This window comes from Arthrobacter sp. NPDC093128, assembly GCF_040683875.1.
Lineage (GTDB): Bacteria > Actinomycetota > Actinomycetes > Actinomycetales > Micrococcaceae > Arthrobacter.
The window spans coordinates 1-92,640 of record NZ_JBFBEY010000021.1 but is presented as its reverse complement, the minus strand read 5'-3'; the positions used below and the strand labels follow the sequence as shown (position 1 = coordinate 92,640).

The 92,640-nt window shown below is 66.4% G+C and carries 89 protein-coding genes; 22 read left to right on the top strand and 67 right to left on the bottom strand.

Features of this window, described 5'->3' with window-relative positions:
- Window positions 1-411: 411 nt before the first annotated feature.
- The 4 genes from tyrS to AB0N24_RS21700 form a co-directional block, all read right to left on the bottom strand.
- Window positions 412-1,731: a tyrosine--tRNA ligase gene (gene tyrS / locus AB0N24_RS21715; RefSeq protein WP_364128885.1), complete on the bottom strand. Its 1,320-nt coding sequence runs from the start codon at window positions 1,729-1,731 to the stop codon at window positions 412-414.
- Between the two features lie 122 nt (window positions 1,732-1,853).
- Window positions 1,854-4,082, bottom strand: a complete 2,229-nt coding sequence (locus AB0N24_RS21710; RefSeq protein WP_364128883.1) for an AAA family ATPase — start codon at window positions 4,080-4,082, stop codon at window positions 1,854-1,856.
- Window positions 4,083-4,226: 144 nt separating this feature from the next.
- Window positions 4,227-4,784, bottom strand: coding sequence for an adenine phosphoribosyltransferase (locus AB0N24_RS21705; protein WP_364128880.1), 558 nt, complete (start codon window positions 4,782-4,784; stop codon window positions 4,227-4,229).
- A gap of 83 nt (window positions 4,785-4,867) precedes the next feature.
- Window positions 4,868-5,521 carry a DNA-3-methyladenine glycosylase gene (locus AB0N24_RS21700; RefSeq protein ID WP_364128878.1) on the bottom strand — a complete coding sequence of 218 codons (654 nt, stop codon included), beginning with the start codon at window positions 5,519-5,521 and terminating at the stop codon, window positions 4,868-4,870.
- 93 nt (window positions 5,522-5,614) lie between these two features.
- Between AB0N24_RS21700 and AB0N24_RS21695 the strand changes: the two genes are divergently transcribed.
- Together AB0N24_RS21695 and AB0N24_RS21690 are read left to right on the top strand one after the other, a co-directional pair.
- Window positions 5,615-7,138: an AlkA N-terminal domain-containing protein gene (locus AB0N24_RS21695; RefSeq protein WP_364128875.1), complete on the top strand. Its 1,524-nt coding sequence runs from the start codon at window positions 5,615-5,617 to the stop codon at window positions 7,136-7,138.
- 61 nt (window positions 7,139-7,199) lie between these two features.
- Window positions 7,200-7,694 carry a methylated-DNA--[protein]-cysteine S-methyltransferase gene (locus AB0N24_RS21690; RefSeq protein ID WP_364128872.1) on the top strand — a complete coding sequence of 165 codons (495 nt, stop codon included), beginning with the start codon at window positions 7,200-7,202 and terminating at the stop codon, window positions 7,692-7,694.
- 22 nt (window positions 7,695-7,716) lie between these two features.
- On the opposite strand, the gene AB0N24_RS21685 is transcribed toward AB0N24_RS21690, so the two are convergent.
- From AB0N24_RS21685 to argC, 10 genes are all read right to left on the bottom strand, one after another.
- Window positions 7,717-8,454: a maleylpyruvate isomerase family mycothiol-dependent enzyme gene (locus tag AB0N24_RS21685; protein WP_364128869.1), complete on the bottom strand. Its 738-nt coding sequence runs from the start codon at window positions 8,452-8,454 to the stop codon at window positions 7,717-7,719.
- Between the two features lie 30 nt (window positions 8,455-8,484).
- Entirely contained in the window at window positions 8,485-9,024 is a 540-nt protein-coding gene (locus tag AB0N24_RS21680) for a pyridoxamine 5'-phosphate oxidase family protein (protein WP_364128867.1), read from the bottom strand.
- A gap of 148 nt (window positions 9,025-9,172) precedes the next feature.
- A complete protein-coding gene (gene argH, locus AB0N24_RS21675) occupies window positions 9,173-10,600 on the bottom strand; it encodes an argininosuccinate lyase (protein ID WP_364128864.1) in 1,428 nt (475 codons plus the stop codon).
- Between the two features lie 5 nt (window positions 10,601-10,605).
- A complete protein-coding gene (locus AB0N24_RS21670; RefSeq protein WP_364128862.1) occupies window positions 10,606-11,811 on the bottom strand; it encodes an argininosuccinate synthase in 1,206 nt (401 codons plus the stop codon).
- Between the two features lie 118 nt (window positions 11,812-11,929).
- Window positions 11,930-12,463, bottom strand: coding sequence for an arginine repressor (locus AB0N24_RS21665; protein ID WP_364128859.1), 534 nt, complete (start codon window positions 12,461-12,463; stop codon window positions 11,930-11,932).
- Window positions 12,463-13,455: an ornithine carbamoyltransferase gene (argF, locus tag AB0N24_RS21660; protein ID WP_364128856.1), complete on the bottom strand. Its 993-nt coding sequence runs from the start codon at window positions 13,453-13,455 to the stop codon at window positions 12,463-12,465. The genes AB0N24_RS21665 and argF overlap by 1 nt, the downstream gene beginning before the upstream one ends.
- Window positions 13,452-14,720 carry an acetylornithine transaminase gene (locus tag AB0N24_RS21655; protein WP_364128854.1) on the bottom strand — a complete coding sequence of 423 codons (1,269 nt, stop codon included), beginning with the start codon at window positions 14,718-14,720 and terminating at the stop codon, window positions 13,452-13,454. The genes argF and AB0N24_RS21655 overlap by 4 nt, the downstream gene beginning before the upstream one ends.
- Window positions 14,717-15,676 (bottom strand): acetylglutamate kinase, encoded by a 960-nt coding sequence (argB, locus tag AB0N24_RS21650; RefSeq protein WP_104172435.1) that lies wholly within the window; start codon window positions 15,674-15,676, stop codon window positions 14,717-14,719. Before argB ends, AB0N24_RS21655 begins: the two co-directional genes overlap by 4 nt.
- Before the next feature lie 29 nt (window positions 15,677-15,705).
- Window positions 15,706-16,872 (bottom strand): bifunctional glutamate N-acetyltransferase/amino-acid acetyltransferase ArgJ, encoded by a 1,167-nt coding sequence (argJ, locus tag AB0N24_RS21645; protein ID WP_364128851.1) that lies wholly within the window; start codon window positions 16,870-16,872, stop codon window positions 15,706-15,708.
- Window positions 16,869-17,900, bottom strand: coding sequence for an N-acetyl-gamma-glutamyl-phosphate reductase (argC, locus tag AB0N24_RS21640; RefSeq protein ID WP_364128848.1), 1,032 nt, complete (start codon window positions 17,898-17,900; stop codon window positions 16,869-16,871). Before argC ends, argJ begins: the two co-directional genes overlap by 4 nt.
- A gap of 162 nt (window positions 17,901-18,062) precedes the next feature.
- Between argC and AB0N24_RS21635 the strand changes: the two genes are divergently transcribed.
- The 4 genes from AB0N24_RS21635 to AB0N24_RS21620 all read left to right on the top strand — a co-directional run bounded on the left by AB0N24_RS21635 (window position 18,063) and on the right by AB0N24_RS21620 (window position 25,779).
- Window positions 18,063-19,151 (top strand): acyl-CoA desaturase, encoded by a 1,089-nt coding sequence (locus tag AB0N24_RS21635; protein ID WP_364128845.1) that lies wholly within the window; start codon window positions 18,063-18,065, stop codon window positions 19,149-19,151.
- Window positions 19,152-19,298: 147 nt separating this feature from the next.
- Window positions 19,299-20,264 carry a quinone oxidoreductase gene (locus tag AB0N24_RS21630; RefSeq protein ID WP_364128843.1) on the top strand — a complete coding sequence of 322 codons (966 nt, stop codon included), beginning with the start codon at window positions 19,299-19,301 and terminating at the stop codon, window positions 20,262-20,264.
- Between the two features lie 192 nt (window positions 20,265-20,456).
- A complete protein-coding gene (locus tag AB0N24_RS21625) occupies window positions 20,457-24,356 on the top strand; it encodes a Pls/PosA family non-ribosomal peptide synthetase (RefSeq protein ID WP_364128899.1) in 3,900 nt (1,299 codons plus the stop codon).
- Between the two features lie 55 nt (window positions 24,357-24,411).
- A complete protein-coding gene (locus tag AB0N24_RS21620; RefSeq protein ID WP_364128841.1) occupies window positions 24,412-25,779 on the top strand; it encodes a M1 family metallopeptidase in 1,368 nt (455 codons plus the stop codon).
- Between the two features lie 31 nt (window positions 25,780-25,810).
- Here AB0N24_RS21620 and AB0N24_RS21615 read toward each other — a convergent pair whose 3' ends face one another.
- From AB0N24_RS21615 to pheS, 3 genes are read right to left on the bottom strand one after another with little or no spacing between them, the layout of a single operon-like run.
- The gene (locus AB0N24_RS21615; protein WP_364128839.1) at window positions 25,811-26,491 is read right to left on the bottom strand and encodes a 4'-phosphopantetheinyl transferase superfamily protein; all 681 of its coding nucleotides are present in this window, start codon (window positions 26,489-26,491) and stop codon (window positions 25,811-25,813) included.
- 46 nt (window positions 26,492-26,537) lie between these two features.
- On the bottom strand, window positions 26,538-29,081 hold the full coding sequence (pheT, locus tag AB0N24_RS21610; RefSeq protein ID WP_364128837.1) for a phenylalanine--tRNA ligase subunit beta: 2,544 nt from the start codon (window positions 29,079-29,081) through the stop codon (window positions 26,538-26,540).
- A 2-nt stretch (window positions 29,082-29,083) separates the two neighbouring features.
- Window positions 29,084-30,145 carry a phenylalanine--tRNA ligase subunit alpha gene (gene pheS / locus AB0N24_RS21605; protein ID WP_364128834.1) on the bottom strand — a complete coding sequence of 354 codons (1,062 nt, stop codon included), beginning with the start codon at window positions 30,143-30,145 and terminating at the stop codon, window positions 29,084-29,086.
- 295 nt (window positions 30,146-30,440) lie between these two features.
- Between pheS and AB0N24_RS21600 the strand changes: the two genes are divergently transcribed.
- Window positions 30,441-30,917 (top strand): DUF4157 domain-containing protein, encoded by a 477-nt coding sequence (locus AB0N24_RS21600; RefSeq protein ID WP_364128832.1) that lies wholly within the window; start codon window positions 30,441-30,443, stop codon window positions 30,915-30,917.
- Window position 30,918: 1 nt separating this feature from the next.
- Window positions 30,919-31,563: an SIMPL domain-containing protein gene (locus AB0N24_RS21595; RefSeq protein WP_364128829.1), complete on the top strand. Its 645-nt coding sequence runs from the start codon at window positions 30,919-30,921 to the stop codon at window positions 31,561-31,563.
- Window positions 31,564-31,596: 33 nt separating this feature from the next.
- Here AB0N24_RS21595 and pcp read toward each other — a convergent pair whose 3' ends face one another.
- Entirely contained in the window at window positions 31,597-32,247 is a 651-nt protein-coding gene (pcp, locus tag AB0N24_RS21590; RefSeq protein ID WP_364128827.1) for a pyroglutamyl-peptidase I, read from the bottom strand.
- A 79-nt stretch (window positions 32,248-32,326) separates the two neighbouring features.
- On the opposite strand from pcp, the gene AB0N24_RS21585 reads away from it, so the two are divergent.
- On the top strand, window positions 32,327-33,496 hold the full coding sequence (locus AB0N24_RS21585; RefSeq protein WP_364128825.1) for an Rv2578c family radical SAM protein: 1,170 nt from the start codon (window positions 32,327-32,329) through the stop codon (window positions 33,494-33,496).
- A gap of 178 nt (window positions 33,497-33,674) precedes the next feature.
- Here the strand turns inward: AB0N24_RS21585 and AB0N24_RS21580 are convergent, their stop codons facing one another.
- On the bottom strand, window positions 33,675-34,127 hold the full coding sequence (locus tag AB0N24_RS21580; RefSeq protein WP_364128824.1) for a (deoxy)nucleoside triphosphate pyrophosphohydrolase: 453 nt from the start codon (window positions 34,125-34,127) through the stop codon (window positions 33,675-33,677).
- A gap of 211 nt (window positions 34,128-34,338) precedes the next feature.
- On the opposite strand from AB0N24_RS21580, the gene AB0N24_RS21575 reads away from it, so the two are divergent.
- Entirely contained in the window at window positions 34,339-35,550 is a 1,212-nt protein-coding gene (locus AB0N24_RS21575) for an MFS transporter (protein ID WP_364128822.1), read from the top strand.
- Between the two features lie 60 nt (window positions 35,551-35,610).
- Here AB0N24_RS21575 and AB0N24_RS21570 read toward each other — a convergent pair whose 3' ends face one another.
- Window positions 35,611-36,528 (bottom strand): cation diffusion facilitator family transporter, encoded by a 918-nt coding sequence (locus AB0N24_RS21570; protein ID WP_364128820.1) that lies wholly within the window; start codon window positions 36,526-36,528, stop codon window positions 35,611-35,613.
- A gap of 234 nt (window positions 36,529-36,762) precedes the next feature.
- On the opposite strand from AB0N24_RS21570, the gene AB0N24_RS21565 reads away from it, so the two are divergent.
- Entirely contained in the window at window positions 36,763-37,041 is a 279-nt protein-coding gene (locus tag AB0N24_RS21565) for a GlsB/YeaQ/YmgE family stress response membrane protein (RefSeq protein WP_309977963.1), read from the top strand.
- Between the two features lie 108 nt (window positions 37,042-37,149).
- On the opposite strand, the gene AB0N24_RS21560 is transcribed toward AB0N24_RS21565, so the two are convergent.
- The 4 genes from AB0N24_RS21560 to infC form a co-directional block, all read right to left on the bottom strand.
- Complete coding sequence (locus AB0N24_RS21560; RefSeq protein WP_364128816.1) at window positions 37,150-38,046, bottom strand: RNA methyltransferase; 897 nt, start codon at window positions 38,044-38,046, stop codon at window positions 37,150-37,152.
- A 45-nt stretch (window positions 38,047-38,091) separates the two neighbouring features.
- On the bottom strand, window positions 38,092-38,607 hold the full coding sequence (rplT, locus tag AB0N24_RS21555) for a 50S ribosomal protein L20 (protein WP_214953203.1): 516 nt from the start codon (window positions 38,605-38,607) through the stop codon (window positions 38,092-38,094).
- Window positions 38,608-38,726: 119 nt separating this feature from the next.
- Window positions 38,727-38,921, bottom strand: coding sequence for a 50S ribosomal protein L35 (gene rpmI, locus AB0N24_RS21550; RefSeq protein WP_009358635.1), 195 nt, complete (start codon window positions 38,919-38,921; stop codon window positions 38,727-38,729).
- A gap of 113 nt (window positions 38,922-39,034) precedes the next feature.
- The gene (infC, locus tag AB0N24_RS21545; RefSeq protein ID WP_364128896.1) at window positions 39,035-40,096 is read right to left on the bottom strand and encodes a translation initiation factor IF-3; all 1,062 of its coding nucleotides are present in this window, start codon (window positions 40,094-40,096) and stop codon (window positions 39,035-39,037) included.
- Window positions 40,097-40,456: 360 nt separating this feature from the next.
- Here infC and AB0N24_RS21540 point away from each other — a divergent pair, with 360 nt between their 5' ends.
- A complete protein-coding gene (locus AB0N24_RS21540; protein ID WP_104172453.1) occupies window positions 40,457-40,855 on the top strand; it encodes a DUF1844 domain-containing protein in 399 nt (132 codons plus the stop codon).
- Window positions 40,856-40,935: 80 nt separating this feature from the next.
- Here the strand turns inward: AB0N24_RS21540 and AB0N24_RS21535 are convergent, their stop codons facing one another.
- From AB0N24_RS21535 to AB0N24_RS21500, 8 genes are all read right to left on the bottom strand, one after another.
- Window positions 40,936-42,234: an MFS transporter gene (locus tag AB0N24_RS21535; RefSeq protein WP_364128813.1), complete on the bottom strand. Its 1,299-nt coding sequence runs from the start codon at window positions 42,232-42,234 to the stop codon at window positions 40,936-40,938.
- A gap of 58 nt (window positions 42,235-42,292) precedes the next feature.
- Window positions 42,293-43,276 (bottom strand): SseB family protein, encoded by a 984-nt coding sequence (locus AB0N24_RS21530; RefSeq protein ID WP_364128810.1) that lies wholly within the window; start codon window positions 43,274-43,276, stop codon window positions 42,293-42,295.
- A gap of 13 nt (window positions 43,277-43,289) precedes the next feature.
- On the bottom strand, window positions 43,290-44,036 hold the full coding sequence (gene priA / locus AB0N24_RS21525; RefSeq protein WP_364128807.1) for a bifunctional 1-(5-phosphoribosyl)-5-((5-phosphoribosylamino)methylideneamino)imidazole-4-carboxamide isomerase/phosphoribosylanthranilate isomerase PriA: 747 nt from the start codon (window positions 44,034-44,036) through the stop codon (window positions 43,290-43,292).
- A gap of 55 nt (window positions 44,037-44,091) precedes the next feature.
- Complete coding sequence (locus AB0N24_RS21520; RefSeq protein ID WP_364128902.1) at window positions 44,092-44,232, bottom strand: hypothetical protein; 141 nt, start codon at window positions 44,230-44,232, stop codon at window positions 44,092-44,094.
- 18 nt (window positions 44,233-44,250) lie between these two features.
- Window positions 44,251-45,024, bottom strand: coding sequence for an imidazole glycerol phosphate synthase subunit HisH (gene hisH / locus AB0N24_RS21515; protein WP_364128804.1), 774 nt, complete (start codon window positions 45,022-45,024; stop codon window positions 44,251-44,253).
- The gene (gene hisB / locus AB0N24_RS21510) at window positions 45,021-45,647 is read right to left on the bottom strand and encodes an imidazoleglycerol-phosphate dehydratase HisB (RefSeq protein WP_364128802.1); all 627 of its coding nucleotides are present in this window, start codon (window positions 45,645-45,647) and stop codon (window positions 45,021-45,023) included. The genes hisH and hisB overlap by 4 nt, the downstream gene beginning before the upstream one ends.
- Before the next feature lie 89 nt (window positions 45,648-45,736).
- Complete coding sequence (locus tag AB0N24_RS21505; RefSeq protein WP_364128799.1) at window positions 45,737-46,855, bottom strand: histidinol-phosphate transaminase; 1,119 nt, start codon at window positions 46,853-46,855, stop codon at window positions 45,737-45,739.
- Window positions 46,856-46,926: 71 nt separating this feature from the next.
- Complete coding sequence (locus tag AB0N24_RS21500; RefSeq protein WP_364128893.1) at window positions 46,927-47,292, bottom strand: LysM peptidoglycan-binding domain-containing protein; 366 nt, start codon at window positions 47,290-47,292, stop codon at window positions 46,927-46,929.
- Window positions 47,293-47,720: 428 nt separating this feature from the next.
- Here AB0N24_RS21500 and lexA point away from each other — a divergent pair, with 428 nt between their 5' ends.
- The gene (lexA, locus tag AB0N24_RS21495) at window positions 47,721-48,470 is read left to right on the top strand and encodes a transcriptional repressor LexA (RefSeq protein ID WP_104172827.1); all 750 of its coding nucleotides are present in this window, start codon (window positions 47,721-47,723) and stop codon (window positions 48,468-48,470) included.
- 30 nt (window positions 48,471-48,500) lie between these two features.
- Here lexA and AB0N24_RS21490 read toward each other — a convergent pair whose 3' ends face one another.
- On the bottom strand, window positions 48,501-50,558 hold the full coding sequence (locus AB0N24_RS21490; RefSeq protein WP_364128795.1) for an ATP-dependent DNA helicase: 2,058 nt from the start codon (window positions 50,556-50,558) through the stop codon (window positions 48,501-48,503).
- Window positions 50,551-52,119 carry a GTPase HflX gene (gene hflX, locus AB0N24_RS21485; protein ID WP_364128792.1) on the bottom strand — a complete coding sequence of 523 codons (1,569 nt, stop codon included), beginning with the start codon at window positions 52,117-52,119 and terminating at the stop codon, window positions 50,551-50,553. Before hflX ends, AB0N24_RS21490 begins: the two co-directional genes overlap by 8 nt.
- Before the next feature lie 531 nt (window positions 52,120-52,650).
- Between hflX and AB0N24_RS21480 the strand changes: the two genes are divergently transcribed.
- Entirely contained in the window at window positions 52,651-53,265 is a 615-nt protein-coding gene (locus AB0N24_RS21480; RefSeq protein ID WP_364128789.1) for a methyltransferase, read from the top strand.
- On the opposite strand, the gene dapF is transcribed toward AB0N24_RS21480, so the two are convergent.
- From dapF to AB0N24_RS21450, 6 genes are all read right to left on the bottom strand, one after another.
- On the bottom strand, window positions 53,246-54,190 hold the full coding sequence (dapF, locus tag AB0N24_RS21475; protein ID WP_364128786.1) for a diaminopimelate epimerase: 945 nt from the start codon (window positions 54,188-54,190) through the stop codon (window positions 53,246-53,248). The two genes, AB0N24_RS21480 and dapF, sit on opposite strands and share 20 nt — an antisense overlap.
- 77 nt (window positions 54,191-54,267) lie before the next feature.
- Window positions 54,268-55,230 (bottom strand): tRNA (adenosine(37)-N6)-dimethylallyltransferase MiaA, encoded by a 963-nt coding sequence (gene miaA / locus AB0N24_RS21470; protein ID WP_364128784.1) that lies wholly within the window; start codon window positions 55,228-55,230, stop codon window positions 54,268-54,270.
- Between the two features lie 3 nt (window positions 55,231-55,233).
- Window positions 55,234-56,802, bottom strand: a complete 1,569-nt coding sequence (gene miaB / locus AB0N24_RS21465; RefSeq protein ID WP_364128782.1) for a tRNA (N6-isopentenyl adenosine(37)-C2)-methylthiotransferase MiaB — start codon at window positions 56,800-56,802, stop codon at window positions 55,234-55,236.
- A 17-nt stretch (window positions 56,803-56,819) separates the two neighbouring features.
- Complete coding sequence (locus AB0N24_RS21460; protein ID WP_364128780.1) at window positions 56,820-57,311, bottom strand: regulatory protein RecX; 492 nt, start codon at window positions 57,309-57,311, stop codon at window positions 56,820-56,822.
- 169 nt (window positions 57,312-57,480) lie between these two features.
- The gene (gene recA / locus AB0N24_RS21455; protein ID WP_055798340.1) at window positions 57,481-58,536 is read right to left on the bottom strand and encodes a recombinase RecA; all 1,056 of its coding nucleotides are present in this window, start codon (window positions 58,534-58,536) and stop codon (window positions 57,481-57,483) included.
- A gap of 210 nt (window positions 58,537-58,746) precedes the next feature.
- The gene (locus tag AB0N24_RS21450; protein ID WP_364128776.1) at window positions 58,747-58,971 is read right to left on the bottom strand and encodes a DUF3046 domain-containing protein; all 225 of its coding nucleotides are present in this window, start codon (window positions 58,969-58,971) and stop codon (window positions 58,747-58,749) included.
- Window positions 58,972-59,012: 41 nt separating this feature from the next.
- On the opposite strand from AB0N24_RS21450, the gene AB0N24_RS21445 reads away from it, so the two are divergent.
- On the top strand, window positions 59,013-59,534 hold the full coding sequence (locus AB0N24_RS21445) for a MarR family transcriptional regulator (protein WP_364128773.1): 522 nt from the start codon (window positions 59,013-59,015) through the stop codon (window positions 59,532-59,534).
- Between the two features lie 83 nt (window positions 59,535-59,617).
- On the opposite strand, the gene AB0N24_RS21440 is transcribed toward AB0N24_RS21445, so the two are convergent.
- From AB0N24_RS21440 to AB0N24_RS21410, 7 genes are all read right to left on the bottom strand, one after another.
- Window positions 59,618-60,070, bottom strand: coding sequence for a helix-turn-helix transcriptional regulator (locus AB0N24_RS21440; protein WP_078026444.1), 453 nt, complete (start codon window positions 60,068-60,070; stop codon window positions 59,618-59,620).
- Between the two features lie 140 nt (window positions 60,071-60,210).
- Entirely contained in the window at window positions 60,211-60,705 is a 495-nt protein-coding gene (locus AB0N24_RS21435; protein ID WP_364128770.1) for a CinA family protein, read from the bottom strand.
- On the bottom strand, window positions 60,702-61,343 hold the full coding sequence (gene pgsA / locus AB0N24_RS21430; protein ID WP_364128768.1) for a CDP-diacylglycerol--glycerol-3-phosphate 3-phosphatidyltransferase: 642 nt from the start codon (window positions 61,341-61,343) through the stop codon (window positions 60,702-60,704). Before pgsA ends, AB0N24_RS21435 begins: the two co-directional genes overlap by 4 nt.
- A 9-nt stretch (window positions 61,344-61,352) precedes the next feature.
- The gene (locus AB0N24_RS21425; protein WP_364128766.1) at window positions 61,353-64,286 is read right to left on the bottom strand and encodes a DNA translocase FtsK; all 2,934 of its coding nucleotides are present in this window, start codon (window positions 64,284-64,286) and stop codon (window positions 61,353-61,355) included.
- A 199-nt stretch (window positions 64,287-64,485) separates the two neighbouring features.
- Window positions 64,486-66,177, bottom strand: coding sequence for a ribonuclease J (locus AB0N24_RS21420; protein ID WP_364128763.1), 1,692 nt, complete (start codon window positions 66,175-66,177; stop codon window positions 64,486-64,488).
- Between the two features lie 41 nt (window positions 66,178-66,218).
- Entirely contained in the window at window positions 66,219-67,127 is a 909-nt protein-coding gene (gene dapA / locus AB0N24_RS21415; RefSeq protein WP_364128760.1) for a 4-hydroxy-tetrahydrodipicolinate synthase, read from the bottom strand.
- An 86-nt stretch (window positions 67,128-67,213) separates the two neighbouring features.
- Complete coding sequence (locus tag AB0N24_RS21410) at window positions 67,214-67,546, bottom strand: hypothetical protein (RefSeq protein ID WP_364128757.1); 333 nt, start codon at window positions 67,544-67,546, stop codon at window positions 67,214-67,216.
- Window positions 67,547-67,630: 84 nt separating this feature from the next.
- Between AB0N24_RS21410 and AB0N24_RS21405 the strand changes: the two genes are divergently transcribed.
- Window positions 67,631-68,866 carry a heparan-alpha-glucosaminide N-acetyltransferase domain-containing protein gene (locus AB0N24_RS21405; RefSeq protein ID WP_364128755.1) on the top strand — a complete coding sequence of 412 codons (1,236 nt, stop codon included), beginning with the start codon at window positions 67,631-67,633 and terminating at the stop codon, window positions 68,864-68,866.
- Window positions 68,867-68,888: 22 nt separating this feature from the next.
- Here the strand turns inward: AB0N24_RS21405 and AB0N24_RS21400 are convergent, their stop codons facing one another.
- The 9 genes from AB0N24_RS21400 to AB0N24_RS21360 all read right to left on the bottom strand — a co-directional run bounded on the left by AB0N24_RS21400 (window position 68,889) and on the right by AB0N24_RS21360 (window position 76,795).
- The gene (locus AB0N24_RS21400; protein WP_364128753.1) at window positions 68,889-69,371 is read right to left on the bottom strand and encodes a hypothetical protein; all 483 of its coding nucleotides are present in this window, start codon (window positions 69,369-69,371) and stop codon (window positions 68,889-68,891) included.
- A gap of 5 nt (window positions 69,372-69,376) precedes the next feature.
- On the bottom strand, window positions 69,377-70,135 hold the full coding sequence (gene dapB / locus AB0N24_RS21395; protein ID WP_364128751.1) for a 4-hydroxy-tetrahydrodipicolinate reductase: 759 nt from the start codon (window positions 70,133-70,135) through the stop codon (window positions 69,377-69,379).
- Between the two features lie 112 nt (window positions 70,136-70,247).
- Complete coding sequence (locus AB0N24_RS21390) at window positions 70,248-70,775, bottom strand: molybdenum cofactor biosynthesis protein MoaE (protein WP_364128748.1); 528 nt, start codon at window positions 70,773-70,775, stop codon at window positions 70,248-70,250.
- On the bottom strand, window positions 70,765-71,289 hold the full coding sequence (locus AB0N24_RS21385) for a MogA/MoaB family molybdenum cofactor biosynthesis protein (protein ID WP_214953245.1): 525 nt from the start codon (window positions 71,287-71,289) through the stop codon (window positions 70,765-70,767). The genes AB0N24_RS21390 and AB0N24_RS21385 overlap by 11 nt, the downstream gene beginning before the upstream one ends.
- The gene (gene moaC, locus AB0N24_RS21380; protein ID WP_364128744.1) at window positions 71,286-71,780 is read right to left on the bottom strand and encodes a cyclic pyranopterin monophosphate synthase MoaC; all 495 of its coding nucleotides are present in this window, start codon (window positions 71,778-71,780) and stop codon (window positions 71,286-71,288) included. Before moaC ends, AB0N24_RS21385 begins: the two co-directional genes overlap by 4 nt.
- A complete protein-coding gene (glp, locus tag AB0N24_RS21375) occupies window positions 71,768-73,045 on the bottom strand; it encodes a gephyrin-like molybdotransferase Glp (protein WP_364128742.1) in 1,278 nt (425 codons plus the stop codon). Before glp ends, moaC begins: the two co-directional genes overlap by 13 nt.
- 91 nt (window positions 73,046-73,136) lie before the next feature.
- The gene (locus tag AB0N24_RS21370) at window positions 73,137-74,636 is read right to left on the bottom strand and encodes a molybdopterin-dependent oxidoreductase (RefSeq protein WP_364128890.1); all 1,500 of its coding nucleotides are present in this window, start codon (window positions 74,634-74,636) and stop codon (window positions 73,137-73,139) included.
- A 157-nt stretch (window positions 74,637-74,793) separates the two neighbouring features.
- The gene (locus tag AB0N24_RS21365; RefSeq protein WP_364128740.1) at window positions 74,794-76,065 is read right to left on the bottom strand and encodes a HAMP domain-containing sensor histidine kinase; all 1,272 of its coding nucleotides are present in this window, start codon (window positions 76,063-76,065) and stop codon (window positions 74,794-74,796) included.
- On the bottom strand, window positions 76,052-76,795 hold the full coding sequence (locus tag AB0N24_RS21360; protein WP_364128737.1) for a response regulator transcription factor: 744 nt from the start codon (window positions 76,793-76,795) through the stop codon (window positions 76,052-76,054). Before AB0N24_RS21360 ends, AB0N24_RS21365 begins: the two co-directional genes overlap by 14 nt.
- A 132-nt stretch (window positions 76,796-76,927) precedes the next feature.
- Here AB0N24_RS21360 and moaA point away from each other — a divergent pair, with 132 nt between their 5' ends.
- Complete coding sequence (gene moaA, locus AB0N24_RS21355) at window positions 76,928-78,064, top strand: GTP 3',8-cyclase MoaA (protein ID WP_364128735.1); 1,137 nt, start codon at window positions 76,928-76,930, stop codon at window positions 78,062-78,064.
- Window positions 78,065-78,068: 4 nt separating this feature from the next.
- The gene (locus tag AB0N24_RS21350; protein WP_104172485.1) at window positions 78,069-78,335 is read left to right on the top strand and encodes a MoaD/ThiS family protein; all 267 of its coding nucleotides are present in this window, start codon (window positions 78,069-78,071) and stop codon (window positions 78,333-78,335) included.
- Between the two features lie 39 nt (window positions 78,336-78,374).
- On the opposite strand, the gene AB0N24_RS21345 is transcribed toward AB0N24_RS21350, so the two are convergent.
- A complete protein-coding gene (locus tag AB0N24_RS21345; protein ID WP_364128732.1) occupies window positions 78,375-79,505 on the bottom strand; it encodes a helix-turn-helix transcriptional regulator in 1,131 nt (376 codons plus the stop codon).
- Window positions 79,506-79,666: 161 nt separating this feature from the next.
- On the opposite strand from AB0N24_RS21345, the gene AB0N24_RS21340 reads away from it, so the two are divergent.
- Both AB0N24_RS21340 and AB0N24_RS21335 read left to right on the top strand, forming a co-directional pair.
- Window positions 79,667-79,948: a hypothetical protein gene (locus AB0N24_RS21340; RefSeq protein ID WP_364128729.1), complete on the top strand. Its 282-nt coding sequence runs from the start codon at window positions 79,667-79,669 to the stop codon at window positions 79,946-79,948.
- A 160-nt stretch (window positions 79,949-80,108) separates the two neighbouring features.
- Window positions 80,109-80,531, top strand: a complete 423-nt coding sequence (locus tag AB0N24_RS21335; RefSeq protein WP_364128727.1) for a nuclear transport factor 2 family protein — start codon at window positions 80,109-80,111, stop codon at window positions 80,529-80,531.
- A 117-nt stretch (window positions 80,532-80,648) separates the two neighbouring features.
- Here the strand turns inward: AB0N24_RS21335 and AB0N24_RS21330 are convergent, their stop codons facing one another.
- From AB0N24_RS21330 to AB0N24_RS21295, 8 genes are all read right to left on the bottom strand, one after another.
- Window positions 80,649-81,035 carry a nuclear transport factor 2 family protein gene (locus AB0N24_RS21330; protein WP_364128725.1) on the bottom strand — a complete coding sequence of 129 codons (387 nt, stop codon included), beginning with the start codon at window positions 81,033-81,035 and terminating at the stop codon, window positions 80,649-80,651.
- 50 nt (window positions 81,036-81,085) lie between these two features.
- Window positions 81,086-81,544 (bottom strand): DUF1579 domain-containing protein, encoded by a 459-nt coding sequence (locus AB0N24_RS21325; RefSeq protein ID WP_364128722.1) that lies wholly within the window; start codon window positions 81,542-81,544, stop codon window positions 81,086-81,088.
- Window positions 81,545-81,659: 115 nt separating this feature from the next.
- Window positions 81,660-83,003, bottom strand: a complete 1,344-nt coding sequence (locus AB0N24_RS21320; RefSeq protein ID WP_364128720.1) for a pitrilysin family protein — start codon at window positions 83,001-83,003, stop codon at window positions 81,660-81,662.
- Window positions 83,004-83,193: 190 nt separating this feature from the next.
- Window positions 83,194-85,446 carry a polyribonucleotide nucleotidyltransferase gene (locus AB0N24_RS21315; RefSeq protein ID WP_364128887.1) on the bottom strand — a complete coding sequence of 751 codons (2,253 nt, stop codon included), beginning with the start codon at window positions 85,444-85,446 and terminating at the stop codon, window positions 83,194-83,196.
- A gap of 246 nt (window positions 85,447-85,692) precedes the next feature.
- Entirely contained in the window at window positions 85,693-85,962 is a 270-nt protein-coding gene (gene rpsO, locus AB0N24_RS21310) for a 30S ribosomal protein S15 (protein WP_104172489.1), read from the bottom strand.
- Between the two features lie 222 nt (window positions 85,963-86,184).
- Window positions 86,185-87,429: a kynureninase gene (kynU, locus tag AB0N24_RS21305; RefSeq protein WP_364128717.1), complete on the bottom strand. Its 1,245-nt coding sequence runs from the start codon at window positions 87,427-87,429 to the stop codon at window positions 86,185-86,187.
- Window positions 87,426-88,280 carry a tryptophan 2,3-dioxygenase gene (kynA, locus tag AB0N24_RS21300; RefSeq protein ID WP_364128715.1) on the bottom strand — a complete coding sequence of 285 codons (855 nt, stop codon included), beginning with the start codon at window positions 88,278-88,280 and terminating at the stop codon, window positions 87,426-87,428. Before kynA ends, kynU begins: the two co-directional genes overlap by 4 nt.
- Before the next feature lie 29 nt (window positions 88,281-88,309).
- The gene (locus AB0N24_RS21295) at window positions 88,310-89,293 is read right to left on the bottom strand and encodes a bifunctional riboflavin kinase/FAD synthetase (protein ID WP_104172492.1); all 984 of its coding nucleotides are present in this window, start codon (window positions 89,291-89,293) and stop codon (window positions 88,310-88,312) included.
- 233 nt (window positions 89,294-89,526) lie between these two features.
- Between AB0N24_RS21295 and AB0N24_RS21290 the strand changes: the two genes are divergently transcribed.
- On the top strand, window positions 89,527-90,357 hold the full coding sequence (locus AB0N24_RS21290; protein WP_364128712.1) for a DUF937 domain-containing protein: 831 nt from the start codon (window positions 89,527-89,529) through the stop codon (window positions 90,355-90,357).
- Window positions 90,358-90,385: 28 nt separating this feature from the next.
- Here AB0N24_RS21290 and AB0N24_RS21285 read toward each other — a convergent pair whose 3' ends face one another.
- A complete protein-coding gene (locus tag AB0N24_RS21285; protein ID WP_364128709.1) occupies window positions 90,386-90,979 on the bottom strand; it encodes an adenylate kinase in 594 nt (197 codons plus the stop codon).
- A gap of 335 nt (window positions 90,980-91,314) precedes the next feature.
- On the opposite strand from AB0N24_RS21285, the gene AB0N24_RS21280 reads away from it, so the two are divergent.
- A complete protein-coding gene (locus tag AB0N24_RS21280; RefSeq protein WP_364128706.1) occupies window positions 91,315-91,566 on the top strand; it encodes a GNAT family N-acetyltransferase in 252 nt (83 codons plus the stop codon).
- On the opposite strand, the gene AB0N24_RS21275 is transcribed toward AB0N24_RS21280, so the two are convergent.
- On the bottom strand, window positions 91,548-92,640 hold a 1,093-nt coding region (locus AB0N24_RS21275; protein WP_364128704.1), incomplete at its 5' end, for a DUF222 domain-containing protein. The genes AB0N24_RS21280 and AB0N24_RS21275 overlap by 19 nt on opposite strands.

Here is a 92,640-nt window from a genome sequence, read left to right as displayed (position 1 = left end):
CGGGGTGGACAGGCCTGGCCAAAACAACCAATCCATATAAATAAATTGGTATCAACAAACTTGGCACACTATTGAGTTCTCAAACAACAGACACATTCGAATACTTCTCAAACAAATATTTGAATTCCGATGAATTCTTTGTTAGTATTTCTTCGCTGCGATGTTTCTAGCTTATTTCATTCATTTCCACTTTGCAAATCCGGATATTCTCCAGAAATTCACTCGGTGGAATGAATCCGCCCAGCAAAACTTGAAGCAATTTTCATCTCTGCGCCTTGCGCATGAAGAATTGCTTCTCATTTGTAGGGGGTCTGTCACCACTCAGCGGCGGCGACTCAGAAAACAATACACGCTCCTCCCCGGCCGTGCAAATCGGCCGGAGAGGAGCGTGCGGTTGACTCCTGGAGACTGCTAGTTCGAGGAGAGTTCTACTTCCACGGTCGAAAGATTCTTCTTCCCCCGGCGCAGCAGCAGGTAGCGCCCGTGCAGGAGTTCGGTACCTGGAATGACGGCGTCGGGATCAGTCACCTTGGTGTTGTTCACATAGGCGCCGCCTTCACCCACGGTCCGGCGGGCAGCCGACTTGCTGTCCGAAAGCCCGGAGGCCACGAGCAGGTCAACGATGCCGAGGCCATCGGCGTTAATGCGGGTCAAAGGCAGTTCAGCGGTTGCGGCCGCAAGGGTGCGCTCGTCCAGAGCCGCGAGGTCCCCGCCACCGAACAGTGCCGCCGAGGCGGCGATGACCTTCTCAGTTGCTTCCACGCCATGGACAAGCGAGGTCACTTCGAACGCAAGCCTCCGCTGGCCCTCCCGTGCAAACGGACGTTCGGCAATGGAAACTTCCAAGGCTTCGATTTCGGCGCGGGTCAGGAAAGTGAAGACCTTCAGCCTCGCCGCAACGTCGGCATCGGCCGTGTTAAGCCAGAACTGGTAGAAGGCGTACGGGCTGCACATCTCCGGATCGAGCCAGATGGCGTTGCCTTCGCTCTTGCCGAACTTAGTTCCGTCCGAATTGGTGATGAGCGGTGTGCCGAGTGCGTGCACGTGCTTTCCTTCAACCTTGCGGATGAGTTCGGTGCCGCTGGTGAGGTTGCCCCATTGGTCCGATCCTCCAGTCTCCAGGACGCAACCGTAGTCCCGGAAGAGCTGCAGGTAGTCCATCCCCTGAAGGATCTGGTAACTGAACTCGGTGTAGCTGATGCCTTCATCCGAGCTGAGGCGGGAGGCAACGGCGTCCTTGCGGAGCATGGTGCCGACACGGAAGTGCTTTCCGATTTCGCGGAGGAAGTCGATCGCGCTCAGCGGGGCGGTCCAGTCCAGGTTGTTGACCATCCTGGCGGCGTTTTCGCCTTCGAAGCTCAGGAAGCGGCGGACCTGTGCCTGGAGGTACCCGACCCACTCGGAAACAGTGTCCTTGGTGTTCAGGGTCCGTTCCGCCGTCGGCCGCGGATCACCGATGAGGCCTGTCGACCCGCCAACGAGGCCCAGGGGCTTATGCCCGGCCAGCTGGAGCCGGCGCATGAGGAGCAACTGCACGAGGTTGCCCAGGTGCAGGCTGGGTGCTGTGGGGTCGAACCCGCAGTAATAGGTGATCGGGTCCCCGGCGAGCAGCTTCTCCAGTTCCACTTCATCAGTGGAAACGTGGACCAGGCCGCGCCAGTTGAGCTCTTGCCAGATGTTGGCAAAGCTCGGATCGTTCTGCTGGGACTCGAGATCATTTAGTTGGGACACGTGATCTAAGTTAGCAGGATTGGCTGGTCCCCAGCGCAGCGTGACAAGTCCGGCCAGCGCAGCGCGGCGGTGCCGCCGGGGCGGCAGGAGGCCGGTAGGTCCGGTCCTCCCGCCATCGGGGATTAGCGTTCGATGCCTGCCGGCACCGGGGCGGCTGCGATCAGCCGCAGCCGCTGCGTCGGCCGGGTCATGGCAACGTAAAGGTCGCCTACCCGTCCGTGCTCATGGTTGAGCATCATGGCCGGCTCCAGCACCACAACGCCGTCGAACTCCAGGCCCTTGGCTTCCCTCGGACTGATGACGACAATGTCCTGCTCGTAACTGCCGGCACCGGTACCGACGCGCCGGCCGTAGGCGGCGCGCAGCGCCGACGTGGCCTGCGGCAGCAGTTCGCCGTCGGCAATCACGGCGAGCAAGCCGCCGTCGAGCGCGTCCAGCTCGTCCGGGAGGACCTCCACGAGCCGGCTGACCACGGAACCGTCATCCACGCGGTCAATGATCGGCGACCAGCGGCCTTCACGGACGGCCTTGGGGGCCGAAACAACCAACCCTGCAGCGGTGGCCATCCTGGCCGCGGCTTCAGCGATCTGTGACGGAGTGCGGTAGTTGACCGTCAGTTCCTCGAGCTGCCAGCGGTCGCCGAACATCGGCTCCAGCGCGCCCTGCCAGGAATTGGCGCCCGCGACGGAACTGGTCTGGGCGATGTCACCGACGATCGTGAACGACTTCAACGGGCAGCGCCGGACCAGCAGGCGCCACTGCATCGGCGACAGTTCCTGGGCCTCGTCAACCACAATGTGCCCGAAGGCCCAGGTGCGGTCGCTGGTTGCCCGCTCCGCCGCAGTGAGCCGCGCTTCGCGCTCCTGGTTCTGGTCGACGAGTTCCTCGGCCGTCATCAGCACGTCCACGCCGGCGGTTTCCATGTTCACCAGCGTCTGCTTCGCGTTGGCGATGTCCCGTGCACGGTCGTGCTCCTGCTGGGCCAGTCCGCGGCCGGCCGCGGGATCAAGCTCGCCAAGCAGTTCGGCGGCTTCATCCAGCAACGGCACGTCCGCTTCGGTCCACGGGCTGTCAGCCGGACGGCTTAGCAGGGCGCGTTCAGCGTCGGTGAGGTCAGGCGTACAGGCTTCCAGGATGGCAGGCTTGCTGAACAGCTCGGAGATGAGCTTTTCCGGTGTCATCGGCATCCAGCAGAGATTCAGTGCGATCCGGACATCGCGTGCCGTGCGGACGTCCTCGGCCAGATACGAGCGGTCGGCGTTGTTGCCGATGCTGCCGGCTTCCACCAGCTCGGTCATCTGTTCGGTCAGCTCGCGGAGCAGGATCTTCACGAACGTCACGCGCGCCTCGTTGTGCGGCTTGTGGGTGGCCCGGGCCTTTTCCCGCGCCCGGCGGACCTGCCGCGGGGTCAGGAGCAGCTTGCGGCCGTCCACGTCAAGGATCCGGTTCTCGGCCGGGATCCGCTGCCGGTTGGACACCGCATTCGCCACCACCTCGGCCATGGACAGCCGTCCCTTGACCGCGGCGACGTCCGATTCCTGTTCCGGTACGGCGTTGATGCCCGGCATCAGCCGGCCGACGCTCGCCATAACGACGCCCGTCTCGCCGAGGGACGGCAGGACGCGCTCGATGTACTTCATGAACGACGACGACGGGCCCACAAGGAGCACACCGGCAGTCTTGAGCCGGTCGCGGTGGGTATAAAGCAGGTACGCGGCCCGGTGCAGTGCGACGGCGGTCTTGCCCGTTCCGGGGCCACCCTGAACGACGACGGCTCCGGAGATGGAGGAGCGGATGATCCTGTCCTGTTCGGACTGGATGGTGCCCACGATGTCCGACATGCGTCCGGTGCGCTTGGAGTTCAGGGCCGCCAGCAACGCGCCCTCACCCTGCAGCGATTCATTGTCGGCCAGCATGCCGGCGTCAAGGACGTCATCTTCAATGGCCTTGACCTGGCGGCCCTGCAGGATCAGGTGGCGGCGGCGGCGGACACCCTGGCGGTCGAAGGCCGTGGCCTGGTAGAAGTGCCCGGCTTCGGGTGCACGCCAGTCAACCATGAGCCGCTGGAGGTCATCCGTGGTCAGGCCGATACGGCCGATGTACTGGGCTTCCCCCGAGTCCAGGTCGAGGCGGCCGAACACCAGCCGGTCGTCCACAGCATCCAGCTGCGCCAGGCGGTCCTCATAGAGGGCCGCGAACGCGTCCCGTTCGGAAACGTTCTGCATGGTTCCCACGGCTCCGGCACGGCGGACCTGGGCCAGTTGAGTGCGCTTTTCCTCGCGCAACTCATCGAGGCGGGCATACAGTCCAGCAACGTAGTCCCGTTCATGGGCCAAATCAGCGTCGAACATCGAGACTTTCCCCTATCGCAAAAGACGGACCGTCCATTCTACAACCATTTTGATGAACGCGCCCGAAACATTTAGTTTCGCCGTTTCCGGCGCCACACTCGGCCCGGCCGGACTCCCCGCAGCACCGGTCCCGGCAGGACCACGTCAGATCCGGATGAGTGAGCGGACACGGTGGCCGGTAAGTGCCGAACGCCCACGAAGCTCGCCGAGCTCCATGACCACACCCACCCCGGCAACGTGGATTCCGCAGCGTTCGAACAGCCTCGTGGCGGCGCCGAGCGTGCCACCGGTGGCCAGGACGTCGTCGAGAATCAGTACACGGCTTCCGGCCGGCAGGTCGGTGGTGTGCAGTTCAAGCGTCGCGGTGCCGTACTCCAGCGCGTAGTCCTCCGCGACCACCTTGCGAGGGAGTTTGCCGGCTTTCCGGACTGTGATGACGCCCGTGTTGGTGGCGTAGGCGGCAGCGGCTGCCAGCAGGAAGCCGCGGGCCTCAACTCCGGCGACGGCGTCGAACTGTCCTTTGAACGGCTCAACCAGTGCGTCCACAACCGCGTGCAGCGCCGCACCGTTGGCAAAGACGGGCGTCAGGTCCTTGAACACGATTCCGGGCTTGGGGTAGTCCGGCACCGTGGCGCACAGGCTGTTGATCAGCTGGTCCACGGGAACGCTTCTTCTGGCTTGGCCCGGCTCGCTTTGATTCACGCATCCACCCTATGCCGGTGGCGGCCATTCTTCACGGTCCGCCCCGTGCAGCATCGGCGCCCACACCCGTGGAGCAGCGGCGCCTAAACCGGACGGGCTTTCGCGGCCTTGTAACGCGAGACCGTGGGATCACCGGTCAGCCAGTACCGCCACGGATAGGCGTGGCTGCCGCCCGCACCTGAAACCCCGACGCGCGGCCCCGTGCTGATGTCGCGTGCCCGTGACACCGGCAGCTCCAGCCTGAACGGTTCGCTGAGGGCGTCCCGGCCGCTGTCCGCCGTCGTCAGTCCCAGCGCCGTGGCCAGCCGGGCAGGCCCGCTGGCCAGGTCCTTGGGGGATTTCGACGTCGGACGCCTGGCGCGGGCAAGTTCCTCGCCACCCACTATTTCCCCGCCGCGGAGCAGGAGCGCAGAGGCAACGCCCGGCGGTCCACAGACAATGTTGGCGCAGTAGTGCATCCCGTAAGTGAAGTAGACATACAGGTGCCCGGCCGGTCCGAACATGGGCTTGTTGCGGCCAGTGGGTCCGCGGAAGGTGTGCGAACCGGGGTCCGGGTGCTGCGAGTCATGCGGACCGAGGTAGGCCTCCACCTCGGTGATCCGCACCGAGACCGAACCCTCGGGACTGGCGTAGCTGAGCACGGCGCCCAGCAGCTGTGGCGCCACGTGCCGGGCGTCCCCGGACAGCAGCTGACGCACGGAGTGTTCGTGTCCGGCTCGTGGCGGGCTGCTGCTCATGCATCGACTTTAACAAGGTCGCCTTAACCAAGCCGCCACGGCCGTGTCCGATTTCCGCTAGCACCGGGTGCGCCGAGCTGACAGGATGGAGCCATGGACTTCTGGCAGCGCTACCGGGCAATCGATGCCCGCGACACCCGCTTCGACGGGCAGTTCTACACGGCTGTCCGGACCACGGGCATCTACTGCCGTCCGTCGTGCCCGGCCAGGACGCCGAAGGCGGAGAACGTCACGTTCTACGAAACCTCCGCTGCCGCCCATGACGCGGGGTACCGGGCGTGCAAGCGCTGCCTTCCGGAAGCAGTTCCGGGCACGCCCGCGTGGAACATCCGTTCCGACATTGCGGGCCGGGCCATGCGGCTCATCAACGACGGCGTGATCAACCGCGATGGCGTGGAGGGGCTGGCGTCGCGGCTCGGTTACTCCTCACGGCAGCTCAACCGGATCCTGAGCCACGAGCTGGGCGCCGGTCCGTTGTCCCTGGCACGGGCCAGCAGGGCGCAGACCGCCCGGACCCTTCTGGTGTCCACCCGGATGAAACTCGCCGACGTTGCCTTCGCGGCCGGGTTCAGCAGCGTCCGCCAGTTTAACGAAACCATCGGCGAGGTCTTCGCCATGACGCCGACAGCGCTGCGGGCCACCGCCCGCCACCACCGGGCACCGGCCGCCACCACGGCATTGACGCTCAGCCTGCCTTACCGTGAACCGTTCGATCCGGGCATCTTCGACTTCCTCGCGGTCCGGTCCATCCCCGGGATCGAGACCGGCACAGCAACCTCCTACGCCAGGACCCTGCGGCTCCCCCACGCCGATGCCCGCTTCAGCGTTGAGTACGACGACGGCGCCCCGGGGCGGCCCCTGATCCTCACCATCGGGGCGGTGGACCTGCGGGACCTGCCGTCACTGCTGAGCAGGGTCCGGCGGCTCCTGGACCTCGATGCCGACCCGGTGGCCATCGACAGCGCGCTTTCAACCGACCCTCGGCTGGCGCCGGCGGTAACGACCCTGCCCGGCATGCGGATGCCCGGGGCTGTGGATCCGCAGGAGCTGCTGATCCGGGCCATGATCGGACAGCAGATCACCGTCGCGGCTGCCCGGACCGCGCTGACCCAGCTGTCCGCCTGCGGAAGCGAGAGCCTGGTGCCCGCGGACGGCCTGCACCGGCTGTTCCCCACGGCCGCCCAGATCGCCGACCCCGGCTTCGGCCTGCTGCGTGGTCCGCAGCGGCGGATCGATTCCGTCCGTACCGCCGCTGCCGCGATGGCCTCCGGCCACCTGGAATTCGGCTACGGCGACGACCTCGCCGGGCTGCAGGCCAAGCTCCTCCCGCTCCCCGGGGTGGGGCCGTGGACCGTGGGATACGTGGCCATGCGGGTGATCGGTGCCCCGGACGTGTTCCTGGCCAACGACGCCGCGGTGAAAAACGGGATCCTTGCGCTCGACGCTGCAACACAGGAGGACCACCACCGGCTGCCCGGCGAACACACCCCGGACTTCACCGAGGTACGCCCCTGGCGTTCGTATGCCACCATGCACCTCTGGCGCGCCGCGGCCCTGCGCACCTGGCCCAAACCCAAGCTGCCGGCAGGCACGCTGTCTGCCGTTCCGGCAGGTTGACCCGAAAGACGTGACCCAAAAAGACGTGACCCACGAAGACTCAACCCAAGGAAGCAAAGCCATGAAAGCCGTACTGCTGACCATGTCCACTCCGGACGGCCCGTTCACCATCATTGCCCGCGACGGTGCCGTCCTGGCGTCCGGCTGGACCGCGGAGCCGGCGGAGCTGACGGGCCAGATCCATCCTGAACTGCTGCCGGATGAGTTCGTTCCGGTTCTTGGGCTGGGCGAAATTTCTGACGCCGTGGATGCTTTCTACGCCGGCGATCCGGAGCCCGCCATGCGGGTGCCGGTGCTGCAGAAGTCCGGGCCGTTCCGCAGCCACGCCTGGGACGTGCTCCGGACGGTGAGCCCCGGACGGCCGGTGACCTATACCGAATACGCTGAACTGTCCGGGAACCCGAAGGCTGTCCGCGCCGCGGCCAGCGCGTGTGCCTTCAACGCTGCAGCCCTGTTCGTGCCGTGCCACCGCGTGGTGCGGACGGACGGGACCCTGGGCGGATTCAGGTGGGGGCTCACGGTCAAGGAGAGCCTGCTGGGACGGGAAAAACGCTGACGCCGGCGGCGTGCGCTGCCGGCTATTTGGTGATCGGAACGCCCGAGGGCCAGGGCAGGAGCTCCGGAAGGTCAACACCGTCCGCCGCAGCGGACGCGCGCAAGCTGCCCAGCGAAGGCTCGCGTCCCGCCAGCCAGGCGGCGATGTCGGTCAGCATTCCGTTGATGACGGTGGACCGGTTTCCCGTGCCAATGCTCACCGGCGGCAGGCCCAGGGGCTGGAGGACGAACTTCTGCCCCTCCGGCACGCGGGCGGCCAGGAATCCGAACAGCTGCTCGCAGAACGTGCGGCTCCAGGTTTCCGGCCCGAGTCCGGTGTTGAGGTCCGAGGTGTGGATCACGAGTTCCCGCCACAGGGCGGCACCGCCGTCCAGCACTACTCCGCCACGGTAGGAAATCGGTGCCTGCCAGCCGGCAGCATCCAAGGAATCGAAGGCCCTCAGTGCCCGTTCCAGCGCAGAGTCCAAATCGGCACGGTGTTGCGCCAAGGTGTGCCCGGCCGCCATCTCGATGGCCTTCGTGCGGCCCTCATGGCCGCCGTCGTAGAGATCCACCGTCTCCCCGCGGTCGGCGAATTCGAGTTGCCGGGCCATGGCGTTCGAGATCCCGGTGATGTGCGCCAGGACGTGCCCACGTGTCCAGCCGGGCAGCGTGGACGATGCCGTGACATCGGCTTCGGTGAGTTTGCCGGCCTGGGAGGCAACGACGTCGGCAGCTTTGTGGAGTTCGGTGAGCAGTGCGTCCGGTGTGATTGCGGTCATACGGCAATCGTAGCGGACAGTTAATCTGACTTAACGCAGCCCGTGCTCCCGGCCCGGACCGTAGCGGTGGCGCACGTGGCGGCGGTCGTGGCGGGCCTGCCAGAACTCGATCTCCACTGGCTGGATCGCATAGAGCTGCCAGTCCGGGTTCCGGCTGCCGTCCGCCGCGGGCCGGGCGTCCCAGTCCGCCGCCGAAGCCTCCGCGGAAAGCTCCACGACGAGGCCGGCCACACGGACCTGCCTGCCTTGCAACGGCCAGTAGAAATTCAGCGCAGCCTTCGGGTTCGCTGCGAGTTCCCGCCCCTTGCGTGAGGTGCGGGACGTCGCGATGTGCCAGCCGACGTCGTCGATGTCCTTCAGGATCAGCATCCGGGACGACGGTTGCGCCCCGGCACCCACGGTGGCCAGGCTGCACGCGTGGGGTTGCGGCTCCCCCGCGGCCAGGGCCTCCCCAAGCCACCGCCGGAACAGTTCGGCCGGGTCCGCGGGGGCCGCCGCGGCGTCAAAATCCGGAAGATCCGCCGGGAAGTCCGGCAGGGCACGGAGGTACTGGCGGAAGAATTCACTCATGGCGCAATGGTAGCGGGGAGTTTTCGGTCGTTAACGCCCAACGCTCTCCCACTTTTCGCAGGAAAATCGGCGACGCTCTCTCACTTTCTTGAGGAAAGTGAGAGAGCGTTGGCCAAAAAGCTGCAGGAAGTGAGAGAGCGTGCGGCTGTTAGCCGGTGTACTCCCGCACGCCGGCAAGCTCTGCTTCCAGCGCGAGCAGCTGGCGCTCGACGGCGGCAGGTGCCGTGCCGCCCTGGGAGTTGCGGCTGTTGAGTGAACCTTCGGTGGACAGGACCGTGCGGACCTCCGGCGTCAGGTGCTCGGAGATCGCGGCGAATTCCCCATCCGTGAGGTCCCACAGCTCAACATTCCGGCTTTCGGCCTGCTTGACCGCTGCTCCGGAGAGCTCGTGCGCCTCGCGGAACGGAACGCCCTGGCGGACCAGCCATTCGGCAATATCCGTGGCCAGCGCGAAGCCCTGCGGTGCCAGCGATTCCATCCGTTCGGTGTTGAACTTCAGCGTCGCGATCATGCCGGAGACTGCCGGGAGCAGGACTTCCAGCGTGTCGGCGGCGTCGAAAACCGGCTCCTTGTCCTCCTGCAGGTCGCGGTTGTACGCGAGCGGCAGGCCCTTGAGCGTGGCCAGCAGCCCGGTTAGGTTGCCGATCAGCCGGCCGGCCTTCCCGCGTGCCAGTTCAGCCACATCCGGGTTTTTCTTCTGCGGCATGATCGAGGACCCGGTGGAGTAGGAATCGTGCAGGGTGACGAAGGAGAATTCCTTCGTGGCCCACAGGATGACTTCCTCCGAGACCCGGGACAGGTCAACACCGATCATGGCGGTGACCCAGGCGAACTCGGCGAAGACGTCGCGCGAGGCGGTGCCGTCGATCGAGTTGTGCGTTGCCGAGAAGAAGCCCAGGTCCGCGGCCACAGCCTCGGGGTCCAGGCCCAGCGAGGAGCCTGCGAGGGCCCCCGAACCGTAGGGCGAAACGCCTGCGCGCTTGTCCCAGTCCTGCAGCCGCTGCACATCGCGCAGCAACGCCCAGGCGTGGGCCAGCAGGTGGTGGCTGAGCAGGACCGGCTGGGCGTGCTGGAGGTGGGTCCGGCCGGGCATGGCCACGCCCTGGTGCGCCTTGGCCTGGTCCACCAGCGCCTCGATCGTTGCCAGCACGCCGCGGGCAATGATCCGGGCGTGGTCACGCAGGAACATCCGTCCCAGCGTGGCCACCTGGTCGTTGCGCGACCGCCCGGCGCGGAGCTTGCCGCCCAGTTGGGTGCCGGCGCGCTCGATGAGCCCGCGTTCCAGCGAGCCGTGGACGTCCTCATCGGACTCCGCGGGCAGGTAGGCGCCGGAGGCAACATCCGCGTCCAGCTGTGTCAGGGCAGCGAGCATACCTTCGAGCTCGGCATCGTCCAGCAGCCCGGCCTTGTGCAGCACGCGGGCGTGCGCCTTGGATCCGGCGATGTCATAGCGGGCCAGCCGCCAGTCAAAGTGGGTGGACTTGCTCAGGGCCGCCAGGGCGTCCGCGGGGCCGCCGGCAAACCGGCCGCCCCACAGCGCGCCCGTGTTGGTGGCTTCGGATTTTTGCTCAGCCACAGGGGCTACTTTCCTGCGACGCGGATGTCGCGGCCGGAGGCAACCTTCGCGGACATGCCCCACAGCTCGATGAAGCCGCGGGCCATCGACTGGTCGAAGGTGTCGCCGGTGTCGTAAGTGGCGAGGTCGAAGTCGTACAGCGAGGTCTCGGAGCGGCGTCCGTTGACGATCGCCTGGCCGCCGTGCAGGGTCATGCGGATGTCGCCGGAGACGTACTTCTGGGTGTCCTCGATAAAGGCGTCCAGTGAACGCTTGAGCGGGGAGAACCACTGGCCGTCGTAGACCAGTTCGGACCAGCGCTGGCCGACACTGGCCTTGAAGCGGGCCTGCTCGCGCTCAACGGTGATGTCCTCGAGGTGCTTGTGCGCGGTGATCAGCGCCATGGCGCCCGGAGCTTCGTAGATCTCGCGGGACTTGATGCCGACGAGGCGGTCCTCGACAACGTCGATGCGGCCCACGCCCTGGGCGCCGGCGCGCCGGTTGAGTTCCTTGATGGCCTGCAGCGGGGTGACCTTGACGCCGTCGATCGCTACCGGAACACCGGCTTCGAAGGAGATGGTGACCTCATCCGGTGCCGGCGGGAATTCCGGGGTGGCGGTGTAGTCGTAGATGTCCTTGGTGGGGGCGTTCCAGATGTCCTCGAGGTAGCCGGTTTCGACGGCGCGGCCCCAGACGTTCTGGTCGATCGAGTACGGGTTCTTCTTGGTGGTCTCGATCGGCAGTCCCTTTTCCTCGGCGAAGGCGATGGCCTTGTCGCGGGTCAGGGCAAGGTCGCGGACCGGGGCGATGCACTTCAGGTCCGGGCCGAGGGTCTGGATGCCGACTTCGAAGCGGACCTGGTCGTTGCCCTTGCCGGTGCAGCCGTGGGCCACGGTGGTGGCGCCGAATTCGCGGGCGGCCTTGACCAGGTGCTTGACGATCACCGGGCGGGAGATCGCGGAGACCAGCGGGTAGTGGCCCTGGTAAAGGGCGTTGGCCTTCAGCGTGGGCATGCAGTATTCGTTGGCGAACTCATCGCTGGCGTCGGCCACGTAGGCTTCGACGGCGCCGCAGCCCAGCGCGCGCTGGCGGATGGTCTCCAGCGACTCGCCGCCCTGTCCGACGTCGACCGCCACGGCGATGACCTCGGCGCCGGTGGCTTCGCCGATCCAGCCGATGGCAACGGAAGTATCCAGGCCACCGGAGTAGGCCAGAACAATACGCTCAGTCACGGAAATGCTCCTTAGTTGTTTGGTGATGCTTGATGTCTGATGAAAGTTGTTGGTGAAGCTGTCTGCTAAGAGCCTGTCACATCGCTGTGGCGGGCCCAATCCCGCGGCGTTCCGCCGGCTACTGGCTGCCGGCTTCCTCGGCGAAGTGCAGGAAACGGGCGGCCACCTCCGCGCCGCCCACCGGGTCCCGCGTGACAAGCAGCACGGTGTCATCCCCGGCGATGCTCCCCAGGATGGAGGGCATGACCGAATGGTCGATGGCCAGGGCGAGGAAGTTCGCCGCTCCCGGCGGCGTCCTGAGCACCACGATGTTCGCCGAAGCTTCGGCCGTGACGAGCAGTTCGCCGCACAGCCGGGCAAGGCGGGCGTCCAGGATCTCCTGCGTGACGCCGGACTTGGCCGCACGCTCCCCGCCCTCCCCCGGAACGGCGTAAACCAGCACGCCGTCCTTGCCGCGGACCCGGACTGCGCCGAGCTCCACGAGATCTCGGGACAGCGTGGCCTGGGTGACCTGGACGCCGTCGTCCGCCAGCAGCGCGGCAAGCTCCGCCTGCGAGCGGACCGACTCACCGGTCAGGATCGCGGTAATCCGCGCCAGCCTGGCCGTTTTGGTGGCGGGGCTCGGGCCCTGCGCCGCCGGGGGGACGGACATTATCCGAGTCCCCCGACCGGTGCCAGCCCGTCAACAACGGCCAGGCCGGACCGGTGCATGAGCCAGGCCATCAGTGCCTTCTGGGCGTGCAGGCGGTTTTCCGCCTCGTCCCAGACGATCGACTGCGGGCCGTCAATGACTCCCGCGGAGATCTCATAGCCCCGGTACGCCGGCAGGCAGTGAAGCACGACTGCGTCAGGCGCCGCGAGCTGCATCGCCGCTTCGTCCACGGAGTAGTCGCGGAACAGCTGGAGCCTGGCTTCCTTCTCGGTCTCCTGGCCCATGGACACCCAGGTGTCGGTGGCGACGACGTCGGCACCCTTGAGCGCCTCCGCGGCGTCCGTGGTGATCAGGACCGAGCCGCCCGTTTCGGCTGCCCGCTCTTCCGCCGCAGCCACGATATCGGCGGACGGCAGGTAGCCGTCCGGGCCGGCGATGCGCACGTGCATCCCGGCTGTCACGCCGGCCAGCAGGTAGGAGTTCGCCATGTTGTTGGCGGAGTCGCCAAGATAGCTCATGGTGAGGCCCTTGAGCTCGCCCTTGTGTTCCTTGACGGCCAGCAGGTCCGCCAGCAGCTGGCAAGGGTGGTAGTCGTCGCACAGGGCGTTGATGACCGGGACCTTGGAATTTTCGGCCATGGCCACGAGCCCGGCGTGTGCGCCGGTCCGCCAGACGATGGTGGAGACCATGCGCTCCAGGACCTTGGCCGTGTCCTCCACCGATTCCTTGTGGCCGATCTGAGCCTCCCCCGGGTTGATGATCAGGGCGTTTCCGCCCATGTCCGCCACACCGGTGGCGAAGGAGACCCGGGTCCGGGTGGAGGTCTTGTCGAAGATGACGGCGACGGTTTTCCGTCCGCTGCCTTCAGCGGCGAACGGCTGGACGCTGTAGGGCGCGGCCTTCATGCGCACGGCGAGGTCCAGGACCTCGGCCTGCTCGGCCGGGGTGAGGTCGGTGTCCTTGAGGAAGTGACGGGTTGCGGAGCTGGTCACTGGGCATCCTTTGCGGTCTGGAGGAGCATGGGCAGTGCCTGGACGAAGCTGTCGGCCTGTTCGGCGGTCAGGATCAGCGGCGGGGCGAGGCGGATGGTCCGCGGACCGGGGCTGTTGACGATGAAACCGGCATCCAATCCCGCGGTGACCACGGCGGGCGCGACGTCCGCGTCCAGGTCAAAGCCGATCAGGAGGCCTTCGCCGCGCACTTCCGTGACGCCGTCCACCTCGGCCAGCTTCGAGCGAAGGCGTTCCCCCACACTACGGACGTTGTCCAGGACGCGCTGGCTCTCAATTGCGTGCAGCGTGGCCAGCGCGGCGGCTGTAGCCACCGGGTTCCCGCCGAACGTGGTGCCGTGCTGGCCGGCCGTCAGGAGTGCGGACGTCTCGGGGCCGAAGGTGACCAGCGCCCCGATCGGGAAGCCGCCGCCCAGGCCCTTGGCGAGGGTCACGGCGTCGGGCACGATCCCGGCGTCTTCACTGGCAAGCCATTTGCCGGTGCGGCCGATGCCGGTCTGGACTTCATCGAGGATCAGCAGTGCGCCTGCCTTCGTGGTGGCTTCGCGCGCGGCCTGCAGGTAGCCGGCGGGCAACGGCCGGACACCGGCTTCGCCCTGGATCGGTTCGAGGAAAACAGCCGCCGTCGTTTCATCGATGGCTTCCACGAGGGCGTCAACGTCCCCGAACGGGATGTGCACCACGCCGCCGGGCAGCGGTTCAAACGGCGCCCGGTACGCTTCCTTGGCGGTGAGCGCCAGGGCGCCCATGGTCCGGCCGTGGAAGGCGCCCTCGAGGGCTATGATCTTGGTCCGTGTCTTCCCGCTCCCATCGGCGCCGGCGCCGGAGTTGCGCCGCGCCAGCTTGAACGCGGCCTCGACGGCTTCGGTTCCGGAGTTCGCGAAGAACACCTTGGAACCGGCCGGTGCCTTGCTCAGTTCGAGCAGCTTTTCGGCCAGCGCGATCTGCGTGGGGCTGGTGAAGAAGTTGGAGACGTGGCCCAGGGTGGCCAGCTGGCTGGAAATCACCGACGTCACGAACGGGTGGGCGTGGCCCATGGCGTTCACGGCAATGCCGCCCAGCAGGTCCAGGTACTCCTTGCCGTCCGCGTCCCAGACCAGGCATCCTGCGCCGCGGACCAGGACACGCTGCGGCGTGCCGAAGACGCCCATGAGTGACGAGGAGTACCGGGTCAGCCACTCGGCTCCGGTTGTGTGGCCACGGGTCTCCACCAGTTCGACCACCGGGGACTTTTCAATCTGGCTCATGCGTTCGTTTCCTCGTCCGGGACCACCTGCGTGCCAATGCCCGCGGCAGTGAATGTTTCCAGCAGCATGGAGTGCGGCAGGCGCCCGTCCACAATGTGCGCCCGCTCCACTCCTTCGTCGACCGCTTTCAGGCAGGCGGCCATCTTGGGGATCATGCCCGACTCAAGCCGCGGCAGCATCTCCCGCAGCTCCGACGCCGTCAGGGACGAGATGAGCGATGACCTGTCCGGCCAGTTCGCGTAGAGGCCCTCGACGTCGGTGAGGATGACCAGCTTGGAGGCGCCCAGGGCCGACGCGACGGCGGCCGCCGCGGTGTCCGCGTTGACGTTGAGGACCTGCCCGGTGGTCTGGAACCGGCGGGTTCCCTCCTCACTGCTGCCCTCGTCAATGATTTCCGGGGCAACAGTCGAAATCACCGGGATCCGGCCGGCCGCGAGGATATCAACGATGCCTTCCGGGTTGACGCCGACGACCTCGCCGACGAGGCCCAGGTCCACTTCTTCGCCGTCCACGACGGTTCCCGTGCGGACGGCGCGCAGCAGGCCGCCGTCCTCTCCGGACATGCCGACGGCGTAGGGGCCATGGGAATTGATGAGGCCCACGAGTTCGCGGCCCACCTGGCCGGTCAGCACCATGCGGACCACGTCCATGGCCTCGGGGGTGGTGACGCGGAGGCCGCCTTTGAATTCGGACTCGATGCCCAGGCGGCTGAGCATGGCGTTGATCTGCGGACCGCCGCCGTGCACCACGACGGGGTGGATTCCCACGTGGTGCAGGAACACCACGTCCTCAGCGAAGGCACGGCGGAGTTCTTCGTTGACCATGGCGTTGCCGCCGTACTTGATCACCATGGTGGAGCCGGCGAATCGCTGGATCCATGGCAGTGCCTCGATCAGCGTGCCGGCTTTGTCCTGGGCGTCGCTCATCGACGTGGTCTCGCGTGTCTGGGTGTTCATGCTGTCTCCCCGGAAGGTGGGTGCGCCACCTAGCTTGAGTAGGCGCTGTTTTCGTGGACGTAGTCGTGCGTGAGGTCGTTGGTCCAGATCGTGGCCTCGGCCTCTCCGGCCTGCAGGTCGATCTCCACGAGGACCTCGCGGGGCTCGAGGTCCACGAGGCTTCGGTCCTCGCCGATGCTTCCGTTCCGGCAGATCTGCACGCCGTTCATGGAAACGTTCAGCTGGTCCGGTTCGAATGCGGCATCGGTGGTGCCAACGGCGGAGAGCACGCGCCCCCAGTTGGGGTCCTTGCCGAAAATGGCCGCCTTGAACAGGTTGGAGCGGGCCACGGCGCGGCTGACGATCTCGGCGTCCTTTTCGCTGGCGGCGTTGAAAGTGCGGATCGCGATGTCGTGGCTGGCGCCCTCGGCGTCGCCGATCAGCTTGCGGGCCAGCTCGGCGCAGACCTGGGTCAGTCCGGCACCGAAGTCCTTGGCGGCGGGCACGGCACCCGAGGCGCCGGATGCCAGCAGCACCACGGTGTCGTTGGTGGACATGCAGCCGTCCGAGTCCGCCCGGTCAAAGGTGACCCGGGTGGCGTCGCGGAGCACGACGTCGAGCATTTCAGGCTGGACGTCCGCGTCGGTGGTGATGACCACCAGCATGGTGGCCAGCCCGGGAGCCAGCATGCCGGCGCCCTTGGCCATGCCGCCGATGGTGTACTCGTTGCCTTCGGTGTCCTTGCCGGTGAAGACGGCCTCCTTGGACACGGAATCCGTGGTCATGATCGCCGTGGCAGCAGCAGGGCCGCCGTCTGCGCTGAGGGCCGACTTCGCCGCACTGATCGCCGGGATGATCTTGTCCATGGGCAGCTGCTCGCCGATCAGGCCGGTGGAGCAGACAAAAATATCGGTGGCCGAGGCGCCCAGCACTTCGGCGGTCTTTTCCGCAGTGGCGTGGGTGTTCTGGAAGCCCTGCGGACCGGTGCAGGCGTTGGCGCCGCCCGAGTTGAGGATGACGGCGTCGACGCGGCCGTCCTTGACCACCTGGCGCGACCAGTGCACAGGGGCCGCGGCCACGCGGTTCGAGGTGAACACCGCCGCTGCCGCCTTCGAGGGGCCGTCGTTGACGACGAGGGCAAGGTCCGGGTTACCGGACGTCTTCAGTCCGGCTTTGACGCCGGTGGCCCGGAATCCCTTGGGTGCGGTAACGGTCACGGGGCAACTCCCTGCAGGTTGAGGCCGGCGGTTTCCGCCAGGCCAAGGGCGATATTCATGGACTGCACGGCGCCGCCGGCGGTCCCCTTGGTCAGGTTGTCGATGGCGCAAGTGACGATGACGCGGCCGGTGTGGGCGTCGAAGGCGAGCTGCATCACGGCGTGGTTGGAGCCTTGGACGGCCTTGGTGGCGGGCCACTGCCCTTCGGGGAGCAGGTGCACGAACGGCTCGTCGTCGTACGCCTCTTCCCAGGCGCTGCGCAGCTCTGCCGCCGTGACGCCGGGCTTCACCTTTGCCGTTGCGGTGGTGAGGATGCCCCGGCTCATCGGGGCAAGGGTGGGCGTGAAGGATACCGTCACGGCCTCGCCCGCGGCATTGCCCAGCCCCTGTTCAATCTCGGGGGTGTGGCGGTGGCCGCCACCCACGCCGTACGGGCTCATGGACCCCATGACCTCGGAGCCGATGAGGTTGACCTTCGCGGCTTTCCCGGCACCCGAGGTGCCCGAGGCAGCGACAATCACCACGTCGTCGGGCTGGAGGATGCCGCCGGCGAAGCCGGGCGTCAGGGCAAGCAGGGCCGACGTCGGGTAGCAGCCCGGTACGGCGATCCGCTTGGCTCCCTTGAGCCTTTCCCGCTGGCCCGGAAGTTCGGGCAGCCCGTAAGGCCACGTCCCGGCATGCGCGGAACCGTAGAACTTTTCCCAGGCGGCGGGGTCTTCCAGCCGGTGGTCGGCGCCGGCGTCGATCACTACCGTGCCCTCGGGCAACTGCGCCGCGATCTCGGCGGAGGCCCCGTGCGGCAGTGCCAGGAACACCACATCATGGCCTGAGAGGTTCTCCACGGTGGTGTCCTCAAGGATGCGGCTGGCCAAACCATGGAGATGCGGCTGCAATTCGCCTAGTCTGGAACCGGCGTTGCTGTGCGCTGTGATGGCGCCGATGGTGACGTCAGGGTGTCCGGCCAGGAGCCGAAGCACCTCGCCGCCGGCGTAACCGCTCGCACCGGAAACGGCAACAGAAATAGTCATGGGAACGACTATACAGCAAGACTATGCATAGAGGCCGATATTTATGCATCAGCTCCCACCTGCCCTCATTATGAGTGTGAGCGTATGCTTGGAGAAGGGTGATCCTGACCGTGCGGTCCGAATGTCGGCTGCAGCGTTGCCCGTAAACAGTTACGAGGCCCCATGACCCCCACAACTACTTCGGAGCGCCCCCAGACGCGCGTCCGGCAGCCTAATGCGGTTGTCCTGAGCTACTCAGAACTCCTCAAGAGCGTCAAGGCAGCGGGCCTGCTCGAACGACGCGTCGGCTTCTACGTCACGGTGTTCTCCATCCTGGTGCTCCTGATGACCGCCACCTGGTTCGGTTTCGCGCTCATCGGTGACAGCTGGTTCCAGCTCCTGATTGCCGCCGCCCTGGGCATCCTGTGCACCCAGCTGAGCTTCCTGGCCCACGAGGCCGGGCACCGCCAGATCTTTGCCTCCCGCCGCGCCAACGACTGGGCGGCAAGGCTGCTCGCCACGTCCGTGGCCGGCATGAGCTATTCCTGGTGGGAGCAGAAGCACGGCGCGCACCACAACCACCCGAACGTCATTTCCAAGGACCCCGACATCGCACCCGGGCCCATCGCTTTCCACACCGAAGCGGTTGTCGCCCGGCAGGGACGGTTCGCCTTCCTCACCCGCAAGCAGGGCTGGTTCTTCTTCCCGCTCCTGTTCCTGGTGGGCCTGGGCCTGCAGATCGATTCGGTCAAGTTCATCTTCCGCCGCGCCAAGGTCACGCACCGCTGGGTTGAAATCCCGATCCTCCTGGCACGCCTGAGCCTGCTGCCGGTCCTCACCTTCACCTTCCTGCCGTGGGGCATGGCCCTGGCGTTCATCGGCGTCCAGCTCGCCGTCTTCGGCTTCTACATGGGCGCTTCCTTCGCCCCGAACCACAAGGGCATGCCGGTCCTGCCCGCGGACAGCCGCGTGGACTTCTTCAGCCGCCAGGTCCTGACGTCCCGGAACATCTCCGGCGGCCGTTTTATGGACATCCTGCTGGGCGGCCTCAACCGCCAGGCCGAGCACCACCTGTTCCCGGACATGGCCCGTCCGCAGCTGGACAAGGCCGCCAAGATTGTCCGCGAGTACTGCGCCAAGCACCAGGTTCCCTACACGGAAACCACCCTGCTGCAGTCCTACGGCATCATCGTCCGTTACCTCAATGACGTGGGCCTCTCCGCAGGCCGCCACTTCGAATGCCCCATGGCTACCGTCACCCGCCGCTACTAGGCACACGCCGCTGAGGCGCACACCCGAATTCCACGTTTCACCCGAAGTGACGGCCGGTTACCGGCCGTCACTTCGTCGTTGCCAGCGGTGTCCCTAGGATGGATCCAGTATCCGGGCCTGGAAATCCCAGCCCAGGGAAGGAGACACATGATGCATGCAATCGTCGCCCGCCAGGCAGGCGGTCCGGAGGTTCTGGAGCTGGCAGAGGTGGCTCGGCCGGTGCCCGGCCCCGGCCAGCTCCTGGTCAAGGTCGCCGCCACCGGGGTGAACTTCATCGATACCTACAAGCGCAGCGGCACGTACAAGGTGCCCTATCCGTTCACTCCGGGCTCCGAAGCGGCCGGCACGGTGGAGGAGCTGGGCGAGGGCGTAACGGTGTTCTCGGTCGGAGACCGGGTGGCCACCGCTGAAAGCACCAACTGCTATGCCGGCTACATCCTCATCGATGAGGACAAGGCACTGCCTGTCCCCCGCGGCGTAGACGATTTCACCGCGGCCGCCCTTCCGCTCCAGGGCATCACCGCGCACTACCTGATCAATTCCTCCTTCCGAGTCGAGCCGGGCCATACGATACTGCTGCACGCCGGAGCCGGCGGCGTCGGCCTGCTCATGATCCAGCTGCTCAAGGCGAAGGGCGCCCGCGTCATCACCACCGTCTCCTCCGACGACAAGGGGAAGCTGGCCCGCGAAGCCGGCGCCGACCATGTGCTGAGCTACGAAGGCTTCGCCGCCCGGGTCCGGGAACTTACCGACGGAACCGGCGCGGACGTGGTGTACGACGGCGTCGGGAAGGACACGTTCGACGGTTCCCTCGCTGCCCTGCGTGTCCGCGGCACGCTTGTTCTCTTCGGAGCCGCATCCGGACCGGTTCCGCCGTTCGATCCGCAACGGCTTAACGCCGGCGGCTCCCTGTACCTGACCCGGCCGACCATCAACCACTTCCTGCGCAATGCCCAGGAACGCCGCTGGCGCTCCGATGAGATCTTCGCAGCGGCCGCCAACGGCAGCCTCAAGGTCCGGATCGGCGGCCGCTACGACCTGACGAAGGCAGCCCAGGCCCACGACGACCTGGAACAGCGCCGCACCACCGGCAAGGTCATCCTGGTTCCCTGACCCGATACAGGAGGGCCGGTAATAGGCGACGCCGGTAAACGCGGCGCAAACACCCTGCGAAACCCCGGCGAACTGCGACACCTTCTGTTCATCTTGTGCGGAAAGAATCACCCCGTGACTGAACAACCGCAAGCTCCCGGCTCCGCGCCGGAAACCGGCACCGATTCGCGTCCGGCCGTCCGGAGCCTTTACCTGCCGCAACTGCCGGGCGCCGCCGCCGCGCCGCCCGAACGGACGCTGATCGATATCCTCCAGGAGACGGCCAGGAAGTATCCGGAGGCCTCGGCGCTGGACGACGGCCACCGGCGGCTGAGCTATGCACAGCTGATGGCCGAGGTCCGGGCAACGGCGCGTGAGCTGCACCAGGCGGGCCTCGGGGCCGGCGACAAGATCGGCGTCCGTATCCCGTCCGGCACCAACAAGCTGTACGTCTCCATCCTGGCGGTCCTGCTGATCGGGGCCGCGTACGTCCCGGTGGATGCTGATGACCCCAACGAACGTGCCAAGCTGGTGTTCGGTGAAGCCCGTGTGGCCGCCATCCTCAGGGCCAACGGCGAGATCGTCACAGGCGGCAAGCGCCCGCAGCCGTTCCCGGATCCCCGGATGCCGGAGCCCGACGACGACTCCTGGGTGATCTTCACCTCCGGCTCCACCGGCACGCCCAAGGGAGTCGCCGTGCAGCACCGGTCCTCGGCCGCATTCGTCGATGCCGAAGCCCGGATCTTCCTGCAGGACGAACCCATTGGCCCCCAGGACCGCGTCCTGGCCGGACTGTCCGTGGCGTTCGACGCTTCCTGCGAAGAGATGTGGCTGGCCTGGCGCTACGGTGCATGCCTCGTCCCCGCTCCGCGGTCGCTGGTCCGCACCGGAATGGACCTCGGTCCGTGGCTGATCAGCCACGGGATAACAGTGGTGTCCACGGTGCCCACCCTCGCCGCCCTGTGGCCGGCCGAAGCGCTGGAAAACGTGCGCCTGTTGATTTTCGGCGGCGAAGCCTGTCCCCCGGAGCTCGCGGAGCGGCTCGCCGTGGACGGCCGGGAAGTATGGAACACCTACGGACCCACCGAAGCCACCGTAGTGGCATGCGCGGCGCCGCTGGGCCTGCCCGGTCCCGTCCGGATCGGCCTGCCGCTGGACGGCTGGGACCTTGCCGTGGTTGATGCCGGCGGCGTTCCGGTGGCAGAGGGCGAAGTGGGCGAGCTCATCATCGGCGGCGTGGGGCTGGCCCGGTACCTCGACCCCGCCAAGGATGCCGAAAAGTACGCGCCGATGCCATCACTTGGTTGGGCCCGGGCCTACCGGTCCGGAGACCTGGTCCGCTACGAAGCGGCGGGCCTGGTCTTTATGGGGCGCGCCGACGAGCAGGTGAAGCTCGGCGGCCGGCGGATTGAACTCGGCGAGATCGACGCGGCGCTGCAGGCACTGCCGGGCGTTGCCGGCGCGGCGGCGGCAGTGCGCACGACGGCGGCCGGGAACCAGATCCTGGTTGGCTACCTTGCCCCTGCGGGCACGGCGGACATCGACCTCACCGCTGCCCGTGGACTGCTGGGGGTCAGCCTTCCGGCAGCGCTCATCCCGCTTCTGACGGTGGTCGAATCCCTGCCCACGAAGACAAGCGGAAAAGTTGACCGCCATTCCCTGCCCTGGCCCTTGGCCGGAGCGGGCGCTGCCGACGCGGACAATGCCCCGCTGAACCTGCCGGAGGACGCCAGCTGGATCGTGGAGCAGTGGGGCAGCATCCTGGGGACACCGGCGTCCAACCTGGATGCGGACTTCTTCGCCCACGGCGGCGGATCCCTCGCAGCAGCGCAGCTGGTCTCGGCGCTGCGGGTCCGTTACCCCACCATCACCGTGGCCGACATCTACGCCACCCCCAGGGTGGGCGCACTGATCGACGCGGCCCGCCAATCCCTGCCTGAAGGAGTGGCCGGTCCGGCGCCCGAACGGGAAGTCCGCCCCACGGCATTGAAGTCGCAGATTTTCCAGACGCTCATGGGCGTCCCCCTGCACATCCTGGTGGGGATGCGCTGGCTCACCTACGTCATGGCGGCCAACAACCTGCTGGCAGCCTTTGCCGGCTTCTCGGCGACTCCTGTCATCTCGTGGTGGTGGGTGGCTGCCTCCTGGCTGGTGTTCGTGAGCCCGGCCGGCCGGATGGGCATTTCTGTCCTGGCTGCCAGGACCCTGCTCCGGAAGGTGGCCCCCGGGACCTACCCCAGGTCCGGCAAGGTGCACCTGCGGCTGTGGCTGGCGGAGCAGATCCAGGATTTGTCCGGCGCCATCAGCCTGGCCAGCGCACCCTGGGTTCCCTACTATGCGAAGGCCCTTGGCGCGAAGATCGGCAACGACGTCCAGCTGCATTCCCTTCCGCCGGTCACGGGAATGCTGTCGCTGGGGCGCGGCTGCAACATCGAACCCGAAGTGGATCTGTCCGGGTGGTGGATCGATGGCGATTCCGTCCACATCGGCCGGGTGCACGTCGGGGCGGGCGCAGCAGTGGGGGCTCGCAGCACACTCATGCCGGGCGCAAGCATCGGCGCCGGCGGCCAGGTGGAGCCGGGGTCCGCCGTGCTCGGAAAGGTCAAGGCCGGGCAACTCGTGGCCGGTTCCCCCGCCGAGCGGATCGGCAAGGCCAAACACTCATGGCCGGAGACGCCGCCCGCCCATCCGCTGATCGGCAGGCTCTGGTTCGGAGCATTTGCCGCAGCCTCCGCCGTTCTGGCCACCATCCCCTACATGTCCGCTTTCGCAGGGGCGTTCGTGGTGTTCGTGTTCATCCGCGGCAGCGAATCCCTCTCGGCTGCGGTGCCCCAGGTCCTGGCCTCGCTGCCGCTGGCGGCGCTGGCGTGGTTCATCACCAACCTCCTGCTGATCCTCGCCACGACCCGCCTGCTGGGCGTGGGCCTGACGGAAGGCTACTTCCGGGTGCGGAGCCGGATCGGCTGGCAGGTCTGGGCTACGGAACGGGTGCTGGACCTGGCCCGCGACGTCCTGTTCCCCATTTACGCCAGCCTCTTCACCCCGGTCTGGCTGCGGTTGCTCGGAGCCAAGGTGGGCAAAAACGTGGAGGCGTCCACTGTCCTGCTGCTCCCCAAGATGACAACCGTCGGCGAGGGTGCGTTCCTTGCGGACGACACCATGGTGGCGTCCTACGAGCTTGGCGGCGGATGGATGCGGATTGCCCCGGCAAAGATCGGCAAGCGCTCCTTCCTCGGCAACTCCGGGATGACCGGTGCGGGACGAAGCGTCCCCAAGAACTCGCTGGTGGCCGTCCTCTCGGCCACCCCCGCCAAGGCCAAGTCGGGCACGTCCTGGCTCGGCAGTCCGCCGGTGCGGCTGCGGCGCACTGCCATCGCCACAGACAACACCCTGACGTTCCAGCCGCCCCTGCGGCTGAAACTGGCGCGCGCCCTGTGGGAGTTTTGCCGGTTCATCCCGGTGATCCTCACGGTGGCCCTGGCCGCCGGCGTGATGCTCGCGTTCGACTGGCTCGCCGCGGTGTCCGGCTACGGTATCGCGGCCCTGCTGGGGGGCCTTGTGCTCCTTGCGGCAGGTGCTGTTGCAGCGGCCAGTGCCGTCGCCGCCAAATGGCTGCTGGTGGGCAGGATCAGGGCCGGCGAGCACGCCCTGTGGAGTTCCTTCATCTGGCGGAACGAGGTTGTGGATACCTTCATCGAAATGGTCAGCGCCCCATGGTTCGCCCGCTCGGCTTCGGGAACGCCGGCGCTTGTGTGGTGGCTGCGGGGCCTGGGTGCGAAGATCGGCCGCGGCACGTGGTGCGAGAGTTACTGGCTGCCCGAGGCGGATCTTGTGACGCTGGGCGAGAGTTCAACGGTCAACCGGGGCTGCGTGGTCCAGACCCACCTTTTCCACGACCGCATCATGAGCATTGACACTGTTACCCTCGAAGACGGAGCCACGATGGGACCACATGGCGTCATCCTTCCGCGGGCACGCATCGCGAGGGGCGGCACCGTGGGGCCGGCATCCCTGGTCATGCGCGGGGAAACCGTTCCCGCCGCGACGTACTGGATGGGCAATCCGGTCAGCCCGTGGGCAGGACCGGCAGTCCCGGCTCCGCGGCTCAAGTAGCACCAGCACGGCATGTCCCCGGATCCGCAACGTTCGCAGTATGAAGGCCCGCTCTATGAGTTTTGCAGCAACATCCAGCCCCGACGGCGTGCGGCGGCCGGACGAACCGTCAGGCTCCCCGGATCCCTACGTCCCCGGGCACGGCACGAACGCGTACCGGGTCACCAGATACGAACTGGACCTGGACTACAAACTGGCCAGCAACAGGTTGAACGGCCGGGCAGTCCTGCACGCAGAGGCGGACCGGGCGGCGTCGGCCATCGTCCTGGACCTCGCGGGTATGCGCGCCGTGAAAATTTCACTCAACGGCAAAAAGGTGCGGAAATTCAGCCAGCGCGCTGAGCAGCTGGTGGTGGTCCCTGACGCCGCCCTGCTCCCGGGAGACAGCTTCATCCTGGACATCCGGTATGAGGGAAATCCCGGTCCCCGCCGCGGCCTGTGGGGCGAAGTGGGCTGGGAGGAACTTACCGACGGAGTTCTGGTGGCAGGCCAGCCCAACGGCGCCGCCTCCTGGTTTCCCTGCAACGACCACCCGCGGCACAAAGCCAGCTACAGGATCGCAGTGACCACGGACGTCAACTACCGTGCCGTGTGCAACGGCCTGCTGATCTCCCGCAGGACAGGGTCCAGCCGTGAGACGTGGACGTACGAACAGGCCGAGCCGATGTCGACCTACCTCGCCACTGTCCAGATCGGCCGGTACGATGTCCTCACCCTGGATACGACGCCCGTTACCGGCAGCGTCCCGCAACACGTCGCGGTATCCGCGGCCCTGGCAGATTCCGCGCGCCGCGGCCTGGCCCGCCAGCCGGAGATGATGCGGGCGTTCGTCAACAGCTTCGGCCCCTACCCCTTCCAGGAGTACACCGTGGTGGTGGCCGAGGACGTGCTCGAAATACCCCTCGAATCCCAGACGCTCTCCATCTTTGGCCCCAACCATCTGGACACCGGCTGGGAATCGCAGCGGCTGATCGCCCACGAGCTGTCCCACCAGTGGTTCGGCAATTCCCTGACTGTTGCGGCCTGGAGCGACATCTGGCTCCATGAAGGATTCGCCTGCTACGCGGAGTGGATCTGGTCAGAGGCGGCCGGCGTCATGAGCGCCGCGGACCGTGCCGCTGCCGCCTGGCGGAAGCTCGACGCCGGGAGCCAGGACATCGTGGTTGGCGACCCCGGCCCTGAGCTGATGTTCGATGACCGCGTGTACAAGCGCGGCGCACTCGCGCTGCACGCACTGCGGATCCGGTGCGGCGACCTCGCCTTTTTTGCGCTGCTGCACGACTGGGCCGCGAACAACCGCCACGGATCCGTCTCCACCGCCGGGTTCATCCAGACCGCGGACCGTGTGGCGGGCATCGATTCGGAAGCCCTGCTCCATCCCTGGCTGTTCGAGGAGACACTGCCGCCGCTGCCGGTCCGTTAGCGCGCCCGGCTAGTTCGGCCGGACCGTGAAGTCACCCGACGGCGACGGCGGCCACCAGGTCCACCGGCAGTCCGGACACCGCGGGGGTCAGGTCCCTGACGCCGGGCCGGTCAAGCACGTCAACCGTCTCCGGCGCCCGGCTGAGGCCCTCCCCGGTCATCTTCAGGAAGGCCTCCTTCCGTGTCCACAGCCGGGCGCGCCCGCGCAGGACGTCATCCCCGTGCAGGGATGCCACTGCCTGGCGTTCCGCCGTCGTCAGCACCACGGCGTCGAACCCGTCAAAATCCAGCCGCTGCGGATCTTCGACGTCGACCCCCAGCCGTTGCTCCGGACCGGGTTCCGTCATGGCCGCCAGCAGGGTCCAGCCTGCCGCCCGCGACAGGCTCAGCAGCAGGGGTGCGGGCGCTCCATCCAGCGTGTAGCCGGGCCTGCCGTGGGTGATGCCCGCACCCCTGCCGCACTGCGGGCAACTGTAACGCGCGGTCAGGTCCTGCGCGCGCACGCCAAGCAGTTCCGCCGCGAGCAGGCGCTGGGCCATCCTTGCGGCCAGGAAATCCTGCCGTGGCACGGCCATCATGGCGCGGGCGCGCTCCAGCTCCGGCAGGTCCAGGAGCTGCCGGGCATCGCGTTCCAGCTCCGCTGCCGCCCGTGCTGAATCCTGTCCAGGTACGCGAAAGGGCGGGCAGGCACGCACAATAAGCTGTGATGCCATGGCCCGCCCTTCCGGTCTTAGCCCTGAGCGCCTGGGGCTGCCCCGACTAGCGCTGAACGGCCCCGAAGCGCTCGGCGGCCATGGCAACGGCGCTCTCACGGGCGGCGGACGCCTCGTCCGCCGTCAGCGTCCGGTCCGCGGCGCGGAAGCGGAGGCCGAAGGCCAGCGATTTCTTGCCGTCCTCGATGCCCTTTCCTGCGTAGACGTCAAACAGTGCCACGTCTTCCAGCAGCTCGCCGGCGCCTTCACGGAGGGCGGCCAGGACGTCGTCGGCCGGGATCTCCTGGGGAACCACCAGGGCAACGTCCTGGGTGGCCACCGGGAACCCGGAGATGTGCTTCGCGACGATGACGTCGGCTGCCGCCTCGAAGAGGGCGTCGGCGTTGAACTCGAGCGCCACCGAACGTGCCGGCATGTCGTGCGCGGCCAGCAGCTTGGGGTGCAGTTCGCCGGCGTAGCCGACAACTTCGCCCGAACGCAGGGCCAGCTGGGCTGCGCGTCCCGGGTGGTAGGCCTGGTGGTGGCCCTGGCTGACCACGATTTCGACGCCGAGGACGTCTCCGGCGAGGCGGGCTATGTCCACGGCGTCTGCCCAGTCCCAGGCACGCGGCGTGTGGCCTGCGGCAGCGGGCGAGTCATGGCCCGTCAGGACCGCTGCAATGTGCAGCGGCTGGTCCGGAACGCCGTCGTACAGGGCATCCAGCACCTCATCGGAGGGCTTGACGCCGAGCGGCGGAATGGACGGCGTACCCACGGAGTCACCCGGCAGGAACACCAGGCCGGCCTCGAAGACCGCCAGGTCGCGGAAGCCGCGCGAGTGGTTGCGCTTGGCCACCTCGATCAGGCCGGGAAGGACGGACGTCCGCAGGTAACCCTGTTCCTCGCTGATCGGGTTGGCCAGCTTGACGGCCTTGCGGGCGGTTCCCTGCTCGGCCACGCCAAAGGTGTCATTGGCGGCCTTGGACACGAACGGGTAGGCCAGGACCTCGGTGAGCCCCGCATCGGCCAGTGCCTGGACCAGGCGGCGGCGCTGCTGCTGCACACGGGTCAGGCCTCGTCCCGGAGGTGCCACCGGGAGCGTCGCCGGAATCTGGTCGTAGCCGACCAGCCGGGCGATTTCCTCGGAGAGGTCTTCCTTGGTTTCCAGGTCGTTCCGCCAGCTCGGGGCAGTGACCGTCCAGCCGTCGTCGTTCTTCACCACGGCAGCGCCGAGGTCCTCGAGGGAGGTGACGATCTGCTCTTCGGTGAAATCAATGCCGATCCGCGCTGCGGCAAACGCCGCGGGCAGTTCGATGGCCACGGCGTCAGGTGCAGTGCCGACATCGGTGCCGGAATCGTCGGCAGTGCCGCCGGCCAGCTCGACCAGGAGGTCAACCACGCGCTGCAGGGCAATGCCCGCAACCTGCCAGTCAACGCCGCGTTCGAAACGCTTGGACGCTTCGGAGGGCAGCTTGTGCCGCCTGCGGGACCGGCCGATCGACACCTCGTCGAAGTGTGCCGCCTCAACCAGGACGTTCGTGGTGGAATCAGACACTTCGGTGGCGGCGCCGCCCATCACGCCGGCGATGCCGATCGCTCCGGAGCCGTCAGTGATGAGGAGGTCCTCGACGTCGAGCTTCCGCTCCTTGTCGTCCAGGGTGGTGATCTTCTCCCCTGCGACGGCGCGCCGCACCACGATGTCGCCGGACAGTCTGTCCAGGTCGTAGCAGTGCGTGGGCTGGCCGAGTTCCAGCATGACGTAGTTCGAGATGTCCACCGGGAGGGAGATGGAGCGGATCCCCGCAAGACGCAGGCGTGAAACCATCCACAGCGGCGTCGGTTTGGTCGCGTCCACGCCGCGGACGGTGCGGGCCACGAAGCGGTCGCAACCGGGCTTGCCGTAGATGGGAGCGTCGTCGTTGAGCTTGACGCCATAGCCGCCGGCCAGCTCAGCCGGGGCCTGCACCTTTGCCGCCGGGTCCGTGAAGGACGTTCCGGTGGCGTGGGCGTATTCGCGGGCCACGCCGCGGATGGAGAACGCGTAGCCGCGGTCCGGCGTCACGTTGATCTCGGCGGCCTGGTCGTAGAGGCCAAGCAGTTCCATGGCGTCCGTGCCGAGTTCCGGGTCCAGCCCGATCCGGGACAGCACCAGGATGCCGTCGTGGTCCTCGCCGATGCCCAGTTCGCGGACGGAGGCGATCATGCCGGCGGACAGGTGGCCGTAGGTCTTCCGGGCGGAGATGTGGAAGTCTCCGGGCAGCACGGCGCCGGGAAGGGTGACTACGACCTTGTCGCCCTCCACGAAGTTGTGGGCTCCGCAGATGATGCCCTGGATTCCGGACGGGTCGATGCCCTTGCCGGTGAGGGTCTGTTCCTGGCCCTCGGGGACCACGCGGACCTGGCACCAGTTGATGGTCTTGCCGTTGGTCTGCGGTTCCTTGACCAGGCTCAGGACCTGGCCCACCACGATGGGACCGCTGAGCGCATCCGTGGGGCGGTGCACCGCTTCTTCTTCAAAACCGACCTTGACCAGTTCGGCCATGACGTCTTCGGCCGTTGCTCCGGCCGGTACCTGCGCGAACTCACGCAGCCAGGAAAGTGGGATACGCACTGTTAGATCTCCATCCCGAAGTGCTCGCTGAAACGTACATCGCCTTCGATCATGTCGCGCATGTCGCCCACCTCGTTGCGGAACATAAGGGTGCGCTCGATGCCCATGCCGAAGGCAAAACCTGAATAGACGTCCGGATCGATGCCGGCAGCCCGAAGGACGTTGGGGTTGACCATGCCGCAGCCGCCCCATTCGATCCAGCGGGGACCGCCCTTGGCGCCCGGGTGCCAGATATCCAGCTCCGCGGACGGCTCGGTGAACGGGAAGTAGTTGGGGCGCAGGCGGATCTGGGCCTCGTCACCGAACATCTGCCGGGCGAAGTGCTCCAGCGTTCCGCGAAGGTCCGCCATGCTGAGCTTCTTGTCGATGGCCAGGCCCTCGAACTGGTGGAACACCGGGGTGTGCGTGGCGTCCAGTTCGTCGGTGCGGAACACCTTGCCCGGGCACAGCACATAGATCGGCACTTCGCGTTCCAGCATGGAACGGACCTGCACCGGGGAAGTGTGCGTGCGCATCAGGAGGTGGGCCTCAGGGGGCTCCACAAAGAACGTGTCCTGCATTTCGCGGGCAGGGTGGTCCGGTTTGAAGTTCAGGGCGTCAAAGTTGAACCACTCGGATTCCACCTCGGGACCTTCGGCGATTTCCCAGCCCATGCCGACGAAGATGTCCGCCACACGGTCCTGCAGTGTGGACAGCGGGTGGCGCGCACCGGCACGGCGGCGGCGCGGGGCGGCAGTGACGTCCACGGTCTCCTCGACGAGGATCCGTGCGTCATTTTCGGCTTCCAGCTCGGCGGAGCGGTCCGCGAGCGCCTTGTTGACGCGTCCGCGGGAGGCGCCCATGAGTTTTCCGGCAGCAGCCTTCTGGTCCTTCGCCAGGCCGCCGATTTCACGGTTGGCGAGGCTCAGCGGCGACTTCTCCCCGGTGTGCGCTAGCCTCACGGCCTTGAGCTCATCAAGGGAGGAGGCAGCAGCAATGGCGGCGACGGCGTGGTCTACGGCGGCAGTAATGGCAGCTTCATCCAGAGGGTTCGGGATGGCAGCGCCCGGCAAAGTTTCAGTCATCTACTGTTCTTAGCTACGAGTCGGGTATCGCCAGCGACCTGTCCAGCTGCATTCGGGTCCACCGGCAGCGTGTCCGTCACTGACCTGTCTTTCCGCGCGGCCGTTTTCCGCGGACGCGTGAAGTGACAAAGGGCAGGGCTCGCCGGAATTCGTCCGGCGGGCACTCTCCCCCAGTCTAGTTGAAGGCGCCCGGCTGAACGTGCCACAGCACCCAACGTGACAGCCTCCGCTGTGAGCGTGCAGGGAGGAGTGGCGGGCAGGAGCGGGGATCACCGGCTCCCGTTACCATGGCCTCATGACCTCCGGACAGCGGCTGCGGCAGATCGCCAACGCGCTGAATGCATCGACGCTTCTGGGCCTCCTGCTGGCCCGGTGCGCCCGCACGGCTGTCCGCACCGGACCGCGCGGCCTGCTGATCGCCACCGGCTACCGGTGGCGGCTCCCCTTTGCCCAGGCGTTCACCGTGGGGAACGTGGTGCTGTTCCGCGCCGACGCGCCGGAGGCCCTGTCCAATCGGGTTCTGTTGCGGCATGAGGAACGGCACAGCAGCCAATATGCCTGGTGCTGCGGCCTGCCGTTCCTGCCGCTGTACTTCATCGCAGCCGGCTGGTCGCAGCTGCGGACGGGAAACCCCGGCTCCGCGAACATCTTTGAACGCCTCGCAGGACTGGAGGCCGGCGGATACGTGGATATGCGCACCCGTAAACCGGACAAGCGCCGTAAGGACCAACGCCGTGCGGGCAACTCAGCCCCCGATGGAATTGAGGCATGACATGACCAAAATCGCGAGGACAGTAGCGGTGACGGGCTCAGGGACGGCTGAGGCAGTGCCGGACCTCCTGACGGTGTCCGTCGGCGTCGAGTGCCGCCGGGAGGACGTTGGCGCCGCGTATGCGGCAGCCGGAAGGGCCTCGGCCGGGATATCGGCAGTCCTGCGGGAGCACGGTGTGGATGACCGGGACATCAGCACCTCCGGCCTCAACGTCCGCGCCGACGTCGTCTGGAAGGAAGGCGAGGGCCAGACCGTGGCGGGGTATGTGGCCTCAAGCATCCTGTCCGTCCGGCTGCGCGACGTTGCCGGCTCCTCGGAGGTTATCGCCGGGGCGGTGGGCGCCGGCGGCAACGACGTCAGGCTGAACGGACTGGACCTCGGCTTCGCGGACCCTGCCGCCGTCACGGCACGGGCACGGGAGGCCGCCTGGCAGGACGCCCTCGCCACGGCCAGTCAGTTCGCGTCGCTGGCGGGCGCTGAACTTGGTCCGGTGGTCTCCGTCACCCAGCAGCCCGGCGTGCCGGGACCGATTCCGGTGGCGAAGATGCAGCGCGCCATGGCCACGGATTCCGTGGGGATCGAGGCCGGGCAGTCGAGCGTGTCGGCGACGGTGGGCGTCGTCTGGGAACTTCGCGAACGCAGCTAGCGCCGCGGCCGGCGAGCGCCTCGACGCGAGAGGTTAGTGGACCGTACCGGCGGACAGCTTGATGTCCGTCGTCGTAGCCAGGGCAGTACGGACGACGACGGCGAGCGCCTCCGCCATCACGGCCGCGGGCAGCGACGGGGTACCGCCGCCCTTGGGCACCTGCCGGGTCTCATACGGGACATGAATGAAGCCGCCCCGCGTTGCCGGGGCGCCGATTCCGGTGCTCAATGAGTGCATCAGTGCGTAGAAGATGTGGTTGCAGACATAGGTGCCGGCGGTCTGGGAAACCTCGGCCGGGATGCCGGCGGTTCGAAGCGCCTCCAGCGCCGCCTTCACTGGCAGTGAGCTGAAATAGGCGGCCGGGCCGCCGGCGACCACTTCCTCGTCCACAGGGCGGTTTCCGGCGTTGTCCGGAATGCGGGCGTCGTCGCAATTAATGGCGACCCGCTCCAGGGAGATCCGCGGCCGCCCGCCGGCCTGGCCGACGCAGATCACGAGCTCCGGGTTGTAGCGCCGCAGTACGTCCTCCAGCACTGTGATGGACTGCCCGAACACACACGGCAGCTCCACAGCAGCGACGGCGTGGCCCTCCCCCTGCAGGATTCCGGACGCCGCCTCCGCGGCGGTCCAGGACGGGTTGGTGGTTTCGCCGCCGAACGGTTCGAACCCGGTCAGGAGAATCATGGCCCCAGCGTAGCAACAGCGACGCCGCGCGGGTGTCAGGGCCTTGACTTCTATTCGAACATACCTTCGAATGGTAACCATGAGATGGGACGCACAAGCACTCCGCCCGGCGACTGCAGGCAACACCGCAGGCAACGCATCAGCAGCCGCCCCAGCCGTTGACGCGTTGCTGCCGCTGGCCGGACTTGTGCGTTCCGTCTCAACCCCCGAATTCGCCGGGGTCACTTTCCATGAGGTCACCGCCAAATCGGTGCTCAACAAAGTGGCTGCCGGTTCCCGCATGCCCTTCGAATGGACCGTCAATCCCTATCGCGGCTGCAGCCACGCCTGCGTCTATTGTTTTGCCCGCAAGAGCCACACCTACCTGGACTTTGATGCCGGCCTGGATTTCGACAGCCAGGTGGTGGTCAAGATCAACGCTGCCGAAGTCCTGCGGAAGGAACTTGCCAAGCCTTCCTGGGGCCATCATCACGTTGCCCTGGGCACCAACACGGATCCTTACCAGCGCGCCGAGGGCCGGTATCAGCTGATGCCGGGCATCATCAGCGCGCTTGCCGATTCAGGAACGCCGCTGTCCATCCTCACCAAGGGGACCCTGCTGGCCAGGGACCTCCCGCTGCTGAAGCACGCCGCTGCGCAGGTGCCGGTCGGGATAGGGATTTCGCTGGCCATGACTGACGAACAGTTGGCCGAGGCAGTCGAGCCCGGCACTCCTGGACCCAGGGCGCGGCTCAAGCTGGTCTCGAGGCTGCGCGAAGCCGGCTTGCCGTGCGGCGTCATGGCCATGCCCATCCTGCCCTGGCTCTCCGACAGCGACGAAGCACTGGACTCGCTCTTTGGCTCACTCGCCGCGGCAGGTGCTACGGGTGTTACGGCCGGAGCCCTGTACCTGAAGCCCGGGACGCGCGAATGGTTTATGCAATGGATCGCTGCCCGCCACCCCGAACTGGCAGGCCGTTACCGCCGGCTGTACGGCACAGGGTCCTACGCGTCCAAGGAGTACCGCGAATGGCTGGCGGGGCGGATCCGCTATTTCAAGGCCCGGCATGGCTTTTCCGGTTCGCACGGCTTCAGTCACCGCGATCTGGCCCAGGACCCCCGGGAAGAGGAAGCACAGTATCCCGCCGGCAGCATGCCCGAAGCGGGAACCGGCCCGGGGAGGACAACGGGCCTCCGGGGCATCGCAGCAAACGCCGGCACGGGCGGGCATGCCTCCAGCGAGGATTCCGCCCAGCCCACGCTGTTCTGACCCTGACCCAGAAGCCCGCAGGCAGCCGCCCGTGGAGCGCATGCGGCTTAGACGCACCGGCTCCGGGCCTGCCACTGGCAGGACCGGAGCCGCGGTGCGTGGCCAGTGCTACGCCGGTTACTGAAGGCGGCCCATCCGAATTTATTCCGCTGAAACGGGGTTCAGCACTCAGATAATTTCACGATTCCAGTGGAAGCCGCTCTGAACCGGTAACGGCGGCCAGCAGGGCCCGGACAATCGGGAAGTCCGCCGGTATCCACGGCAGGGTGAGAGCTTCCTCACGTTCCGCCAGGCTGATCCAGCGCAGTTCGTCGTGGTCTTCCAGCGGGCGGGGTTCGCCGTCCGCAATCTCGGCAAACCAGACCCGCATTGAGGCCTTGGCATTGAGCGGCCAGCCGGCGGCGGATTCCGCCAGCAATTCAGGGCCCAGCCGGACGCCGATGCCCAGCTCTTCGCGGAGTTCGCGGTGCAGGGCGTCTTCCGCGGATTCGAGCGGCTCCACCTTCCCGCCCGGGAACTCCCACATCCCGGCGAACTGAGGCGGCGCCGTCCGGCGCGCCACCAGGAGCCTGGCAGGGGCACTCAGCGAATCCACAACCGCTCCGCCAACAACATTGATGAGTCCAGTCACCGCAACAGTCTATGGGGGACAATGGTTGAGGCCGATTCCACCGCCGTTCCCCAAAATGGCCGCCACACCGGAATACGGACCACTCCCCCATCGTTGCAGTAATCAGATTTATTCAGTCGCGCCTCAGCCACTACTTATGCTTCCCGCACCGCGGGAACGGTGACCGCCTGAAGCAGACCCGCCAGAACCGGAACTTTCGAAGAGCAGGCCAATGACCTCCACGCCCACCCTCAGCCCCGCCAAGCCAAAGGCAGGAGCCCAACACCTTGCCCTGGCCATCGTGTCCCTTGCGATGGGCGGTTTCGGCATCGGCGTCACGGAATTCACCATGATGGGACTGCTCAAGGAGGTGGAGCAGGGGCTGAACATCGGCACCCCGGAAGCCGGCCACCTCATCTCTGCCTACGCCCTCGGCGTTGTCATCGGGGCGCCCCTCCTTGCGGCCGTCGGCGCCAAGCTTCCCCGCAAGCACCTCGCGCTGGGTCTCATGCTGTTCTTCAGCCTGGCCAACCTCACGTCGTACGTCGCTCCGGATTACGGCACCATGCTGCTGTCCCGGTTCGCGGCCGGCCTGCCGCACGGAGCATTCTTCGGCGTGGCGGCCGTGATCGCTGCGTCGCTGGTCGCGCCGACCAAGCGCGGTTGGGCGATCTCCATGGTCATGGCCGGGCTGACGATCTCGAACGTCATCGGCGTTCCGTTCGCCACGTGGCTGGGCCAGGCCTTTGGCTGGCGCCTGCTCTTTGTCCTGGTGGGCGTAATCGGGCTGGTCACGCTGGGGATGCTCTGGAAGTTTGTCCCGTTCCAGGCAGCCCACCCTGACGCCAGCATCCGTCGGGAACTTGGCGCCCTGAAGCGGCTGCAGGTCTGGCTCGCCATCCTCATCGGCATCGTGGGCTTCGGCGGCTTCTTCGCCACCTACACGTACATTGCGCACACCATGACCTCCGTGGCGGGCATCCCGGCCGCCTGGCTGCCGCTTGTCGTTGCGCTGTACGGCCTGGGCATGGTGGCGGGAAACATCGTTGGCGGACGCATCGCGGACAAGTCCGTCATGGGCACAATCTATTGGGTCCTGCCCGGTATCGCGGTCGCGCTGGTCGTCTATGCGGTGGCGGTCCACTGGCCATGGTCCGCCTTTGTGATGGTGTTTGTGGTCGGCGGGGCAGGCTCCCTCCTGGTCCCGGCCCTGCAGACCCGCCTGCTGGACGCCTCCCCCGATGCCCCGTCCCTGGCATCCTCGCTCAACCACGCGGCCCTGAACGTGGCGAACGCCCTCGGCGCCTTCCTGGGCGGCCTGGTCATCGCGTGGGGTTGGGGCTATGTTGCGCCTGCACTCGTGGGGGCGATCCTGGCCATCCTGGGCCTCGCCGTTGCCCTCCTCAGCGGCCTGCTGGAACGCAAAAGGCCGCTGGTCTCCTAGCCTTTCCTAGCAGGTTCGGTCCAGCGGCCTTCGGCGGGCGTGGCAGGCCGGCGGGTTGGATCAGACGTGCGCGCGTTCCACGTCGGGTTCAAGGTAGATGACCCGCGCAATGGGCACAGCCTCCCGGATGCGGCTTTCGGCGTCGTCGATAACCTTGGCGATCTCCGCGCCGGTGGCGGCGGCGCCGACACTGATCTTGGCCGCAACCAGCAGTTCTTCCGGGCCAAGATGCATGGTCTTCAGGTGGATGATCCTGGTTCCGTCGGCCTCGAGGGCGCCGCTGATCCTGGCGGAGTCAGCTTTCGTGGCGGATTCTCCGAGCAGCAGCGACTTGGTCTCCAGGGCCAGCACGATGGCGATGGCCACCAGCAGGAAGCCGATCATCGCGGTGCCAAGGGCGTCCCAGATACCGTTACCGGTAATCAGGGTCAGGCTTACGCCGAACAGTGCGAACACCAGGCCCAGCAGGGCACCGAGGTCCTCGAGCAGGATGACGGGCAGTTCGGGCTGCTTGGCGTTGCGGATGAAGTGCACCCAGTTCTGCTTGCCGCGCACGTGGTTTGACTCGATGATCGCCGTCCGGAACGAGAACGATTCGGCGACGATTGCCCCGATCAGCACAGCCAGGGGAACCCACCAGAAATCGCCTTCGATGGCGTGGGGGTGCTGAATCTTCTCCCAGGCCTCGTACAGAGCAAACAGGCCGCCCACGCTGAACAGCACAATCGAGACGATGAACGCGTAAATGTACCGTTCGCGTCCGTAGCCAAAGGGGTGTTCGGGGCTCGCGGCACGCTTGGCGCGTTTGCCGCCCACCAGCAGGAGGATCTGGTTGCCGGAGTCGGCGACGGAGTGGATGGCCTCAGCCAGCATTGACGACGACAGCGTCAGGAAAAAAGCGACGAACTTCAGTACAGCGATGGTCAGGTTTGCAGCCAGAGCCGCGACGATCGCCTTGGTACCGCCATTTGCAGCCAAGTGAGCTTCACCTCTTCGGGGATTGCCGGAAAATTTGCACGTGCGATCACCGCACAACGCTGATGCCCGCAATGAATACCGTACCCGCCAGCCGCGACCGGACACACCACGCGTCACGGCGGATGACACCAAAAACAATGAAACTAAGCCTGCTGACAAGGGAACACACCGTGTGTTAGCTTGAAGCCATAATCGGGACCCGTAGCGAGTTCCGACGAATATGTAGGAGGAGACATGGGCTTTCTTGGCTGGATCATTCTCGGACTCATTGTAGGAGCAATCGTCAAGGCAATCATGCCTGGTTCGGTCGGCGGCGGCTGGGTCACCAGCCTCGTGCTTGGTGTCGTCGGCGCCATCGTCGGCGGCTGGATCGGCGACCTTCTGTTCGGCGGCGGCAGGATGGAATTCTGGAACCTCGGTTCCTGGCTTCTCGCCATCGTCGGCGGCCTCGTCGTAGCCGGCATCTACGGCTTCATCACCGGCCGGGGCAGGGCGAACAGGACCACCCCATAACTACACCCACCACCGCATCAGGCACTGAAGTGCCGGTGTGATGATTACGACGGCGGGGGCCCACCGAAAGGTGGGCCCCCGCTTTTGCGTCGTGGGTGTGCCTGCTGGTCAGCTGCGCTTTTGCGACCGGGCGCTGGCGTAGAGGCACACCGTGGCGGCGGTGCCGAGGTTCAGGCTCTCCGCTTTACCGTAGACGGGAACGGCCACCCGGTGGTCGGCCAGCGCGATTTCCTCCTCGGACAGGCCCTGGGCCTCGTTGCCGAAGAGCCACGCTGTGGGCTTCTCCAGCGCATAGATCGATTCCGCCGCGGAGTCCCCCAGACGGCGGGCGGCGTTCTCGTCCTGGAGGCGGTCCAGGTTCACCTGGCCTTGGCCGTCCGCAGCGAGGACCCCGATCCCCCGTTCCTTGCACCGGGCCACCACCTCGGCCGCGTCGGCGCCAAGGACGATCGGCAGATGAAAGAGGGATCCCGCCGTCGAGCGGACAGCCTTGGGGTTGTAGACGTCCACGCTGGACGCGGTCAGGACGACGGCGTCGGCGCCGGCGGCATCGGCCGCGCGTAGCACGGTTCCTGCATTACCGGGGTCGCGGACCTGGCACAGGACGGCAACCAGCTGCGGACCGGCGTCGAGTACCTGCTCAAGGCTCACGTCCAGGAAACCGCAGACCGCGAGAATGCCCTGCGGGGTGACTGTGTCCGCCATAGCGGCGAGCACTTCGTCGGTGGCGAGGTAGGCGGTGGTGCCCTCCGCGAGTGTCTCCAGGTCCGGGTGCCGGTCCAGGCAGGACTCGCTCGCGTAGACCTCATAGACGATGCCGGGCTCCCCCGCAGCAATCCGCTTCTGATGCAGCGTCAGGGCCTCGCGGACCGCCTGCGGACCCTCCGCCAGGAACTCGCGGCGCTTTAAACGGGCCGGGCGCCCGGCAAGTTGTGCCACCTTCCTCACCCGATCAGCTCGGGGGTTGGAAAGTGGAAAGTCTTGCGGGCGCCCGGTTTCGTTCATATAAGAACCTTAGTTGCTTTGGCAGCCGGTTCTTGAACGGGGATGTTACTCGGCAGCCTCGTCAGCAGCCGGCTTCTTAGCAGCCTTGGCCTTGGGGGCCTTTTCAGCGGGAGCTTCCTCTGCCTTGGCGGCCTTGGCGGCCTTAGCCTTCGGAGCCTTAGCCTTCGGGGCGGCTTCGGCAGCGACGGCCGGAGCGGAGGTGTCAGCAGGCAGCGAGTCCTTGGCAATCTGCACCAGGGCGGCAAATGCGTTGGCGTCAGAGACGGCCAGTTCTGCCAGCATGCGGCGGTCAACCTCGACCTCAGCGGCCTTCAGGCCCTGGATCAGGCGGTTGTAGGTCAGGCCATTGGCGCGCGATGCAGCGTTGATGCGCTGGATCCACAGGCGGCGGAAGTCGCCCTTCTTCTTTTTGCGGTCACCGTAGCTGTACACAAACGAGTGCAGCAGCTGCTCTTTCGCCTTGCGGTACAGGCGTGAACGCTGTCCACGGTAGCCCTTTGCGCGTTCAAGGATAACCCGGCGCTTCTTGTGGGCGTTTACCGCCCTCTTCACACGTGCCACGTGCGTACTCCTTCAGAATTCTGATCCCAAGCGACTACTGCCGGAACAACCGGCTGGCCTGAGAAGCCTTTTTGGTAGTTGACTGCTGCCAGGTGGCTAACAGTCAGAGAACTTGGAACTTAGATGCCGAGCATCTTCCGGATGACCTTGGCGTCGCCCTTGAAGACGATCTTGTCGCCGGCGAGGCGACGGGTCAGCCTGGAGGACTTGTGCTCGAGGTAGTGGCGGCGGTTGGCCTGCTGGCGGCGCAGCTTGCCGCTGCCGGTCAGCTTGAAGCGCTTCTTAGCACCACTGTGGGTCTTCATCTTCGGCATGGGAACCGATCTCCTTACGTATCCGCAGACATGTCTGCAGTCTTTCGTGCAGCCACCCCTGCGGGCGGCGTGCTGGTTGCTTGCTGCGCGAAGGCACTTCGCGCAGCTTTGAACTAGTTGGTCTTCTTGCTGCCCGGCTTGGGAGCGGCCAGCCGTGCTGCAGGCTTGGGCGCTGCGGGCCGTGCTACCGGCTTGGGCGGCGGCGCGGGAACTCCGGCAGGCTTCGGCGCCACAGGGGCAGCCGCAGCAGGCCGCGGCGCTTCAGGCGCCGTGGCCACAACCGGCTTGCTGACTGCTGGACGCGGTGCTTCTGCAGCCTTGGGGGCTTCGCGTTTCGGCGCTGCCTGCTTCGCTACCTTGGGAGCTTCCTGCTTGGGAGCTTCCTGCTTGGGCGCTTCCTCGGCCGGAGCTTCCTGCTTCGGAGCCTCCTTGGCCGGGGCTTCGGCTTCCGGTGCCGCTTCAACAGGCGCCTCAGGTGCTTCAGACTGTGCCGGAGCTTCGATTTCCGGCTCCGTGGTGATGGCGAAACCTTCCGGAAGAAGGTCAGCCAGCGACTGCGTCAGCGGTGCCTGGTCGTCGCCGGAGACATCAATGCGGCCGCCGCCCGTAGCTTTCGCTTCGTTCTGGGCCTTTGCTTCAGCGCGCTGCGTCGCACGGCGTGCTTCGGCCTTGGCCTCAGCCTTGTTCTTCAGCGGTCCTACAACCATGACCATGTTACGGCCGTCGATGCGGGGGCTGGACTCCACAACTCCCACTTCGGCGACGTCGTCGGCGAAGCGCTGGAGCAGGCGGATGCCCATTTCCGGACGCTGCTGCTCGCGGCCACGGAACTGGATCATGGCCTTGACCTTGTCCCCGGCGCCGAGGAAGCGGAGGGCGTGGCCGCGCTTCGTCTCGTAGTCGTGGGTGTCGATCTTCAGCCGGAAGCGGATTTCCTTCAGAACCGTGTTGGTCTGGTTCTTCCGGGCCTCGCGTGCCTTGACGGCGGCTTCGTACTTGTACTTGCCGAAGTCCATCAGCTTGCACACCGGAGGCTTGGCCTGCGGTGCAACTTCAACGAGATCAAGGTCGGACTCGGCAGCCAAACGCAGGGCGTCCTCAATACGGACAATTCCTACTTGTTCGCCTGCAGGGCCGACCAGCCGCACCTCGGGGACGCGGATACGCTCATTGATTCTTGGCTCGCTAATGTTAGAACTCCTGTGGTTGAGGTGAGTATTCCACCGACAAAATAGAGAAGGCCCCCAATTGCCGGAGCAATCGAAGGCCTCGAAGATCGGATGTACAACGCCTCCGGGGAGGCTGTACGCGTTCCACCCGGCTGACGCCGCCGTGGAATGCCCGACCAGGTACCCGGCAACCTTGCTCCCGCGGGAATTGCTTCCTGGGAAAACGGCTGACGCGGGTGGGAGAGAACTCCGCTTGCAAACTGAAAATCAATTCTACAGAAGAACCACGAAAGCTGCACATTCGCAGCCACGAGTTTCACATAGCAAAATAACGACATTCAGTCGGTCTGTGACAAGCTTACCAGTATGAGCACTTCAGACAGTAATTCACACGTTTTCGAGCCCTCCACCGGCCAGGGAGGCGGCCAGGAACAGGTGTCGCAGCAGATCCGCGATATCTCCGAAGTTCCCGCCATCGAGGTCATCACCACCGCCGCTGTGCACCTCATGAGCGCCTCGGCCGTCAAGCTCGGGCTCGCCGCCGAGGAGAACGCCGAAGAGCTTAAAGACCTGGATGAGGCCCGCAAGCTGATCACGGCTCTGGCCGGACTCGTTACCGCTGCCGCCCCGGAGATCGGTTCCCAGCACGCCGGTCCGTTGCGCGACGGACTCCGTTCCCTGCAGCTTGCGTTCCGGGAGGAGTCGATCATTCCGGACGCCCCGGGCAAGGGGCCGGGCGAAAAGTACACCGGGCCGGTCAACTAGGCGATCCACAGAACGCGACGGCGGGCGGACCAACGAAGGTCCGCCCGCCGTCGTTGTTTCAGGCCGTTTCCGGTCAGCCGTCAGGCGGCCATCCGGCGGCGGCGCAGATGCTGCAGCACCAGGCCCAGGAGGCAGAGGACGACGCCGGCGGTACCCACCGAGACAAACCCGGCGGAGGGCCCGATGCCGTCGATGAACACGCCTGCCAGCGGAGCACCCAATGCAACTCCCGCAGTGAGCGCGGACCCGTACCAGCCCATGGCCTCGCCGCGGCGGCTCTCCTCCACGAGGTCGGCCACCTTTTCCGAGGCGGAGGACAGGACTGGTGCGCACAGCAGCCCCGGAAGCAGCGAAAGAAGGCACAGCGTCAGGGTGTCCTGGGCGAAGCCCATCGGGATGGTCAGGGCAGCCATTCCGAGCAGCAGGAGAATCGGCGAAACGGGCCGGTGCATGGCGCCATAGAGCACCCCTCCAACGACGGAGGCCGCACACCAGAAGATAAACACCAGGCCGATCTCCGCCTGATGCCCGCCGGTCTCCAACGCAGCGACAATGCCCACGTCCGTGCCGCTGAGCACCATCCCGGCCCCGGCCGCCACGGCAAAGACCGCGGCCACCGCTGCGGTGAACCAGGCAAAGTTGTGGGCCACCTTGTCCCGCAGCCCCGAACGCCGGAGCCCGCCGGCCGCCATCGGCGCGAGTTCCGCCGCAGCTTCCTGCAGATGCGCCGGAGCCGCTGCGACCACGGCCACTTCGGCGCCTTCCTGCTGGTCCGCTTCGTAGTCAGCATCCGCCGCCGCACTGCGGGTGGGAGGGTTGAACCACATCAGGAAGAGTCCGGCCACTGAGGTGGACACGCCAACCACCGTCAGCCCGATGACCGAGTGGCCGGTGGTGGCCACAATCGCGCCGGCGGCGGGGCCGATCATAAAGACCAGTTCGGTGGTGATTGCGTCCAAGGCGAATGCCGTCCGCCGCTGATCGCCGCCAACCAGGACGCCAAGGGACTGGCGCACCACGCTGAAGATGGGCAGCGTGAGGAGTCCCCCGACGAACACCAATGCCAGCAGCCATTCGTACGGCACGTGCGGCACCACGGACCAGATGACGGCTTCGGAGATCACCGAAGGAATCAGAGCCCTTCGAAGGCCCACTGTGTCAACCCGGCGTCCGCGCCACGGCGCGCCCACGGCGATGCCGATGGTCATGACGGCTGCCGCTGCGCCGGCGGCGGCATATCCCTCACCCAGGGTGAGGACGATGTGCAATGTCAGCAGCACGCCCGCCGCGGAGTGCGGTATGCGGGCTATCATTCCCACGATCAACAGCCGCCGCACAGGCTTGATCGCCAGGAGCTCTTTGTAGAGAGCGAAATTCACGGGTTACGTCCTTCATCCTGCCTGCGGCAAGTCCGGGAGGTGTCCCCCTTACCGCCAGCTACTCTGCTGCGCGCTGCAACTTTACCTCGATCGAGTCAACGCGCTCGGCGAACACCGCATTCCGGGACCAGTCGGAGTTCAGTCCCGCCACTATTGACTGGACACCGGCAGCGTCGAGTCCGTCTTCCAGGTAAAGCACCACCCTGAGCTCAGGCCCCGGGCCGCCGCCGGGGACGACGGCCCCGCCGGCTGTGGCCGAGGCAACGCCGCCGCCCGGTTCGAGTTCGACACGCCTTACCGGCGGATAGCCCGCCGTTGCCTCGCCCATGGCAAGAGCCAGCTCGGGATCCGCATAGGACGGCAGCCATTCGCGTTGCTGGGCGAGGGCCCAGACGGCCGGCCGGCGGACAACGAACGTGTACTCCGAGCCGGGGTCCAGGACCAGGAGTTCCGCACCTTCGGCCACGGCGGACAGCGCCGCTCTCGCGGCATAGACTGCCACCGGCCGGGCTTCCGGGTGCCACGATTCCAATGCCGCCGCCGACGTGAACACCGGCATCGCCGTCCGGCCGTCCGGTGCCTTGAGCGTCACGAGCGCCATATCCGCCTGTTTGTCACCGTGCAGGGTCTCACCGTGCGGGCTGTCACCGTGCGGCCCTGCCGCGGCTTCGCCTTCCTCGGCAAGCTGGGCAACGATGGGAACGAAGACCCGGGCCGCGGCCAACGATGCGACCACGGCGGCTTCGTCGCCTGCCGCCGAGCGAAGAGCCGCAACCGCGGCGAGGTACCCGGCGTCGGCCGTACCATCGTCGTCCTGGAAGTTGTGGATCTTAGCGTCGTCACCGGCGAGGCTGCGGCCCGCCCAGGGCTGTCCGGCGGAGTCCGTGGCGCCGCCGGAACCTGCAAGCGCAGCGGCGATGTGGCCCGGAAGCTCGCGGGATGCCCGCGGCGCAGCCTTCGACGGTGCGCCGGCAAGGTCCCCGGTCGGAGATTCCTGGCCGGCCGGGCTGCCGCCGGCAGGCAATGAGGGTCGCTGGTCCATGGTGGCTGCCTGCCTAGCGGCGGCCTGCTACGTCCAGCGCTTCCGGCAGCGTAAATGCCCCGGCGTACAGCGCCTTGCCCACGATGGCGCCTTCGACGCCCAGCGGGACGAGGGATCGCAGGACCTTGAGGTCGTCAAGGCTGGAGATGCCGCCGGAGGCCACGACCGGTTTGCCGGTCTTCTCCACCATCTGGCGGAGCAGTTCAACGTTGGGCCCCTGAAGGGTGCCGTCCTTGGTGACGTCGGTGACCACGTAGCGTGCGCACCCGGCTTCTTCGAGCCGGGCCAGCACGTCCCACAGGTCGCCGCCTTCCTTGGTCCAGCCGCGGCCCGCCAGGGTGGTTCCACGCACGTCGAGGCCGACGGCGATCCTGTCGCCAAAGCGGTCGATGGCGCGCGCCGTCCACTCCGGGTTCTCCAGGGCGGCAGTACCCAGGTTCACCCGGGCAACACCCAGGTCCAGGGCCTTCTCCAGTGACTCGTCATCGCGCAGGCCACCGGAGAGCTCCACCTTGATGTCCAGCCGGCCCACGACTTCGCGGAGCAGGTCGGCGTTCGAGCCGCGGCCAAAGGCTGCGTCCAGGTCCACCAGATGCACCCACTCGGCGCCCTGTTCCTGCCAGTTCAGCGCAGCTTCCAGCGGGGTGCCGTAGCTCGTTTCGCTGCCGGCCTCGCCCTGGACCAGGCGGACCGCCTGGCCGTTCACGACGTCGACGGCGGGGAGCAGTTCGAGTACGGGCAGCGGCGTTTCGGTGGTCATCTTCGGGTCCTCAGGTTGTAGTGAAAGCTGCGTTTGTGGAGCAGTGCGGGCCGGGCTAGTTCGGCTGCAGGGTGAGCAGGGAGGCGGCCAGCAGCGCCATTCCGGCCAGAACGTAGAAAACGATCTGGGTCCAGAGCGGCTTGCGCTGCTGCCGGAAGGACAGAGCTCCGCCGACCAGGAGGCCGGCGAGGGCCATCAGGACAATCGACCACATCTAGGCGGCCGGTCCGGTGGCGGCAGCGGCTGTTGGCGTGGCTGTCTGCGCGGCGTGGCCAGGGCTGCGGCGCAGGCCGTTGACCCAGTTGCGGAGCAGCCGGGCACCGGCGTCGCCGGATTTTTCGGGGTGGAACTGGGTGGCGCACAACGGCCCGTTTTCCACGGCGGCGACGAACGGGGCGCCGTGCTCGGACCAGGTGACGAGCGGCGCTGCCATGCGGGGCTGGATGACATCGAAGTCCCAGTGCTGCACGCCGTAGGAGTGCACGAAGTAGAAGCGCTCGTTTTCGACGCCGTCGAACAGTTTGGAGCCTTCCGGCACCGTGACCGTGTTCCAGCCCATGTGGGGAACCACTTCGGCAGGCAGCAGTTCCACCTTTCCGGGCCACTCCCCCATGCCTTCAGCTTCGGTGCCGTGCTCCACTCCGGCTTCGAACAGCACCTGGAGGCCCACGCAGATGCCAAGGACCGGGCGGCCGCCGGCGACGCGCCGGCCGATCATCCGGATGGCGTCCACGGCCTTCAGTTCGCGCATGACCGTCTCGAAGGCTCCGACGCCGGGGACCAGCAGTCCGTCAGCATTCAGGACGTCCTCCGGCTTGGCACTGAGGATGACCTCGGCACCTGCACGCTCAAGGGCACGGACCGCTGAGCGGACGTTGCCGGAACCGTAATCCAGCACGGTGACGGTGGGTTTTCCTTCCGGAGACGCAGGCTTCGCGCTCCCCGCAGGATCCAGGATGGCCCCATCCTGGAGGACCGGGCCGGTCACAGCGCACCCTTGGTGGAGGGGATGCCTTCAACCCGGGGATCCGGCTCCACGGCCGCCCGCAGCGCACGGGCGAAGGCCTTGAACTGCGCCTCGACGATGTGGTGCGGGTCCCGGCCGGCGATGACGTTCATGTGCAGGCAGATGCCGGCGTGCAGGGTGATGGCCTCGAAGACGTGGCGGGTCAGGGAACCCGTGAAGTGTCCGCCGATCAGGTGGTATTCCTGCCCCGCGGGCTCGCCGCCGTGCACGAGGTAGGGTCGCCCGGAGACGTCAACCACGGCGTGGGCCAGGGCTTCGTCGAGGGGAACCGTGGCTTCGCCGAAACGGCGGATCCCGGCCTTGTTGCCCAGGGCGGTGCGGAGTACCTCGCCAAACGTGATGGCAACGTCCTCCACCGTGTGGTGGACGTCGATGTGGGTGTCACCGGTCGCCTTGACGGTCATGTCGATGAGCGAGTGCTTGCACAGGGCAGTCAGCATGTGGTCGTAGAACGGAACCGAGGTGCTGATGTCCGAAACGCCCGTGCCGTCAAGGTTGATCTCGACCAGCACGGACGATTCGCTCGTGGCACGCTCCATGCGTGCGGTCCGGGCCTCGGCAGCAATGGATCCGGTGGTGCTCATGTGTTGTGTCCTTTAGATGAAGGAGAAGTGTTGTCTGGGTGCCGGCTTGGGAGAACCGGGAGCCCTGGTGACGTGGGTCTGATTCCAGTTTAGGCCGGGACGCTGGGCTGCCTGGTCAGGATCAGTTCGAGGGCTTCCAGGAACGCTGTGGTTTCCGTCTCAGTTCCCGCGGTGACGCGCAAGTGGCCCGGGATCCCCACATCCCGGATCAGGACCCCGGCGTCCAGCAGACCCTGCCAGACCTCGTGCGGGTTTTCCAGCCCGCCGAAGAAGACGTAGTTGGAATCTGACGCGGCGGGCTTAAGGCCCATTCGCGTCAGCTCCGTGACGATCCGGTCGCGCTGCAGTTTGATGTCCTCGACGTCGGCCATGAGGGCTTCGCGGTGGGTCAGTGCGGCCAGGGCCGTGGCCTGGGTGATGGCGGACAGGTGGTACGGCAGCCGCACCAGACGCAGGGCGTCAGTAACTTCGGGGGCGGCCGCCATGTAGCCCAGCCGCGCTCCGGCGAGGGCAAAGGCCTTGCTCATGGTGCGGGACACGATCAGGCGCTCACGGCCCGGAAGGAGCGCCAGCGCGCTGGGCGTGCCGTCGTGGGCGAACTCGTGGTACGCCTCATCAACGATCACAACCGTCTGGCTGGCCTCGCCGGCGGCATAGACGGCCTCGACCACATCCAGTCCCAGGCCAGTGCCGGTGGGATTGTTGGGCGAGCACAGGAAGACAACATTGGGCTGAAGTTCCCTGACCTGCCGGGCCGCCGATTCGGCGCTGAGGCCGTAGTCGTCCGCCCGCTGGCCGACGATGTATTCCGTGTCCGTTCCGCTCGCCAGGAGCGGGTACATGGAGTACGTGGGAGGGAACCCAAGGGCTGTGCGGCCCGGCCCGCCGAAAGCCTGCAGAATCTGCTGAAGCACTTCGTTGGACCCGTTGGCGGCCCAGATGTTCTCCGCTCCCAGGCCGTGCCCGAGGTACTCGGCGAGGCGCTCACGGAGTTCGGTGAACTCACGGTCCGGATAGCGGTTCAGTCCCGCAGCAGCTGCCGTCACGGCCTCGGAGATGGCCGCGAGGACATCCGCCGGAACACCATGGGTGTTCTCGTTGACGTTGAGCAGGATGGGAACGTCCAGCTGCGGCGCCCCATACGGGGTGAGGCCCCGCAGGTTGGTCCGGAGGGGAAGTCGGTTCAGTCGCTCTAGCTGGTCAGTCACTTCAACAGTTTAAGTGAGGGTGGCCGGGCCACTGAAACTGTGACGCCTGCCGGCCCGCCCGGGCCGCTGTTCTACTTCGACGGGACGAAGATCTGCTGGCCCGGCATGACCTTGCCGCCGTCGAGGTTGTTGAGCTGGACGATGTCAGCCACCACGTCGCGGGGATCACGCTCCGGTGCCACGGTGCCGGCAATTCCCCAGAGGGACTCCCCGGGCTGGACTGTGACAGACACTGTTGGAGTCAGCGACAGCTCGGACACGGAATCCGCGGCCTTGGCCGGGGAGTTGAGGAAGCCGGCCAGTGAAATGAGCACCACCGACAGCAGAATCAGCGGTAGGCCCACCAGGACGATGCGGCCCCGGCGGGTCAGGCGGAGCGGCGGCTGGGCGGACCTGGCCTTCCCTGAAGGACGGTCCTCCCAGTTGAAGCCCTGCATTCCGGAGCCGTGATCTACCCGGCTGGTGGAACGCTGGTCTTTCGAACGCTGCTGACCCGAAACCTGAATAGCGCGTATTGCTGACATGAACTGAGCCCTCCTGGACCTGACTGTGCCGCCCGGCATGTTCCCAAAGATGCCATCCGCCCGTTCCGGCCTTCGAACATGGAACTCTTCGAACATAGAACCGAATGGGGCTTGCGACTAGAACACATATTCGAACTTTGCTGTTTCTGTTCTAGCACTTATTAACGAACATTGTCGAGACTCACTAGAACAAATGTTTGAAAAACGTGTGCGGCTGACCTACGTTTGAGCTACAGAACAACCGCTTCTGCAGTTGATCAGCAGGGTCTGACATTTTCAGGCCGGAAGTTCCCGGCAGCTGCAGCCACGGAGGCCGGGTGGAACGAAAGGCGTTGGCGAACATGGCAGCACAAGCCACCGGCGGCAGGGCTACGCAGCGGAGCCAGCAGTCACCAGCGAAGCCCAAGGGCCTCACGGTGCGGCAGAAGAAGATTCTGGAAACCATCCAGCGGTCCGTCAACGACAACGGCTATCCGCCGTCCATGCGTGAAATCGGCGACACCGTGGGCCTGGCCAGCCTCTCCAGCGTCACCCACCAGCTCTCACAGCTCGAGAAGCTGGGCTACCTCCGGCGCGACCCCAAGCGTCCGCGCGCCATGGAAGTGCTCATGCCGCTGACCCTGGACGAGGGAACCGCCAAGATCTCCGGCGTGGAGAAGCCTGCCCGGCTGCGCACCATTGGCGGCTTGTCCGTTTCCGAACTGGCCACGGCAACGGATACGGCAATGGTCCCCCTGGTGGGCCGGATTGCGGCAGGCGGCCCCATCCTGGCAGACCAGATGGTCGAGGACGTCATGCCCCTGCCGCGGCAGCTCGTCGGCCACGGCGAGCTTTTTATGCTGAAGGTGTCCGGCGACTCCATGATCGACGCGGCCATCTGCGACGGCGACTGGGTGGTGGTCCGCCGCCAGAGTGATGCCGTGAACGGCGACATTGTGGCCGCCCTGCTCGATGATGAAGCCACCGTCAAGACATTCCGCCAGCGCGACGGCCACACCTGGCTGCTCCCGCAGAACACGCAGTACGAGCCCATCCTCGGCGATCACGCCAACATCATGGGCAAGGTCGTTTCGGTTCTCCGCTCGCTGTAGCCGCGCTCCCGCGTCAGCCGGCAGCCCGGCCTACGCGGGGGCCTTCGCCAGCCGGCTCAGGGCCGCCACCGCGATCGCAGGATCAGTGGTCGGCCAGAACGGCGGCAGGGCGGCCCTTAGGAACCCCCCGTAGCGTTCCGTGGACAGCCGGGAGTCAAGGACAGCCACCACGCCTTTATCGCCCGTAGAACGGATCAGGCGGCCTGCCCCCTGGGCAAGCCGGATGGCTGCATGCGTGGCAGACACCGACATAAAACCGTTGCCGCCCGCCTGGGCCACCGCCCTGGAGCGCGCCGTCATAAGGGGGTCATCCGGCCTGGGGAACGGGATCCGGTCGATGACCACCAGCCTGCACGAACCGCCGGGAACATCGACGCCCTGCCAAAGTGACATGGTGCCGAAAAGGCACGTGTCCGGTTCGTCGGCGAACTGGCGCACCAGGGCGGTCATGGTTGAGTCGCCCTGGCAGAGGATGCTGACATCCAGGCGCGGCCGCATGGCCTCGGCTGCGTCCTCCGCCGCCCGGCGCGACGAAAAGAGGCACAATGCCCCGCCGCCCGAGGCCCGGATCAGTTTCTCGAGCTCGTCCAGCGCTTCGGGCGACGTTCCCCGTCCGGGTTTCGGCAGGTGGCTGGCAACATAGAGGATGCCCTGCTTGGGGTAATCGAACGGCGATCCGACGTCCACACCGGTCCAGCTGGGCGCCCCGGGCCCCACCAGCCCGAGCCCTCCCGCGGCCGGCTCGAAGGCCGATCCGATCGCGAGTGTGGCCGACGTGAGGACCACTGTGTGGCCTGCGAAAAGCCCGTCGCGCAGCTTCCCGGCAACACTCAGGGGGGCGATGTTGATCAGGGCCGGTGCGGCGTCGTCCGGCTGCGAGTAGCCCTGCTGCGGGTCAAACGTGCTGGCACGCGAGAACCAGACCACCTCGCGGTTTTCCCGGGCGGCAATCAGGCGTTCGCAAAGCTCGAGGATGACCATCAGGCGTGACCGCGCCAGCTGGCGCCCGCCGTCGGCCGTGTTGGCGCTGTCCCCTTTGGAGTCGGAAAGGGCCGCGCGGCAGGCTTCCCGCAGCTGGTCCACACAGTCGAGCTGTTCGTCGTTGAGGCCGTTGGGCAGAAGGCCGCTCGGAACTCCGGCGATGGCCACCTCCAGGTTCGCGGCTGCGTTGTTGAGCGCATCAACCGTGATGCCGGTGTTTTTGCGCGCGCCCGAAGCGGCGGCGTGGACCATGGCCACGGACAGCTGGCCGGAGACTGCCCCCGTCACCCTGTCCTGCAGCTCGTGGGCCTCGTCAACCACCACGACGTCGTACTCCGGCAGCACGGCGAGCCCTTCGAAGGCACTGACGGCCAGCATGGCGTGATTGGTGACCACCACGTCGGCGTCGGCCGCGTTCTGCCGGGCCAGTTCGCTGAAGCACTCGGCGGCCATGGGGCATTTCTGTGCTCCCAGGCATTCCATCGACGTCACGGACACCTGCCGCCAGGCCCGGTCCGTCACACCGGGCATCAGCTCGTCACGGTCCCCCGAGGCCGTCTTCTCCGCCCACTCGCGGAGCCGGACCACTTCCTTGCCAAGCTGCGACGCAGGGCCGCCCAAGGAAGCGGCAAAGTGCGGAACGCTGGTGTCCTCACCCAACGAGAAAAGCTGTCCCTCGGACGGCTCCTCGGAGGGGAATCCGCCTTCGAGCTTGTGCCGGCAGACGTAGTTGGACCTGCCCTTGACGAGCGCCACCTTGACCGGACGGTCAAGGGCGGGCGTGATGGTTTCCAGCAGCCTGGGAAGGTCCCTGCCCACGATCTGGGTCTGCAGGGCAAGGGTGGCCGTGGAGACGAGCGTGGGTTTGTCGCTGACCAGTGAATGGGCGATCAACGGAATGAGGTACGCCAGGGACTTTCCGGTGCCAGTTCCGGCCTGGACCAGCAGGTGGTCGCCGCTGTCGATAGCGCGCGCCACCTGCCGGGCCATCTCGTGCTGGCCGCTGCGGCTCTGTCCGCCCATACCGGAAACCGCCCGGTCGAGCAGTTCGATGACGAACTGCTCGCCGGCGGAACCGCTTGTTTCTCCGGCCCCGGGATCAGACATTGCTGATGAAGGATTCCAGTTCAGCGGCGAGGCCTTCGCGCACCATGACGAGGGCACGCGTGCCCTCCTCCTCATGGTCCAAGCGAAGGATTTCGGCGTCCGTTTCGTGGAGTTTGCTGAGCAGGTCCCCGCGATTGTAAGGAATCAGCAATTCCATCTTGACGCTCGGCCGGGGGATGGCCTCACTGATCGCCTTTAGCAGTTCAGCGATCCCCTGCCCGGTCCGTGCGGACACCACCACATGGCGCGGTTCGCGCTGCTTCAGCCGTTCCACCACGAACGGATCCGCGGCATCAGCCTTGTTCAGCACGATGATTTCCGGGACCTTGCGCGCGTCCACTTCGCTGAACACGGCGCGGACCGCGGCGATCTGGCCCTCCGGATCGGGGTGCGAGACGTCCACGACGTGCAGGATGAGGTCCGCATCAGCCACTTCCTCCAGGGTGGACCGGAAGGCTTCCACCAGCTGCGTGGGAAGGGACCGGACGAAGCCCACGGTGTCGGCCAGGGTGTAGCCCAGGCCGTCAGCCGTTTCCGCCTTGCGGACGGTTGGATCCAGCGTCGCGAACAGGGCGTTCTCCACCAGGACACCGGCGTCGGTCAGCCGGTTCAGGAGCGACGACTTTCCGGCGTTCGTGTACCCGGCGATGGCAACGGACGGGACGGAATTACGACGGCGGTTGGCCCGCTTGGTCTCCCGCGCCGGCTTCATGGCGGCGATTTCACGCCGCAGCTTCGCCATCCGGGTGCGGATCCGCCGCCGGTCCAGTTCGATCTTTGTTTCACCGGGACCACGGGAGCCCATACCGGCACCCGCGCCGCCCACCTGGCCACCGGCCTGCCGGGACATTGATTCGCCCCAGCCCCGCAGGCGCGGGAGCAGGTACTCGAGCTGCGCCAGCTCCACCTGCGCCTTGCCTTCGCGGCTCTTGGCGTGCTGGGCGAAGATGTCCAGGATCAGGGCCGTGCGGTCGATGACCTTGACCTTCACGATGTCTTCAAGTCCGCGCCGCTGTGAGGGTGCCAGCTCGGCATCCACCACCACGGTGTCGGCACCCGTGGACATCACGATGTCTTTGAGTTCCAGGGCCTTGCCGGAACCCAGGAACGTGCCGGGGTCGGGCTTCGCGCGGCGCTGGACAATGCCGTCAAGCACTTCCGAGCCTGCTGTCTCCGCGAGTGCGGCAAGTTCACGCAGTGAGTTTTCGGCGTCCGCCAGGGTTCCCTCGGACCAGAGACCGGCCAGGACCACCCGTTCAAGGCGCAGCTGCCGGTATTCAACCTCGGTGACGTCCTCGAGCTCGGTGGACAGGCCTGCCGTACGGCGCAGGGCCCGGCGTTCTTCAAGGTCCTGCTGGTCCCCGTCGAAGATGCTGTGTTCGCTGTCCTGGCGGGAAATCGCCTGCGCCGACCCCAAAACTCCCCGCGGATCTTCCGGGTCGGATTTGGCGGAACGGGCCGGGACATCCTTGGACAGAATCCGGTCGATGACAGCCTGGATTTCCTCAGGACTCATGTCCTGTGAGGCTGAATCTGATCCGGTGTTGGGCTGGTTGGTCATGTTCTCCTTTGAAGATTCGACACCTTCAGAATAATGCTGATTACTTGTCTGCGGGGCGGTATTCGCGCTGGGCTGACGACTATTGGTCATTCGGGCTCCTGGGATGCCGGCGGGCTGCGGCGCAGCGGGCGGCGGTATGGGCGGTGGCGAGGCGGCCTGCCTGGCAGGCGCCGTTGCGCAGGATGCGGTGGCGTCGGTGACACCGGAATGGTCAGCGGACGGTCTTCCACACGGAGCGGCGTTCCCCACGGGGAAGTTCACGCGCGCCGTCCGGATGACGGGATTCCGATGGCAGGTCAGATGATCAGCATTGCTGTACTCCAAGTAGTTCGGGCAGCACGTCCGGCCGGAGGATCACGGCAGAACGGTGCACTGAGCGGAAGGTGATTACCTGCGTCGCTGCGGGACGGGCCAGGGCCCGTGCCGGCTACTCAAAGATAAAGAACATGAATTCAAGATTAGCAGACCGGTTTCCCTGTCCCGTTCCCCCGCGTTTCCCATCCGCGCCCGGGACAACTAATCTGGCGAGTTATGGAGTCTGCACACTATTTCAGCGCCCAGCCCGCCGGGCCGTTCACCCGCAAGCCGCTAACCGTGGAGCTTGCCGGTGAAGCCCGCAAGCTGCAGACCTCCAGCGGCATCTTCAGCCCCGACGGGATCGACAAGGGCACCGCTGTGCTGCTGGCTGACGCGCCGGCCCCGTCTCCGCAGGGCAACCTGCTGGACATCGGCTGCGGCTGGGGTCCGATCGCCCTGACCATGGCCCTCAGGGCCCCCCACGCACACGTCTATGCCGTGGACGTGAATGAGCGCTGTGTCGCACTGACCAACGAAAACGCCGGCCTGCTGGGGCTTGGCAACGTCACGGCCAGCCTGCCGGCCAACGTTGATCCCGGCCTCCGGTTCGACACCATCTGGTCCAATCCCCCCATCCGCATAGGCAAGGACGAACTTCACTCCCTGCTGCTGCTGTGGTTGCCCCGGCTGGCCGCGGGCGGGTCGGCCTGGCTGGTGGTCCAGAAAAACCTCGGTTCGGATTCGCTGCAGCGCTGGCTGAGCACCGAACTGGACAGCAGCTTCACCGTCACCCGGGAGAGCACCTCGAAGTCGTTCAGGATCCTTCGGGTCAGGAAAGCGTCCCACTAGCCACGATCACGGCCGGACCGCTGAGTTCCACATGCTCGTGGCCTTCCGGCCCCGGAAAGAATTTCACGCCGACGACGCCGCCCGGCACCTGGACGTCCCAGGCATCCGGAGCACCCTGCCCGGCCCAGTGACGGATGGCAACGGCTGCTGCGCAGGCGCCGGTGCCGCATGACTGCGTCTCCCCCACGCCGCGCTCGTGGACGCGCATGGTGATGGTCCCCACGCCGTCATGCACCAGCGGTTCGGAGGGTACGACGAACTCCACATTGGTGCCGTTGGCCGGCTTCGGGTCAACGTGCGGTGCCTTGAACAGCTGGGTTGTCTCAAGTTCGCTGAGCTCTGCCAGCGCCACCACGGTGTGCGGGTTCCCCATGCTGACAGACAGCGCCGGCCGTGGCACTTCCAGGCCATCGGCGGTCACAAGCGAGTCCATGGCGCGTGCCGTTGCCTCTCCCGGGAAAATGAACTCCCACGGGCCCATGTCCACGGCGTAGCCGTTCTCGGTCCGCACGACTGTTTTGACGCCCCCTCGCGTGCCGATGGTCAGCGCATCGCCGGTCTCGAGCCGGACCAGTCCCTCGGCAACGAGGAAGTGGACGAAGACGCGCACGCCGTTGCCGCACATTTCCGACAGGGAGCCGTCGCCGTTGCGGTAGTCCATGAACCATTCGGCGTCCGGGTGGACTGTCTGCAGCTCGCGCCCTTCCGGAAGGTAGCGCGAGGGCACGGCGCGGATCAGCCCGTCGCCGCCGATTCCGCGGTGGCGGTCGCAGAGTTCCGCGACCTGCTCGGGCGCAATGGGCCAGGTGCCCCCGGGGTCAGCAACAAGCACGAAATCATTGCCGGTGCCGTGGCCCTTGGAGAAGGCCAGGCCGCTCAGCCCCTGGAGTGTGCGGTCAGGGGTGGGTGCAAGGGTTTCGTCCATGGTTCAAGATTACAGTCACGGGTGGACGGGCCCGAAAACCGTGGGCACGGGACTGGCGCGGGCTGAGCAGCGCCGGCTCAGCGGCAGACGGCTGCTGCTTTGTCCACCAGCTCCGGGTCCTGCCAGTCGAGCCAGGTGATGCGGGGATCGGCCCTGAACCAGGTGAGCTGCCGGCGGGCGAATTTTCGCGTGGCCACAATGGTGTCTTCCGTGGCCTGGCCGGCATCCCATTCACCGTCGAGTACTTTGAGGAACTGGGAGTAGCCCAGGGCACGGGACGCGGTCTTGCCATTTCTTAGCCCTGCAGCGTCCAGCCGTTGCACTTCGGCCTGCAGCCCGTTGGCGACCATACTGTGAACACGCTGTGCCAGCCTGTCCTTCAGGAGCTCCCGGTCCACCTCGAGGCCGATCTGGACTGCCGGCTGGAAGTACTCGCGGGCCGGCATGAAGGAGCTGAACGGGCGTCCTGTCAGCTCGAAGACCTCCAGTGCGCGGACAACCCTGCGGGCGTCTCCCAGCCGGGCGGCGGAGGCGGGGTCGACGGCTTCGAGCCTGGTGCGCAGCGCGGCCAGGCCGGTTTCGTCGGCCTCCGCTTCGAGACGGCGCCTGATGTCCGGATCCGTTCCGGGAAACTCGAGCACGTCCAGCGCTGCCCGGACATACAGGCCCGATCCGCCGACGAGGATGGCCCTCCTGCCCCTGTCGTGGATGTCGGCGACGGCGGCGCGGGCCTCCCGCTGGAAATCGGACACGCTGGCTTCCTGGGTGACGTCGAGGGTGTCCAGCAGGTGGTGCCGGACACCCCTGCGCTCCTCCACCGTGATCTTGGCTGTGCCGATGTCCATGCCGCGGTAGAACTGCATGGCGTCCGCGTTGATGATCTCACCGTCAAGTTCCAGGGCAAGTGCCACGGCGAGGTCCGATTTACCGGATCCGGTGGGGCCGACCACCGCAATGACAGGCGGCTGACCGGCGTCGGCACCGCGTGCCCCAGCCGACGGCACAAGGGTGTCCCGGCCGTTCCCTGTGGGCGTGGCCATTGCCTAGCTGCGGCGGACGGGGAGCGCCGGCATACCGAGGGACACGCCGCTCTTGCCGCCGGTCGCACCGGAGCCGGCGCCGGGCACCGGGGCGCCGCAGGAGTCCGCCTGGGACCTGTCCCAGGCGTCACCCGCACGCGACCCGCGGAGTGCGTAGTCTGCCGGCGATGCCGGATCGGCCACCAGGTGGAACGCAGCTGCTTCCGTGATGGTGACGGTCACAAGGTCTCCGGGCCGGGGCGTCTCCGCACCCTCCGGGACTGAGAAATGCACGAGCCGCTGATCCTGCGACCGGCCCGACAGCCGATGTGTTTCCTCCGACTTGCGGCCGGACTGTGCCGTGACCATGACCTCCACCCGGCGGCCCAGCTGACGGGCGTTTTCCTCGGCCGCGATCCGGTCCTGCAGAGCGGTCAGGCGCTCAAAGCGCTCCTGGACCACGGCCTTGGGGAGCTGGTCCGGCAGATCCGCGGCGGGGGTGCCGGGACGCTTCGAGTACTGGAACGTGAACGCAGTGGCGAAGCGCGACTTCTCGACGACGTCCAGCGTGGCTTGGAAGTCCTCTTCGGTTTCACCGGGGAAGCCGACGATGATGTCCGTCGAGATGGCGGCGTGCGGAATCCGTTCCCGGACCTTGTCCAGGATGCCCAGGAATTTGGTGGAGCGGTACGACCGCTTCATGTCCTTTAGTACTTTGTCCGAGCCCGATTGCAGGGGCATGTGAAGCTGCGGCATAACATTCGGGGTTTCGGCCATGGCGTCGATGACGTCGTCCGTGAAGGCAGCGGGGTGCGGGCTGGTGAAGCGGACCCGCTCCAGCCCTTCGATTTCACCGCAGGCACGCAGCAGCTTGGAGAACGCCTGGCGGTCGCCGAATTCCACGCCGTAGGAGTTCACGTTCTGGCCCAGGAGTGTCACTTCGATGGCGCCGTCATCCACCAGTGCCTGAATCTCGGCGAGGATGTCGCCCGGACGGCGGTCCTTCTCCTTGCCGCGCAGGGCAGGAACGATGCAGAAGGTGCACGTGTTGTTGCATCCCACCGAGATCGACACCCAGCCCGAGTACACGGAGTCCCGCTTGGTGGGGAGCGTTGAGGGGAAAACGTCGAGTGATTCCAGGATCTCGAGCTGCGCCTCATTGTTGTGACGGGCGCGGTCGAGGAGCGCGGGCAGGGCACCGACGTTGTGGGTGCCGAAGACGGCGTCCACCCACGGGGCCTTCTTCAGGATGGTTTCGCGGTCCTTCTGCGCCAGGCAACCGCCCACGGCGATCTGCATCCCCGGGTTGGCAGCTTTGACCGGGGCCAGCATTCCGAGGTTGCCGTAAAGCTTGTTGTCGGCGTTCTCCCGGACGGCGCACGTGTTGAACACCACGACGTCGGCGCGCTCATCGGTCGCCGGGACATACCCCGCGCCTTCGAGCATCCCGGCCATGCGCTCGGAGTCGTGCACGTTCATTTGGCAGCCAAAAGTGCGCACCTGGTAAGTGCGCGGCGGCGCCGCTGCGGGGGCTCCATCCGGGCTGGCGGAAGTGCTGGTGCCGGACGCTGGGGAGGGAATGGTCAAACTCACCTGTTAAGGGTACCGGTTCATAGGAATTCCGTTTCCGCCTGCCCGCCGGCTGCGGCGTCGAGGACCTCCCCGACGATCCGGAAGGCCTGCGACGGCTGGTACCCCTTCCGGGCCAGCATCGAGGCCAGCCGACGCGTGACCTTGTCCCGCTCGGCGCGGTCCGTGAGGTCTGCTGTGCCTTTGAGCTTGCGTTGGACGAGTTCACGGGCGGCAGACTCCTCCGCTTCGTCACTGACCTGCTCCAGGGCCCGGGCCGCAATGTCGGCCTCAATGCCCTTGTCCGCAAGCTCGCGCCTCAACGCACCCTTGGCCAGCTTCCGGGTTTGGGACCTGCTCCGTACCCACATGTCCGCAAACTCGGCGTCATCCACGAGCCGGACTTCCTCGAACCTGTCCAGTACGGCCTCGGCCACGTCCTCCGGAACATTGCGCTCGGCCAGCTTGCGGGCCAGCTGCAACCTGCTTTTCGGCGAGGCGGTCAGCTGCCGCAGCACGATCGCCCGCGCCACGGAGGCCGGATCCGGCTCAGCATCGTGTTCCGCTTGCGGCTCCGGCGCAAACCCGGCCTCCGGCGCGAACCCGGCCTCCGCGGGAATGGTTCCGTCCGGGCCCGCATCGCCGAACGCAGCCGGGCCAGGTTTCCGGGATCGGAATCCTGGCCCGCTCCGCCGGGTTCCCCTAGAAACCGTCAACGGCCTTGAGCTTCGGAGACGCTTCCTTTTCAGCTTCGGCGGGCTTGACGCCAACGCCGAGCTTCTCCTTGATGAGGCGCTCCAGCTCCGCGGCAAGTTCCGGGTTGTCGCGCAGGAAGCGTCGCGAGTTCTCCATGCCCTGGCCCAGCTGGTCACCGTCGTAGGTGAACCAGGAACCCGACTTCTTGATCAGGCCGTGTTCCACGCCCATATCGATGATGCCGCCCTCGCGGGAGATGCCCTGGCCGTAGATGATGTCGAATTCGGCGATTTTGAAGGGCGGGGCCATCTTGTTCTTGACGATTTTCGCCTTGGTGCGGTTGCCCACCGAATCAGCGCCTTCCTTCAGCGTCTGGATACGGCGGACGTCGATGCGGATGGAGGCGTAGAACTTCAGCGCCTTGCCACCGGTGGTGGTCTCGGGGGAGCCGAAGAAGACGCCGATCTTCTCGCGCAGCTGGTTAATGAAGATGGCGGTGGTCTTGGTCTGGCTCAAACGTCCGGTGATCTTACGGAGCGCCTGGCTCATCAGGCGGGCCTGCAGGCCGACGTGGCTGTCGCCCATGTCGCCTTCAATTTCCGCGCGGGGCACGAGGGCGGCCACGGAGTCGATGACAATCACATCGAGGGAGCCCGAACCAATCAGCATGTCCATGATTTCCAGTGCCTGCTCGCCGGTGTCCGGCTGGGAGACCAACAGCGCGTCGGTATCCACACCCAGCTTGGCGGCGTATTCCGGGTCCAGGGCGTGCTCGGCGTCGATGAACGCAGCAATACCGCCCAGGCGCTGGGCATTCGCAACGGCATGGAGGGCAACGGTGGTCTTACCCGACGATTCCGGGCCGTAGATTTCCACGACGCGGCCGCGCGGCAGGCCGCCAATTCCCAGGGCAACGTCCAGGGCAATGGAGCCGGTGGGGATTACTTCGATGGGCGCACGCACTTCGTCGCCCAGCCGCATGACGGAGCCTTTGCCGAACTGCTTGTCGATCTGGGCAAGCGCTGCATCGAGCGCCTTCTGACGATCCGGGGCTGCCGCCATGGTTCACACCTCTAGTTTTCTCGCTGTGGAGTGGCCTGAGCGGCCCTTTATTTGTCATCACCGACGCTAACGGCACCCACCGACATTCTTGCCGGATGACATTGCGTATGTGGAAAACGCTCTGAAAAAAGCATAGCCCTACCCGAACAGATATTCGAACAATTGCCCGGCGTGTCAGGGCGGAGCCATCCAGCGTCAGTGCGCCGTGGATCAGTTGCGGGACGGCTTGATGTCCCTGCCGAGCCGCCGGTCCGCCGGGACGTCCTGCACGTCGCACATGGCGAGCCAGACCTGCCGCGGAGGAACACCGGCTGCCAGCGCCTGGTCCGCTGTCCGGCTGCCGACACCTGCCAGCACCAGTGAGCTGCTGAGGACACGGGAGTAACCTGCACCGAACTCATCGTCCATTAGCCGCCAGAAGTCGCTGATTCTCACCGATAAAGTCTCTCACGGCTGCGGCCAATAGAATGGTTGCCATGAGCAACCCAGCCGTGGAACCCGATGCCCCAGGGGCCACCGAAAACAGCGTCGACGCGGCCCTGCGAACCGTGGAACATCAGATCAGCCTGTTCTGGCGCCGTGGCCGCGCCCTGTCCCAGCAGCTGTCGCGCGAAGTGCACCCGGACATGGAACCGGCAGCGTACGGTCTCCTCACTGTCATCCGCCGGGAAGGTCCCATCAGGCTCACGGAACTGGCGTCTTGCATCGGCGTCGGCAAGCCGTCTGTCAGCCGGCAGATTGCATTCCTCGAAAGCATCGGCCTGGTGTCCAAGGAAGCCGATCCCCTCGATGGCCGGGCCCAGACCATCCAGCTGACCCCCAAGGGGGAGGAGAAGATGCACCAGGTCCAGGACGCACGGCGTGAGGTTTTCCGTGAGCGGCTGGGCGAATGGCCGGTCGAAGAACTGCAGACCCTTGCCGCATACATGGCCAAGCTCAACGCGACGTATGAGCGCGACGGCTTCCCGAAGGACGAAGCCAACCGGCCCGGTGCCTAATCCCGGTAGTTAACGCCGAAGGGCCTCCGGCGTAGCCGGGGGCCCTTCGTGTGAGTCTTGTATGACGGAGTGAACGACGCAGGTCAGCGGGCGCCCGAGAGCAGTCCCTTGGCCAATTCGTCGGACAGTTCAGTGTTGAGTTCGCGGTCAAGGTCGCGGCCGTAACGCTGCGAGAATTCCTGCGGAACGGTGTCCGGAACAGCAACGCCCTCAGCGACGGCAACGCGGTCGCTGACTTCGCGGAGCATGCTGGACAGCGGGACGTCCAGGGCCGAGCAGATCGAAGACAGCAGCTCCGAAGAGGCTTCCTTCTGACCGCGCTCCACTTCACTGAGGTAACCCAGGGAAACCCGGGCACTGTGTGAGACTTCGCGGAGGGTTCGGCCCTGACGCTGGCGAACGTCGCGCAGAACATCACCGATTTCGTGACGAAGTACAACCATCTTGCGCTCCTTCTGTTCGCTCTTTGCCTGATCGGCGAGGCCCACATCCTTCCAGCGGACAACGCCGTTCACGGATACGGGCTGCTTTACCATCTGTATCGCCTTGCTCCCTCGTACGTCAGGCCCGCCCTCACAGGCGAACCATAATTTATTTACTCATCCTAGGCGCCTCCGCGATTCGGAAGCGACACAATGTAACAACTATTAGGCATCAAATTTTGTTCCCGGCAACTTTACGCCTGGTAAGCCTCGGAAGACAGCGCCTCAAGCAGCCGCTCCAAAGCAGCCGCGCACGCCTGTCCCCGGATGTCGGCGCGGTTCCCCTCGAAAACGTAACCGAACGACGTCGTTCCCTCCGCGGTGGCGATGCCGACGAAGACTGTTCCCACGGCTTTCCCGCCGTGCGGTTCCGGACCGGCGACGCCGGTTGTCGACACCCCGACGTCTGCGCCGCAGACCCGTCGGGCTCCGGCTGCCATCGCTTCTGCAACTGCTCCCTCGACGGATCCGACGGCGTCGAGCAGCTCCTGGGGCACGCCCAGGACGTCCGCCTTGACTGCGTTCTGGTAGGACACCACTCCGCCCTGGAGCATGCCCGAGGCGCCGGGTGTGTCAGCGAGGACCGCCGTCACCATGCCCGCTGTCAACGATTCGGCGGTGGCGACTGTCAGTCCCCGCGAGACGGCGCCGGTAACTGCCTGTTCAGCGATGCGGTGCAGATTGCTCACGGCATTTCTCCTTGAACGCGCTGGCTGGCGGCACGACGTCCGCTTGCCCGCAGCTTGAGTGCTTCGACAACGTACTGGACTCCGGTCCAGACGGTGATGGCCACGGCGGCGAGCATCACCAGAAAGGCGACCACGCCCAGCCACGGCGCCAGCGATGCGAGCGGAATCACATACAGCAGGATCGCAACGGTCTGCACAACGGTCTTCAGCTTGCCGCCGCGCGACGCCGGGATGACGCCATAGCGGATGACGAAGAACCGTAGTGCCGTGATGCCCCATTCGCGGACCAGGATGAGGATGGTGATCCACCAGGGCAGCTCGCTCAGGACGGACAGCATCACCAGTGCCGAGCCCGTCAGCAGTTTGTCCGCTATGGGATCGGCAATCTTGCCGAAGTTGGTGATGAGGCCCCTGCTGCGGGCGATGTCGCCGTCGAGCTTGTCGGTGTAGATGGCGACGGCAAACGTCAGGGCAGCGGCCCAGCGCCAGATGCCGTTCTGGCTATCGAGCCCCGGGGCGTCCGCGACGAGGAACCAGACGAAGAACGGCACCAGGGCAATCCGCAGCATCGTCAGGATGTTCGGAAGGTTCCAGATCCCGGAGGAGGAGCCTGAGCTGTTGGCTTCAGTGCTAGTCACTCTCCTAGGCTACCGTCCGGTGAGCGACCAGGCGTCCTCTGAGCCGTCCTCGTCGTCACCGGAGCTGCCGTCGGCGCCGTCGTAGTATTCGACTTTCTGGGTGCGGTTGTCCAGGTCCGCCGCCACGAGGTCCTCGGCATAACCGCCCTGGGCGATGTTCGCGTTGGCGTTGTCGCTCAGCGCCGCGGTCTGGGAATCGGGCGCGGCCGGGGCGTCCTGGCCCTTCATGGCTGCGAGGACCGCTGCGAGGTCATCGGGCTTCACCAGGACGTCGCGGGCCTTGGAACCCTCCGAGGGCCCCACCACTCCCCTGGATTCGAGCAGGTCCATGAGCCGGCCCGCCTTCGCGAAACCGACGCGCAGCTTGCGCTGCAGCATGGAGGTTGAGCCGAACTGGGTGGTCACCACGAGCTCGGTGGCCTGCAGCAGGACCTCGAGGTCATCGCCGATGTCGTCATCGATCTGCTTCTTCTGCGCCTCGGGGGCGACGTCGTCGCGGTAGTCGACCTTCAGCTGGCCCTTGACGTGCTCAACGACCTTGTGGATCTCGGACTCCGTGACCCAGGCACCCTGCACGCGCATGGCCTTGGAAGCGCCCATGGGCAGGAAGAGCGCGTCACCCTGGCCGATGAGCTTTTCCGCTCCGGGCTGGTCCAGGACCACGCGGGAGTCGGTCACGGAGGAGGTCGCGAAGGCCATGCGGGACGGCACGTTGGCCTTGATCAGGCCGGTGACGACGTCCACCGAGGGCCGCTGGGTGGCGAGCACCAGGTGGATACCGGCGGCACGCGCCAGCTGCGTGATCCTGACGATGGAATCTTCGACGTCGCGCGGGGCCACCATCATGAGGTCGGCGAGCTCGTCCACGATCACCAGCAGGTACGGGTAGGGGCGGATGACGCGCTTGGAGTCGACCGGCGGGTGGACCTTGCCGGCCCGGACAGCCTTGTTGAAGTCATCAATGTGCTTGAACCCGTAGTTCGCGAGGTCGTCGTAGCGGGCGTCCATTTCCCGGACCACCCACTGCAGGGCCTCGGCGGCTTTCTTGGGGTTGGTGATGATCGGCGTGATCAGGTGCGGCACACCTTCGTACGCCGTGAGTTCCACGCGCTTGGGGTCCACCATGACCATGCGGACCTCGTCCGGGGTGGCACGCATCAGGATGGACGTGATCATGGAGTTCACGAACGACGACTTACCGGCACCGGTGGCACCGGCCACGAGCAGGTGGGGCATCTTGGCGAGGTTCGCGACCACATAGCCGCCCTCGACGTCCTTGCCGACACCCATCACCATGGGGTGGTCGGTGCGGCGGGCGTTCTGGCTGCGGAGCACATCGCCGAGCGAGACCGTCTCGCGGTCCGTGTTGGGGATCTCGATGCCGATGGCGGACTTGCCGGGAATCGGGCTCAGGATGCGGACGTCGCTCGAGGCAACGGCGTAGGAGATGTTCTTGGACAGCGCCGTGACGCGTTCCACCTTGGTGCCCGCGGACAGTTCGATCTCGTAGCGGGTCACGGTGGGGCCGCGGCTGAAGCCGGTGACCTGCGCGTCCACGTTGAACTGGTTCAGCGTGTCCGTCAGGGAGGCCACGATGGCGTCGTTGGCCTCGGTGCGTTCCTTGGGGATGGAGCCGGGTGCCAGGACGTCCGAGGACGGCAGGGTGTAGGTGACGTCGCCGGCGAGCGATAGCTGCTCCGTGCGCTGCGGGATAGGCGTGGGCAGCGGCGGGGCGACGGGGCGTGAAGGCACCTGCGCGGCTGCGGCGGCTGCCCCTGCTGCGGCGGGAGCCACGGGGTTCAGGGAACCGGCGGCCACCATGCCAGGGGTGACGAGCGGGATGGCCTCTGTGGCGTTCTCACCGCTGAAATCCGGGCCCTTGGTGCCCAGGCCCTGGGCTGCCTTGATCTTTTCGACGGCGATCTCGGCCTGGGTGGGCCGCCGGACGCCGGGTGCCGGGCGGGAGCCCTTGCCGCCTGCCTTGGTGCCGTTGGCGCTGTCGGTTGCCTCGTCGTCGTCGATGACGGCATGTTCGAAGGCTTCGTCCCCGACGTAGCCTTCGAGGCGCGGGTCGGTGTCCTGGTCCTTGCCGAACAGCCGGCCGCGCCTCTTCTTCTTCGGAGCAGCCGGGGCGGAGTTTTCGTAGAGGTAGCTGCGGTCGTGGACGTCGCCGGATTCCTGCAGGTCGATGCCCATGAGGTGCTCATAGGCGTCCCTGATCCGGCGGGGAATGGCGCCGAAGGGTGTGGCGGTGATGATCAGGAGGGACGTGAAGACAATGAGTCCGTAGACGGCCACGGGCACAGCCGTGTGCAGGGCGGCCAGCGGTGAAGCGGCCAGGAAGCCCAGCATTCCCCCTGCCCGGCGCAGGCCGTCGAATCCGTCCACTACTGTGGGCTGGCCGCCGATGACATGTGCCAGGCCGCAGCCGGCAAAGGTCATGATCAGGAAGCCGATACCGATCCTGTTGTTGCCCCGCCCGTCCGACGGTTGGCGGAACAGCCGGAAAGCGCAGACGAAAAGCATCAGCGGCAGCAGCAGGGACATCCAGCCGAAGGTCCCGTTGACGATCGCGAAGACAGTGTCCGGGAACCATCCTGTGAAGCCCCACCAGGCGAAGGTGGCAACAAACACGCCAAGTGCGAGATTGAAGAGGGCGGCCCCGTCCCGGCGGTCCTCCGGCGCGAGGTCGCTGACGTCGTAGCCGATCCTGCGCACACCCCCGCCGACGACGTGGCCGATGCCCAGCCAGGCCCCTGCGGCCACCCGCACGAGCCACGGCTGGCGGGGTTCGACGGCGGCCATCTGACGTGTGCGTGCCGTGCCCGACGTTCCCCCGGTCCGGCTGGATTTGGACGCAGCGGAGCCGGAGCCCCGGCCCGCAGAGCTGCCTGATTTACCGCTTGAGTTGCCTCTAGGCGCGGAGGAGGTACGTGTCGCCATACCCGCCACGGTACCCGAAGTGAGGCCAAAAACCGCGGATTTCCGGGGCAGTCCGGGCTGCATGTTGCGGAAGGGACGGCGGACATATTGCGCCCTTGACCCGTCCGGGCGACTTAAACACCGGGGCCTCCCCCGCAGGCAGCTGCCGTGGCGGCTGCGTTTCTGCGGGGAAGGCCCGGGTGGCACAAAGAGCTGATGCTTAGGCCTCGAGGACCACCGGGATGATCATGGGCTTGCGGCGAAGCTTGCGGTTGACCCATGTGCCGACGACGCGGCGGACAACCTGCTGGAGCTGGTGCGTGGTGTGGTCCGTGTGGTTGAGCACGGCTTCTTCCAGGGCAGCATTGATCTTGGGGATGATTTCGTCGAAGACGGAATCATCTTCAGCCACGCCGCGGGCGTGGATTTCCGGCCCGGAAACCACCTTGCCGGTGGCGCGGTGGATCACCGTGATGATGGAGATGAAGCCTTCATCACCGAGCGTCTGGCGGTCCTTCAGGTCGGCTTCCGTGACTTCGCCAACGCTGGAGCCGTCGACGTAGACGAAGCCCACTTCCACCTGGCCCACGACGTCGGCCTGGTGGTCACGAAGGTCGATGACGGTGCCGTTGTCAGCCAGCAGGATGCTCTCATCGGGTACCCCCGATTCGAGGGCGATCTTGCCGTTGGCGATCAGGTGCCGCGTCTCGCCGTGCACCGGCATGGCGTTCAGCGGTTCGAGGATGTTGTAGCAGTACAGCAGTTCCCCGGCCGCGGCGTGGCCGGACACGTGGACCTTGGCGTTGCCCTTGTGGATGACGTCGGCGCCGAGCTTCAGCAGACCGTTGATGATGCGGAAAACCGCGTTCTCGTTGCCCGGGATCAGGCTGGAGGCCAGGATGACGGTGTCGCCCTTGCCGACGACGACGCGGTGGTCCCCGTTGGCCATGCGGGACAACGCAGCCATCGGCTCGCCCTGTGAACCCGTGGACATCAGCACTACGCGGTTGTCCGGCAGGTTGTCGATGTTCTTGATGTCCACCAAGATGCCGTCCGGCACGTCAAGGTAGCCGAGCTTTGCCGCGATGGCCATGTTGCGGACCATGGAGCGGCCCACGAAGGCAACCTTGCGGTTGTGGTTGGCCGCAGCGTCCAGGACCTGCTGCACGCGGTGGACGTGCGAGGAGAAGGAAGCGACGATGATCCGCTTGCTGGCCTGGCCGAAGAGCCGGTCCAGGGTGGGGCCGATTTCCTTCTCGGCGGTGGTGAAGCCGGGGACGTCCGCGTTGGTGGAGTCGGACATGAACAGGTCAACGCCTTCTTCGCCCAGCTTGGCGAAGTGGCGGAGGTCCGTGATCCGGCCGTCCAGCGGCAGCTGGTCCATCTTGAAGTCGCCCGTGTGCAGCACGGTGCCGCCGGCGGTGCGGATGAACACAGCCAGGGCATCGGGAATCGAGTGGTTAACCGCAACGAACTCGGTTTCGAACGGACCGAAGCGCTCCACCTGGCCCTCCGTTACGGTGAGCGTGAAGGGCTTGATCCGGTGTTCCTGCAGCTTGGCCTCGATGAGGGCAAGAGTGAGCTGGGAGCCGACCAGGGGAATGTCGGCGCGCAGGCGCAGCAGGTACGGCACGGCACCGATGTGGTCCTCGTGGCCGTGGGTCAGGACGACGGCCACGATGTCGTCAAGCCGGTTCTCGATGTAGGAGAAATCGGGCAGGATGAGATCGACGCCGGGCTGGGTTTCCTCAGGGAAGAGGACACCGCAGTCGACGATGAGCAGCTTGCCGTCGATTTCGAAGACGGCCATGTTGCGGCCGATCTCCCCCAGGCCGCCGAGCGGCACGATCCGCAGGGTCCCTTGGGGCAGTTTCGGTGGCGTGACAAGGCCGGGAAGGGCGGTTTGGGTCATAATGCACTACTTTCCGGGCGGAACAGTGGGGTCTTTACCGATCAGGAAAAGACCATTCCTGCTTCCGCCAAATCCTCGCGGATGGTTACGATCTCGGTTTCGTCCGGCTCCACGAGGGGCAAACGGACAACCGAGTTGGGCAGGACTCCCTGCCATTTAAGAATCTGCTTGGCCGCAACGGCCCCCTGTACGCGGGTCATCGTGGCCCGGATAACAGGTTCGAGTTCAAAATTGATCTTCCGGGCGGTGCCGAGGTCGTTCGCGTTGACGGCGTCGATCAGCTCCCGGAACCGGCGGGTGGCAACGTGGGTGGTGACGCCCACGAGTCCGACGGCGCCCAGCGCCATCCACTGCAGGGTCAGGCCGTCGTCGCCGGAGTAGAAGAGCAGGTCAGTCTCTGCCATAACGCGGGTGGCGGCGGCGAAATCGGCCTTGGCGTCCTTGACCGCGACGATGTTCGGGTGCGCTGCCAGACGGATCATGGTTTCCGGGGCGATCTGGATCGACGACCGGCCGGGGATGTCATAGAGCATCACGGGCACATCGGTGGAGGAGGCGATAGCCTCAAAATGTGCGCGCACGCCGGCCTGGCTGGGCTTGTTGTAGTACGGCGTGACGATCAGGAGGCCGTCGACGCCGACGTCGGCTGCCAGCCGGGAAAGATGCACGGAGTGTGCGGTGTCGTTGGTTCCGGTGCCTGCGACGATCGCGGCACGGCCGCCCACAGCTTCCTTCACCGCGCGGAACATCCCCACGTTTTCCTCGTCGGTGAGGGTGGAGGTTTCGCCGGTGGTTCCGGTGACGACCAGGCCGTCGCAGCCGTCGTCGACAAGCTTCACGGCCAGTTCCGCCGCCTGCTGGTAGTCCACTTTGCCGTCCACAGTGAACGGCGTGACCATAGCGGTCAGGAGGGTGCCAAAAGCAGGGAAATTCGCGGAAGTGTCAGCCATAGGAAAAACGTTACCCTGTCCCCGCCTTGTTAGGACAATGGCGGCGGCGTGATGATCGTCAAAGTCGACCCTTCAGCCGTCACTTTTCAGGGGTTTGACACCGTTCCCGGCGGAGGGGCGCCGCAGTAGCGGCTGACCGCTTCCTCCCGGAGCGACTCCGCCCACGAAGCGAGCCGCTGGGCGGCACGGACGTAGTGGAAGAGCTCCGTGGGCGTGAGGGCCTCGAGGTCGCACTCAGAGAGCCTCCGCGCCAGTTCCGCGCCCGGCGGCTGGGCTGACAGCGCCACGCCTTCCTTGCCCCACTGAGTGTCCTCGGCCGGGTCGCCGGCGACCAGCCGGCGGAAGAGGTAGTCCACCACGCCAGGGCTCATCGCCTTGAGCGGTCCAGCCGGCGTTCCGCGTTCCGGTGCGTTGTTCATGAAACGATCCTATTCGAACATATATTCGAATACAAGGGGGTCCCGGTTGGATATGGCACCGCGCGGATATGAGACGATCGGCTCATGACCTCCCGTGGCACTGCTTCTCCCTCGCGGACCGCCAAAGGCACCACCAAGACGACGAGACTCACCGGAATCGACGCCGCCCGCGGGCTGGCGCTGCTCGGCATGATGGCCACCCACCTGCTCCCCACGTTTGAAGCCGACGCGCAACTGACGCCCACCTGGATCGGGCTCACCTTCTCGGGGCGGGCGGCGGCTTTGTTTGCCGTCCTGGCCGGGATCGGGCTGGCCCTGTCCACCGGAAAACAGCGTCCGCCGGAGGGCCGGGAGTTGTGGGGTGCCCGCCGCGGCATCGCCCTGCGCGCCCTGGTGATCGCCGTCGTCGGGCTCTTCCTCGGCGGGCTGGAAGTCAACATCGCGGTGATCCTGGTGCATTACGCCGTGCTGTTCGTGTGTGTCCTGCCGTTCATCGGCCTCAGCATCAGGCCGCTTTGCGCCTTTGCCGCGGGCTGGGTGATTGGTTCGCCGGTGCTCGGCTACCTGCTGCGGCCGTGGCTCCTGGCCGCCTCCCCGCCGCTGCAGCTGCGCCACAACCCCAACTGGGACGACCTTGCCACGCCCGGGCGCCTGCTCGGAGACATCTTCCTGACCGGCTACTACCCCGTCCTGCAGTGGCTCAGCTACCTGCTGATCGGGCTGGTGATCGGCCGTCTGGCGCTGACGAAGATGGCCGTGCAGGTCCTGCTGCTGGCCGGAGGCACTGTGGTGGCTGTGCTGGCCAAATGGCTGGGCGTGCTGATGATGAACGACTGGGGCGGCAAGGCCGCACTGCAGGCGCAGCTGGCAGACCCCCGCTACCCGTTGGACAGCCTGCTGCAAGTGAACCTGGCCGGCGTCGACCAATCGGGCTCGTGGTGGTGGCTGGCGGGAAGTGCACCGCATTCGGGCACAACGCTGGACCTGGTGCACACGTCAGCGGTAGCCGTTGCCGTGGTGGGCGCCTGCCTGCTCCTGGGGCGCCTGGGTGAATGGCTCAACCTGGACCTGCTGCTGCCGCTGCGCGGTGCCGGCGCCATGACGCTCAGCCTGTACACGGCGCATGTGTGCCTGGTGGCTGCGATGTACCTGCAGCCTCTCCCCGTCGGCTGGACCGAGGAAGGCGTCTATGCCGCCCAGGCCCTGACCGCGGTCCTCATTGGAGGTTCGTTTGCGGCGCTCCACTGGCGGGGCCCGCTCGAATGGGTGGCCCACGCCGCCAGCGAGGTTGGAAGGTACCAGCGGGCGGGCATCCGCTAGGCGGTGCCGCTGGGCGGTGCCCCTAGGCGGTGCCGCTGCCCTCGCGGAACAGCTTCAGGGCGTCGCGCATGGATGCCCGGGCGCGTTTGCGGTCGCCCGCGGCGTCGTAGGCGCAGCTGAGCCGGAACCATGAACGCCAATCATCCGGCGCCTCCTCGGCTTCGATCCGGTATTTCTCAAACTCGGCGTCTGCCGATTCCCGCATGATCCGTCCGGCGGGTGTGCGCTGCAGGTTGTCGACGGGCAGGCCGCCTTCGGCCTCGAGGACCTTGGCCATCTGTTCCGTCCTGGCACCGAACAGCAGCTCGCGGACCAGCGCCCAGGCCCCGATGGCGGGCAGGATCAGATAGGCGGCACCAATGGCCTTGGCCACGGGATTGGGATCGGTGAGGAGCAGCACGGAGCGCTGGAAGGACACCACCAGGTAGAAGACCAGCAGGAGCGTCACCGCGCCGACCCAGATCTTGGTGCGGTTCTTCTTCAGGCCGGCGAGGACATTGCCCACGGCCGTCAGACTCCGAGGTCCAGGTAGCCGTCCAGGCCTACGGTCAGCCCGGGGTGGCCGGCGATGTTCCGCACTCCCAGCAGCACGCCCGGCATGAAGGACGCCCGGTCGAAGGAGTCGTGCCGCAGCGTCAGCTGTTCCCCCGGTCCGCCGAGCAGGACTTCCTGGTGCGCCACGAGGCCGCGGAGCCGCACGCTGTGGACGCGGATGCCGTCGACATCGCAGCCCCGGGCGCCGGCAAGTTCGGTGGTGGTGGCGTCCGGGCTAGCACCGATGCCGGCGGCGGCACGTTCAGCCGCGATCAGCTGCGCGGTGCGGACTGCGGTGCCCGACGGTGCGTCAACCTTGTCCGGGTGGTGCAGTTCGATGACTTCCACCGATTCGAAGTACCTGGCGGCCTTGGCGGCAAAGGCCGACGCCAGCACGGAACCGAGGGCGAAGTTGGGGGCGATGAGGACGCCTACGCCGGCATTCCGGCCGAGCAGTTCCTCAAGGTCATGGAGCCGGGCGGCGTCCCAGCCGGTGGTTCCGACGACGGCGTGCATGCCGTGTTCGACGGCGAAGCGGACGTTCGCTTCTGTGCCTTCGGGGACGGTCAGGTCCACCACCACCCGGGCGCCGGCGTTGACCAGCCCATCCAGGGAATCACCCCGTCCGAGGGCCGCTACGAGCTTCATGTCGGCGGCCGCTTCAACGGCTTTCACGGCCTCGGCGCCCATGCGCCCGTTCGCGCCCAGGACGGCGACGGCAAGTTGTTCGGTCATGGACTTAACCCTACCGTCGGGCTGCCCGCCCGGATGAACCGGCCCGGCAGGTTACCGCCGGCAACTCCCGGGCCGCCCCGGCCCCGCCTTCCTAGGCGCCAGCCCCGCCTTCCTAGGCCCCGGCCCCGACCCATTCGACGGTTCCGTCGCTGAAGAACTGTTCCTTCCAGATGGGCACCTGCGTCTTGATCCGGTCGACGAGCTCCGAGCACACCTCGAAGGCCTGGCCGCGGTGGGCGGCGGAAACAGCGCACACCAGGGCGGGGTCGCCGATTTCCAGCATGCCCACCCGGTGCGCGGCCCAGATCCGTACCGGCTCTCCGCCGGACACGGCACCAACAGGGCCAGCAACAGCGGCAGCGTCACCGGCGTGTTCGGCCACCAGCTGCGCGACGACGTCGGCCATCACCTGGTGGGCGGTGGGATGCGCACTGTAACTGAGCCGCTCAACCGGCTTCCCGCCGTCGTGGTTCCGCACCACGCCGCTGAAGCTGACCACGGCACCCGCCGTGTCCGATTCCACCGCGGCAATCGCCTGCGCCACGGAAATGGGTTCCGCGCTCAGCACCGCATTCACAATCTCGAATCCGGAGCCCGTACCCGCCGGGGTGCCGGTTCCCATGCCTTTTTCAGTGCCCATGATCTCCCTCCAACTGGTCGCACAGGTGGCCGATGACCGGATCCAGCACGCTCAGGCCGTCCATGACGCCCTTGGGTGATCCGGGAAGATTGACGATGAACGTCCGCCCGGCTGCGCCTGCGTGTCCGCGGCTCAGCATGGCCATGGGCGTCTTGGCCAGACCGGCCTGCCTGATTCCTTCCATGATCCCCGGGATTTCGCGGTCCAGCAGGGGAACCGTCATTTCGGGGGTGAGGTCATCGGGGCTGAGCCCGGTTCCGCCGCTGGTGATGATCACGGCGGGCTGCTGCGTGAGCAGGGCGCGGAGCGCGGCTCCAACGGGTTCGCCGTCGGGCACCACCATTGCCGGGAACGTTTCGAACCCGTGCTCGGTCAGCCAGTCGATGATCACCGGGCCGGTTTCGTCGCGGTAGATGCCCGCCGCTGCCCGGTTGGAGGCAATCACGACGCCGGCCTTCCGGCCGGTGGCCTCGCCGTGGCGGTGTGGTTCGGGCTGCTGTCCAAAGCTGCTCATGCTGTCCAGTCCCCGCTCTTGCCGCCGCTTTTGGCCAGCACCCTAATGTCGGTCAGCACTGCATGCTTGTCGACTGCCTTGATCATGTCGTACACGCTGAGGGCCGCCACCGACGCTGCGGTGAGCGCCTCCATTTCGACGCCGGTCACGCCGCGGGTCTTGACGGTTGCCAGCACTGCGACGGCATCCTCGCCCAGTTCAAAGTCGACGGTGACCTTGGAAATGGGCAGCGGATGGCACAACGGGATGAGCTCGGGTGTTTTTTTCGCCGCCATGATCCCGGCCACACGGGCCACCGCCAGGGCGTCGCCCTTCGGCAGGTCGCCCGCGCCCAGGAGTGCCAGCACCTCGGCTGTGGTGCGCACCGTGGCGGTGGCTGTGGCCTCCCGGGTGGTCTCGGCCTTGCCGGAAACATCAACCATCTGCGCTGTTCCGTCCCGGCGCAGATGCGTCAGGCCGGAAGCGTTGTCTTCATTGTTCACAGCGTCCATACTTCCACTTCCGCGCCTGCGGCGAGCGCAGATGTCCCAACCGGGACATGGATCAGGGCGTTGGAACCGGCCAGGGCATGAACCAGGTGCGAGCCTGCGCCGCCCTCCAGCCGTACCGTGCCGTCCGGTTGGAGGGTGCCGCGCCGGAGCTGGTGTTTCCCCGCAGGTGACTCCACCGGGTCCGCCAGCCTGGCCCGGATGGCCGGGCGGGGTGCCGGTGAGCCCAGCAACGTGCTGAGGACCGGGCGGAGGAACATCTCGAAGGACACCAGGCAGCTAACGGGGTTACCGGGGAACCCCACGAAGGGCACGCCGTCGAACCGTCCGATGCCCTGCGGGCCGCCGGGCTGCATGGCCACATGCAGGAATTCCACGTCCTGTTCCGCGGTGGCCTGCCGGACCACTTCATAGGCGCCCTTGCTGACGCCTCCTGTGGTGACGATCAGGTCGACCCGCGGGGCGTGCTGCCGGAGCAGTGTTGTCAGTTGCTCCGGGTTGTCCGTTGAGATCGCGGTCCGCAGGACGTCCAGCCCGGCCTGGCGCATCGCGGCTTCCAGGAGGGTGCCGTTGGCGTCGTAGATCTTGCCGGGTTCCAGCGGCCTGCCGGGTTCCACCACTTCGTCCCCCGTCGTGGCCAGGAGCACCTTGAGGTTCCGGTTCACGGTGACCTGTGTGATGCCGAGCGCTGCCAGGAGTCCCAGCTGGCCCGGCCCCAGGAACGTTCCGCCGGCGAGCGCCAGCTCCCCTGTCCGGACATCGCTGCCCGCATCACGGACATAGGCGCCGGACTCCGTTGCTGGCAGCCGGACGGACGCAGGGGTTCCGGGACGGGGGAAGGAGTCGGGAACGGCCCTCTCGATGGGTACGACGGCGTCAGCCCCGGGGGGAATCATGGCTCCGGTCATGATCGGGGCGGCCGTGCCCGGTTCAAGCGGCGCCGCCACGGCACCGGCGGGGACGGGGTCCACCACCCTGAGTTCCCTGCCGCCGTCGGGAATGTCCGTGCTGCGGACGGCAAAGCCGTCCATTTGGGAGTTTGCGAACGGAGGCAGGTCCACGGGAGCAGTGATGTCCGCCGCCAGCCCGCGTCCCAGCGCCTCCAGAAGGGGCAGTTGCTCGGTACGGCCGGGGCCGCCGAGGCTGGCCAGCAGCTCCCGTACGGCTTCGCGGTGCGCCGCCACAGTGCGGGCCGGATGGCCGCCCTTGTCGCCGGACCTGCTGCTGTGGCTGCCGCCTGTGACGTGCCTGTTGTCGGTGCGGTGCATGCGTTCCTTACCTGGGTCCGGGCGACTGCGAATTGGGAAGTATTACGAGTTCGGCGCACTGGGCTTTGCGGCCCGCTGGGCCTGCGGCCTGCTAGGGCGTCACGTCAACTCTAATGGTGTGGAATCCCGTGGCGCCGTCCGGAGCGACCTGTGACCGCTCTTCGACCTGCGGCATCCCGTTCAGGTCCGTGGCCCTGACCTGGATCTCGTACTGCCCGGGCGTCAGGGGCAACGACAGCTGCCACTGGTACCAGGTGTCCCGCGATATGCCGGGAGCAAGCTCCACCGCCAGCCAGTCGCCGCGGTTGACGCGGAGTTCCACCTTGCTGATCCCTGTGTGCTGGGCCCAGGCGACGCCGCCGAACGCCACTGTTCCGGCACGCACCGCGCGGCCGGCACGCGGAACGTCAATGCGGGACGACGTTTTGATGGGCCCGCGCTCACTCCAGCCGCGGGGCGTCCAGTAGCCGACGTCGTCCGCGAACCGTGTCACTTTGAGCTCAGTGAGCCATTTGGTGGCGGAAACGTAACCGTACAGGCCGGGAACGACGAGCCGTACCGGGAAGCCGTGCTCCAGCGGCAGCGGCTCGCCGTTCATGCCCACGGCGATCAGGGCGTCCCGGTCGTCAGTGAGAGCCTCCAGCGGGGTGCCGGCGGTCCACCCGTCCTTGCTGCGGGACAGCACCATGTCGGCGCCGCCCGTCGGCCCGGCCAGGGCCAGCAGCTCCCGAACCGGCCAGCCAAGCCACAGCGCATTGCCGACGAGGTCCCCGCCCACCTCGTTGGAGACGCAGGCGATGGTCACGTGGCGTTCGGTCATGGGTTTTGCCAGCAGCGTGGCGAAATCCAGTTCGATTTCCCGTTCCACCATGCCCGTGACCCGGAGGACCCAGGTGTCCGGATCCACCGCAGGAACAGTGAGGGCAGTGTCGATCCGGTAGAAGTCGCGGTTGGGGGTCACCAGCGGATCCATGCCGTCCAGCCTCAGCTCAGCCCCGGCCGGAACCGGCGAAGCCGGGAAAGCAGCGGACGGCAAGGCAAGTTTGCTCCGGATTTCACTGACACCTGCAGCCGCTCCGCGCAGCCCTGCAGCTAGGGCTCCGCCAATAGTCGCGACGACGGCTCCCCCGCCCAGTGCTTGGAGGAACCGGCGCCGGTCGGGACCGGCACCTCGTCCGGCGTCTGGTGCGGGGGTCCCGCCCGCGATCGGCGCCGCGGCCGGTGCGGCGGCCGGTGCGGGACGCTCCCCCGCCGTTGCCGACGTCGTCCAGTCCCGGAGTCGCGATATCAGCCAGCGCAGCACCAGGATTCCTGTTGCGGCGGCAAGCAGTGGCAACGCCACGGCGTTGCCGGTCACCTGGGCGCGGCCAAGGACAGCCACCAGCCCCACCACACCAAAGATGCCGATGACTGCAGACCCGGCAAAGCGGCGCCGCCACTCCATGAGGCCTGCCAGCGCAGCCAGGACGGCAATGGCCAGTCCCATGCCGACGAGCAGCGCCAACTTGTCAGCGGTGCCGAACACTGCGACCGCCCAGTCCTTGACGGCTGGCGGTACAGCATCGATGACGGCACCCCCCACACCTGTCATGGGCGAAAGCGCCGGGCTGACGAGGGCAGCAACGAGTTCGCCGATCACCACCCCCGCGGCCACGGACACGACTCCTGCGGCGGCCGCCCACCGGCCGGGATGGCCGGCGGTGCCGGGTCGAGTGGCGGACGCACCAGCGGACGCCTTTCCCTGCAGATCAAAGCCCACGGGGCACCTCCGCTACCGGTGCGTCCTGGCTGGTCTGCGCACTCCTGCGCGGGGCGTCGGCCGGGCCAGCCGGATCCTGGGCCGGGAGGCGAAGGGAGAACCGGCAGCCGCCGTCGACATTCTCAACCGTCACGCTGCCCTCATGGGCCCGGACGATCCCCGCCACCATGCTGAGCCCGATCCCGGCGCCGCTGTATCCTGCCGTCTCCGGATCCCGGGCCGCTTCGGGATCCTGTCCGGGCTCCGGCCCGGCAAGGCCGGCACCGCCGGAGCGGCTGCGCGACGGGTTCTTCTGCCATCCGGTGTCGAAGAGGTGCCCGATGTCTTCCCGAGCGATTCCGCCGCAGCCGTCCGTCACGGAAACCACCGACTCCTTCCCGTCCCTGCCGACTTCCACGGTCACGCCGGAGCCGGGCTTGCTGTAGAGAATGGCGTTCAGCACCACGTTGCGGACCGCGCGGCCCAGCGAGGGGCCGTCCGCCAGGGCGAGGCACTCCCGGAGGCCGCCGCCGTCCAGCGTGATCTGCCGGCGGGCGGCGAGCGGCGCGAGGTCGGCGATGGCGTCGCTGGCGAGGTCGTAGAGGTCCAGCGGCTCGGCTTTGAGGCGCAGGGTGCCCGCCTGGATCTTGGAGAGTTCCAGGAGGTCGTTGACCATGATCGCCATCTGGTCCGTCTGGCCGATGATCTTGCGGTAGTAGCCGCGGACGTCCGCGGCCATGCCGTCCTCGAGGGCTTCGGCCATGGCCCGCATGCTGGCCAGCGGTGTGCGGAGGTCGTGGGAGATCCAGCTGACGAGTTCCCGGCGGGCACGCTCCACGGCGGCCTCCCGCTCCCGGGATTCGGCCAGCATGCGGCTGCTGCGTTCGAGTTCGTCCGCGAGTTCGGACAGTTCCGAGCTCATGAGCGGCGCCGGCAGCCCCGGGCTTTCGCCGCGCCCGATGCTCCGTGCCGCGGCGGCGAGCAGTTTTGCGTTGCGCGAGACCCGTGCTCCGAGGACCAGGGAGATGGCCAGAGCAACGGCGGAGGCGATGGCCAGGACGTACCACATGACCTCGAGGTCCCGGGCTGAAATGAACATGGCGTTGAACGCGCTGACCATGCCTGCGGTCAGCACGGCCACCGTGGAGAGCACCACCATGCAGATCTGCACGGCGATGGACGTCCTGCGGAGTGGCTTGAGCAGGAGCAGCGACACGGTTCCAATGACCACGGCCCACAGGAGCGCCCAGGCCACGATGGCGAGGAGCTCAGAGGTTTGCACCGGAGGCTCCGTCCGGGGTGTCGAGCCGGTAGCCCACGCCCCATACCGTCTTGAGGAGGGCAGGCCGGGTGGGATCCGCCTCGATCTTTTCGCGCAACCGGCGGACGTGGACGGTGACCGTGGACAGGTCCCCGAAGTCCCAGCCCCACACGGCCTTGATGAGTTCCTCCCGGCTGAACACCTGGTTGGGGCGGCGCAGCAGGAAAGCCAGCAGATCGAACTCACGGATGGTCAGGGCGAGCGGAGCCCCGTGGTGCGTCACGGTCCGGGCTGCCGGGTTGAGTTCGAAGCCGGCAACCTCCACCGCAGGTTCGGGGCTGAATTCCTGGACGCTGCGGCGCAGCACCGACCGGACCCGGAGCACCAGTTCACGCGGCGAAAAGGGCTTGGTGATGTAGTCGTCCGCACCGACCTCGAGCCCCAGGATCCTGTCGTCCTCGGTTCCCAGGGCTGTCAGCATGATGACGGGAACGCTCATCGTCTGGCGGAGCCTGCGGCACACCTCAACGCCGTCCAGGCCAGGCAGCATGCGGTCCAGCAGGACGAGGTCGGGGTTCCGCTCGGCGGCCAGGCGAAGGGCGGTGAAACCGTCCGCCGCCAGGTCCACCTGGAAGCCCGCCTGCACAAGGTAGTCACGGACCACGCCGGCGATGGTCTGTTCGTCTTCGACGAGGAGTATCCGCCGGTTTCCGACCGCGGCCTGGACCGGGGCGGGCTGGGACTTGTTCACACCTCCAGCATAGGTTCGGGGCCCGGGCCGGACACGCGTTTGCCGCCTGCTGTGGCGATCCGTAGGGATTCCGTAAGATCCGCCGATGTCACAGGTGTGATGGTTGGCACCAAGGTGGCGTAGCCTGAATTCATGAGTGTTCAGCTTGGCATGCCGCAACCCCGGGAGGGGGCCGGTTCCGATCCGGGAGTGCCCGCACTGCCGCTGCCGTCGCGTCCCGAGGGTATGCCGGCCGGCCTGGTGGACCGTTACGGCCGCCGTGCCACGGACATGAGGCTGTCCCTGACGGACAAGTGCAACCTGCGCTGCACCTACTGTATGCCGGCCGAGGGCCTTGAATGGCTGGCCAAGCAGGCCGTGATGTCCGCCGAGGAGATCGTCCGGATCGTTCGGATCGGCGTAGACATGCTGGGCGTGCGCGAATTGCGCCTGACCGGTGGCGAACCCCTGGTCCGGGCCGACCTGCTCGACATAATCTCCGCCCTGCGCCAGGCCCATCCGGAGCTGCCGATCTCCATGACCACGAACGCCGTGGGCCTGGACAAAAAAGCGGCCGGGCTCAAGGCAGCCGGGCTCTCCCGGATCAACGTCTCGCTGGACTCCCTGCACGAAGAGACTTTCACCAAGCTGACCCGCCGTCCGTTCCTGGACAAGGTGCTGGCCGGAGTGGACGCCGCCTGGGCCGCGGGTCTCGGTCCCGTGAAACTTAACGCCGTCCTGATGCGGGGAATCAACGACGCCGAGTCCCCGTCCCTGCTGGCGTGGGCGCTGGACCGCGGCTACGAGCTCCGCTTCATCGAGCAGATGCCGCTGGACGCCGACCATGGCTGGACCCGCCGGAACATGATCACCGCGGCGGAAATCCGCGCGCTGCTGTCCGTCGACTACGTGCTCAGCGCCGACCCGAGGGACCGCGACGGCGCCCCGGCCGAACGCTTCGAAGTACGACGCCGGGTCCCGGGTTCCGCCGAAGCCGCCGGCCCTGTGCTCGGAACCGTCGGAATCATCGCCTCCGTCACCGAACCGTTCTGCTCGGACTGCCGCCGCACGCGGATCACGGCGGAAGGCAAGATCATGAGCTGCCTGTTCTCACGCGAGGAAGTCGACCTCCTGGGGCTGCTGCGCGAGGGCGCCACCGACCAGCAGCTCGCCGAACGCTGGCAGGACGCCATGTGGATCAAGCCAAAGGCCCACGGCATGGACCACGTCGGTTTGGATGCTCCGGACTTCGTCCAGCCGGACCGCAGCATGAGCGCCATCGGAGGCTGAAAACTTGAACGTACGTTACTTCGCTGCCGCGCGCGCCGCAGCAGGGGTCGAAGAGGAACGCTTCGAGCTCCCCGCCGGCTCCACGGTGGAGGCACTGTTGAGCGCAGTGCTCGACGTCGACCGGCCGGTTCCGCCTGCCGGGACGCCTCCGCTTGCGCGGCTGCTTTCGCGAAGCAGTTTTCTGTTGAACGAAGTCGCTGTCCGTGACCGGTCGGTGGTTCTTGGCCCGGACGACGTGGTGGACGTGCTCCCGCCCTTTGCCGGCGGCTAGGCAGTTTGCCGCTCGGCCGGGATTCCGCCGGCGATCCCATCATGCCGACGGCGCGCCGGTCTCCGTCCCGAGCGCCAGGGCCAACAGTGCGTTCCTGCTCCGGACGCCGCACGCGGCAAAGACCGCTTTGAACTGGTCCTGCACCGTGTAGTGGCTGATGCCGAGGGCAGCCGCCATGGCGGCAGTGTCCAGTCCGCTGGCGGCCAGGCCGAGCAGGCTGCGCTGCCTCGGCGTCAGGCCAAAGCACCGGGCAAACACCTCCAGCCTCTCGGCCGCAGGGCATTCCTGGATGGTCACGGCGAGCGGCGCTTCACCGTCTTTCCCTACGTTCATCCGGAATGACCTCAGCACAGCCCACTGGCCAAACCCGATGGGCACCCGGGCCGAGGCCTCGTGGGAATCAATTCCGGCCTCGCGGGCCAGCAGTTGCGCGGCGACGTTGAAAACCTCGGCCGGGACTGTTCCGTAAGGGGAGGGTCCCGGCTGCAGCAGGCTGATCCAGTCGGCTGCGGAGGCGCTCCGGCCGGTTATTCCGAGTCCGGCATCCAGCGTTAGCACTGCCTGTCCGGGCAGGCCGCGCCGCGGACTGCCTTCCTCAATTTCCGGCTGCCGCGCGCCGCGCCGCAGCCGGGCGTCCTGCTTCATCTGTGCGGCCCGGCTCCGCCGCAAGCCGGCCGCAATGACGGGTGCCGCCGTCGCCAGGTACGTGGATTCAACGTCAGTGAAGAATCCCCCGTCACCGCAGCGCCACAGGTCAAGCCAGCCCCAGCAGCCGTATTTGTCGCCGAACACAGAAAAAAGCACGTCGGTCACCTCATAACGGCGGAGGATGCCGTCCCACAACGGGCTGAGGGCCGGGTTACCGCCGGTTGCCGCCTGCAGGGTGACGGCTGGGGAGCCGCCGTCCAGGAGCGATGTCCAGCGGCCAGCTTCCGTCAGGTACTTCAATTTGATCAGGGCGGGCAGTTCTTCGGGACAGGGAATGCGGGCCATGGGCGACATGCCGGTGCAGGTCGCGGGATCCGCCAGGGGCCACGCAAACCAACTGAACGGAACAACGCTGCCCAGCTCGGCGAGCACTGCCGCTCGCATTTCATGGTCCTCCATGGACGCGCCGCACAGGTGACCGATACGTTCCAGGCTCCGGCTCAGTGCCCAATGCGTGGTCATGGAACCCGACTTGTGATCATGGAAACAGTATGGCCCGGCACTCCGCCGAACAGGCGTTGGACTAGGTCCGCCCCAGAATTCTGGGATACACCGCGCTCGCAGGCCGGCCTACCGTGTGGCTATGGGGTCGACCCGCAGGCCTCGGATGGAAAGGAAATGACATGTACACGCTTCAGATCGAGCACGGCATCAAGGACTTCGGGATGTGGAAGGCTGCGTTCGACCGGGACCCGGTCAACCGGGCGGCCTCGGGCGTGGTCGCACAACGCATCAGCCGGCCGGTGGACGATCCGCACTATGTGGTGGTTGAACTTGATCTTGCAAGCCGGGAACAGGCCGAGGCGCTGCTGGCCAACCTTCAGCAGCGGGTGTGGAATTCCCCGACCGTGGCTCCAGCCTTGCAGGGGGCACCGCGGACGCGGATTGTGGAATCAGCAGGCTAGGGGTCATCCGGCGGGCGCCAACTGTCCGTTCGCGCTGTCCCCGGGGGCCGTCCGGGCCATTTGTGCCCGTTTTGATCGATTCAGGAGTTGGTGACGGGCGGGATCCCCCGGCGTATGATTCGATACTCGGAACGCCACAATCAGTCAGAAGGTGGGAGCCATGCAGCTTGACGAGGTCGTCGGCCGCTTTCATCAAACGATGAACAATTTTGCCAAAGGAGACCCGGAACCCGCCAAGGCCATTTTCTCCCATGGCGAGGATGGGTCCCTTGCGAATCCCTGGGGTCCTCCGGTTGTGGGCTGGGATCGGGTATCTAAGGCCCTCGATTCAGCCGCTGCCCGGTTCAAGGACGGACGTGTCACCGCTGTTGATGCCCTCACCAGGCACGTCACTTCCGATCTCGCCGTCTTCCTTGACATAGAACATTGGCAGGCAAAGCTTGGAGGAGGGGACGAAATATCGCAGTTTGATTTGCGTGTAACGAGCGTTTATCGCCCCGAGGGCGACACCTGGGCACTGGTGCATCGCCACGCAGACCCGGTCATCACACCGCGTCCCCCGGACGCTGTCCTGCCTAACTAGCGCACGGGATTCACGCCGTCCGTTTCCAGTCCTTCGGCTCAAGGCGGATCAGATCATGTGGGTCGTCGCCGTACGTCGAGCACAATTGTTCGATGACGTCGACGGCGACGGTGATCTTTATTGGGCCGGCGGCATCCGCGCTTTCAGCGCCTCATTGACGGGGGCGAAGGCGGCCCGATCCAGGACAAGTTCGATCTCGCTGATTTTGTCTGCGTTGACGGTGAGCAGCTCGATGCACCTCACGGCACCAGCAGGCGTATCGGTGATGAAGTCGTACACGACGCAGGCACGGTCCTGCGCGCTGAAGACCTCCCGGATCTCGTTGCGGACCAGCGCCGGGAGAAGGCGCTTGATTGCCGTGGTCCACCCGGCCTTGTCGAGGGTGGTGCCGGCGAAGGTGGCCAGGAGATCCTCACCGAGCAGGTTTTCGAGAGCTTCCATATTGTGGGAGCCAACGGCCTGGATGTAGGAGCGTGCGATCCCTTCGACGCTGGAGTCTGGCATGAGATATACCTTTCTTGAGTGGCGGAGGCCGCAACTGCCCGCTCGCGCTGTCAGGTGCGGCGGCAAACTGACGTCATGAAGGGGGCGAACGCCGTGGCGTCGGCCAGGCGGACCTCGGACCTGTGCGTCAGCACGCCGTCGTCCACCCGGAAGGTGTGCCGTGAGGTGGCCCGGCCATTTCGGCGTTCCACGGTGAGCACACCGCCGTGCCAGGTGCACCGCGTCGGGGCTTCCCGCGGCAGGCCCACACTGTCCACGTGGTACCAGACAGTGTCCGGGTGGTCGGGATCCAAGGTGAACATGCCGTGCCGTTCAAACCTTATCCCTCCGGTTTCCGTGTGCCGGTAGCTCTGCAGCACGGCATAGCCGCCGGCGGCCTTGGTGAACACCACTTCGGCTTCCGCTGTCCGGGCAGGCCCGCGCGGTGAAGCCTCAATATGGGTGTTGCCTGTCCAATGGCCGAGGAAAACCTCGAGCTCCTGCGCAGTGCCCGGGTGCGGATGGTCCATCGTTCCTCCAGTGTGGCCCCGGGTTCATCATCACGCGGCCACGTTGGGATGTCCAGCATTCGGATGTACAGCGCCCAGCCCGCCAGCGGCGTTTCAATGCCCGGAGCAGGAGGGGTCAGAGGCCGAAGGTTTCGTCTTCCTCGAACGGACCCACAACGGTCACCGTCCGCGGTGCTGCTGCCAGCTCCTGCGCCAACACCCGTACCTGTTCCACGGTGACGCCCTTGATCTGCCGGAGGGTCTCCTCGATGTCCTGGTATTCACCGGACACCAGTTCGGCACGGCCAAGCCGGGACATCCGCGAACCGGTGTCTTCGAGTGCCAGCACAATGCCGCCGCAGAGCTGGCCCACGGCCTTCTTGAGCTCGTCGTCGGAGATGCCGTCTTCTGCCAGCTTGTCCAGCTCGGCGCCGAGGAGCTCCAACACCTGGCGGACCTTCGACGGCGTGCAGCCTGCGTACATGCCGAAGTAGCCGGCATCAGCATAGGAGGAGGCAAAGGAGTAGGTGGAATACACCAGGCCGCGCTTTTCCCGGACTTCCTGGAACAGCCGCGAGGACATCCCGCCGCCGAGCACCGCGTTCAGCACACTCATGACGTAGCGGCGCTGGTCCGTGGCGACGATCGTCGGGCAGCCCATGATGATGTTTGCCTGCTCAACGGGCCGCTTGACCACATGGAGTCCGGCAGTGCCGGTGATGTCTGCCCGTTCGGTGGAGCGCCGTTCCACCGGCGCGGCCCCGGTCTCCAGTGCCCAGCCCGCCTGGTGGAGTGCATCCACCACAAGCCCGCAGACGACGTCGTGGTCCAGGCCGCCGGCGGCCGTGATGACGAGCTCGTCCGGACGGTAGTAGCGGCGGTAGTGGTCCCAAACCGAGTCGCGGGCCACCGCGCGGATGGCCTCCGGGGTTCCGCCAATCGGACGTCCCAGCGGATGCGTTCCCAGCACGGCGGCGACGAAATGCTCGTGGGCGACGTCCGTGGGGTCGTCGCTGTCCATGGCGATTTCCTCAAGGATGACGTCGCGTTCCTGCTCCATCTCCTGCGGGTCCAGGACCGCGCCGGTGATCATGTCCGCAATGACATCGATCGCCATCGGCAGATCGGTATCCAGGACCCGGGCAAAGTAGCAGGTGCTTTCCTTGGCTGTGGCCGCATTGGACTCGCCGCCAACCTCGTCGAAGGCGGACGCGATTTCCAGCGCCGTGCGCCGTTTGGTGCCCTTGAAAAGCAGGTGCTCAAGGAAGTGGGTGGAACCGTGCTGCCCGTGGGCTTCATCGCGCGAACCCACGCCAACCCAGAAGCCAATGGTCGCGGAACGCTGGCCGGGCATGGCCTCCGTCAGTACACGCACGCCGCCGGGGAGCACCGACCGGCGGACAACGGACCCGCCGTCGGCTCCGTGGATCAGGGTGTCACCGGGCTGGTTCTGCACTAGCGGCAGGGGTACGACAGTCATTAAGGCCTTTCAAGAAACGGGTGCCAAATCTGCCTGCAATCGTACCAGCGGACCATTCCCCCTATGCTCCAGGAATGGCGGTTCAATCGCTCGGCTTAACGACGGCGGCGGGCATATCTTAACGACGGCGGGGCCGGTGGATGATCCACCGGCCCCGCCGTCGTGTTTGTCCTACGAAGTGCGCTGCAGACTACTCTGCGGCCGCCTCGACGACTTCGGCGCTTTCAGCGCCTTCTTCCTCGGCGATGACCGGGGACAGGGACAGCTTTCCGCGGTCGTCGATCTTGGTGATCTCAACCTGGATCTTCTGGCCCACGGAGACGACGTCCTCGACGTTGTCAACGCGCTTGCCGCCGGCGATCTTGCGCAGCTCGGAGATGTGCAGCAGACCGTCCTTGCCCGGGGTGAGGGAAATGAAGGCACCGAAGGTGGTGGTCTTGACGACCGTACCCAGGTAGCGCTCTCCGATTTCCGGAACCTGCGGGTTGGCGATGGCGTTGATCGCGGAGCGTGCGGCGTCGGCGGACGGGCCGTTGGTGGCGCCGATGTAAACGGTGCCGTCGTCCTCGATCGAGATGTCCGCGCCGGTGTCTTCCTGGATCTGGTTGATCATCTTGCCCTTGGGCCCAATGACCTCGCCGATCTTGTCCACGGGGATCTTGACCGCGATGACGCGCGGCGCGAACTCGGAGAGCTCGTCCGGGGTGTCGATCGCGGAGTTCAGGACCTCGAGGATGTGCAGGCGGGCTTCGCGTGCCTGCTTCAGTGCAGCAGCCAGGACGGAGGCCGGGATGCCGTCGAGCTTCGTGTCCAGCTGGATGGCCGTGACGAACTCGGAGGTACCGGCAACCTTGAAGTCCATGTCACCGAAAGCATCTTCGGCGCCGAGGATGTCAGTCAGGGCCGCGTAGCGGGTCTGGCCGTCGACCTGGTCGGAAACCAGGCCCATGGCGATGCCGGCAACGGCAGCCTTCAGCGGCACACCTGCGTTGAGCAGGGACAGCGTGGAGGCGCAGACGGAACCCATCGACGTCGAACCGTTGGAGCTGAGAGCCTCAGACACCTGACGGATGGCGTACGGGAATTCCTCGCGGGAGGGCAACACCGGCACGATGGCGCGCTCTGCGAGTGCACCGTGGCCGATTTCGCGGCGCTTGGGCGAACCCACGCGGCCGGTCTCACCGGTGGAGTACGGCGGGAAGTTGTAGTTGTGCATGTAGCGCTTGCGCGTTACCGGCGACAGCGAATCGATCTGCTGTTCCATCTTCAGCATGTTCAGCGTGGTGACACCCATGATCTGGGTCTCGCCGCGTTCGAAGATAGCCGAACCGTGGACGCGGGGCAGAACCTCAACCTCGGCGGTGAGCTGGCGGATGTCCGTCAGGCCACGGCCGTCGATGCGGATCTGGTCCTTGAGGATGCGCTGGCGCACAACCTGCTTGGTGACCGAGCGGAAGGCTGCGGACAGCTCCTTTTCGCGGCCCTCGAACTGGCCGGCGAGCGAAGAGGTGACTTCGTCCTTGAGCTCGTCGGAAGCGACGTCGCGCTCCTGCTTGTCAGCGATCTGGAAGACAGCAGCAAGCTTCTCAGCGGCAGCGGCTTCAACAGCGGCGTAGACGTCGTCCTCGTAGTCGAGGAAGACCGGGAATTCGACGGTCGGCTTGGCGGCGCGGGCAGCCAGGTCGGCCTGGGCGTCGCAGAGGGCCTTGATGAACGGCTTGGCAGCCTCGAGGCCTTCGGAAACAACCTCTTCGGTGGGAGCGGTTGCGCCCTGTTCTTTGATGAGGTTCCAGGAGTTGTCCGTGGCTTCGGCTTCAACCATCATGATGGCGATGTCGTCCCCGTCGGCTCCCGACACAGTCCTACCGGCAACGACCATGTTGAACACGGAGTTCTCGAGCTGGGAGTGCTTCGGGAAAGCAACCCACTGCGAGCCGTTTTCGTCGGCAACGAGGGCAACGCGGACGCCGCCGATCGGGCCGGAGAAAGGCAGGCCTGAGAGCTGGGTGGACATCGAGGAGGCGTTGATGGCCACGACGTCGTAGAGCTCGTCCGGGTTGATCGCCAGGACGGTGACGACGATCTGGACCTCGTTGCGCAGGCCCTTGATGAAGGCCGGACGCAGCGGGCGGTCCATGAGGCGGCAAGCCAGGATGGCTTCGGTGGACGGGCGGCCCTCACGGCGGAAGAACGAGCCCGGGATGCGGCCGGCGGCGTACATGCGCTCTTCGACGTCAACGGTGAGCGGGAAGAAGTCGAAGCCTTCACGCGGGTGCTTGCCGGCGGTGGTTGCGGACAGCAGCGCGGTGTCTTCGTCGATGTACACCATGGCTGCGCCGGCTGCCTGCTTGGCAAGACGGCCGGTTTCGAAGCGGATTACACGCTTACCGAAGCGGCCATTATCAATGACGGCTTCTGAGAACTGGATTTCGGGACCCTCCAAGAGAGTCACCTCCGTTTCTTGGTTAACGGAAGTCCAGCCGCATCAACCCAGTCCAGCATCTGTCTACTGGCCTGCACTGCACCCGGTCATCGATCGAGACCCACGGGCCGGGCTTCATTCTTCGAAGCCGTTCCCGGGAATCACTACCGAGGACCGCGAATGCGTGATGCGGTTGATCCTCCTGTTTAGTTTTCTACTGAAGAAGGCGGCCCGTCCCGGAAGGAAAGGGCCGCCCCGTAATTCAGACTAGCGGCGCAGGCCGAGACGCTCGATGAGCGCACGGTAGCGGGCAATGTCAGTGTTCTTGAGGTAGGTGAGCATACGCTTGCGACGACCAACCATGGCCAGCAGACCGCGCTGGGTGTGGAAGTCGTGCTTGTGCACCTTCATGTGCTCAGTGAGATCCTTGATCCGCTGAGTCAGGACTGCAACCTGGACCTCCGGCGAACCGGTGTCGCCCTCGGACGTTGCGAAATCCTTGATGATGGACTGCTTTACAGCGGCTTCAAGTGCCACAATAACTCCTAGAGATGTGCCGTGAGGCCCGAATCAGTAACTCACTGCCGGGTGTGTTTGCACCGGAGATCCCGGCCTAACCGGGAATTCCTGCACATAACAAGAGCCAGCCGCCACGGACTGCAGCCGGATCCAACGTTTAGTTTACCGGCCCAGCCGCAATCTTGTCGAAACACCGCGTTGACTGATCGAAGATGCCGGCCGGCCCTACGGGCGCGCGGACTACGGGCGCGCCAGCAGATCGCGGATCGCAGCGACACCGCGGTAGACCTCCGCGAAGGACGTACTGAGTGGTGAGAGCCCGATCCGGATCCCGTGCGGTGCCCGGAAATCGGGGATGACATCCTGCTCCCAGAGCGCGGCCGTCATCTCCCGGAAGTCCGGGTGGTCCACGGTGATGTGGCTCCCCCGCTGATCGGGGTCCCGCGGTGTTGCCAGGAGGACACCGGCCGGAGCCAGCCACGCATCATGGAGTTCAAGCGCGAAGGCCGTCAGCTTCCGGGACTTTTCGCGGAGTGCCTTCATCCCGGCTTCTTCGATCAGGTCCAGCGTGCCCTGCATAGCGATCATGCCGAAGATTGCCGGTGTTCCGCTGAGGAAGCTGCGGATCCCCGGGGCCGGTTCGTAGCCGGCCGCCATTTCGAAGGCGTCCTTCCGGCCCATCCAGCCCCAGATCGGCTGGTTCAGCGCCGGCAGGTGCCGCGCGTTGACGTAGGCGAAGGCAGGCGAACCCGGTCCCCCGTTGAGGTATTTGTACGTGCAGCCCGCGGCGAAGTCGACGCCGGCGTCATCAAGCTCCAGTTCGACTGACCCGGCGGAATGGCACAGGTCCCACACCACCAGCGCACCGGCGTCGTGCACTGCCGACGTGATCGCCGGGAGATCGGCGAGGAACCCCGAGCGGTAAGCCACCTGGCTGAGGACCACGACGGCGGTGGCCGGCCCAACGGCCGCCGTCACCTGATCCACCGTCACCCCGGCGGCCGGGTCGGCGTCGATCCAGCGCAGGGTCAGCCCTTCCTCCTGGGCGATGCCTTCCAGGAGGTAGCGGTCCGTGGGGAAGTTGTCCGTGTCCAGCACGATTTCGGTTCTGGCGGGGTTATTGACCGCTGCGAGGGCGGCGCGGATCAGCTTGTACAGGACAACGGTGGTGGAGTCGGCGATGATGGTCTGTCCGGGAGCCGTGCCGAGCACTGCCCGGCCCAGCTGGTCGCCGATGGCTTCGGGCAACTGGAGCCAGTCCTCGTCCCAGCCGCGGATCAGCCGGCCACCCCAGCTGTCCTGAATGAAAGCGCTGATGTCACTGACGGTCCGCTTGAGCGGACGGCCCAGCGAATTGCCGTCCAGGTAGGACAGATCCGTATCCGTTCCGACGAAGTGGTCGCGGTAGCCGGCCAGCGGGTCCGCGGCGTCGAGTTCGACGGCGCGCTGCAGCAGGACATCCTGGGTCTCGTGAACTGTGCTCATTGGCCGATCTCCGTCCGGACGGCAAAAAGCTCGGGGAAGAAGGTCAGCTCCAGGGCCTTCTGCAGGAACGCGGCCCCGCTGGAACCGCCGGTGCCGCCCTTCATGCCGATGGTCCGTTGCACCGTGCGCAGATGCCGGAACCGCCACAGCTGGAAGTTGTCCTCCAGGTCCACAAGTTCCTCGCAGGCCTCGTAGGCACCCCAGTTGTCCGCCGCGTTTTCGTAGATGTGCTTGAACACGGGCACCAGTTCGGGACAGAACTCGTGCGCCTTCGTGACGTCGCGCTCCAGCAGGGAGACCGGAACCTCGAAGCCCTGGCGGTGCAGGTATGCCAGGAATTCGTCGTAGATGCTCGGCGCCTCGAGGACGCGGCGGAGCTGCTCGTGGGCCTCGGGATCGGATTCGAACACCGGAAGCATTTTGCGGTTCTTGTTGCCGAGAACAAACTCGACTGCCCGGTACTGGCTGGACTGGAACCCTGACGAATTGCCCAGGAAGCCGCGGAACTGTGAGTACTCGGTGGGGGTAAGCGTCGCCAGGACGGACCATTGCTCGGTCAGGGTCTTCTGGATGTGCTTGACGCGTGCAATCGCCTTCAAGGCGGAGCCGAGGTCGTCGCTGCGGAGCCATGCTGCCGCGCTGCGCAGCTCGTGAAGGACCAGCTTCAGCCAGAGCTCAGTGGTCTGGTGCTGGATGATGAACAGCAGTTCGTCGTGGTGTTCGGGATCGCTGACCGGCTGCTGCGCGCTCAGGAGCGTGGGCAGCTGCAGGTAGGACGCGTAACTCATCCGCGAACTGAAATCCCGGACTATGTCCTTTTCCAGTTTCCTTGTGTTCTTCTCAACGGACACAGCGGTGCCTTCCTTGCCAGTGACTGTGGTCAGCGCCGGAACAGGATGTCGTGGGCCTGGACGACGTCCAGGCGCATCTGTTCGACGAGCGCTTCCGGCCCACGGTACGCCACCATGCCCCGCAGCCGCGCCACAAACTCCACCACTACTGTCTGGCCGTACAGATCGAAGTCTTCAACCGGCTCTTCCGGGCGGTCGATCACGTGTGCTTCAACCTGCCGGCTGACCCCGTCGAACGTCGGGTTCGAACCGACGGAGATGGCTGCGGGCCACCTGGTGCCGATCTGGTCCACCAGCCAGCCGGCGTAGATGCCGTCCGCCGGAATGTAACCGCTGGCTTCAGAGGCCAGGTTGGCGGTGGGGAATCCGAGGGCACGTCCACGGGCTGCACCGTGCACCACCTCGCCGCGCATCCGGTGCGGGCGGCCAAGCACGGCAGCCGCGGTGGTGACGTCGCCGTCCCGCAAGGCTTCACGAACCCAGGTGGACGAACAGCGGCGGTCCTTGCCGCCGTCGTCGTGAATGGGAAATCCTTCGGAGCCGAACTCACTGATGACCTGGACGGTGAAGCCGAACTTCTCCCCCAGCTCCTGCATGGTGGACAAGTCACCTGAGTTTCCGCGGCCAAAGCGGGCATCGTGGCCGATCACCACATGGCTGGCCTTGAGGCTGTCCACGAGGACGCCTGCCACGAACTCTTCGGGGGTGAGGCTGGCGAGTTCCAGCGAGTACTTCATGACCAGGACGGCATCCAGTCCCAGTTCGCCGAGGGCAACAAGCTTGTCCTCCAGGCCCATGATGAGCTCAGGAGCGGACTCGGGCCGGTGGACCTGCGCAGGATGGGGATCAAAAGTGACCGCTACTGACCGCGCCCCGTTGAGCCGGGCCGTACGGATGAGCTGTGAAAGCACCTGCTGGTGCCCCCGATGCACGCCGTCGAAATTGCCGAACGTGACAACGGTAGGACCGAAGTCCGCGGGGACCTCGGACGGATCGTTCCAGATGTGGACCATCAACCTCGCCTTTTACTGCCTGCCATTGACTCGTCCGGAGTGCCACGCCGGGCTCCGGAACTCTCTAAGATTACCCGCAATTGCCCGGAGCAACCGACGCCCCGGCCGGTGCCCAGCATGGCCTTCCGCGGGTCTGCGTCCCGGACTAGGATGCAAGGGCAGCACCCGGCGACGCAGCTGCGCGCCGCATCCAACGATGCCCGCGGCCGCCCGCAGGGCTGAAGGAGAACGCCATGACTGAGCTCCGCGAGATTCTGGAACAGATACCGGTGGACCAGATTGCCGGGCTGTTGGGCACGGACAGGGAGTCTGCCCAGACCGCCATCGAAGCCGCAGTACCCACCCTCCTCGCCGGCATGCAGAGCAATGCACAGGCGCCGGATGGTGCCGCGTCCCTGGAATCCGCCCTGGCCCAACATCGTGACGGGCTCGTGGATGGCGGCGTGGACGCCTCGCAGGTGGACACCGCCGACGGAGAGAAGATTGTGAACCACGTGTTTGGCGGGCAGCAGGACCAGGTGGCAAGCCAGCTCGCAGGAACCTCCAACCTCGGCGGCGTTGGCGGCGACCTCGTCCGGAAGCTGCTGCCCATTCTCGCGCCCATTGTTATGTCCTACCTCGCCAAGAAGATCCTCGGCGGACAGAACGCGGGAGGCGGGGCCGGCGACGTGGCTGGCCGCGACGGTTCCGGCGACAGCGCGGGCCAGCCTGGCGGGATCGACCTCGGCAGTATCCTGGGCGGCATTCTTGGCGGCGGCCCGCAGGGCGGCACCGGCGCCCAGGGCGGAGGCTTCGGGGATATTCTTGGCGGCATTTTGGGCGGGGGCTCGCAGGGCGGGCAGCAGTCCCGGGGTGCAGTAGTCCCGGAACGGGTGAGCAATTCGGCGCCGCAACCCCCGACCGGACCATTGGGTCAGCCGATACCGCAGGGCGGTGCGCCCGTTCCGGGCGAGTTGATCGACGTCGACCTCCCCGACGACGCGACGGCCGGGCACGAAGAGGACAAAAAGAACGACGACGGCGGCCTCGGCGGACTGTTGGGCGGGCTCTTCGGGAAGAAATAGCCGCCCTAGACTCAGCTCAAAGCTCAGCTCAGGGGTGGCCCGAGTCGTCAGGTGCACGCACCGTAGCCGCAGCGGCCACTTGGGCCAGCCATTCGTCGAGCTCCCGGGGCCTGCGGAACGCCATCACCGGCGGCATGTCCGGATCGGTCTGCCACTCCCTGAAAACCCGCTTCTTCCTGGCGAATGAATTGAAGTGCCAGTAGAAGATCGAATCCCTTGCAAAGAGCCTCCCGAGCGTTTCGAAATTTCCATTGCACACGGGCTGCCTGGTGATGACGCGCCGGAGGGAACGGCGCAACAGGCGGGAGAGTGACAGCCAACGGGGATAGTCCAACGCGACAACGAGCTCCGCGCGGGGAACAACGATGTCGCGCCACACGCCGTAGGCGCTGTCGAGGACCCAGCGGTCGCGTGCAGCCACGGCCGCAGCGATTTCCCGTTGCCGTTCGACGGTGCGTTGCTGCCAGCCGGGAAGCCAGCCAATATCGTCGTCGGCCGAAAACTCCGGGAGTCCCGAAGCTGCCGCATATGCATGGGCTGCCGAAGACTTGCCGCTGCCCGTCACACCGTAGAAAAGCACACGGGACGGGTTTTTGGGGATGGGTTTCGCGGGCTGGCTCATAGGGATTTCCCCGTACAGACGGCCGTTTGCTGCGGAACGTGGCCGACGCCGGACCGTAACCGGGTACCGCAGTGACCTACTGCGCCGTGGTGTTCGGCTGCTGCCTTTTTCACGTTGTGCTCCCCTGTTTGGCTGGCACTTTTGCGGAACCGCTGAACACTGCGCATCGGCGATTTGTCACGATAGCACCCATGGACTTCTTCGTTTTCCGAGATCATTTCGTAGGTCCCCGGCGGAGCCCTGCCATGCAACACTGGTCCGATGCCTGAGTTCACCGTTCATGTCGGCAGCCGGAATTTCGACGCAGAAGTCGTCGCCCTGTACGAATCAGTGGGGTGGACCAACTACACCGAAGACCGCCAGGTGCTGGTTCAGGCGATCCGGCGTTCAGCGTTTGTGGTGACCTGCCGGTCCGACGCCGGAGAACTTGTCGGCCTGGCTCGCGCAATTTCCGACGATGCCACCATCTGCAGGACATCCTGGTTGCCCCTTCGTTTCAGGGTTGCGGCGCCGGTCGGGCGATGCTTGAAGCCATCCAGTCCCGATACGGGCATGTCCGGCAGCATCATCATTCGAGCCTGAAGTAGCTGTTCCGTTGTGGCCGTTGGCGTGGGTCTATGTGGGGTGGCGGGATGAAGCACGGGATGCCGGTTTTGACCTGGATGGTCCATTGTTCCTTGTGGATGAGGTGGTGGTGATGGGAGCACAGCAGCGTGCCGTTGTCAGCGCCGGTCGATCCGCCGTGTGACCAGTAGGTGATGTGGTGCGCTTCGCACCAGAGGGCCGGGATCGTGCAGCCGGGGAACGCGCAACCCTGGTCGCGGGCGGTGATGGCTTTGCGGATGTGCGGCGGGAAAATCCGGGTGGTGCGGCCGATATCCAGGACGCGTCCCTCGCTGCCGAGCAGGACAGGGATGATGTCGGCATCGCAGGCGACCCTCCGGACCGTGGAAGCGTTGACCGGGCCGGTGAACGCGAACGACCCCGTACCCGGGATGCCGGTGGTTCCGGTGGTCTGTTCGAGGCGGTCCAGCAGGTCCCGGTAGTCGATGGTGACCATGACCTGGGGCTTCAGCCCGCCCGCCGCCGGCAGACCTCCGGTGGTCAGGGACGCTTTGCAGGCGCCGACCAGGCCGTCGAGGAGCCGCTGCGGGCGGGTCCGCAGGTCCAGGGCATCATCGGGCGCAGCGCCCGCGCCGTCCAACTCGCGGGTGCGGGGGTTGGTGGCAGTGTTCATCACGGTCAGGAGGGGTTCGCATTGATCCGGGGTCGCGAAGATTTCGATGTGCTGCAGGCCGCGGCGGGCCTGCCGGAGGAACACACCCTGGCGGCGGCGGAGTTCTTCCTCCGACGGTTCGGACCCGTCCTGGTCGATCCCCTCGATCCAGCGCCGGGCGACCCGGGACAGCAGATCGGCATCACTCTCCACAGCCTGCCGGGTCAGCTGGTGTTCCATCCGGGCCACGGTCTCCTCCGGGGCGTGGTGCCCGACCTTCTCCAGGGCCAAGGTGATGATGGTCGCGGACCGGGACGCCACAGTCCCTGCCGCGACGGCGGCGGCAAGTTCGGGCCGCTCCGCCGGCTCGATATGCCCGGTGATCCCGGTCCGCGGAAGCACCGTCTCGGCGAGGCTGAGGCGGCGGCGGGACTCGGCAATGCTG

Coding starts and splice junctions, on each gene's coding strand:
- AB0N24_RS21710 (WP_364128883.1), bottom strand. CDS start 4,082: ATGTTCGACGCTGATTTGGCCCATGAACGGGACTACGTTGCTGGACTG.
- AB0N24_RS21700 (WP_364128878.1), bottom strand. CDS start 5,521: ATGAGCAGCAGCCCGCCACGAGCCGGACACGAACACTCCGTGCGTCAG.
- AB0N24_RS21695 (WP_364128875.1), top strand. CDS start 5,615: ATGGACTTCTGGCAGCGCTACCGGGCAATCGATGCCCGCGACACCCGC.
- AB0N24_RS21690 (WP_364128872.1), top strand. CDS start 7,200: ATGAAAGCCGTACTGCTGACCATGTCCACTCCGGACGGCCCGTTCACC.
- AB0N24_RS21685 (WP_364128869.1), bottom strand. CDS start 8,454: ATGACCGCAATCACACCGGACGCACTGCTCACCGAACTCCACAAAGCT.
- AB0N24_RS21680 (WP_364128867.1), bottom strand. CDS start 9,024: ATGAGTGAATTCTTCCGCCAGTACCTCCGTGCCCTGCCGGACTTCCCG.
- AB0N24_RS21665 (WP_364128859.1), bottom strand. CDS start 12,463: ATGTCCGTCCCCCCGGCGGCGCAGGGCCCGAGCCCCGCCACCAAAACG.
- AB0N24_RS21655 (WP_364128854.1), bottom strand. CDS start 14,720: ATGAGCCAGATTGAAAAGTCCCCGGTGGTCGAACTGGTGGAGACCCGT.
- argB (WP_104172435.1), bottom strand. CDS start 15,676: ATGAACACCCAGACACGCGAGACCACGTCGATGAGCGACGCCCAGGAC.
- argC (WP_364128848.1), bottom strand. CDS start 17,900: ATGACTATTTCTGTTGCCGTTTCCGGTGCGAGCGGTTACGCCGGCGGC.
- AB0N24_RS21635 (WP_364128845.1), top strand. CDS start 18,063: ATGACCCCCACAACTACTTCGGAGCGCCCCCAGACGCGCGTCCGGCAG.
- AB0N24_RS21630 (WP_364128843.1), top strand. CDS start 19,299: ATGATGCATGCAATCGTCGCCCGCCAGGCAGGCGGTCCGGAGGTTCTG.
- AB0N24_RS21620 (WP_364128841.1), top strand. CDS start 24,412: ATGAGTTTTGCAGCAACATCCAGCCCCGACGGCGTGCGGCGGCCGGAC.
- AB0N24_RS21615 (WP_364128839.1), bottom strand. CDS start 26,491: ATGGCATCACAGCTTATTGTGCGTGCCTGCCCGCCCTTTCGCGTACCT.
- pheS (WP_364128834.1), bottom strand. CDS start 30,145: ATGACTGAAACTTTGCCGGGCGCTGCCATCCCGAACCCTCTGGATGAA.
- AB0N24_RS21600 (WP_364128832.1), top strand. CDS start 30,441: ATGACCTCCGGACAGCGGCTGCGGCAGATCGCCAACGCGCTGAATGCA.
- AB0N24_RS21595 (WP_364128829.1), top strand. CDS start 30,919: ATGACCAAAATCGCGAGGACAGTAGCGGTGACGGGCTCAGGGACGGCT.
- pcp (WP_364128827.1), bottom strand. CDS start 32,247: ATGATTCTCCTGACCGGGTTCGAACCGTTCGGCGGCGAAACCACCAAC.
- AB0N24_RS21585 (WP_364128825.1), top strand. CDS start 32,327: ATGAGATGGGACGCACAAGCACTCCGCCCGGCGACTGCAGGCAACACC.
- AB0N24_RS21575 (WP_364128822.1), top strand. CDS start 34,339: ATGACCTCCACGCCCACCCTCAGCCCCGCCAAGCCAAAGGCAGGAGCC.
- AB0N24_RS21565 (WP_309977963.1), top strand. CDS start 36,763: ATGGGCTTTCTTGGCTGGATCATTCTCGGACTCATTGTAGGAGCAATC.
- AB0N24_RS21560 (WP_364128816.1), bottom strand. CDS start 38,046: ATGAACGAAACCGGGCGCCCGCAAGACTTTCCACTTTCCAACCCCCGA.
- rpmI (WP_009358635.1), bottom strand. CDS start 38,921: ATGCCGAAGATGAAGACCCACAGTGGTGCTAAGAAGCGCTTCAAGCTG.
- AB0N24_RS21540 (WP_104172453.1), top strand. CDS start 40,457: ATGAGCACTTCAGACAGTAATTCACACGTTTTCGAGCCCTCCACCGGC.
- AB0N24_RS21530 (WP_364128810.1), bottom strand. CDS start 43,276: ATGGACCAGCGACCCTCATTGCCTGCCGGCGGCAGCCCGGCCGGCCAG.
- priA (WP_364128807.1), bottom strand. CDS start 44,036: ATGACCACCGAAACGCCGCTGCCCGTACTCGAACTGCTCCCCGCCGTC.
- AB0N24_RS21520 (WP_364128902.1), bottom strand. CDS start 44,232: ATGGCCCTCGCCGGCCTCCTGGTCGGCGGAGCTCTGTCCTTCCGGCAG.
- hisB (WP_364128802.1), bottom strand. CDS start 45,647: ATGAGCACCACCGGATCCATTGCTGCCGAGGCCCGGACCGCACGCATG.
- AB0N24_RS21500 (WP_364128893.1), bottom strand. CDS start 47,292: ATGCAGGGCTTCAACTGGGAGGACCGTCCTTCAGGGAAGGCCAGGTCC.
- lexA (WP_104172827.1), top strand. CDS start 47,721: ATGGCAGCACAAGCCACCGGCGGCAGGGCTACGCAGCGGAGCCAGCAG.
- AB0N24_RS21490 (WP_364128795.1), bottom strand. CDS start 50,558: ATGTCTGATCCCGGGGCCGGAGAAACAAGCGGTTCCGCCGGCGAGCAG.
- hflX (WP_364128792.1), bottom strand. CDS start 52,119: ATGACCAACCAGCCCAACACCGGATCAGATTCAGCCTCACAGGACATG.
- AB0N24_RS21480 (WP_364128789.1), top strand. CDS start 52,651: ATGGAGTCTGCACACTATTTCAGCGCCCAGCCCGCCGGGCCGTTCACC.
- dapF (WP_364128786.1), bottom strand. CDS start 54,190: ATGGACGAAACCCTTGCACCCACCCCTGACCGCACACTCCAGGGGCTG.
- miaA (WP_364128784.1), bottom strand. CDS start 55,230: ATGGCCACGCCCACAGGGAACGGCCGGGACACCCTTGTGCCGTCGGCT.
- recA (WP_055798340.1), bottom strand. CDS start 58,536: ATGGCGGCAGCCCCGGATCGTCAGAAGGCGCTCGATGCAGCGCTTGCC.
- AB0N24_RS21445 (WP_364128773.1), top strand. CDS start 59,013: ATGAGCAACCCAGCCGTGGAACCCGATGCCCCAGGGGCCACCGAAAAC.
- AB0N24_RS21440 (WP_078026444.1), bottom strand. CDS start 60,070: ATGGTAAAGCAGCCCGTATCCGTGAACGGCGTTGTCCGCTGGAAGGAT.
- AB0N24_RS21425 (WP_364128766.1), bottom strand. CDS start 64,286: ATGGCGACACGTACCTCCTCCGCGCCTAGAGGCAACTCAAGCGGTAAA.
- AB0N24_RS21420 (WP_364128763.1), bottom strand. CDS start 66,177: ATGACCCAAACCGCCCTTCCCGGCCTTGTCACGCCACCGAAACTGCCC.
- dapA (WP_364128760.1), bottom strand. CDS start 67,127: ATGGCTGACACTTCCGCGAATTTCCCTGCTTTTGGCACCCTCCTGACC.
- AB0N24_RS21410 (WP_364128757.1), bottom strand. CDS start 67,546: ATGAACAACGCACCGGAACGCGGAACGCCGGCTGGACCGCTCAAGGCG.
- AB0N24_RS21405 (WP_364128755.1), top strand. CDS start 67,631: ATGACCTCCCGTGGCACTGCTTCTCCCTCGCGGACCGCCAAAGGCACC.
- dapB (WP_364128751.1), bottom strand. CDS start 70,135: ATGACCGAACAACTTGCCGTCGCCGTCCTGGGCGCGAACGGGCGCATG.
- AB0N24_RS21390 (WP_364128748.1), bottom strand. CDS start 70,775: ATGGGCACTGAAAAAGGCATGGGAACCGGCACCCCGGCGGGTACGGGC.
- AB0N24_RS21385 (WP_214953245.1), bottom strand. CDS start 71,289: ATGAGCAGCTTTGGACAGCAGCCCGAACCACACCGCCACGGCGAGGCC.
- moaC (WP_364128744.1), bottom strand. CDS start 71,780: ATGGACGCTGTGAACAATGAAGACAACGCTTCCGGCCTGACGCATCTG.
- glp (WP_364128742.1), bottom strand. CDS start 73,045: ATGCACCGCACCGACAACAGGCACGTCACAGGCGGCAGCCACAGCAGC.
- AB0N24_RS21370 (WP_364128890.1), bottom strand. CDS start 74,636: ATGACAGGTGTGGGGGGTGCCGTCATCGATGCTGTACCGCCAGCCGTC.
- moaA (WP_364128735.1), top strand. CDS start 76,928: ATGAGTGTTCAGCTTGGCATGCCGCAACCCCGGGAGGGGGCCGGTTCC.
- AB0N24_RS21345 (WP_364128732.1), bottom strand. CDS start 79,505: ATGACCACGCATTGGGCACTGAGCCGGAGCCTGGAACGTATCGGTCAC.
- AB0N24_RS21340 (WP_364128729.1), top strand. CDS start 79,667: ATGTACACGCTTCAGATCGAGCACGGCATCAAGGACTTCGGGATGTGG.
- AB0N24_RS21335 (WP_364128727.1), top strand. CDS start 80,109: ATGCAGCTTGACGAGGTCGTCGGCCGCTTTCATCAAACGATGAACAAT.
- AB0N24_RS21330 (WP_364128725.1), bottom strand. CDS start 81,035: ATGCCAGACTCCAGCGTCGAAGGGATCGCACGCTCCTACATCCAGGCC.
- AB0N24_RS21325 (WP_364128722.1), bottom strand. CDS start 81,544: ATGGACCATCCGCACCCGGGCACTGCGCAGGAGCTCGAGGTTTTCCTC.
- AB0N24_RS21320 (WP_364128720.1), bottom strand. CDS start 83,003: ATGACTGTCGTACCCCTGCCGCTAGTGCAGAACCAGCCCGGTGACACC.
- kynU (WP_364128717.1), bottom strand. CDS start 87,429: ATGAGCACAGTTCACGAGACCCAGGATGTCCTGCTGCAGCGCGCCGTC.
- AB0N24_RS21295 (WP_104172492.1), bottom strand. CDS start 89,293: ATGGTCCACATCTGGAACGATCCGTCCGAGGTCCCCGCGGACTTCGGT.
- AB0N24_RS21290 (WP_364128712.1), top strand. CDS start 89,527: ATGACTGAGCTCCGCGAGATTCTGGAACAGATACCGGTGGACCAGATT.
- AB0N24_RS21285 (WP_364128709.1), bottom strand. CDS start 90,979: ATGAGCCAGCCCGCGAAACCCATCCCCAAAAACCCGTCCCGTGTGCTT.